Raw genomic sequence first — 115,343 nt, 5'->3', positions numbered from 1 at the left:
TAGACCCTTTTGGGGTCTAACTTTTTTTTGTAAATAAATACATAAGGTATAGGCATTTTAACTATACCTAGTTATAATATGAGTATACAAGTTGTAAGTATAGGAGGTGTTAGCTTGTTACAAGATTTATTATCAGAGGATAATGTATCGTTTCATTATCCTGCTGAGACATGGGAAGATGTGATTCGTCATGGTGGTCAGCTCATGGTCGATGGTGGTTTTACAGATCCTACATATACAGAGGCTATGATTGACGTAGTTCGTGACATGGGGCCGTACATCGTATTGGCACCGGGTCTTGCTATGCCTCATGCGCGCCCAGAAATGGGGGCTAAGCAAGTCGGTGCGGCTTTGGTAACGTTAGAAAAGCCTATCGATTTTGGTAGCCCAGAAAATGATCCTGTATCAGTAGCGGTATTTTTATGTGCGCCGAATAAGGATGAACATATTCAATTGCTTACCGATATTGCAACCCTATTTGAGGATGAAGAATTCCTTGATGCAGCGGTAAATTTTGAAAGCCTTGAAGATGTACAATCTTTTTTAGCAGAACATCTTGATGAAGCGTAATTTTGGAGGTGGACTATGATTTCTATTTTAACAGTATGTGGTAATGGCATCGGTTCTAGTTTGATGTTAAAAATGAAAATTGAAGAAATTTGTGCTGAAAATAATATCGAAGCACAAGTAGAATCAATCGATTTTAATGCGGCTCAAGGTCGCAAGGCAGATTTAATTGTTACTGTAAAGGAATTGGCAGAACAATTTGAGGACAAGGATGTAGCTATTGTACGTAGTTATATTAATAAAAAGAAAATTAAAGAAGATATTTTGGAACGATTACAACAAATCGCTAAGTAACTCATAGAGGAGATAATTCTATGGAAATGATATTAGAATTCTTACGAGATGTATTAAGTCAACCAGCCTTGTTAATTGGTATTATGTCCTGTGTAGGCTTAATCGCTTTAAAACGACCATTTCATAAGATTATGACTGGTACATTAAAACCGATTCTCGGCTATTTAATGCTTGCTGCTGGTGCAGGTGTTATCGTTAGCAATCTTGATCCACTTGGAAAAATGATTGAACACGGATTCCATATTACCGGTGTTGTGCCAAATAATGAAGCTATCGTAGCGGTAGCACAAAAGGTGCTTGGTGTTGAAACGATGTCTATCCTCGTTGTAGGCTTATTGATGAACTTATTAATTGCTCGTTTCACCAAATTTAAGTATGTATTCCTTACAGGTCACCACAGTTTATTTATGGCTTGCTTAATGTCTGCCGTGCTTGGTACTGCAGGTTTATCTGGTATTGAATTGATTCTTGTTGGTGGCTTCTTAATGGGCGCTTGGTCCGCTATTTCTCCAGCTATCGGTCAAAGCTATACTTCTAAAGTTACCGATGGCGATGAAATCGCATTGGGCCACTTTGGTAGTTTAGGTTACTATCTATCTGCATGGGTAGCAAAATACGTAGGTAAGGCAGAGGAAAGTACAGAAGACATTGAAATTCCTGAAAAATGGGGCTTCTTACGTGATTCTACGTTATCTACTGCCTTGACTATGATCGTATTTTATTTGATTGCAGCTATTGCGGCTGGTTCCGAATTCGTATCAACTCTATCCGGTTCTATGAGCCCATACCTATTTGCTGTTATGAGCGCTATGAACTTTGCCGTAGGTGTAGCTATCGTATATTCTGGTGTTCGTATGATCTTGGGGGACTTGATTCCAGCATTCCAAGGTATTGCTACAAAAATCATTCCTAATGCAATTCCAGCGGTAGACTGTGCCGTATTCTTTACCTATGCACCAACAGCCGTTGTATTAGGCTTTATTAGCTCCTTTATCGGCGGTATCATCGGTATGCTTATTCTAGGTGCTGTAGGTGGCGTACTCATCATTCCTGGTCTTGTACCTCACTTTTTCTGCGGTGCAACAGCAGGTATTTATGGTAATGCTACCGGTGGTCGCCGTGGTGCAGCTGTAGGTGCATTCCTTAATGGTTTAGCTATCACATTCTTGCCAGCACTAGCATTGCCAGTTTTAGGCCAATTAGGTTTCCAAAATACGACATTCGGCGATGCGGACTTTGCCGTAATGGGTCTTGTACTTGGTAATGCCTTTGAATGGATTGGCATGGCTGGTATTTATGGCGTCGTTGTTATTGCAGCCCTTGTTCTTATTATTCCTAACTTCATTAAAACAAAAGGGAAAGTTATTAATTACGTAGAAGAAGAGTAATGAAAACAGCTGAGCAACATAGTAATGTCGTAATTCGATATATATTCTTAACCATTGGCGCTATAAGTTTTTGCCTTGGTACAGCAGGTATCGTATTACCAATATTGCCAACAGTCCCCTTTTATATGCTTACCTTATTTTGTTTAGCTCGTGGATCTGAACGCTTTCATAGAATGTTTTTGGAGTCCCAATTATATAAAAAGACAGTTGGTGCGTATGAACGCGATAAAGCATTGACGTTGCGGGCAAAGTTGTCCATTTTAGCTTCTGTAACTACAATCATGCTAATAGGTGCCTATTTTTCTAGAAATATCCCTATTGCCCTTATCATCATGGCAGTCGTATGGATTGCTCATGTTATAGCATTATTATTGGTAGTTAAAACAAAAAATAAATAATAATATGAAAATCCTCCCATTAGAGCATGCTTTAATGGGAGGATTTTTTTAGGTTCATTAATTATATTTAGAAGATGAATGTATATTTCGTATTTTAATAAAGATTACATGAATTATTACTAAAATGAATTTGACAATTAATCTCAAAATATTTACTATTAATGTATTGTTTATAATTTATATATATATATGGTGATATTATGAATCCACATGCTCATATGAAAGGACAATCAGGGGTATGTATGGCTAGACATACCGTATTTGACGGTATTGATTTGCTATTCCTTGATGTAAAGCGTGAAACGATTCAATTTTTCGCCCAATCTCATACAAAGACCTTTGCAATTAATCATTGTGAAGAGGGACGTATTGAATGCAAATTCGCATCTGGAGAATACTTGTATATGGGGCCAGGGGATATGTCGTTAGGGTGGCATATTAGGTCTGATTATCAACATGAAAATTACTTCCCTACAAAATCGTTTAAAGGGATAGTGCTATTAGTAGATGTAGAACGAGCTCAGCATGTATTAGATACCCTTGTAGCAGATACACAAATTGATTTGGCTGCCATAGCCAATCGATTTTGTGAAAATACAGACTTTGGTATGATGATGGAGGAAACTGAGTCGGTTCGCCAAATTTTTTCCAGTTTATATAATGTGCCAGATCAAATTAGGTCTCATTATTTTAAGCTCAAGATTGTAGAAATATTTTTATTATTATCTGTAATCTCTACAGACTCCTATGAAAAACGAGGAAGTTACCGAAAGCAACAGGTAGATATTGTAAAAGCGGTAAGTAAATATTTGTCTAAGAATTTTGTCAAACGCATTACTATTGATGATTTATCTCGTGACTTTGATGTCCCAGCATCAACCTTAAAGCGTTGCTTTAAAGGCGTATATGGTGTGACGATTCATCAATTCATCAAAGAATGTCGCCTTAATGAGGCAAAACGTTTACTCCAAGAAACGGATGAATCCATCTTACAAATTGCTAATGCCGTAGGGTATGAAAACGGTAGTAAATTTACAAGTACCTTTAAGGACTTTGTCGGTATGACACCTAGTGATTATCGTAGAGTATAATTACATATTGTTTAACTATATCTAACAAAAGTATCAAAATCGTATAATTTTGGTCTTTTCGGAGTAGATATGCATAATACACTTTGCTAACATATTAAATGTAAATGATTTTCAATGTCATTGGTGTTAGCAGAGTGTATTTTTTTATTGCTAATTGTGATGATGCATATAGTTGAGTGAGATTATAAGAGGAGGCAACAATGAATCGGTGGAGCCGTACAAAGCGCTATTTAGTATTATCTAGTGCAGTCGCATTGTGGTTGAATGCGCCGTTCGTTGTTTGGGCTGATAATGCGGCAGTTACTACTGATGTAGTTCATGTAAAGGGGACATGGGCGGAAGAACAAGCTAAACTAGAATCCCAACAAACGACAATTATTACTAAAAAGGATATTGCTAAGAAGCAAGCAAAATCTGTTGAGGACATTGTGTTTTCCGAAACAGGTGTGTCTAGAACGGTAGATTCTATGGGGCGTGTTGGTGTTTCTATTCGCGGTGCTGATCCGCGACACACATTAATTCTTGTAGATGGCCAACCTGTTATGGGCGATCTTGCAAAATACCAAGGTGCTGGTGATGAATTACAACGGCTTGGTACGGAAAATGTAGAACGCATTGAAATTATTCAGGGGGCAGCCAGTGCTAAATATGGTTCTGATGCTATTGGTGGTGTTATCAATGTCATCACTAATAAACCGCGGAGCATACCGTCCGTACAATTTAATGCAGAAGGCCGTAGAACCATGGGCGATGGAGACATTGTGCCATACTCCAATTTCTTTATGCGTGCCGATTCTGGATCCTTAGGAAAGTTTAAAATGAATATTCATGGCAGTAAACGGGACATTATGCCTATATACGCTAGTGAAGCGCGGCGCTCTACTTCCATGACTAGCGATGAGGATCATGGTTTCTTAAAGAATTCGTTACGCTATTATGGAACAAATTCTAATATTGGTCTTGCTGCTACTTATGATATTAACGATAAACAATCTTTAGCACTACGTGTGGAGCGATATAATGAGGATTTAGAACGTTATGTAAAGCGTAGTAACTCCTATATGGAGCCACAAGTTCACTATAAACGTGATTTAGATCGAAATAATCTAAATTTAAGCTATAATGGTCGCAATGATAAAAGCTCGTGGAGAGCAGAGTTAAATTATACGCGTACAAAAGAAGATGATGTAACCTTAACAAGTGACTATGGCAATAGTACGTATGAAGGTAAAAATACATTAAATTATGTAGATAATGTGGACCACCGCCAGTGGAATTTAACGCTTGGCGGAGATACGCAAATTAACAAAAAACACTTTTTGTCATATGGTGTAGGTTTTGTACGTGAAACCGGTGAAGGTAGCCGTCTTAAAAATGCGCCTACAACATATAAACGTCATATTGATCCATGGGATTATGATAAGAGTTTGGCCGTTAGAAATGGTGTGCCATCTTCAACTGTTTACGATCATTCTTTCAAAAAGAATGAAGCCGGTGTAGAGCAGTGGAATAAGGAGAAAGAATGGTATAATGGCGATAAAAATGACGCTAGTACATTGCCAGAATTTACCTATGAGGACTACATTCGTTATCTAGATACGACCGGTAGTGATTCATCTGCTGTTATGGGCTTAGTGGATGGTCCTACGACAGAAAATTCCTTAAAAAATCGCAATCCTGAGGCATATGCACGGTACCAACAATTCGCTCGTCGTTTATTGGCGGAAAATCAAGCGTTTATCGCCGACTATCATGCTAATAAGGAAGGTAGAACCGATGCTAATGGCAAGTACTATCCTGCATTACATGATGCCTATTTGCCAAGTTTCTACTATGGTACTGTATCTGATTTTGATTCTACGCAGTTGAAATTAAATGGTTCTTACTTTAAAGAAGAATATTTAAAACGTGTTAATCAACAAACAGCAGGTCGTGCTGAAATTAAGAAACAAAATTTCTATATTCAAGATACTTGGCAAGTGAATAAAAACACTACATTGTCGCCGATTGTTCGACTAGACCACAGTGATTTATTTGGATCTAACCTATCTTTCAATCTAGGTATGACTCATAATGTGAAAGGAAATCCACATCGCAGATTCAAGGCTAATGTAGGGACTAGTTATACTGAACCAGGTATGGGCGAACTATACTACAACTGGGAAATGTATGGCCCTAATATTACGTTTGCTACTATCGGAGGCGGGGAAGCGCGACTCGGTTGGTATTGGGTAGGCAATCCAAATCTTAAACCAGAAAAAGCGATGAACTTTGACCTATCCTTAGAGGGTGAAAATAAAAATACCTATGGAAAGGTGACAGTATTCCACAATAATATTCGAAATTATATGTCTGTATATAATACAGGCTATCTAATGGATTTCTATCCTCAATATGATGAATCCACAAGCTATGGTGCTGCTAAATTCTCTCATGCACCTGATATGATTTATAGTTTCCGAAATATTGGTAAGGCACAAATTACAGGCCTTCAATTTGAGGTTAAGCAAAATTTAAATAAACACTGGAAGGCACGTCTTGGCTATACATATTTACGAGCTATCAATAAGACTGATAAAGATATGCCACGCGAACTATTAGACAAACCGCGTCATAAGGTTGATATCGGTGTAGATTTTGAAGATCAAGCTAGCGGATGGAGTGGTAGCCTTTGGGGCGATTACTATATTCACATGCTGGATAGTAATTCCTTATCTGGCGGTGGCAATTATATGGTATCCTACGTGGATCCAGATAATTCGGATCGTTCCATTATTCGATATAACATGAATACGAAACGTTCTGCGGATATGTATGAACATAAGACATATGGCATTTGGAACTTTATGATTCAGAAAAAAATAGACAAGGATTCTCGCGTTTATTTTGGTATCGACAACATCTTCAATCATCGTGATGACGATCGTGCTATGTCTGCTCGTGTATATCGCATTGGTTTGAATATGAAATTTGGTTTAGGTTCTGGTGAAAGCAAATCTAAACTCACAAAAGAACAACTGTTGGCTTTACCACCTGCTGTACTTGAAGGATTCTTAGCACGTCCATTTGATGAATCTAAGAAGAAGGGGGTAGAACTGGTAGGAGATTATCGGGTACGTTCCGATAGCCATTTAGGCTCTAATCGTCCTGCCACAAAAATCACCCCTACAAGCTCTATCTCTGATGCGGCTACTAAAAACTTAGGTGATCCGAAAGAACATGGCTTGGAACAACGGATACGCGTTGGCGTTGATGCACGTTTAAATGATACAACTAATGTACGTGTCGTAGGTAGTGCATCTGGTCAAAGCGGTGTAGATAGCAGTCATGTTACAGAAGGTTCTAGTGGACTCAATAAACAACGCCTTGAAGAATTAGATGTAACACATCATAGTGCTAAATGGGATCACAGTGTGGGCCGTATTAGTGAATCTATGGGGGTTACCGGTTATTGGTTTAATAAGGAATACGATGGTATTCGCAGTGTGTGGACTAATAAGAACACACAAGTACGTGTTGGTGCAGGTAGCTTTAAACATAGTACTGGCATTACAGATAGTGCATATACTCATGGTATTTATACGAAATTTAACCGCGTTCCAACTGTTGAGGAATTCATCGGTATTGTAGGCGCTGCTGATGGTAGTAATCAAGAACTTGTTATTCCCAATGCACCGAATACGATTAATTTCTATCAACAATTGAAAGCCTTACATGACCAAGAGGTGGCATTAGCATCTGATTTAACAACATTAAAGCAGAATATTAGCGATTTGGAATCGGATATTTGGTCTAAGGAAAATCTTGATGGATGGACTGAAGCTCAATTGGCACCATTAAAAGCTAATTTAGCTAATATGCAAGCGTCGTTACCAGATGTAGAAGCACGTGTAGCTAAGGCACAAGAACCAATACGGACTGCTCAATTCGATGTGGTACGTAGGATGCAAGACATTGCGGTACAAGCCTATGGCGCTGATGCGAATAAAAAGACGATATTAATTCAGATGCCTGAAATACCAGTTAAAATGGTGTATAAGGATAAATACTATGATGAAGATACTGAGCAATGGGTTCCTGACGAAGGTACAATGAATGTAAATATTGCACCGGGTAAGTTGGACTTAACTAAAAATGATCCATTGTATGAAGTGAAATTAAGTGATACGTCCGTACTAGCTGATAATGGTAAGACATTCCTTGCCAACTGGTATGATAAGAATAAGGATGCTATAAATGCGTCATATCGAGCTAGAGCTGAAGAACGGGCTAAGCTTATCTTTAGTAAAGATGCGACTTATACTATTGAATTTGATGACTCTGCTTTGGATGGTTTGTCTGATAAAATTTATAAGGTTAATGCTATTGATGTTAAAGACTCTGGTATGTCAGATGTAATTAATGTAAATGGCAGTGCACACTATCCAATGTTGATAGCATCCTATTTTAATAATATAACTCGTATGCTAGAAAGTGCAGATGGCCATAGTAGATTGCCAAGGGAAGCACTAGGTAAGTATACAGGTGCCATCATCCCTACAACTGGTGTCGTATTGCAAAGTGATACCATTCCTCCGATTGAAAAGACTGCTTATGTACAAGTTAAACATATGGTAACTCCGCGTCTTGGCGTAGCTGCATGGTATTTACGTTCCTTTGGTGGTAGCGATTATCGATTCTATACAGCAAATGGTAACAGTACAGAAGCTCATGAGTTTAACAATGTAGCCAATGTATTTGGTATCGGCGCTAAATATCAATTGAACCGTAATGCTAGTGTATCCTTTGATTATGGTCAAAATCGTAGTGATTTTGGTCGTTTCATGAATGGCAATACGCATTATGAACATGTGGCTGGCACATCTACCTTTGATATGAAAGGTCGCGATGTTGGTGGTACACCTCATTTTTGGGCATTGCGTTTTGATATTGGAAAGGCGGACATGGAAAAAGCCGGCTCTTGGGAAGCCTTTGTAGATTATAAATATTTCTCTCATGGTTCCTTCTTTGGTGGCAATGGTACTGAGGCAGTACCAGATCGTTATTTAGATGGTATTAAGAGCTTTACCTTTGGTGGTGGTTATGTACCGGCGAAGAATCTACTTTTACAAGCATACTATACATTTGATGCGAAAGGCATCAACAAACGAGATACCTTATATGGGGCTGAAAACTTTAAACTTGGAAACTATACTCGTTTCCAAATGACATATAAATTCTAAAATTTATAGTCATTTTAGTCCAAAACGTATATTTTTGGTCTATTCGGAGTAGATATACAAGATACACTTTGTTAACATAAAATTGTAAATGATTTTCAATGTCATTGCGGTGTTGGCAAAGTGTATTTTTTATATGCCCGGAATATAGGATATAGGCTTTGTAAATTTATATGTATCGTTGAGAGAATTAGGATTGTGAGGAGGCAACAGTGAATCGATGGGAACGTACAAAACGCTATTTAGTCCTATCTAGTGCGGTTGCATTATGGCTAAATGCACCTCTCGTCGTTATGGCGGATAATGCAGCCGTTACGACAGATGTAGTTCATGTACAAGGCACATGGGCTCAAGAAGAAGCAAAGTTAAATCCACAGCAAGTGCAAATCATTACCAAAAAAGAGATTGAGAAGAAGCAAGCGAAGTCCGTCGAAGATATTATATTTACCCAAACGGGTGTTTCTAGAACCGTTGATGCCATGGGGCGCGTCGGTGTATCCATTCGCGGTGCAGAGGCTCGTCATACATTGATTCTTGTGGACGGGCAACCAGTACTTGGTGATTTTGATAAGTACTCTGGTGCCGCTGATGAAGTTCAACGGCTAGGTGCCGAAAATGTAGAACGCATTGAGGTTATTCAAGGTGCAGCCAGTGCTAAGTACGGCTCAGATGCCGTGGGTGGTGTCGTTAATATCATCACTAAGAAAGCACTAAAAAAACCAACATTACAAGTGAATGCCGAAGGAATGCGTCGTAAGAGTGATGGCGATTTATTCCCATTCCAAAACTTTTATATCCGAGCTGATTCGGGGCAGATGGGTAAATTAAAGGTTGGCTTATCTGGTAGTAAACGCGATTTAATGCCTGTCCTTGCATCGGTTAAACGCCGTGCATCGGGGATGGGCTTTGACTATGCGAAGCATAACTTTAAACCCAATGTACTGCGCTACTATGGTGATGCATCTGATATTGGTCTGGTAGCAACGTATGAAGCGAATAAGAACAATAAATTTGAAATGCGTTTAAATCGATATACGGAAGACCTTGTACGGGATATTAAACATTCTGATTCCGATTTAGAGCCACAACAACATTTCAAACGGACTGCAGGCCGTAATACGATTAACCTTTCATGGAATGCTAGAGCTGGTAAAAGCGATTGGACCGTAGAAACAAACTACTCCCGCATTAAAGAAGACGACGTAGCGCTTATCAATTATACGGGACGATCCTCTTATGAAGGCTCAAATGAGTTACGGTATATTGACAATATCGATCATCGTCAATTAGATGTTCGACTCAATGCGAATACGCAGCTTAATAATAAGCATCGTCTTAGTTATGGTGTTAGCTATGCTCGTGAAGAAGGATCTGGCAGCCGTCTAAAGAGTTCCCCTAATACGAGTACCATGTATATCGACCCTTGGGCGTATGATAAGAGCTTACTTGTCGATAAGCTAGATCGTCTTGTGCGTAAAAAAGGGGATAACAGTGTTAAGGTTTATTCCCATATTCATGACTATAAATTCATAAACTCTAGTAGCGGTATGCCGCAATGGGATATGGATTATGAATACTATGGTGCTGAAACAGATGCTCAGAAACCGGGGATTACATATGATGATTATGTAAATTATGGTTTATCTGAAGGGGCTATTAGCTCTTGGTCTAGTACATCTCCTAATAATCAACCTATATCCGATGATTTTAGAAATCGTTATAATGCATTAAAATCTCGATTAGAAGCAGAAAATCCGGATATGGCTAATACTCGTTCAAATATCGTAGGTGACTACTTTAAATATGGCGAGTCTAGTGATCCTGAAATGCGTAAAAAAGCACCTAAACTAAATGGCAAGGCCTTCTTAGAAGAGTATCGCAATCGCGACCAACGCTTGACGACTGGTCAAGGTACAATTCGTAAGATGAATGCTTATATCTCCGATACTTGGCAAGTGAATAAAAATCTTACATTTGTTCCTATTATCCGACTAGATAATAGCAGTTTGTTTGGTTCCAATTTATCCGCATCCATGGGGATGACCTATAATGTGAAAGGCAACCCTCATCGTCGATTTAAGGCCAATGTCGGCACCGGTTATACTGAACCTGGTATGGGCGAACTATGGTATAACTGGGAAATGTATGCATCTAATCCGGTAGGTATTGGTGTTGCAAAACTCGGTTGGTATTGGGCGGGTAATCCAAATTTAAAACCTGAAAAATCGCTTAACATTGATATGAGTTTAGAAGGGGAAAATAAAAACACCTATGCTCGTGTTGGTGTATTCCATAACCGCATCAAAAACTATATGTCGGTTTATTTCACTGGTGAATTCCAAGATTTTGCACCATATTTGAAAGGTGACGCAAAATACCAACGCGCTCCGGATATGATTTATAGCTTTAAGAATATCGGTATGGCTGAAATCACAGGCCTTCAAGCAGAAGTGCAACAAAAATTCGGCAAATATTGGTCCGGTAAATTAGGATATACCTATTTACATGCGATTAATAAGAGCGACCCAACTATGCCTCGTCAATTATTGGATAAACCGGTACATAAGGTAGATATTGGTGTCACCTATGACAATCCAAAAACTGGTTGGAATGGATCTATTTGGGGTGATTATTATATCAATATGTTAGATAGTAACACCTTAAATAATGGTGGTAACTACTGGCCAGATATTTTATCCGGTGATGCAGGCGTATACAAAAAGCAAGTTTACCAAAAGAAAACATTTGGTATTTGGAACTTAATGGTTCAAAAACGATTTAATAAGAATGCCATGATGTACTTTGGTATTAACAATATCTTTAATCATCGCGATGATGACCGAGCAACGCAAGAACGTGTATATCGTATCGGCGTTAACCTCAAATTTGGCGGTGGCGATGCTAAGTCTACGCCAATCGGAAAAGATAGTAATAAAGTCGCAAATGGCAGCGTAACTAATGGCGCATCCGGTAGTGAAGGGGGTGTACAAAATATATCCGAAGTTGTTAAATTAACTGACTTTATTCGTCCTGATTTTGATACAACCAAGGAACGTGGCATTGAGTTTATCGGCGATTATCGTGCGCGCTGGATGTCTCATGATGGTTCCAATCGTCCGCAATCCCCATTCCGCTCTAATTCAGCCATCGGTTCTGCTAAGACGAATATGTATGATTCTAATCGACATAGCTTTGAACAACGGATTCGCCTTGGATTTGATGCTCGTCTTAACCCATTCACAAATCTCTCCGTTATCGGTAGCATGACGGGTATGAGCGGCGTTGATACAAGTTGGACTAAATCTGAATCGAAAGGATTTAACCATCAACGCCTTGATACGGTTGATCTTACTAGACATGTTAAGAAATGGGATGTTTCTGTAGGTCGTTTAAACGAACCTATGGGTGCTAGTGGCTATTGGTTTGGTCAATCCTATGATGGGGTTCGCGGCGTATGGACTGGTAATGATACCCAAGTTCGCGTTGGTGTAGGCAGCTTTAAACATAGCACTGGTATTAGTGATTCTGCGTATACTCATGTGGTACATGAGGTGATTACTAGACCGCCAACAGCAGCAGAGTTAATTGGTATTAACCGTGACGAATATCCTTACGATATCAATAATGCTACAAAAACAGGGTCTGATGGTGAAAGCAAGTCCAGTGATGATGCACCAGCACCAGATAGCCCTTCAGGTATTTATGAATCTACCTATAAAGGTAAAGTAGATACAATTTACTTCTATCAACAGCTTAAGGATTTACAGGATGAGTATGAAGCGTATAAAGAATCATTGAACCTCAGCTGGAGTAATCCAAATCGGGATCAAGAGATTGAAAAGGCTAATAATAAATTAGCAGAAACCCAACAAAAGCAAGCACAAGTTATGGCACATTTACAAGATATTCTCACTAAAGCATATCCATCTGAAATGGCTGATAAGAAATTCTCCTTAGCTATTCCATCTGGTGGCTATGCAATGTATGAAATCACTAATAAGAATACAGGTGAGAAACTCTATAAAACTGGAGAAATCATGTATAATGTGAATTCCTCTTTATACCCTGAATACCTAAAAGAAAAGGCTAAGGGGCTCATTGTTTCTACTGATAATAAAGATGCTTTAATAAATCCAAAAGCTTATATTGATCAACATGCTGCAGATATTAATCAATCTATTTCGGAAATCGCAAAATATAATGCCGCAGATAACTGGTCTAACTATAATAATAGCGAGTTAGATACTGTTTGGGTTAAACAACCAGATGGTACGTTTAAACAATCCTATGATTATTATGGACAACCATCTAGCGACTATGAATTTACTGGCTATTTAGGTGTAAAAACGTATAAATACGATAGTGGAAAATATGTATTTAGCGATTATGATGCTAAAGATGCCCTTTATAATAAGAACTTTACAATGTCCTATGATGATTGGGGCGAAGGTAGCTCCGATTATGGTTGGGGCATGACACCAGCAATGTACAACTATTTATATAATCTTGAAAAAGTTGTACACGACGCAGAGTCTGAAAATAAATTACCACGTGAAGCGATTGGTAAAATCATCGGTAATATTATTCAAACAGAAGGTGTAGTTCTTGAAAAAGATACAATTCCACCTATTGAAACGGCAGCGTTTGTTCAAGTGAAGAAACAAATTGGAGATCGTCTTGGCTTACAAGCATGGTACTTACGCTCCTTTAATGGTAGTAAACGTACATTCTTAAATGCTAATGGTAATGGCAATGATGAACAAAGCTTCTCCAATATAGCAAATGTATTTGGCATTGGCGCTAAATATCAAATCGGTGAAAGTGCAGTACTTACTGTAGATTATGGTCAAAATAGATCGAAATTTGGTCGCTACATGAACGGTAATACTGTATATGACCATGAACGTGGAACCGCAGACTTTACTGTGAAAGGTCACCAAATGGGTGGTACACCTCATTTCTGGATGGCTCGCCTCGATATTGGTCGTGCGGATATCGATGTTCCAAAATCTTGGAACGCGTTCATCGATTATAAATACTTCGCTCATGGCTCTTTCCTCGGTGGTAATGGTACAGGTGCTGTACCGGATCGTTACCTCGATGGTATTCGCAGCTTTACCTTCGGTGCTGGGTATGTACCACGCAAGGATTTACTCCTTGAAGCATTCTATACATTTGATGCGAAGGGCACAAATAAACGAGATACTTTATATGGTAATGAAAGCTTTAAGTTAGGCGATTATGCAAGAATTCAAGGAACGTACAGGTTCTAATGTGCAGTCTATAAATAGACAGAAAGGTTTATTAGTATGGAAAATCTAAATTATGTCATTCACTTGTTTCATAGTGGCGGGTATGTAATGTATCCATTATTATTCTTGTCTCTTATGGTCATTGCTATCGCCGTAGAACGCACTTTCTACTATCGTAAATATGCAGGGAAAACCTATATAGTAACTCATGCGGTTAATGAGTATGCAAAATTACAAAAATGGGATGAAATTGAAAAGGTAATCAAAGAAAACCCATCCATCGCTAGCCGTATTGCTGAAGCTGGTTTGAAAAATGGTGCTACTGAAGAAGGCATGAAAACGGCATTCTCTGATCAAATGGGTGTCGATGCAGTAGGTTTTAGAAAATATATGGATTACTTAAGTGCAACCGTTACAATTTCCCCATTGTTAGGTTTACTTGGTACTGTAACAGGTATGATTGGTTCCTTTAGTATCCTCGATGCTGGTGCTGGTGCATCTGCCATTACTGGTGGTGTAGGGGAAGCCCTTATCGCAACGGCAACTGGCTTATGTGTAGCCATTATGGCCTTTATCGTGTATACATTTTTTAGCCATCGTTTGGACTCTATTATTAACCAAATTGAAAACATGTGTGTTAACATCATTACCGCAAAACGAGAAGGGTGGAAATAACAATGAATTTACAAAGTTTTCGTATGAAATCCAAGCCTGAATTCATGATTATCCCTATGATTGATATCATATTCTTCTTATTGGTGTTCTTCATGATGAATAGCTTACAAACAATTGCCCAAAAGGCCTTGTCTGTACAGTTGCCACAGGCTACAACCGCATCTGCACCAGCTCAATTACCGGTGGTGCTTACCTTAGATGCAGAAGGTCATATAACGATTGATAATGTCCCAATGAGCATTGATGCAGCAGAAGCAATGGTAAAAGAACGAATTGCACAAAATCCAAATGCTAGCGTTATATTGCAAGCGGATAAACGCTCTGCTCACGGACAAGTAGTAGCAATTATGGACATGCTTAAACAAGCTGGTGTTAAACGCTTAGCTATTGCAGCAGAACAGAAAGGATAACTATGGGATTAGGCATATCATGGAAAAAAGCAGCCATAATATCCGCCGTAGTTCATCTTATCATTCTCTTTATTGCCGTTATCTTTTTCGTAGTTGTTCCGGCCATTCAAGAGCAGGAAACCTATGAAGTCGATCTCACCCAAAGTGTGCTCGACGATGGCGGTAGTGGTCACGCTGGTGGTGGCGGCGGTGATAGGTCATCTCTATTCCCAAAACCATTGTCTGCAGATGAAGTGGCGGCAAGAACAAAGGCTGTAGTAGCGAATGTAGAACCATCTACAGCGACGGATATTCCTGATGCGGTAGATGTCCCAAGTAAGGGTAGTGAAAATACATCAAATGTATCTGGTGAAAGCGGTGGTGCCGGTAATGGTCCAGGATCTGGTGGCGGCGAAGGTGGCGGCCATGGTACTGGTACAGGAACGGGCGTTGGTGATGGAAAGGGTGAAGGCGAAGGCTCTGGTACGGGCAAGGGCTCTGGTGGTGGTCATGGTCGAGCTCATGTCGATTTTGATAAACAAGGCTTTTATAATGCTGTAAATAATCAGAAGGTGATTCCTCAACAATACATTCGTCAACATAAAGAAGTTCATGAAACAATTTACGTATTTGTACGTATTGATACAAATGGTAATGCCGTTGAACAATATGTGGAATCTGGCGATGATCCATTGTTGAGAGAAGAGGCTATGGCTGCGGTAAATCGTGCATTACCATATGAAAACCCAACAGATGACATTCAACCGGTAACTGTTCCGGTACGATTTGACCTATCCGAAGGTACAGATGACGATGATTAATCATACATAATGTAAGGAGATAAATATGGGTACTATTATTTTATATTCCTCCCTCACTGGGAATACAAAAAGCGTAGCGGAGGCGATGGCCTCTGTTATGCCTGAAGGTACACCTTGTGTACCGGTAAAAGAGGCACCGGCCAATCTAGGGGATTACGATACTGTATTTGTAGGTTTCTGGGTGGATCGTGGCACAGCTAATAAAGAAGCGGCTAAGTTGATTGAAACCCTTACCAATAAACATATAGTATTCTTTGCTACACTGGGCATGTATGCCGATTCTGATCATGCTCGTGAAAGTATTGAAAAGGCATCTGCCTTATTGCCTAATAAAGAAGCTCTCGTAGATGGTTTTGTATGCCAAGGTAAAATCGATCCTAAGGTTATCGAGATGATGTACAAAATGTTCCCGCCAGGATCTGCTCATGGCCAAAGCCCTGAACGTGATGCATTGCATAAGGCCGCAGAAACGCATCCAGATGAACAAGATTTTGCAAATGCCAAAGAATTTGCTAAATCTGTGCTTGCAAAGTTGCAAGGCTAACGAGTGAAAGGGGAAACGTATGAGTTTAGCAAGTTTTTTTGAATCGATTCCAGAAAAACAACGGAATCTACAACTAGGCTTGGCCTGTGATAATCCCATGAGCGGTGCCTTTCCTCATAAGCGCGTTGTTCATGCAGGTCTTAATGGGACTTTAATTTCACCGAAGGAAGCTCAATCTGTATGGGATACTGTAATGAGTGGTTCTCCTAAGAAGGGGCAAATGCAGTGTGCGTATATACATATTCCATTTTGCAAGACAAAATGTACGTATTGTGGATTCTTCCAAAATGGTACAAGTCAGAGTATTGAAGACAAATATATTGATGGCCTTATTGGGGAACTTAAGTTAGCTAGTGAAAGCCCACGTTTAAAGGATGGGCTTATCCACGCCGTATTCATTGGTGGTGGCACACCGACATCATTGTCTCCAGCAAATTCTGAGCGTTTATTAAAGGCGATTAAGGAATACTTACCATTAGCTAATGACTATGAGCTTACGCTAGAAGGGCGCATTCATGATTTGATTCCTGAAAACCTTGAAGTGTGGATGAATAATGGTGTTAACCGTATGTCCATCGGCATTCAATCCTTTAATACTGAAGTACGCCAAATGGTAGGTCGTTTAGATACAAAAGAAACGGTACTAGAACGATTAGCGGCTTTAAAAGCCTATGGTCAATGTTCCGTTGTGATTGACTTGATTTATGGCTTACCAGGTCAAACTATGGAGGTTTGGGAACAAGACTTAGCCGATTTAGTAAGTTCTGGTGTAGATGGAGCGGACTTATATCAATTGAACGTATTTGATGGTAGTGATCTAAACCGCGACATTGCAAGCGGTAAGGTGCCACCTGCTGCAACAACAGCTATGCAAGGGGATATGTTCGAATTTGGTCGTACCTATTTAGAGACTCGTGCGTATCGTAGATTGAGTGCTGCTCATTGGAGTGCCAATAATCGTGAACGTAGTTTATATAATATTTTAGCGAAAGCTTGCGTACCGATGTTCCCATTTGGCAGTGGCGCTGGTGGTAATGTAGATGGCTATGGTATGATGCTTCATCGTGCACTTAAACCATACGAAGATATGGTAAGTCGTGGTGAAAAGCCATTTATGGCACTTATGAAGCAAAGTGATTTACAACCATTTGTCAATCAAGTAGTAAGCCAATTGGAACAAGGCTATTTGAATATCAATACATTAGTGGCTATGGACTCTCGTTTAGATGAGTTAAATTGGTTGTATAAACTATGGGAAGAACGAGGCCTAGTTTCGTATAATGGATTATTATACAAATTGACATCAGCTGGTGAATTCTGGACTGTTAACATTACGCAAAGTACATTGGAGGCTATGGAATATGTGTTAACTGGTAAAAACTCCTTTGCCTTAGAATTTGTAGCGGCCCAAGATACGAAGACTACATCTAAAGAAAATCCTAACCAAGAGGTGCGTGGTATTGGCCAAGGTAAAGCCAATATTTCGGTACCAACAGATGAAGATACAGAGGTACAACGTAAAGAGGCTCTTATTGCGAAAGCGAAAGCGGAAATTGCTAAGAGTGGTGCCTCTGGTGAATCAGCTAACCGCATGGTACAAGCCATGTACAATCTAAGTGCTGATGAAATTGAATACATGATGGAACGTATGATGTCCTAATTATCACTAACAACCTCTCATATAAATATCTACAAACATTGACAGGTACGTTTTATCTTAGTATTAAAACCCTAGATTACAATCTATTCTTTAAACTGGACTACTCGGTTCAGCTAGAGTATATTGTGGTCTAGGGTTTACTTTTTATGTGTTGGAATGTATTCTGTACATATAGTTATACAAGGTATTAGGAGGTTAGTATGAATACATTTCCTAACGAAGTGATAGATATAGTTGGTATTGGGGCTAGTACCTTAGATCGATTCATCGTAGTTGATCATTTTCCAACAGGTCGAGAGGTACAACAGGCTATCTCGTCTACTACAGATGGCGGCGGTCCTGTGGCGACTGCTCTAGCTACGGCTGGTAAATATGGATCTAGCACGGTTATGATTGATCGTATTGGTGATGATATGGTTGGACGCTATATTCTAGAGGACTTTCAAAAATATAATGTCAATACAGAGGGCGTCCAAGTTGATGCGGATGCTAAGAGTGGTACAGCAACGATTCTTGTGAAAGAGAAAACCGGGGAACGAGCTGTATTTTTTGAACGTTCTACAGCGCCTGAGCCAGAATTCTTAAGTGATTATCAGGGATTAATAGAAAATGCATCCATCGTGCATATCAATGGGCGCCATCGCCATTTGATGCGTACCGTTATTGATATAGCTAGGCAAAGTGGTACTATCATCTCTCTAGATGGCGGTGCGCAACGTTACGATGATGATATGAAACCAATTACCGAATCATCTCATGTCGTTATTGTGGCGCGCGACTATGCAGAAAAATATACAGGGACCACTAATTTAGAAGAGGCTTGTCGCATCATTCATGACCGAGGGGCGTTAATAGCCGGTGTTACTGATGGGGCCAATGGCAGTTATTTTGTATGGCCTGATGGAACGGCATATCGTTGTCAACCATTTTCACAAGAGCATGTAGTAGATACGACTGGGGCAGGGGACAGTTTCCACGGTGCATTTTTATCGAAACTGGCTGCGTCGATTCGCCCAGTACATGCAGGGTATGAAGAATCCATACGGCCTATAGATATATTACGAGCGTTAGAACATAAACAGTTAGAAGCTGCTGCCATTTTTGCATCTGCTGTGTCTGCGCTCAATACACAGGGCATCGGTGGACGTAGCGCATTGCCATCATTAAAAACAGCGCTTAGCCTAGCCGGATTGGAGTAGTCATATGTGGCAAGAACATAGACCGCATCATGTGCAACGATATATGCAACAGAATCCATACCGATTACTGGCACTTAGCTTTTTAGCGGTCATGGCGGTTGGAACTATACTTCTCATGTTACCTATAGCCAGTGCACAGGGACAAAGCACGGCACTAGTTGATGCAGCTTTCACCGCTGTATCTTGTGTATCCGTAACGGGTCTAGCTACTATGGATACCTATTATCACTGGTCGTTGTTTGGCAAAATCGTCATGGTCATCCTTATTCAATTGGGTGGGCTTGGCATTGTATCCTTTACAACCATTGTTGCCTTATTATTGGGAAAACGAGTAGGCCTTAAGAATCGACTATTACTTTCAGAAGACGTAGGTCAAGATGGTATGAATGGTCTTCTCCATGTGACGAAAAAATTGACCATTTATACATTGGCCGTTGAATGTATAGGCGGAATTTTGTATGCTATTCAACTGCATCCATATATAGGAGATGATTCATTCTATATAGGTTTTATGCAGGCCATTTCTACCTTTTGTAATGCAGGATTCGTATTTTTTGACAATGATTTGCCCTATAAAATGGTAGGCGATGTATTATTTAATATTAATACGATGGCCTTAATTATTATCGGTGGCTTTGGTTATTTAGCAGCTTTTGATATATGGTCCCATCGCAAGGTGGGACGCTTTGCAGATTTAAAACTGCATACCAAACTTATGCTTATCGGTACGACTCTCTTGATTGTACTAGGAGCTATTGTATTCCTCGGAGTAGAATGGGCCAATCCAAAAACCTTTGGTCCATTACCAGTGTGGGATAAGGTGATGGCTGCCATCTTTCAATCGGTAACACCTCGTACAGCGGGGATAGCTACTGTCGATTATGGTCAACTGCATCCGATTACATTGTTTGTTAGTATTATCCTCATGTTTATCGGCGCTGGTCCGAACTCTACGGGCGGTGGTGTTAAAATCAGTACCGTTATGGTTGCTATCTTAGCATCGTGCACATTGTTCAACAACCGTTCAGACGTAGAGGTGTTCGGTCGACGTATATCTATGGTTACTGTTCTTAAGGCAAATGGGATTATTTTTCTTTCCATATTATTGGTATTGTTAGCTACGTGCTATTTGGCATGGGATGAGCCCTTTGATTTCATCCGATTGCTGTTTGAGGTTACGTCCGCATTTGGTACGGTTGGCCTTACGACGGGAATTACGCCTGATTTATCTGAAAGCAGCAAATGGGTTCTTATCTTGGTTATGTTTACAGGCCGTGTAGGTGTCATGACCGTTATTGGAACCTGGGCGCTACGTACAAAGCCGAACAAGCCAATTTCGTATGCAGAAGAGAATGTAATGTTATAACGATAGATGACAATACATCTAAAAGAGGTACATAATGAAACAAAAAACAATAGCCGTTATAGGCCTTGGTAGATTTGGTATGACTATTGCCAAGATGTTAGCATCTATGAACCATGAGGTGCTAGGTGTAGATATCAATCCAGATATTGTACAAAAAATATCACCCTATCTTACACATGCCATCGTAGCAGATACTACTGATGAAGAAGCGATTAAAGCATTGGCGTTAAGTCAATTTGATATGGTCATTGTAGCCATTGGCGGCAACATTCAAGCAAATTTGATGACCTCCATGCTTCTCAAGGAGATGCATATTTCTAAGGTTGTGGCTAAGGCAGAAAATAGCCTACAAGGTAAAATGCTTCAAAAAATCGGTGTAGATCAGGTCATTTATCCTGAGTATGATATGGCATTGCGACTCGTTCAATCGTTAACGCGAGAACATGTGATGGACTATCTACAATTATCTAAAAATATTAGCCTTATTGAAATTAGTATGCCTTCTTTCATGGTAGGGCGTTGTTTAAAAGATTCTAAATTGCGTGAGCAATATAATCTTAATGCCGTAGGGGTTAGAAGAAGTACAGGTCTCGATGTGCCACCGGACCCGACGGCTATACTTTCAGAAGACGATAAATTGCTTGTAATTGGGAATAATTCTGATTTAGATGAGTTAACTAAGTAGTTAGTATACGAAAGAAATATAACTACATCGAAAAAACATGATATAATAGAATAGAATTCAGTATAGGTCATGCGTATTCGTATGGCCTTTTTAGATAGAAATGAAGGGTAGTATGACAGAAGAACAATATATAACGGCTCTCAAAAACAATCCCCATGGCATTCGCAATATCCCTAATCCTACAGAGGGTATGCAGCTAGTATGTGTGGAACAGAATGGGATGCTATTACAGTACATTAAGAATCCTACTCAGCGAGTGATTGAAACTGCGTTAGTTCAGTCGCCTCGGGCTATTCAATATGTGGTGAATCCAAGTGATGATTTACTGATTTCATTGGTAAAACAAGATTGGGCAGTTCTTGAGTATATTCAAAATCCGTCGGATGAAGTCGTTCGCATTGCGTTAGACCAATCGGGCTGGGCCATTCGATACATTACAAATCCATCAGAGGAATTACAGTTAAGGGCTGTAGAAACACAATATGATGCATTGCAATATATTGCAAATCCATCAGAGCGGGTTCAAATGGAGGCTGTAAAATCTAATTATCTGGCATTGCGTTATATCCAGAATCCTACATTGGAGATTTTGAAAGCCGCCGTGTTACAAGATCCGCAAGCTATGCGTCAAATTACGAACCTAGATTTAGATACAGTGGTAGAGCTATTGAAGGTTTCTACATTGATACTTGGGTATGTACCGAAACAACTGGGTTTGACTGTCGATATGGTTCGACAAATTATAACTGAAATGATTGCAAATCCTGCTGTAGAAGAGCGATACGTACGGGAATTCGTCAGCAATCCTGCCATTGGCGGACGCCAATCAACATGGCCTATCGATATATTGTTATTAGTTGATGTATATGGATCAGTACAGGCGAAGAAAATCGCTATCGATCAATATTTACTGTATTAAGAATAAGGAGTCATAATGAATTTTACAGATACAATGGCTAGTGTGGAATTGGTACTAGCCGCTAATCAAGTGCCATTGCTCGTCGGTGAAACGGGGATTGGTAAAACATCGCTAGCAGCGCGCGTAGCAGAGGTTCATGATTGGGAACTCGTTACCATTGATGGCAATCTTTTAAAAGAAGGTGAAATTGGGGGCCTCCCAACGGTGGAAACTGTATCCCATAAAGATAGTAATGGTACGGTTAAAGAAATAAAGACTACCGTGTATGCCGTGCATCATACATTGGAACATGTATCACGGGCCGTTAATGCAGGTCGACATGTGTTGCTGTTTATTGATGAAATCAACCGTGCAGAACATGCGGTGCAACAAGAATTGATGAACTTGATTTTGAACCGAGAAATCAATGGCTTTGCCTTGAGTAATGATGTGCGTATTATTGCGGCTATGAACCCAGAGGATTCCTTTGACTACCAAACAATTGATATGGACCCAGCTCAACAAAATCGTTTTGTATGGCTTTATATGGAAGCGGATTATATGCAATGGATTGACTGGGCTATTTCTGCAGGCATTGAAGATAAGGTAGTGGAATTTATTTCCTCGTATCCAGATTATTTAAATCAACGTCACGAAGATGATATCGATGCGACACCGCGTTCCTTTGAACGGATATCTCATATTTATGGGATCTATAAGGAAGGTGGTTACAGCCGCGATGTATTCCAAAATGTAATTCGCGGTAATGTGGGTAAACTCATTGCAGAGGCATTCGTCAATTTTGTTGAAACTGAGCAAGAGCCATTGATCTCCTTTGATGATGTGTTAGAGGCTGTGCATAAACCGGGTGCTATTATGTCTTTGCAAGAACGTGTCAATGGTGAAAGCCCTACTCGCCTCTATGTATCCGCAAAAAATATGTTGTATCGTTTGAATCGCAATAGTAATGCAGAGGAAGTTCATCACTTTATCGAGTTCATTACATTATATCCAGGCGATTTACGCATTGCTGTTATGAAAGATTTACGCAACACATATGCTCATGTGTATCGCTATGCTATTGAAGATGATCTCTTTATTGAAATGTTTTTTGAAGCCAATCGTTAATTGTGAAAGTACATATGACAGGTAGAAATTATGAATCGAAATTTAGATAAAGACGATATTCGGGATGCGTCTGACCTGCTCACTCATATAGACGGATGGGAGAAGACTGGACGCTACGATGAAGAGGCTATCAAGGAACTCGATCGCTGGCATAGAAAGCGAAATCAGATTGCTCGTGATGCGGATGCGTTGTATGAGCAATTATACGCGCGTTATCAAGCGTATGTAGATGAACATCCCGTGCATAAGCAACACGCAGAAGAGATTGCTGTAGATATGGTAAATCACAATATGTCGGATAGCCATATTGGCACGATAGGCAAGGGCTTAACGGAACTGTATGATGGGGAAGGTACAGACCTCGATGTGTTAACACAACACGTACTAGCTGATGGCTATGAACAACGGTTATGGCATATCTTACATGATGTAAATAGTCTATTGCTCGACGAGGATCAGTTCTTTGGCTATTTTTATCTACAAATGACGCATCGTGTACGCTTAGACATGACCAGTGCTTTTGGTGTTAACCTCAAACATGGAGGCTATGTGCTCTATGTCAATCCTTTCATTATGTTACGACAGCCGCCGGATGTTATGAAAGATGGTATTAAGCGAGAAATATTACATGTTATATCCGCTCATTTGATGCGGGTGAAAGAACTTAGTCAACGGTTTGATAAAAAAGCCGTTCACATGGCTATGGATATGGTGGTCAATGATTATTTAGAGCATGTTGACCGCGATGCCATAACCGTTGCCAATGTAAATGCGAGATATGGACTGTTACTAAAGCGATTCCGTACATTGGAGTATTACGCAAAGGCCATTGACAAGGCGATGCAAGAAAAACCAGACCTCTTTGTATCCGTTGATAATGCTAGTCAAATCGTGGCGATGGAATTTAATGCCGATTCGAGCCACGATATATGGGATGAGTCCGATTCTATCGATACAGAAACAATGGATAAAATTACGGAACGCTATATCAACGAAGCATCAAAAGGAGATATGGAAGGCTATGTAAAAAGTCTTATCGACACATTCCAAAAGACGCGTCGGTCCTTACCTTGGTATTTTTATCTTAAAAAATTGATGGGAAAGGTGGCTAGCGGACATAAAAAAACGACGATGCGTCGCAATCGGCGTCAGCCTGAGCGTTTGGAATTATCTGGTACATTACGCCAACATAAGGCGAATGTGTGGGTAGCCCTCGATATGAGCGGTAGTATTACAGATGCAGAATTTACCAATGCATTAGAACAAGTATTACAAATTGTTCATGCCTATAATCATCGCATTACCATTGTAGAATGTGATAACGAAGTACGCCGTACTTATACAATGGAAACTGTAAAAGACGTAAAACCACGCCTTGATGTGCGCGGGTCTACTGCTTTTTCACCCGTATTTTCCTTAGCTAATCAACATCACGTAGACTTGCTCGTATATTTTACGGATGGCAAAGGCGAAGATCGCCTTCGCGAAGCGCCAAAAGGATACAAAGTACTTTGGGTCCTTACGGGCTCTGAACCTAAACTATCCTTGCATAATCCACACGGCATAGTCCGTGAACTGGGCTACGTAGCCGTTGACGAAACACAAGACATCGACGAATTCGTGAGAATGAGCAGTAGGTCGGGGTTTTCCATGGCAAATCAGGAGTAATCATTACTTAACAATCTTTGTTTTTTTTTACGGCAGAGGGGGACGAGGGTGACTAAAATCTTCCACCGGCTTTTTCTTCGCCCTAAAGGGCTCAGGCCAAAGTCAGATTTTAATCACCCTCGTCCCCTTTCTGAACGTAGATACTACTAAGCTTATTAAGATTGTTAAGTTACTGATTACATTGGGGAAAAAGGGAACAGGCCAAAGTCGGATTTTGAAAGCCATCGCGCCCCTTTGAACGTTTTATTAATTTAGTCACTAAGATTGTTAAGTAGTTGATTACACTAGGATTCTAGAAATAGAACAGGCCTGTTCTATTTTTTAGACGCATATACAGAGGATGGGACGGGTTAGATTTTAGACGTTCCTAACTTTCTTTTGAGCGCAGATGATACTTAATCAATTAAGATTGTTAAGTTACCGATTACACAAGGGTTCTAGAAATAGAACAGGCCTGTTCTAATTTTTAGACGCATATACAGAGGGCGGGACGGGTTAGATTTTAGAGGTTCCTACCTTTCTTTTGAGCGTAGATGATACTTAATTAAGATTGTTAAGTTACCGATTACACTAGGGTTCTAGAAATAGAACAGGCCTGTTCTATTTTTTAGACGCATATACAGAGGGGGGCGAGTTAGATTTTAGAGGTCCCTACCTTTCTTTTGAGCGCAGATGATACTTAATCAATTAAGATTGTTACGTTATTTCCAAAACAAGGGGCTGTAACAGAATGCGGTTTTACCGCATTCTAGTTGCAGTCCCTTTAAAATATAAGAAATACCAAGAAAATTAGATTTGTAAAATCCTATGTTTTCTTGGTATTTTTTGTTTTTAGGCGCACCTAAATAGACCTTTGGGCCTATTTAAAAATTTCTTAGTTTAAGCAGTTTCTTTTGCAGTAAATAATGTTGTGTTAACGCGTCCTGCTTGTATTCTGTTATGTAATTTTTCAATATTGAATCCCATAGCCAGTAGATATAACATCTTATGCACTTTTCCACTGCCACGGTGTAAAAATCGTCTAAACCCAAGATCTTGTTTTAACACACCAAATGCGCCTTCAACTTGAATGGAACGGTTAATTCGTAATTGAATGCCTGTATTACTAAGCAGTCTGTCTTGGTTTTCTGCCAATACAGCATCATATGCAGGTGTAATTTCAATTCGTTTTACTGGATTTACTGTTGTTGGTTTCATATACCGTTGGCATTCCTTCTTGTATCCACAGCGGTTACAAGATTCGCAGACATATACCTTTCGCTCAGATATAAATCCGGTTTTGTTTTTAGCATTACGAGTCAAAGCATATTTTAATTTACGGCCTTTTGCACATATAAATGCATCTTCTTCTGGTATATATTCCATATTACGAGCTTTACTAATATCTTTAGCCCAAGCTCTAGTTTTTGCCTTTTCATAATATTGTGGTTTTATACAAGATAGGTACTGGTTGTTTTTTAACCAAGTTAAGTTCTCATGGCTATCATAACCAGCATCAGCTACCACATATGTGAATCGGCGACTATGGATTTGTTCTAATTGCTGTACAAATGGAATTAACGTATTCGTATCGTTGGGCTTAGGGAATACACCAACTCCCATAATATATTCAGAATGAACAGCTAATTGTACATTGTAGGCAGGTTTAAGCTGTCCATTACGCATATGGTCTTCCTTCATACGCATAAAGGTAGCATCATGATCTGTTTTAGAATAACTATTGCGTTCACCCATAATATACAACTGCTGTTCGTATTCTTTGCGTTTCTCATATAGAACTTCAGCTCGCTCATACAACCGTTGCAATGGTGTTTTATGCTTGCCTTTTCCTTGTACGAGTTCCATATGTTGTACTTCAATTTCTTTGGCTAAGAAAGTATATATACATTCATCATTCATACAATGGGGATCTAGCCCTAATTCATTCCAGATGTCTTGCTTTAATATAGCTAATTTAGAGGGTAATGTATCTAGTCTTTTTTGTACTGCTTTTCGCCAGACAAAGGTATACTTGTTGGCATTAGCCTCTAGTTTAGTTCCATCAATAAAGACTTCATTAAATGTTAAGGTATCACGTCTGTTAATAGCTTCCATCATCTGTGAAAACAGATTCATTAAGATATCTAGTGTACAACGTGCAAAAAATCGTTGAAAAGTCATATGGCTTGGGGCTGAATAGCCTTGAAGAAGCCACATATAATTAATATTTTCTTCGCATTGTTGTTGTATCATACGTGTAGAATACACGCCGTTAGACATAGCATAGACAAAAATTTTGAACAGAATATGCGGTGGAACTTTAGATTTTCTCCCTTTAGAAGAATACAAATGCTGTAACTCTTTATAGTCTAATTCCTCCAATACAGCATCGAGTAACCGCACAGGCGCTGTTTCTTTTATCAAAATGCCATAATCCAATGGTAAAACTAGTTGGCGAGGTATTACTAGTTTGGTATAATTAGATTCATTGGTATGGTTTTTGTTCATAATTTAATTATACCAACGAAAAGGGTCCCTCGGGACCCTTTTTGCTTGGAAATACAAAAAAGTTATTAGTTGATTTCATATAATCAACTAATAACTTTTTTGATTTAAGGGGCTGTTTTGTTACAGCCCCTTTGTAAAGTCTATTGAATATATTTGTTTTATGCAGTGATGAAGAGCGAGGAGACACCTGCTTTCGAAATCTGACTTTGGCCTGAGCCCCAAAGGGGCGAAGAAATAGCCGGTGGAAGATTTCGGAAGTAGGTGCCTCCTCAGTCTTGTGTGCTTAATTAGCTGTTTAATTCAATAGAAGAACCTGGATCAATAATAACCGCAGTTTGGTTGTATTTACCTTCTACAAGGCTAGCAAATACGCCTGGTTCGCGGTCGATAACAGGCCATGTTTTGTAATGGATTGGGATGGAGATGCGCGCTTTTACATAGCTCGCTGCAAGGGCTGCATCTTCAACGCCCATTGTGTAGTTATCGCCGATAGGGAGAAGTGCATAGTCGATGTCACCAAAGCGGTTCAATAGTTTCATGTCGCTAAAGAGGGCTGTATCACCTGCAAAGTATACGATGTCGCCAAAGAAGTTGACGATGCAACCAGCGGCATGACCTCCTGGTACGCCAGAGCCGTGGAATGCTGGAACGATACGAACGGAACCGAATTCAAAATCATATTTACCACCAAGGTGCATAGCGTGTGTACGGCAACCGGCAGCGGCAGCTTTGCCTGCAACTTCAGCTGTAGAGATTACGAGTGCATCGTTAGCCTTTGCGATGAAATCAGTGTCGCCGTAGTGATCGTCGTGACCGTGGCTGACGAAGATGTATTGGCATTTAATATCTTCTTTTTTTGCGATATCCCATGTATTGCCCGTTAAGAATGGGTCGAAAATCATGGATACGTCACCGTTTGTTAGCATAAAGCACGCATGGCCGAAATAAGTTAATTTTGTTTTCATAGGAACACTTCCTTCCTCATATATACTAATTTAATTATATTGTATAATAGAAATGGAAAAAGTAAAACTATTGATGTACATTTATACATAAATTAAGGAAATATTATGGAATTAACACATTTTGATGAACAAGGAAACGCGTGGATGGTGGATGTGTCCGAAAAGGACCATACGCATCGTATTGCGGTAGCAGAAGGATTTATCGCCATCAATGATGCTATTTATGAGCGTATTCAAAGCGGAACGATGAAGAAGGGGGATGTTTTGTCCGTTGCTCAATTGGCTGCCATTATGGGGGCTAAGCAGACAAGTAATCTTATCCCTTTATGTCATCCATTGATGCTTACGAAGGTAGAGGTTCATTGTCATCTTATTGATGGTGAAAGCCCGGCTTTCACAACGGATACACACAATAAAGCAGTTAAGATTATGGCTACGGTGAAAACAACGGGACAAACCGGTGTTGAAATGGAGGCCCTTACGGCCGTTCAAGTGGGCCTTCTTACGGTATACGATATGTGTAAGGCCATCGATAAAGGCATGATTATGGGACCTACATATCTCGTTGAAAAAGATGGTGGCAAGAGCGGACATTTTATTCGCAACAGCAGTAAATAATGCTAGTAGGTCAGTAAATGATACTAGTTGGGTAGTACTATTTTGTTTTACCTAGGAAAAATAGAACTCTCTACTTGAATACGCACTTTAGATTAGGTAGAATAATATAGATATAAGAATAGAGGGAATAGTATGGAAATTGTATTATATGAACCGGAGATTCCTGGTAATACCGGCAATATTGCACGCCTTTGTGCGGCAAACCATATGACCTTGCATCTTATCAAGCCGTTGGGGTTTTCCATTGACGATAAGCATGTTAAACGGGCAGGCCTTGATTATTGGCATTTGGTAGATGTACAGGTACATGAAAATATAGAAGAACTATATGCGAAATATCCTGATCGTCGTTATTTTTATGCGACTACGAAGGCTAAACATGTGCATTCTGATGTGAAATTTGAAATTGGTGATATGCTTGTGTTTGGTCCTGAAACTAGAGGCTTACCTGAAAGTTTATTAGAAGGCAATGAAGAAACGTGCATTCGTATTCCTATGGTGGAAGAGGCGCGGTCTTTAAACCTTTCAAATTCGGTGGCAATTATCGCCTATGAGGCTATGCGTCAATTGGATTATCCAGATTTGAAAGAAGTAGGCAATTGGATTAGCCATAAGTAAAATATGTATGATGTTGGTGAAAGTTAGCTTTCACAAAAAATAGTGTATGCAATAGGGGGAATGAATATGAATTACGATAAAGCCCATGATTTAGCACATGCAATGCGTGAATCTGAAGAGTATAAAGAGTTAATGCAAGCGCAAGAGGCTGTTAAAGCTGACGCAGAAGCAACTGCATTGGTGCGCACATTTATGGCTCAACAAATGCAGTGGGAATATGCTAAGTTGTCCGGTGCGCCTGAAGCGGATGATTTGCAAAAGAAACAAGAGGAATTGATGCCTCAAATTCAAGCAAATACTGCAGCTGCTAATTATTTGCAAGCGCAAATGCGTTGGAGCCAAGTATCTAATGATATTTACAAAATCATTAGCGAACCAATCACTGAGGGGATGAAAGTGTTAGATCATGGGGAAAAACAACAACCACAACATTAAGGCCTTACAGACGGCTTTATTAGAAACATTACCAAGTACACGTGTACGAGAAGAGGAATATTTACGTCATCATACGACCTTTAAAATCGGCGGTCCTGCTGATTTGTTCGTTGAGCCTACAACGATGGCTGAATTGAGCTTTGCGCTTCGCACCATTCACGAGTTTGATGTGCCTGTTACCATTATCGGTTGCGGATCCAATATTCTCGTGAAGGATGGTGGCATTCGCGGTGCTGTTGTATCTGTTCGACATATGACACAAATTATGGACTGCAATGATAACGTATTGTGTATCGGTTCTGGGTATATGTTGAAAGACGCTTCTGAGTTCGCATGGGAAAATGGCTTGACTGGCCTAGAGTTTGCCATCGGTATTCCAGGTACATTAGGGGGTGCCGTATTTATGAATGCCGGCGCTTATGATGGGGAAATGAGCCATGTAGTCACTGCGGTGCGAGCTGTAGATTTTCAAGGCAATATCAAAGAATACGATGCATCGCATTTAGATTTTGGGTATCGTCATAGTGTATTCCATGATAATCATGAGGTTATCGGTGAAGTGATTATGACTCTTAAACCTGGAGACAAAGCTGCTATTAAGGCACGCATGGATGAACTTACAGAAAAACGGGAGTCCAAACAACCTTTAGAATTTGCTAGTGCCGGATCCACCTTTAAACGCCCACCTGGGTATTTTGCAGGAACCTTGATTGAACAAACAGGCCTAAAGGGATTATCCGTAGGAGATGCGCAAGTATCCCATAAGCATGCGGGCTTTGTTATTAATACAGGCAGTGCTAGTGCGAAGGATGTACTCGATTTAATTGCCGAAGTACAACGTCGCGTATATGACCAACATGGCGTACATCTTGAACCAGAAGTACGTATGATTGGTGAAGATTAATACAAACTAAATACTCATACAAGATTTCTTATGTGCTGTTACTTTTTTTAAGGAGAATGGATTCATAAGAAATCTTTTTTTATAGTCTTTAAAAGTATATGATAATTATATAGTTAATCTATGTTTAGGAGGCGATGATATGAATACTTTGTTGGCCCAGGAGATTCATGATAAAGCACTAGCATGTGGCTATGATAGTTGTGGTATAGTGCCTCTTGATGCACTTGATTTTTATAAAGAACGGTTAACGAAGCGTTTAGAAGATGTACCTGAAAGTGAAAAGGTATATGCTCATAGTAAAGACTTTCTAGCATTAAAAGATAATTATCCTTGGGCACAATCTATAGTAGTTTGTACCGAGTATTTTGGAAATTATAAGTTTCCTGTGTCGCTGCAGAAGCGATATGCAAAAGGCTTACTATTATCATTAGCCAATATCCCAGATGGTGTTGAAGCCAAACGAAGACGATCTTTTGAAACGTGGTTGCATAGTAAGAATATCCAATTTATTGGCGGTGAAACAGCAAGGCCTGCAGGCGTTGTTCCTCTACGCCCCGCTTCCGTAGCAGCAGGACTTGGCATTTATAGGAAAAATAATTTCTTTTATGGTCCTAAAGGTTCTAATTATGAATTGGTAGCCTATTTAATAGATAAGTCTTGTGAGTATATTCAGAATCTAGAGATACCACCATGTCCAGATACTTGCGATTTATGTCAGCAAGGGTGTAAAACGAAATCTTTATCTGCACCGTTTACAATGAACCCATTAACCTGTGTATCTTTTATCAATACCTTTGGTGATGGTAATTTGCCAGAAGGTGTGACAGAGGAGATGTTGGAAGAGTGGATTATAGGTTGTGATAATTGCCAAGACTCGTGCCCATTTAATAAGAATCATGATTGGAGCGTCGGGAAAGACTATCCTGGACTTGATGAATTGGAACCTATACTACAGCCAGAATTTATTTTGAAAGCCTCTGATGAAGAGATTATAGAACAGATGATTCCTAAATTCTGTTTTCATTTAACGAATGAACAAATTCCATTGTTGCGTAAATCTGCTAAGCGCGTGATAGAGCGTAAATAAGTCTTTGGTTTAAGATGAGTCAAAAGTATAATCAAATGTTGAAATTGCCATGATTAGAAATCCTGTACTTCTTTGACTTTTTTCTGTAGACTGCGTTATAATTAAGTGTTGCCAATTTTGGGAATATACCTACATAGTGACTTTCAAAAAGGCTATGTGATATAGAATATACTGAAAGAATTAAAGGGAGGATCTTATGATTCGCGAAAATCTTCGTAATGTAGCGATTATCGCCCACGTTGACCATGGTAAAACTACTTTGGTGGACGCATTATTAAAACAAAGCCATGTGTTCCGTGAAAATGAAAAGGTAGCAGAACGCGTAATGGACTCCAATGATTTGGAACGTGAACGTGGTATTACTATCTTGTCTAAAAACACTGCCGTTATGCATGATGGCATCAAAATAAACATCGTTGATACTCCAGGCCATGCTGACTTCGGTGGCGAAGTAGAACGTGTACTTAACATGGTTGATGGCGTATTGCTTCTCGTAGACGCTTACGAAGGTCCAATGCCTCAAACTAAATATGTTTTGCGTAAAGCATTAGAACAAAAATTGAAACCAATCGTTGTTATCAACAAAATTGACCGTCCTGACCAACGTGTTAAAGAGGTGGAAGATGAAGTTCTTGAATTGTTCATGGAACTTGAAGCTGATGATGACCAACTAGATTTCCCTGTAGTATACGCATCTGCTCGTGCTGGTGTGGCTAAAACTAACTGGGATGACGAAGCTGTAAATATGGAACCATTGTTTGAAACATTGATTAAAGAAATTCCTGCACCACAAGGTGATTTGGAAGGTCCTCTTCAATTCATGGTTACTACACTTGATTACGATAACTTTATCGGTAAAATCGCAGTAGGCCGTATCGTTCGCGGTAAAATGAAAACTAACCAACAAGTAGCTATCATGACTGGTGAAAGCACTCGTAAAGCGAAAATTGGCCGCGTATATACATACAATGGCTTGAATCGTGTTGAAACTGATGAAGCACAAATGGGTGATATCATTGCATTCGCTGGTATCGACGATATCAATATCGGCGAAACTGTAGCAGATGCTGAAAATCCTGAAGCATTGCCATCCATCTCCATCGACGAACCAACATTGTCCATGGTATTCTCCGTAAACAACTCTCCATTCGCAGGTCGCGAAGGTGAATTCGTTACATCTCGTCACTTACGTGATCGTTTGTTCCGCGAAGTAGAAACTAACGTTTCTATGAAGGTAGAAGAAACTGATTCTGCAGATGCTTTCAAAGTATCTGGCCGTGGCGAATTGCATTTGGCTGTATTAATCGAAACTATGCGTCGTGAAGGCTATGAATTACAAGTAGGTAAACCTCGCGTAATTTTTAAAACTATTAACGACAAATTGTGCGAACCATTAGAAGCATTGACTATCGACGTACCTCAAGAATTCATGGGTACTGTAATGGAAAATCTTGGCCAACGTAAGGCTGAATTGACTAACATGGTTGAGTTAGCTGGCTACCTTCGCATGGAATTCGTAATTCCTGCACGTGGTTTGATCGGTTTCCGTGCACAATTCTTAACAGCTACAAAAGGTAATGGTATCATGAACCATGTATTCCATGGTTATGCACCATACAAAGGTGAAATTCCGTCCCGTACACGCGGTGCCTTAGTAGCATTCGAAAATGGCGAAACTACACCATATGGTTTGAACTCCGTTCAAGACCGTGGTACATTGTTCGTTGGTCCTAACCAAGACGTGTACGCAGGCCAAGTTATCGGTGAAAATACTCGTGAACTTGATATGGATGTTAACCCATGTAAGAAAAAACACGTTACTAACATGCGTTCCAGCTCATCTGATGAAGCAGTTCGCTTGACGCCACCTCGTATCTTCTCCTTGGAACAAGCTCTTGAGTGGATCAATGATGACGAACTTGTTGAAGTAACACCTGAAAGCATTCGTATGCGTAAAACAATCCTTGATCGTGCTGCACGTGCGAAAGCTGCAAAAAATAAAAAATAATATCTATACAAGATATATGAAAACGACACTCTTGGTGAGTGTCGTTTTTGTATTTTTATAAGATCTAGGTATTCCTATTTATTATATGCATATGAAAGTTAGATGATAAATTTATCATTTATGATAGATAAGCATAGTAATGCTTGTATATATAAAGTATGCATAATAGCTTGATTATACGGGTATAGGTATATACGAAACCTCCATAAATTTGTATAATAATAGCAAGTTTGTTGATATAAGTTATTGATTATGGAGGTTTTTATGAATAAGAAATTATTAGCATCCTTATTTGCTGTAGGTTTGGCTGCAGGCTGTGTATGTTCTTCTGTTGATGCACATGGTGTGTTCTTCGCTAATCGTACAGATGAAAAAGTACTTGTATTAGGTGAAGGCCCTGTAGATAATGCCTATAGTGCAGATATGGTAAAAAATATTACTGGATATGATGTGCAAGGCAAACAAATTCCAGTACAAGTTGTTAAACATGAAAAAAATGTAGCTATTGTTCCGCCAGCAGATCTTGGTGTTACAGTAACTAATTTTGACTATGGCTACTGGACTAAAACTAAAGATGGCAAAATGATTCATAAACCAATCACAGAAGTTCCTGGTGCTGTTAAGAGTACTCATGCCATCAAATATGATATTCATTACTGGAATCCACAAGCTAAACCATTTGTAGATAAAAATGCATTTATTCAAATTGTACCTTCTGTTAATCCATTGACTTTAAGAAAAGGTGATACATATGAAATCCAAGTATTTAAAGATGGTAAACCATATGCCAATGCACCTCTTATTAAAGATTTAGTAAATGATTTGACTGGTGAAGCTAAAGCTGATGAAAATGGTAGAGCTACTGTAGCGGTTACTGCTGATGGCCTAAATGTAGTGGGTGTTGAAGTTGCATTCCCTACACAAAATAAAGGGGAACAAAATAAATACTTTAGTGCATTGTCCTTCCTTATTTCTCCTGAAGAATAATAATTATTATTTCTAGTACTTACCGAGTGTGTGAGTTAATAAAAGCCCTCCTAAGTTGGACTTAGGGGGGCTTTCTATGTTTTGAGAGTATATAAATCAGTCTGTTGAGAGTGTAAATTAAGATTGACTAAGAAAGAAGAGAGAACTTTATGAAATTACAACGTCATGTATCGGCAGTCATGGCTGCTTTAGTGTTAACAGGTTTATCTTACTCTGCTGGGGCCACTGATATTAATGTATCGAGTGATAAAGCAGAAGAATTACTCGGTTTAACGATGGGTTCCCCAGTGCAAACGCAACCTGAGGTTAAACATATAGAAGATACGTTAGCCGTAAATGTACATGGTAAAAGTTTGACGGAGGAAGGTAAAACTAAAAATGTAACAGGCATTTATAATGGATTTGGGTCCCAGTTAACGGTAGATAAGGATTTAGTGGTTCGTCTTAAAAATGATGCGCCTGCTTCTAAACGAGAACTTGGTCATTATTATATGAGTGCTGTGTATGCTGGTTACGGTGGGAAGGTGCCACGTCTTAGCAAGGATAATCCGGACCGAGATTTTGGGGATACCAATATCCACGTTAAAGGTAATGTAGATATCGATGCTATTGGCTCTGGTTTACAAGTCAATCAACGAGGTCATATCCTTGTTGATGGAGGCGGTAAGATTATCACTCATCCTGTAGAAACATCTGATACCTATTCTGTAGTAGCAGAAGAAGGGGATGTATATGTTAATGCAGGCGCTGATGGCAAACATCCAGGCACTCATGACTTAGTTGCTGTTGGTAATGTGGGCCTTATCAACAAGGATTATGGCCGCGATCCAAATCACAATGTTGAACCAACTAATATATCACTAGCTTTCACAACACCTAACTCTAGCCTTACCGGTGCTGTTTTGAATGAATATGCTGAAAGCAATAAAAATCCACATAATTCTGGCGCCGATATTTATCTACAAAATGGGGCTACTTGGAATAATGAATGGATTGGCATGGAACGACCTACTCCTAAAAAAGAACGTCCTTCTGGGGATAATGAGGCGTACCTATATAAGGGGAGTAAAGTACGTAATCTTGTAGGTGGTGCAAATCCAACAGCAGCCGGTATTATTCATCCTATCGATGCTCGTCCAATCACGATTCAAAACTATAATGGTTTTGTAAATGTTGATTACAAAGCAGGTGTGCCAGCGACCGAAGCTAGCAAAGGCCAAATCATTATTCAACATGCTGCCGATAATAGCCACATCACAATACAAGGTGATAGTACTAAGAATTTGACTGATGATGCAAGTTATCGTGCAGAAATGAAATCGCTAGCTAATAAATTGCAATATACGGGAAATGATAAGAAACTAGCTACAGCTGTTCAAGTTAATGAAGGTATTACAAGACCGGCTGCTATTACGGAACTTGGTACAGATGCATTTGATGCACAAGGTAATCTGGTTGTAGGTAATACGGCGACTGTTAAACACTCTGGAGAATCTTCATTGGTAAGCGGTACTAAATCTGCTCTTGCATCTACGGCTATGGCATGGCGTAATAATACAAATGATTTACAACGTCGTTTAGGCGACCTTCGTTTAGCTAATACAGATCAAGGTGTATGGGCTAAATATATTGGTGGTAAATCAAAGATTACAGATGGTGCTGATGCTCGTATGACCTATAATGGTGTACAACTTGGTTACGACCATAAGGCATCAAATGGCTGGATTTTTGGCGGTGCCCTAGATTACAGTACATCTAGCAATTCCTATGCCGTTGGCAGTGGTGATGGTAAAATTGGTGGCATTGCGCTATATGGCACAAAACAACATGATGATGGTCGTTACCTAGACATCATCGCTCGTGGAAACCGATTGTCCAATAATTACAAACTTTATTCGGTAGGTGGACAACGTGTGAACGGTGATTACCACACATTTGGCACATCCTTGAGCGCCGAATACGGTAAGCGCATTAAGAAACAAAATGGCTTCTACATCGATCCTAGTGTAGAATTCATTGTAGGTCGTTTGAACGGCGTATCCTATGATGCTAATATTGTCGGTGGTGGCTCCATGCATGTGAAAGCTGACGGTGTTAACTCCGCTGTGGCTAGATTAGGCTTTGGTATTGGTAAAGAAACAGAAAAATCCAATATCTTTGCAAAACTTGCATTGGCTCATGAATTCTCTGGTAAGATGAATACAACCTATTCCGCACCTGGCAATCCAACAGTGAATACTGAACTTGATTTGAAAGATACATGGCTCGATGCTGAAATCGGCGGTTCCTGGAGCGTTCGCCCTAGTACATACCTATATGGCACATTTACGAAAAACTTTGGTGCTACTATAGATAATACATGGCGTATCGATGCGGGGGTACGACATAATTTCTAATTGAATAATACATTACCTAATTATTTTGTAGTTTAAAGCCAGAGGCTGTAACAAAACAGCCTCTTAATACTAAAAAGCTATCAGTTGATTTTATATCATTAACTGATAGCTTTTGTTATTCCTTCTTTAATTCTGAAAAGAGGGTTCGGGCATCTAAATCTATTGATTTAACAAATTCATTTTTCTATGCTAATATATAAAAGCTAGAGCTTATACAACTTCTTAAGTAAGAATTAGGAGAATAGAATATGAAAGTTTTGATCGTAAATGGTAGTAGCCATGTAAATGGTACAACAATGCAAGCTATACAAGAGGTACAAAAGGTATTCAGCGAAGCCAATGTAGAGACAGAGGTCATTCAGCTTGGCAACAAACCTATTCGAGACTGTATTCAATGTGGCTATTGTTTTGAACATGGTGAATGTGTATTCAAAGATGATGAGGTAAATGCTTTCGTAGAAAAAGCGAAGGATGCAGATGGATTTATTTTTGCCACACCTGTATATTATGCACATCCAAGTGGTCGCATTTTATCCTTTTTAGATCGTGTGTTTTTCAGTGCAGAAAATGTAACACCAAATCCATTTGCCTTTAAACCAGGTGCATCTATTGCCGTAGCTCGTCGTGGTGGTACAACTGCATCCTTTGATGTACTTAATAAATATTTTGGTATTTCTCAAATGCCAATTGCAGGCTCTACATATTGGAATATCAGCCACGGCCTAGTAGCAGAGGATGCTAAGCAAGATGAAGAAGGCATGCAAACCATGCGTAACTTGGCTCGTAATATGATTTGGATGATGCGTAGCTTTGCGGTAGCTAGGGAGCAAGGTGTACCATATCCAGATACTGATGCAGAGACAAAAGTATCTACGAATTTTGTTCGTTAATAACTTATTGCTTGGTGTGGTGTTAAAGGAGATATAATGATTAATGTTTTATTTATCTGTCATGGCAATATTTGTCGTTCTACAATGGCAGAATTTTATATGAAGCATATCGTTAACGAGGCAGGTTTGACTGATTCTATTTATATCGAATCTGCTGCCACATCTCGTGAGGAGATTGGAAACGATACCCATTATGGGACTAAGAAAAAGCTAGATGAAATGGGTATTCCTTATACTCGTCGTAAGGCTCGCCAAGTGACTGTAGATGATTACCATACATTTGATTACCTCATCATCATGGATGAAAATAATGCACGAAACTTACGTCGTATTATCGGTGATGACGTAGACTCTAAGGTGTATAAGGCTATGGCCTTTGTTGGTGAAAGCCGAGATGTAAAGGATCCCTGGTATACGGGAAACTTTGACGAAACTTATGATGATGTCAGTCGTAGCTGTGATGCACTCTTACAGGGTATTAAAAAGAATATGTAAAATAATACGCCTCTATTATTTCATCGATTAGCTAATGATAGGGGCGTATGTTATATATCCATGTGCTAATATACTTTATACTATCGAAGCATGCTGTAATATGGTATAATTCTTTAGTACACATGCGCCTATAGCTCAGGGGATAGAGCGCCGGTCTCCGGAACCGGGTGCGCAGGTTCGAATCCTGCTAGGCGCACCAATAGCAAACGGCTTCTCGAAATTTCGAGAAGCCGTTTTTGTATATTACTATCTATATTTATTACACTGGATTCCTCTAGATCTAAATTCCTTCATGAGTATGTCTATTGATTTATCAATGATTTCTTCGTTAGATATATATACCATTTTTTTGTAATAGACAGTACCATCAAATTCTATCCAACGACTTGTCTTACCATTTATTTTGCAAATCTTCATTCTCCCGGCCCAGCTACCCATGCTGCGGAATTTTTTGCCTTTAGAGAAACGCACTTCGCGAATATCTTTTAATTTATATTTTTTTCTTACTAATCCAATGCCTATAGAGACTTGATCATCTTTAAAATAGAGAAGTTTATAACGTTCTTCAGGCGACATGGATTTAATCATAGATAAGTTATAAGTAGCAAATGCCACGGCAATAGCAACTAATACAAACATTAGGATTAGTATATAGGTTCCCATACTTTCAAGTCCTCCTTTTCTTTATTATAATAAATATAAGTGGTGTACGAAATAATTTTTATCGTTAACATTGAAGCGATATTTGTATGTATTAATAGGAGAAAAATGAATGGACATACATGAACGTACTACTAAATGGAGTAAAGGTATATCTGAAATGTATTCTATAGTTTGAACTTTATGAATGAAATTTCATATCAGTTATATATTTGATATGGTATAATGTTGCCAAATTATTCATGTTGTTCATGTTAGTTTGGTTTTCATTATAGTATTACAGATATGGAGAGAGGATTATATGAGTTCATTAATATTTCTGCTGATATTAGCATTGGTAATTTTCTTTATTAAGCAATATAATACATTGCAAAAATTAACTGTAGAGATTAAAGAAGCTCGCGCTAATATTATCGTAGCTTATGAGAAAAAGGTAGCTATTATCAATCAATACTCTGGTTTAGTTGATGAATATGGCGATTATGAGAAATCTATTCAATTAAAGGTGTCTGATAATTTCTTGGAAATGGCACGTGCAACGGCTAAGGCAGTTCAAAATATTACGGCGTTGGCAAATCAATTTCCTGAATTAAAAGCAGATTCTCAATATGGTAAATTTTTGGAAGCGATTAGTGCTAATGAGACTTTCATTTCTGATAAACGTGAAATTTATAACTTCCAAGTAAAAGAATACAATAGTGCTATTGCACAAATTCCAATGGTATTTGTAGCTGCTATGTTAGGCTTTAAACAAGCACCATTCTTTGATCCTAAGAATGAAGAGGCTCTTGCAGAATTCAGTGGGGCAGATCCTGAGGCTATCAAAAACTTAGCTAAAGAAGGTACTGATAAACTTAGAGATACATTCGATAAGAAACCTGCTGAATTTAAACCTCAAGAAAAACCTGAACAATCTGAACAACCAACTAGTGTAGAAGAATTAGAACAACAAGTTTTAAAACAAAATGAGCTTGGTAAATCTGTAGATACAGAAGAAACTAAGCAAGAGGATAAAAAATAAATTATCTAACTATAAGGGACTATACCTTATGCAAATATATTGCATGTGGGTATAGTCCCTTTTGATGATTATTGGGAAATAATGAAATATATTGTTTTCTAATCATTAAAATAGTACAATGTGAGTAGAGTAGATTAGATTAGATTAGAAAGGAGGCTTTTATGTATAAAGAATCGGAAATAATAGAATTAAAAAGAGAATATACAGCGGATATTCGTAAGGAGATTATTGCCTTTGCTAATACTAATGGTGGTACTATTTATTTTGGTATTGATGATAATGGCGATATTGTAGGTATAGATGATTGTGATGCTCTTATGTTGAAAATAGGTAATTTAGTGCGAGATTCCATTAAGCCAGATATTACTGCATTTATTCATTACGATAATTTGGTAGAGCATGATAAAAATATATTAAAAATTACAGTCCAACGTGGCACGTTAAGACCTTATTATATTCATAGTAAGGGATTAAAACCTAGTGGTGTATATGTGCGACAAGGTTTCGCTTCTGTGCCAGCTAGTGATATGTTAATTAAGGATATGATTCGCGATACTGACGGAGATAGTTATGAAAGTGCTAGATCCTTACAACAAAAATTAACATTTAAACGGTTAAAACATGAATTTGATGATAAAACTCTAGCCTTTAATGATCCGCAAAAAAGAACCTTAGGAATTACTGAATTTGATGATATTTATACCAATCTGGGGTTACTATTGTCTGATCAATGCCCTCATGAATTGAAAATAGCAGTATTTCAGGGAACAGATGGATATATTTTTAGAGATAGGCGTGAAATCAGAGGGGCCTTATTAGATCAATTATATGAAGCGTACGAGTATATAGACAATCGAAATGCAGTTAAAGCGACCATTGAAGGGCTTCATAGAAAGGACAAACGAGATTATCCGCAGATTGCTATTCGTGAAGCATTATTAAATATGCTAGTTCATAGAGATTATTCGTATATGGCTAGTCCAACCATAGGCATATATGATAATCGTATTGAGTTTACATCGCTTGGCGGTTTGCCACCTAGAACTAGTTTAGACGATATTTTATTAGATGGGTTTTCATTGTGCCGGAATCCCAAATTAGCTAATGTATTTTATCGGTTAGAATTAATTGAAGCCTATGGGACAGGCTTACAAAAAATTATGGATGCCTATAAAAATAAAACAGTTAAACCTCAAATTATTGTGACTACTAATGCATTTAAATTAATATTACCAAATTGCAATATTGATGAGCCTATATCTGAACATAATGTACCTAAAATTAGCTATCAGCAAGAAGAACAGATCATTAATCTAGTTCGTGATTGTGGAAGCATCAAACGGAGTGATGTTGATACAGAATTAAAAGTAGCACAGGCCACGAGCGGTAGAGTGTTACGACGATTAGTGGAGAAGGGGCGACTTAAACAGATTGGCAAGGGACGTTCTATACGATATATTTTATCCGATACAATGTAAATATATAGAATAGGATATTCGATACTTTAGATAATATATGTAAATGTGACTATAGTAACACAAATTTTATTGAGAATAATATACAATAAAAATATAGAATAAAAATATAGTATCCATATAAAAATCTGAACTGCCCATTTGGAACGATAGGGCTATATGGATATTGTGTTAACTATATTTACAGTCACATATACAGTATCATAGTAGAGGATATAATATGAATAATACAATACAAGAAGTATCCGTTGATCTCCATGATTGGCGCGATGAACAAGCGTCTTGGAATAATCGATCTAAATTTTTCGTAGAACTACATAATCGAGCAGATCGTAAGGCACAGGTAACTGACTTTCTCTCATTTTTAAAGGACGAACATCTATTACCGCCAAATGGTGGGACTGCCCTCGATATTGGTTGTGGTGTCGGCGATTACGCACTTGGATTAGCTAGAGAAGGCTATAAAACTACGGGCATTGATTTATCCGATGGTATGATTCATGGTGCAAAACAACTGGCGGATACAGAAGGCCTTGATGTAAGTCTATATATTGCACCATGGTCTGAAGAAACTAGGCAGACATTAGGCTGGGATAAAACCTTTGATTTGGCATATAGTATTTTTTGTCCTATTATGTTTGATGTAGAGAATATACGTTCCATGCATGATGCAAGCCATGATACATGTCTATGGATTGCGTTTAGTGAACGTATGGATGAAACGGTAGATATGTTGTCAGAATATTTCTTCGGGCGAGATTCATTTCCGTGGACTGGTAAGGTGAAAGAATGTTTAGATGCTATTCATGAGATAGGTCATAATGTGAAAGTTACCTACAAAACAGTTCCTGAAACAGAGGTTATGAGCATCGATAAAGCGGTAGATTATTTTACATTGCGCCTCCACAATAATGAGTGGGGGATCATAGAAGATATGAAGCGAGAAATTAGACAACTCATTGAACCCCGTACTATAGATGGTAAAATTCATAATAAAACAGTGGATACGGTTGCATGGGTATCGTGGTCTGTTAATTAGGAGGTATTATGACAGTAGAAGAAAAGCGTCAACTAGAATTGAAAACGATGCGTCAAATTATTGGCATCTATTGTCATGATAAACATCATACGCAGAAGGGAAAATTGTGTGAGAATTGTGAACAGGTATGGCAGTATGCACAACATCGTATTGCTGTCTGTCCACATATGGAACATAAAACATTTTGTAGCGTATGCAAAACTCATTGTTATGCGCCAACGTACAGAGATAAAATTCGTGAAATTATGCGCTATGGTGGGCCTAGAATGTTGTTTGTATCTCCCATTCAAGTTATTCGTCATATGTATTTAGAGTGGAAGGATAGAAAAAGGAGCGACACATTCCATGAAAACTGATATGATTGTAAAGACAGGCATATTTGTAGCATTGACGGTTTTACTATCTTATATATTTGCTATTCATACTACATTTATACATATCACCTTTGGATTTTTATCAACTGCCATATTTGGTATTCTTTATGGGCCTATGGCAGCAGGAATAATGGCTGCTATTGCCTGTTTTATAGGAATGTCTCTATTTGGACAAGGGGTGTTTTTTCCCGGATTTATCATATCTGAATTTCTAGTAGGTTATATATATGGGTATTTTTTACATGGTCGTGATATTACATTAAAAAAATTACTGTTACCAGAAATAATTGTTACTGTATGTATTCATTTAATATTGAATACATTGTGGTTAACAATATTTTATAACAAAGCAGTATCTGCTATATTTGTTGGACGTCTTATTAAAAATATCATTTGCTTCCCCTTAGAAATTGCATTAATCTTAATTGTGTATAAGGCAGTCAGCAAGTTCATGGTACAAAAAAAGTTATAATTTTGCCGTATACAAAAATGCACCACTAACATTAGCTTGTATGTTAGCGGTGCATTTTATTGATTACATAGATTTTTATGCAAGGGCTTTGTCGAATACAGATTTGATGTATGCTTTAGTTTGATCATAGCTTTCACCAGGTTGTGCTTCGTATTGTTTGTCTGTACCGAACCAAAGATTAGGGTAGTATTCATAAGGGTGAGTTTTGAATAATTCATGGGCATTTTGATCTTCAACCCAATCAATTTTAATTTTTTTATAGGCAGGATTTTCTGCTTGTAATTCTTCGATTGCACGGAATGCATTATGGCAATAAGGGCAGCCATTTAAGTGAAAACCTAAAATTTCTTTCATAGTATTCAGTCCTTTCAGAAAATATGACTAAATTTAGTGATTTATTGAGTTATTTCATACTCACATCAAGTAAGATATGATATATTAAAAAGTATATCATAAATTATAACAATATTCAATTTTTTAGATATATAATCTATTAATGTATTTATAGGATGTTAGACATATGTAGGAGGATAACTATGATTTCAGGTGCCGCATATGTGGTGAAAGCATTGCAAGAGGAGAATGTTGAGTTTTTATTCAACTATCCTGGTGCAGCAACCATCGATATTATGGATGAATTATACAAACAAGATCAGGTGAAAGTAATTTTACCTCGCCATGAGCAAGCATTAGCACATGCTGCCGATGGTTATGCACGTAGTACTGGCAAGGTCGGCGTTTGTATGGTTACATCGGGCCCAGGTGCAACAAATCTTGTTACTGGTATCGCTACAGCTTATTCTGATAGTGTGCCAATGGTATGTATTACCGGTCAAGTTGATTTGTCCTTAATGGGGAATGATGCATTTCAAGAAGTAGATACAGTTGGTATAGTTCGTAATGTTAGCAAATATGCAGTGACAGTTCGTGATCGTAAAGATTTGGGTCGCATTTTGAAAGAAGCCTTTTACATTGCTCGTACCGGTCGCCCAGGTCCTGTTTTAGTAGATATTCCAAAGAATATTCAAAAAGCGATGGGGTCTGATGTATATCCAAGTGAGGTCAATATTCGTGGCTACAAGCCAAATACAACTGTTCATATTGGTCAGGTGAAGAAGGCTTGTTCTGTTATTGCTAAGGCTAAACGCCCTTTATTCTTATTAGGTGGTGGTATTAGCATCAGTGGTGCTAATGAATTGATGACACAGCTGGTAGATAAAACGGGTATTCCTGTAGTCACTACTTTGATGGGGAAAGGGGCTATTAGTTCACGTCATCCATTGTACTTAGGCAATGTAGGCATACACGGTGGCTATGCACCGAATGTAGCCCTTACTGATTGTGATGTGATGATTTCTATTGGCACTCGTTTTAATGACCGTATTACTGGTAAATTAAGTACATTTGCACAAAACTGTAAGATTGTACATATCGACGTAGATGCAGCATCTATTTCTAAAAATATTAAGGTAGATATTCCAATCGTAGCAGATGCAAAACTAGCGATTGAGGCTTTATTAGAATATATTGGACCACATGATTTGGGGGATTGGCCTAGTCAATTACAACAATTAAAAGAAGAACGACCTATTACACAAGCTGGTGAAGTTGGGCTTACACCACAAAATATTATTGAGTATATTAATAATCATTATGATCGTCCTGTTGTGGCTACTGATGTAGGGCAAAATCAATTGTGGACTACGCAGTTTTTAGAAATTGAAGGTAATCATCAATTATTGACGTCTGGTGGTCTAGGTACGATGGGTTATGGATTCCCTGCGGCTATTGGTGCCCAATTTGGGAATCCTACAAAACGCGTATTCGCCATTTGTGGGGATGGGGGCGTGCAAATGAATATTCAAGAGTTTGCAACAGCTATGCATTATCATTTGCCTGTTACGTTAGTTGTTATTAATAATGGGTATTTAGGTAATGTGCGTCAGTGGCAACAATTATTCTATGATAAACGCTATGCATGTACTAATTTGTTGATGGATGAAAGCGCTATTGTCACTCGTGATATGATTGATAATGATGAATTTGAATATGTACCAGATTTCGTAAAATTGGCAGAAGCATATGGTGCACAAGGTGTTCGTGTTACAAAGATTGAAGAGTTGGAAGATGCCTTTAAACGGGCGGATGCTTTTAAAAAAGGACCAACCTTAATCGAATGTATTATTCCAACAGAGGTAAATGTATTGCCGATGGTACCGGCTGGTAAATCATTGAGTGATATGTTATTAAAGGATAAAAAATAGGAGGGGCTATGGAATTGCATTTAGAAAAACGCTGCATTTCAGCATATGTAGAAAACCAAATCGGCGTATTGGCAAAAATTTCTGGCCTCTTCGCTGGTAAAAATTATAACCTAGATACGTTGACAGTAGGCGAAACAGAAGATCCTACTATGTCACGTATGACCATTGAACTCACCTGCGACGATTTGACATACGAACAAATCATCAAACAACTTAATCGCAGTGTTGAGGTCATTAAGGTTATTGATTTTACAGACATGGCGATTACCAAAAAAGAATTATTATTCATCAAGGTTAATAGTTGCAAAGAAGCAGATAAACAAGAAATATTCCGCATTGCAGAAACCTTTGATCTAAAAATTATCGACTACAATCGAAAATCTGTACTAGTACAATGCGTAAAAACAGTATCTAAAAATGATGATATGATTTCTTTGTTTAAAGACCTGTTTGTTAATCGTATCGAAGTTGTCCGCGGTGGTAGTGTTGCAATCGAGGCATTGGCGACTCCGGATCGCTAGTGACATATAGGTCTAGAGTATTCGGGTTGAGTAGCCCATACTTGCTCGCTCCACCGGCCGGGTCTGACTTCGCCCTTCGGGCTTCGCAGGGCCAAAGTTTGGCGTTCAGCTCATACTTGCTCGTTCCAGCTACCTTAACGGTCTTCGGCCGAGGGCCTCGACCTAGTAAAGTCACTGCGCTAGTATGAGCTTCACTCGGACAATAATCTCTATTCGTTTTATGGTATAATAAAATATTGAATGTATTAAATATAGAGACCTTGCTTTAATTTAGACAAGGTCTTTTTGAGTAGGAGGATATATGAGTTTATTAGAAGATATTTTGGCACACAATCGTGAGTATGTAGAGGACCAGAATACTGGTTATGTAGAAACGGATACAAAATGCAGTAAGATGCCGAGCCGGCAGATGGCGATTGTAACGTGTATGGATACGCGCCTTGTGAATTTCTTAGAGGATTCCATGGATATTGGTCGTGGTGAGGCTAAGATTGTTAAGACAGCAGGTAATTGTATTACAGGGCCTTTTGATGGTGTTGTTCGTAGTTTGTTGGTTTGCATTTATGAGTTAGGTGTTAACGAAATCTTTATCATCGGTCATCATGAATGCGGTATGGCTAAAACAACAGCTAAAAACTTAACAGAAAAAATGTTAGCTCGTGGTATTGCACCAGAAGCGATTCATATGGTTAAAAAGGAAATGGAACACTGGGCGGATGGGTTTACACATCCTGCTGAAAATGTAGAGGAAACAGTGGACGAATTGCGTATGAATCCGTTGATTCCAAAAGACGTACCTGTTCATGGTCTTATTTTCCATCCTCGAACTGGTGAAATTGAGGTCATCGTCAATGGCTATACACAAATGAAACAATATTACGAAAAATAGTAGCTTAATTCTTTAATAGAGGTATTGTGAATTGAGTAATATAGATAGATTAGATATATTTGAGGTAGCCTGTAAACATTTTCTCGCAGATTTTTCAAATTTTAAAAACCTCATTTCTACCCAAGTTCAATCGTTAGACGGTCTAGAATGGTCTTTTGATAAAGGTTCCACTAAAGTTTGTAGTGCTGATGAAAAGGGGTTGAAGAAACGCTGCAAAGTTGGCGTAGCATATAGACTACAGGTTGAGTTATCTAAAGTTGATGCAGAAACTATTTGGACGGAATTTAGTCGATTTTGGGGTGCTACTACTTTAAATCAGCTTGAAAGAGTATATAGTAATGAGGAATTAGGGCGCTATCAATTTATAGCTAATAATACTTTAGGTGATGAGATTACCTGTGATATTTATTTACCTAATGAATGGAACATACCACAATTAAATATGTTGGGATGTATTTCTGCAAGATATAGAAATGTGGATGTTCAAGAAGTATAGAAAAATCTTATTTGACTTAAAGTTAACTTTAAGTTTTATAATGTGTTCATATTAAACATTAGTAGAGCTATTAGGTTAATAAAGGAATTAAATGAACAAAAGAAGCTTAATTATATCTATATTAGCTATTGTTATCTTGGTTGGAATAGCTACAGGAGGCTATCAATATAAAGATGTCATACAAAGTCGAATCGCTCAGACTGCAGCTGTAGTAAGTGGCCAAGAGATAAAACCACTCCTTGATTCTGAAAGCCGTTATATTCGACAAATCGTAGCTCAAGATAATAGCACAAGTCGTACTATAATGTGGCAATCAGATAGTAGCGAAGCTGATGCGGTTATTGAATATCGCTTAGCGGGCAATGAAAACGTGAAATCTATCGTGGCTACAGATACTGCTTTCACAGATGATGGTAGCACTACGTATATTCATGAGGGGACAATTACGGATTTAACACCTAATACGAAATATGAATATCGCGTTGGTTATAGTACAGACCGCCGTAGTGATTGGTATTCCTTTGGCCCCTACATTGAGCAATCACGAGATGTATACGCTAGATTGGAAGATGCGTGAGCCTCGTGCCTATTTGAGCTATTTTGATGTGCCGAATAATGGTAATGCCACATTCGACCGCAGGTATTATTCCTATGATTATGGCGATGTCCATTATGTTGTGTTAGATACGCAGTTATATGAAAGTACTCATGAGGATAATCACGATACACATCACCCTGATTTATACGATGTACAGGTGCAGTGGCTACGACAAGATTTAGCGTCGAATACGAAGAAATGGACCGTAGTACTCATGCATCGAGATCCATTTCAATATGCCTTTGATCGACCTGGCGCTAGCCGCGCAGCAGGCTTTGATGAAGAAGGTGTATTATTTATGCCTATCTTCGATGAGTTTCATGTAGATTTAGTCTTATCCGCTCATCTACATTCCTATCGTAATCGTGGCCATGTACGAAGCTTTGACCGCGATCCAACAGGGCCTTTATACATTCTTACCGGTATAGCCGGGGATGCGCGGCGTCCTAAGTGGAAACAACACCCCCTCGATGTATATGTAATACCAGATCGAGAGGTAAGTAATTATATGACTATGACGGTTACACCAAATCGATTAGTTGTAAGAGCCTTCTTGGCTGATGGTACACAGGTAGATGAGTCTGTCATTGAAAAATAAGAATATGAGATTGAATGATATTAAATAAGACCATATACAATGATATAAGACAATACAAGTTATAGACACCTTCTTTTGGGGGTGTCTTTTTGTGTGTTTATACATATCATCTTCTATGATTTGATTAAGTTCATTCAAATTACAGCTTTAAGGATTATGATTAAAATTAATTCATAATATAACAAATAAAAATACAAAATATATGTATAAAACTTGAATAATATAAGTGATAGTATTATAATACGTACATAGGTTATAAAAATACACATTAAATGTATAAAATATACATACTGTGTATAAAGGAGATAACGTCATGAATACATTACAAGATTTAATAAAAAAATATGCAGCACAATATAAAGAACAAGTTATAGCATGGCGTCGACATATTCATAGTCATCCAGAATTATCTGGTCAAGAAAAAGAAACATCTTTATTCATTCAAAAGACTCTTGGAGAACTAGGGATTCCATTTGTCAATGATGTTTCAGATTATGCAGTTATCGGTGAAATACAGGGAGCTCACACAGGCCCTGTTATTGCATTACGGGCCGATATTGATGCATTGCCAATCCATGAAGAGACGGGTCTACCTTTTGCATCACAAAATGAAGGTGTTATGCATGCATGTGGCCATGATGGTCATATATCTATTTTGCTTGGTGCAGCTGCGATTTTGCAATCTATAAAAAATCAATTACATGGCACGGTTAAACTTGTATTTCAACCTTCTGAAGAGGAGGCTTTAAATCCAGGTGCACAAGGTATCGTAGATAGTGGTATCCTCAATGATGTAGATGAAATCTTTGGCCTTCACGTATGGCCTCAATTGCCGGTAGGGACGGTAGGCCTTAAGAAAGGTCATCTTATGGCGGCATCCGATCATTTTCTCGTTCATATTCACGGTAAATCTACGCATGGTGCAGAACCTCACAATGGTATCGATGCCATCGTGGCTGCGGCCAACTGGATTGTTAATGTAGAATCCATGGTGGCCCGTGAGACGAATCCAATGGAAAATCTCGTATGCACCATCGGGGTAATCAATGGTGGTGACCGCTATAATGTAGGCTGTGGCGATGTATACCTCGAAGGGACATGTCGTACCTACGAACCAGCAAAACGTGACTATATTGAACGTCGTTTAGGTGAAAGTTTACAAGCTTTGGATATGATGTACAAAACAAAGAGTACCTTAGATTATAAACGCGGCCACGGAGCGACAACGAATGACCCAGATGCCATCGACTATGCGACATCGATTGTAGAAAAATACCTCGGCAAGGACGCCGTAGTACATCCAGAACATCCGTCTATGGCAGCAGAAGATTTTTCTGCATACTTACACAAAATAAAAGGCGCTTTCCTTTGGTTGGGAACTGGTTTTGAAGGCAATCCAGCACTTCATAATGCAGGATTTACCATTGATGAAAAGATTTTAGAATCCGGTATTACCATGATGGCTGCACTGGCTGCAGAATATTTACAACCAAAACAATAGCTTTCACAAAATGACACATACTAAAATCATTTGAATATATATTGTATAGATTGAAGGAGTTATCATGAAAATTTTACATAATAAATCATTTAAGACAATGCTAGATTACACACCAGAAGAGATTAAATATTACTTAGATCTAGCTGCTAAATTAAAGGCAGATAAAAAAGCGGGTACAGAAATCAAAACGATGGAAGGCAAAAATTTCGTACTCATTTTTGAAAAGGATTCTACGAGAACACGGTGTGCCTTTGAAGTAGGTGCGGCAGACCAAGGGGCGCATACGACATACCTTGGACCTACAGGATCCCAAATGAATAAAAAAGAATCCTTAAAGGATACGGCGCGTGTTCTTGGTTCCATGTATGATGCTATTGAATTCCGTGGCTTTGACCAAGAAGACGTGGATACATTGGAACAATATTCAGGCGTACCTGTATGGAATGGCCTAACCGATATGGATCATCCTACACAAACATTGGCTAATTTCCTTACATTGCAAGAAAATATCGACAAGCCATTGAACGAAATTTCCTATGCCTATGTAGGCCATGGTCAATCCAATATGTGTAACGCTTTGATGAGCGGTGCCGTAAAAATGGGCATGGATTTCCGCCTCATCGGTCCTAAACAATTCTGGCCAGCTGGTCCGTTCTACGAAGAATGCTTGAAGGTAGCAAAGGAAACAGGCGCTACGATTACATGCACAGATAATGTGGCAGAAGGTGTTAAAGGTCTTGATGTGATTTACACAGGCGTATGGGTAACGATGGGCGATACTTACGATATGTGGGAAGAACGGATTAACCTCTTTAAACCATTCCAAATCAATGCGGACATGATGGCCTTAACAGGCAATCCAAATACAAAATTTTGTCACTGCTTGCCAGCATTCCACAATACGGAAACGCAAGTTGGTAAAGATATTTTTGAACGATTCGGCATGAATGGTATCGAAGTAACAGAGGACGTATTTGAAGGTCCAAACTCCTTGGCATTCCAAGAAGCAGAAAATCGCTTGCATACCATTAAGGCGGTTATGGTTGCTACATTTGGCGATTATCCAATGAAATAATAGTTAGCATACAGATGACGGGAGAGGTCATCTAGCACGTATAGTAAAGAAGGTTATCATATGAATCCATATAAGGTATTTATCGTAGGTCACGAAGGAACGACGGGCCTTAGAATTCACGAACGGCTATCCGGTCGGAAGGATATTACATTATTATCCATTTCCGATGAGGACCGTAAAAATATTGATGTTATTGCGAGCATTGCAAAGGACGCGGATATCGTGTTCTTGTGCTTGCCTGATGCGGCCTCCAAAGAGGTGGTGGCGGCTATTGGCGATTACCCTTGCAAGATTATCGACACATCCACGGCGTTTAGAACGGCTGATGATTGGGCCTATGGCTTTCCTGAACTTGGTGAAAGCTACAAAAATGATATTAAAACGAAACAACATATCGCTAATCCTGGCTGTCATGCAAGCGGCATGATTGCATGTATTGCACCTCTTGTGAAAGCAGGTATTGCCCCAGCAGATTATCCTTTCACCATTACATCCCTCACAGGTTATAGCGGTGGCGGCAAGAAGATGATTGGTCAATACGAATCGGAGCCAAAGGATTATTTCCTCTACGCACCACGTCAATATGGTCTTAGTCAACAACATAAACATTTGCCAGAAGTAACTCATGTATGTGGCCTTGCAGAAGCGCCAATATTCATGCCTATCGTAGACGATTATTACAGCGGCATGGAGGTCAGTGTTGGCCTACATACGCGTCTATTAGCAAAACCTGTTACCGTAGAAGATGTGCATTCTGCATTCGTAGATTTCTACAAGGATAGCACTATCGTCAAGGTAGCACCACTTAACTTAGAAGAAGACAATAAACAATTGTTAAATGCTAATAAACTAAGCAATACGGATGGCATGGTCATATCTGTTACTGGCAATAATGACCGCATGGTCGTTCACGCTATTTTTGATAATTTAGGTAAGGGCGCTTCTGGTGCAGCCGTACAATGTATGAACATCGCACTTGGATTGCCAGAAGAAACGGGGCTTTCACTATGAACAGTGTAACAAATGCAATGCGGGCGCACATCTTAACGGCGGCCGTTCCATATATCAAACAATATACAGATAAATATGTAGTCGTAAAATACGGTGGCAATGCCATGACGGATCCGGAACTCAAAAAATCTGTTATGAACGATTTGCTACTACTCCAATTAGTGGGGGTGAAAGTAGTCCTCGTTCACGGCGGTGGGCCAGATATTAATAGCACCTTGGAGGCTATGAATATTGAATCGAAATTCAGCAATGGCTTGCGCGTTACCGACAAAGAAACGATGAATGTAGTCCAAATGGTGCTTGCTGGCAAGGTCAATAAAGGCCTCGTAGCAGACCTCATCGGCTTTGGTGGCCGTGCTATCGGCCTTTGTGGCGTGGACGGTGAACTCATTCAAGTACACAAGAAAAATGAAGAACTTGGCTATGTGGGGGAAGTCGATAAAATCGATCCAAAAGTTATCGACGATGTCATCAGTAAGGGCTATATTCCGGTTATTTCTTCCGTTGGTTGTGACGCAGAAGGCAATGTATATAATGTCAATGCCGATACAGCAGCTGCAAAGATTGCAGGTGCCCTCAATGCGGAAACCATGGTGGCCATGACGAATATCGATGGCGTACTACGAGATGTAAACGATCCGAATTCCCTTATTTCAAAGATTACTCTTGCTGAAGCGGAACAGTTGAAAAAAGAGGGCGTCATCGCTGGTGGCATGATACCAAAGGTAGACTGTTGCTTGGAGGCCATCAATGCAGGGGCTCAAAAGGTTTTCATCATCAATGGTGAAATTCCACACGCCATCCTCATCGAATTATTAACCGATGAAGGTCTTGGCACAATGTTTGTAAAGTAATATAGTAGATATAACGATGGTAACATCATTTGCCATCGTTACATTGCGTATAGATAGACGGCGGCTAGGCCGTACGTTTGGAGGATATGATGAGTAAGACACAAGATTTTGAACAACAAGATAAAGAATATATAGCCAATACGTATGGCCGGTTTAATGTTTGCTTTGAAAAAGGCAAAGGTTCCTTATTATGGGATGTAGAAGGAAAAGAATACATCGACCTTGGTTCTGGCATTGGCGTTACAGCCTTTGGTGTAGACGATGATGAATGGTCCAAGGCAGTGATTGCACAAACTCATGCATTAAACCATATTTCAAATTTATATTATTCCGTACCACAAATTAAATTGGCTGAAATGTTATGTAAACAGACAGGCATGAAAAAGGTATTCTTCTGTAACTCTGGTGCCGAATCTAATGAATGTGCTATCAAGGCAGCTCGTAAGTATAGCCATGACAAATACGGTGATGGCCGTAATGTCATCGTTACGCTCGTTAATAGCTTCCATGGTCGTACGGTAACAACCTTGTCTGCTACAGGTCAAGATGTGTTCCATCAACATTTCTTCCCATTTACAGAAGGATTTGTTCATACGCCTGCTAATGATATTGATGCAGCTTTGAAAGTCCTTGCTAATCCCGCAGTTTGCGCCATCATGATGGAACCAATTCAAGGTGAAGGTGGCGTTATGCCTCTCGATAAAGAATTCGTACAAGCTGTTACAACATATGCGCATGAACACGATCAACTCGTGCTTATCGACGAAGTGCAAACAGGTAATGGTCGGACTGGTAGCTTGTATGCATATGAACAATTTGGTATCGAACCAGATATCGTATCTACGGCTAAGGGCTTAGCTGGTGGCTTGCCTATGGGTGCAACCTTATTCAATGAAAAAACGCAATTCGTATTAACTGCAGGTGCGCATGCTACTACATTTGGCGGTAACCCAATCTGTGCGGCTGCAGGTTGTACCATCATTGAACGGTTAACACCAGAATTTTTGGCTACTGTGAAAGCTAAAGGTGATTACGTAAAACATGCCTTAGAAGGTAAACCAGGCGTGGTTGGCGTAAGCGGTATGGGCCTTATGATTGGTATCGAAACAACAGTAGATCCTAAAGATGTCATTGCTAAATGTCTAGAAAAGGGCGTAGTATGCTTATCTGCTAAAAATAAGGTTCGTTTGTTGCCAGCCCTTAATATCCCTCAAGAACAACTAGAAAAAGCAATTACCATTTTGGCTGATGTAATTGGTGAATTGGCTAGTAAATAGTCTTACGTTGACAGATCCATTCGTTTTGTATGAATAATTGATAAATAGATAGATAAAATCCGATGAATATGTAGACTTTATATTCTATTCGTGATAACCTAGAATAAATAGTCTATATTGGAGGAGTAAATATGAATACAGAATCCTTACGTAATGATGTATTGGTTCCTGCTGTTGCTAAAACATTAGACATTGCAGCAAAAGTAAAACCAACAAAAGATGAGCTCTGCACAACTGCAAAAATTACAGCAGCTGTAGCGGTAGCAACTGCTGTTGTATCCTTGGCGGTACAAGCAGTATTGCGCAATCGATAAGAAGCATAAAGAAAACGACATGGCGTTGCCTGTCGTTTTCTTTTACATTTACCCTGTTATTCCCTTAACTATTGGGATTTCTTTTTTATGTATATATTTGGGCTAAACGCTAAGGAGGCGATATGATGCATAGTCGCGATTTAATTGAACAATATAAGTCCTATGTACAAGACTGGCGTAGGTACTTTCATACACATCCGGAACTCAGTAATGAAGAATTTGAAACTACAAAAACCTTGGCAAAAGAATTAGAGTCTATGGGCGTAGAGATTCATGTTGATGAAGAACGTGGAACCGGACTTATCGGCATTATTCATGGTGCTAAGCCAGGTAAGGCAATAGCCCTTCGTGCAGATATTGACGCATTGCCTGTACAAGAACACAATACATTTGATTTTAAATCTGCTGTAGATGGCAAGATGCATGCTTGTGGTCATGATGGTCACATGGCGATTTTGCTTGGTGCAGCTAAGATGCTTATCTCTATGAAAGACCGTATTGAAGGTGATGTATACCTTGCTTTCCAACCAGCAGAAGAAACGGGGGCGGGTGCTCCTGATTTTATAAAGTTTGGAGATTGGTTTGAGAAAATTGATGCTATCTTTGGCGGTCATGTATGGATCGATTTGCCAGCTGGACTTATTTCTGTTGAAGAAGGGCCACGCATGGCGGCTAGCAGTAAAATTACAATCCGCGTAAAAGGCAAACAAGGTCATGGTGCACAACCACATCAAGCTATTGATGCAGTTGTCGTAGCCAGTGCTATCGTTATGAATCTGCAAACCGTAGTATCTCGCAATGTGAGTGCCTTAGATTCTCTTGTGCTCACCATCGGCAATATTCACTCTGGTTCAGAATGGAACGTTATCCCAGGCGAAGCACAAATGGGTGGTACAATCCGTTTCTTTGATCCTGCACAAGAGGACCATTATGTAGAATCTATACGCCGCGTTGTAGAACATACTGCATTAGCTTATGGTGCTACGGCTGAATTGATTTATGAAAAGAAAGTGCCTCCAACCATTAATGACGCAGCAGCCAGTGAACTGGCTGAACGCGTTGTTATCGATACACTAGGCAAAGAAAAACTTTCCAAAATGCGCAAGGTAATGCCAGGGGAAGACTTTGCTTGGTACTTACAAGAAAAACCAGGGTGCTTTGCCTTTATTGGTATCCAAAACCCAGAGGTAGGCGCCACCTTTGATCACCATAACAATCGATTCACCATGGACGATAGTGTACTATCTGCTGCATCGGCAGTATATGCGGAATATGCTATTGCGTGGTTGAAAGAGCATAAGTAATATATATAGCCTTATTAGTATCTTCGGATATTAATAAGGCTTTTTCTGTATTTTTCGTTTTTATCAAGATAATGATAAATAGAAGTATTAATATATTCTGATTATTATGCATCTTTACCATTCTATTTGTTATAATTATGAATATAAATATATATTTATATATGAATTTATACAAATACGAGGAGTGTTATTATGCCTAGAAATATTAATATTGTTGGCGGTGGATCACAGACTAATTCTAATGGTTTAAAGTTTGAGCAATCTACTTTATTAGATGATGTATTACGAGAGAAAGATTATATCGTTAAAGATTGTTATGTGTATTCTGGAGAAAATAAACCTATAGGAATGTCTGTGCATAAGAAGAAATTATATAGTGAGTTTTTAGAAAAACATAATCTTGATTATCGTCAATTTAATTCAAAAGGTTGGGAACCAGATGATTGTTATATTAGTTTTAAAAATAAGACTGCTTATATTATTGAAAAGAAGTTTCAGAAAAGCCATGGATCTGTAGATGAGAAATTGGCCACATGTCATTTTAAATTATTAGAGTATCAAAAATTATTTTCAGCTCTTGCATATAAAACTACATATATCTTTGTACTTAGTGATTGGTTTAAACGTCCTGAGTATAGAGATGTTTTGGCTTATATAAACTTGATGGGGTGTTTCTATTTTTTTAATGAGATTCCAGTAGATTTTTTGGGACTATAAGGAGGTATTATTATGGAACGAATTGAAATTACAAAATCATTTTCTAATAGTGGTAGTAGAAATGATGTCAGGATGAGAGTTGTTAATGAATTTGCTAAAGAATTACCAGGATATGGAAATAAAGATAAGGCATCTAGATATATTTATTATGTTGAGACACTAGAGAATGGAGATAGAATATATCTTCAACGACCAGCAAATTTACATAATGGATTTGATTTTCTTGTTTGTGTAGAAAATATTAATTATGCTGAGGGCACAGGAAAACGAAGACGTAATTATCCCAAACATACGGATATTGAAACAGATTTGGTAAATAAGAAAAATGAGAATCTAGAATTATATCGTAAACTTTATGATTTGATAGACGATGTTTATAATTGTAAGGATATTTCATCAGAGGAAATAGCAAAGCTTACTTTTACTACGGGATATTCTGCTGAACATATTTTAAAAGTATTGAAATGGTTATTTATTGAACAGGATATTAGATACTGGAATTATTCTGGTAGAGCAAAGACTCGGGGGATTATTCCTACAAAAGACTAGAAAAGATTGTGATACCTGAGAATAGTTAATTATAGGAAAATCTTTAAAGGAGAAAATAATACTTTTGTAGAATGTAATATAAAGGAATTACTATATAAATTTATTAAAATCAATTGCTATCCTTCTAGATCTAGAATAAAATATAAACATAGACTTGAAAGGAGCAATAATATGAGTGTTATATCTGCTAAAGATGCAGCAAAAAAATGGGGGATTTCTCAACGGAGAGTAGCTGCTTTATGTTCTGATGGGCGCATCCCGAATGCACAGCGTGTTGGTAATATGTGGGTTATACCAAGTGAGGCAGAGAAGCCGATAGATGGTAGACATTTGCGTTACACAGCAGAAGAATTATTACCGATTAAACCATTTTTGAAATGGGCTGGTGGAAAGGGTCAATTACTTTCACAAATACAAGAATTATATCCATTTGGAGATACGAAAATTAAACGTTATGCAGAACCATTTATCGGTGGTGGCGCAGTATTATTTGATATTCTTAGCAAATATGAACTAGATGAGGTCTATATTAGTGATATTAATGCTGAGCTTATTAATACCTATAGAGCTATTCGTGATGATGTAGATGGGCTGATTAATTTTCTAAAGCCGATGGAAGAAAAGTTTATTCCTATAGAGATTGAAGAACGTAAAGAATATTTCTATAAACAACGGAATAGATTTAATGAGTTAAAGAGCAAAGAGAATAATAATGTTGATTTTGAAAAAGCTGCATTAATGATTTTTCTTAACAAGACCTGTTTTAATGGATTGTACCGAGTGAACAAAAAGGGATTATTTAATGTTCCAATGGGCGGTTATAAAAAGCCTACAATTTGTGATGAAAAGAATCTTCGTGCTGTTTCTGAACGCCTGCAAAATGTAAATATTGTTCATGGAGATTATAAACAGTCAGAGAGTTTTATTGATAGCAATACATTTGTTTATTTTGATCCCCCTTATCGACCAATAACTGAGTCAGCTAGTTTTACGGCATATACAGAATATGATTTTAATGATAAAGAACAGATTGAGTTAGCGGAGTTTGTTAATAAAATTAATGATAAAGGGGCAAAGATTGTTGTTAGTAATTCAGACCCGAAAAATACGGATGAAAATGATGATTTTTTTGATGAAATTTATTCATCTCACTCGATTAAACGTGTTGATGCATCACGTATGATTAATAGTAATGGGGCAAAGAGAGGTAAAATAAAGGAACTATTGATTTCTAATTTTTAATTGGGAGAATTCTATATGGTAAAACGAGATTTTATTGAATGGTTATCTGGTTTTAGACCTAGTATTGCTGATTATAGATTTTATATAAACTTCGATAAGGTTTATCGTAATGTTGATAATATAAAAGTTGAGTTAAATATATTAAATTCATTAATTGGTTCTCATAATATTGAAGAAGAGTTTAGATGTATACTATCAAAATATCCAGAAGTACTACAATGTATTCCAATACTATTAGCTGTGCGTGCTAGTGAAATATATTGTCAAGATGATCGTGGTGGTATTTTATTTAACTTCAATCATAAGAAGTTCTCTTTATCTACTGAAGATGATTTAGATAAGTATGTATATTTTATGAAAGAAACTGGTCTGCTTGATTTGCTTAGCAAACATATAATAAACAATTTGGTGGATTATGTAATGGGCGTTGAGACAGGACTTGACTCTAATGGCCGTAAAAATCGTGGTGGACATTTAATGGAAAACCTTGTTGAAAAATTTATTATTAAAGCAGGTTTTATTAAAGGGGTCAACTATTTTAAAGAAATGTATATACATGAGATTACAGAAAAATGGGGAATAGATTTATTTGCAATCTCAAATCAAGGTACAACTGAAAAACGTTTTGATTTCGTTGTAAAAACAGATAACATGATATATGTTATCGAAACTAATTTCTATAGCGGAGGGGGTAGTAAATTAAATGAAACTGCTCGTAGTTATAAGACCCTTGCATTAGAATCTAACACTATTGATGAAATTACATTTGTTTGGTTTACTGATGGCAAAGGTTGGAATAGTGCAAAAAATAATTTAAAAGAAACCTTTGATGTTATGGAACATATTTATAATATTAAGGATTTGGAGAATAGTATTATTAGTGAGGTCTTTAAATAATGGCCAAGAATATTAAGAAAATAAAAAAATGGGAACCAGAAGATTTTGAATTAGAAATGACAACTCATTGGTCTTTCCCTAAACGTGGTGATTGGGCAACTCATGATGCCAAATGGCGCGGTAATTGGTCTCCTTATATTCCTAGAAATTTGTTGCTTCGTTATTCGCAAGAAGGTGATTTAATACTCGATCAATTTGCTGGCGGTGGAACCACTTTAGTTGAAGCAAAATTACTTAACCGTGATATCATTGGTGTTGATATAAATGAAGCTGCACTAGAACGATGTAAAGAAAAAATTGATTTTGATTATGAATCAGCTAAAGGAAGAGTCGAACTACATAAAGGTGATGCTCGTAATTTAGATTTTATATCTGATGACAGCATTGATTTCGTTTGTACACATCCTCCCTATGCTAATATTATAAAATATAGTGAAGGTATAGAAGGTGATTTATCACAGCTAAAAGTTCCTGAATTTCTTGAAGAAATGAAATTAGTCGCATCTGAATCGTACCGTGTTTTAAAAAAAGGTAGATTTTGTGCGATATTGATGGGGGATACACGTCAAAAGGGACATATGGTTCCAATGGCGTTTGATGTTATGCGTATTTTTGAAGAAGCTGGATTTAAATTGAAAGAGCTTATTATTAAAGAACAGCATAATTGTAGAGCTACTGGGTATTGGAAAACTAATAGTATTAAGTATAATTTTTTGTTAATTGCGCATGAGTATTTATTTGTATTTAAGAAATGATCGAAAAATAAAATTTTATTATTGAATACTAGATGAGTATTCTCTGGCACCAATCATTTTTGTGTTTGGTGCCATTCTTTTGAAGTAAAAAAATACTTACACGAAATTAATTAATGGGAAAATATTAGAATTTATTTGAATTTCAAAGTTAGAGGTATGTATGAATATACTTATATGTCTCATCATTATTGCCATTACCGGTATATTACTGATGAAGCGCTATCAACCACAGCCGATCTTGATCGGCATGGGCATCCTCATGATGTATATCGCCTATGAAGGTAGCTGGATTAATGCCATATTAGATGAATCTCAGTCTACAGGCGTTCTGGTGTTTGATGCGATGGATATTGTGCGAATCACGACATCAGAGAATGTAGTAAGTTTAGGACTCATGATTATGACCTGTGCTGGTTATGCAAAATATATGGAACACATTGGGGCTGGGACGAGGCTGGCTCATACATTTATAAAACCCTTGTATCGTCTTAACAGGCCATACATAGTGCTAGCCCTTATGTTTCTACTCAATATGGGGCTATCAATATGTGTACCAAATCCGTTGAGCCTTGCCTTACTTATGATGGTCACCATCTATCCTGTTCTGTTGCGTCTTGGGGTAAGTCCTATCGGTGCTGCTGCGGTTATTGCTACAGGACATTTGATGGATGTAGGGCCGGGTGCGGTATCGACATTGCTCATAGCCAAGACACTTAATATACCGGTCCCAAACTATTTCGTAGGTTACCAGTTACGCCTTTATTTCTTGGTGGCTGTTGTGACAGCAGTAGCACATTTTTTATGGCAACGATATCGAGATCGATTAGATGGCCCTATGGACGTAGGTGACTGTGAAAGCATCCCTGAGGCACCAATTGGACCTAGGCTATATATGATATTCCCTTTGTTGCCTCTATGTTTCATCTTGGGCTTTAGCCAATATGGCTTGCCTGGTGTAAAGATGAATGTAACCCTTGCCATGATGCTTGCCTTTGGTATTGCCTTATTGGCAGAACTCATTCGTCATCGTAATTTAAGGACCGTCCTTAAAAGCACAACTGTATTTTTTGAAGGTATGGGGAATCAGTTTTCTTATGCGGTAACCCTTATTATAGGTGGTCAGGTCTTTGCACAAGGTTTGGTGAGCTTAGGCCTTATTGATTCGTTAGTTAGTGTACTTCAAACACTGTCTCTTAACTCTGTAGGACTAACCTCTGTTATGGGGGGCGGTATGCTAGGCCTTAGTATGGTAACAGGTAGTAATGTAGCACCTTTATTTACATTAGTACCACTCGTGCCTAATATTGTATCTAATCTCGCACTAGACCCAATTACGACCATGTTAGGCATGCAAAATGGGGCTAGTCTAGGTTTGTTCTTGAGCCCTATCAGCCCTGTTATGGTCGGTGTAGCTGGGGTAGCACATATTAAATCTGTAGATTTGCTTAAGCGAACCTCGGTTCCTGTACTTGTGGCACTAATTACGAGTTGTTTGGGGATATGGATGCTCTATTAATATTATAAGTTTATAAATAATAAGACGCCCTGTTATCGTAATAGCTAATGGGGCGTCTTGTTGTTTATAATAAAATATGAGAAAAACATGAATTTTTATATCTGTATATGATAAAATGAAATTAATTATACAAGTGTTTCGTGATTTACAGATTTCATAATGGAGTCTTAAAATAAAAAATCCCAATTCAGAAGAATTGAGATGATACCCTACGTGGGGTGGCCCGAAGGCATTGTAAATAAATTTGTATTTGAACTCGTAGTGTAATTCTGTAAATCTCTAAAACTACCGTAATGATGATATAAGATTGCACAAAAGTAGCATTACTATACATAATATAGACCATTGGCATATGCCATCTGTGTCTATACGTTAGTAATGCTACTTTTGTTATGTTGCTAGATTTATTCTGTTAAATATTTTTTACTTTAGTTTCATTAGATATGCATTTAGCATGTCTAATCGCTCAGCAAATAATGTTTTCATCATAGTAAGACGATCTTCCGTAATATTTGAATTTTTTGCATATATGGAATCCATCAATTCCATTGCTGTTTTAGACAATGACTGCGGAATTGTTAGTGGTGTTGTTACATACTTTATTTGCTTATCATGTTTCGATTTAAACGGTAATGATGGATACGTATGGAATGGTCTATGTGGATTAATCGTCATTTCGTTGTACCATAGGGTATTGCCATTATCGAAGATAGGGGCCATGCCAAGGAATTCAAGTGTTGTAGAATTCCGTAAGAATCCAAAGTTACCGTAGTGAAGGTCGTCATTTAATGTTAGATAGTCCAAAGCAAGTGTCGCATCTAAATGGGCTTTTACATTTGGAATTGAAAAATGTGTACACTGATCTAAGAACGCTTGGTATTTATTATCGCGTCGTTTAAGTGGCGCTGCTATGTGCCAGGCAGGGATGTATTCAATGTCTCCGCTCGTAAATAGTGGGCAAGATGACACGATTTCACCAGATGCGATTGTTTCTAATTCATATGGTACATGGTGAAAGTTTAGTTCTTTGCATAATTTTGACACAAATACTTCATTAAATGGTTGTTGATTGAGGAAGTTTCCAGCTTTTAATAGGCGAATACCTTTTTTTTGTTGCACCCACATCTGACGAAGAGAACCGTTTACAGATGAATTCGGTGTAATTAAATCGATATCGATATCATCAGAATCAGATAAGAATAAAGGCGTGTCAATTATAGGATGGTCATAAAAATTGATAGTATCCCAATCTAAATTAGAGTGTATTGGTTTCATCCAATAGTGGTCAGATAGATTAAGTTGATATGATTTTAATGAAAATTCTAATGCATCTGATGCGTGATAGGCCTCTAGTAGATTTTCTAAATTAGGTCTAGAGCTTGGTATAGCATGATACCTTAAAAAATCATTAAGTGCGATTTCCTGGTTGTCCATGACCATCATATTCAATGGTTTGTGGTCTGGATTTATGATTTCAGTAACCTTGGTTACTGTTAACGTATCATCTAATATTGCTGTTAACACAGGAATATTTTTATGCATTAGGATATACGTACACATAGCATCACCTCCTTTATTGTCAAATTTTATAATTACATACATTATAATGTAAAATATAGCTATAGGTATATATTGTACATAGTAATCTAATATTTCTTAATAAAATGACTGTTAGTAAAACAAAACGCCCCCTTCACAGCAACCATCTAAGGCTGCCAATGAAGAGGGCGTTTTGCATTGTAGTAAGAAAGTTAGTAAACATTTAGACGGAATCTAAATGTATGTATATAAGGCCATACAGCTTACGATAAGAGGGGGAAGTAGCATCCTATTGGAGTAGTATTGCATAAAAAGGGGAAATATATTAGGATGCGTCTCTCATAGATATGCAAGGGATATACAGGGGAGATATCTATAGTTGTACAACTATATGGCCGTATATAACGGTATGTAATATAAATTAGAATTTGTGCGTGAATCCAGCGTTTACACCCCAGTCAGCTTGGTAATCACCAGATAGACCGGTAGTAACGTCCGCATATACACTGTTGTTCGTATTGAAACCATAACGGCCACCGAATGCGAGTTCGGTCCAAGTGCCTTTGAGGTCTTGTTCTGTCAATTTTACGGCATTACCGCTAGCATAGGTAGTTTTTACATTGCCTGTGAAAGCGTGACCTGCAGCAAAGCGTGTATATAGGTTACCATTGCCAAATTGTTTGCCTACTTCGAGGCCTAGTTTGCCAGATGTGCTATTTACACCAGATTGGTTAACGGATACATTGCCTGCTGTAAAGTCACGACTACCGAAGTGTGTATAGTTTAATTGTGCTTGTGGTTCTACATAGAAACCATTAGCAGATTTAATAGTTTTGCCGTAGCGAACGCCGATGCTATACGCATTGGATTTTACATCGCCAGATTTAGCTTGGCCGATTTCATTACGCGCTGTAAATTCATTAGAGATACGACCTACTTGAGATTCTACATGTACGTATTGATCCTTACCAAGGTCTTTCAATCCATAAGCGCCAACAGCATAGGATTTTACCTTGCCAGAACCATTGAATACATAATCTTCAGAACCGCGTAGGTAAGAAATTTGGCCGCCTACGGTCCAGTCACGGCTAGTTTTCGTATCATAGCCACCTTGGATGCTTGTGTAATCAGTAGCTGTATTGATACCGTCATTAGCATAATTATATCGACCGCCACCAATACGAGCCCAAATACCTGTTGGGGAACCTTGTTGTAATTGGTTAGCACGATTCATATCGCTCGTCATTGTACGCCATGCGTTGATATTACCAACTACAGCAGAACGAATGCCGCGCATTTGTGGTGTATCGTAAGCACCTGGAGTTATCGGAGTAGGTGCCGGTGTAACAGGAGTTACAGGTGTTACAGGTGCTACAGGTGTTACAGGTGTTACAGGTGTTACAGGTGTTACAGGTGTTACAGGTGCTACAGGTGTTACAGGTGTTACAGGTGTTACAGGTGTTACAGGTGTTACAGGGTTAGGTGTTGGAGTTACCGGAGTAACAGGAGTAACAGGAGAAGGTGTTGGCGTAACTGGAGTAACAGGGCTAGGTGCCGGAGTAACAGGAGTTACTGGTGTTGGAGCTGGCGTAGGCGTTGGAGTTGGAGTAGGAGCCGCATAGGAACCTTGACCATTACCGTTTTGCCATGTAATAGCACCTTCTTTTTGGTCTGTAGTTAGCGCTTTTTGGAAGCTTGACACGATGCCATTAGAAGCGATGGATACAGTACCAGAAAGGTTTCTTTCACCATTCATATAATTTTCGTAATAGAATTTATGCGCCAAGTTATCTAGAATCTTGTTTACATTGCTTTCAGAGGACGTATCGAGATGATCGCCTGTTACATAGCCATGTACACCAGACCCTGTTGTAGCGGATTTTACGATGAAGTTACCGCCTTCGATGTCAGATGCATCAAGGCCTGTTTTTTGAGCGGCTGGTTTAGCGAAGTTCAAACCAGTACCAGCGCTCATGTCGTAAATGACATTGATGTGGCCGTCTAAATTATTAACGTGGATGTCGCTGCGAGAATCTTGGGAAATACGGCTGAATCCTTCACGTGTACGAGTGCCTTTGAGTGTATTGATACTGCTGCGCGCTTCGTTGCCTTTAATTTGGAATGCCTCCAAGCCACCCATGTTATCGTGGCTCCACATGCCACCATCAAAGGTCATGTTGATTTCGCCACCCTTATCCTCTAATGTGTTCACAGCCTTGCCTGTAAATTGGTTAGGGCTATTGTGCGCACGGCCGAGGCCAATATTAATCACGGATGGTTGCTGTTGTTGGTATGGAGGCATCGTTTTATCAGATACAAGTATATTACCTTGCATATTAAATACTTTATGTTTTACAGTACCTGAATCATCGATACCAAGATTAATTTTACTGTTATAGGCAAATGCTAGTGGATAGGGTGCGTCCCATGGGGCCGTATTCACGTTCATAACCCCGCCATCCACTTGAATGGAACTATTATCTAGCATGCCTGTAATGAAAGCTGGTTGGCGATGGCGCTTAGGTAATTGGTTTTGATCAGGCGTATCCAAGGATGCAATAATCACTTGACCACCGTTTGATGCAATGACACCTGTTGCCGTCGTATTGCCAGTGCTTTCAAATTTACTTTCAGAACCTACTGCAAACACATTGCCATTAGAACCAAGGCCTGCTGCCGCCCACGTGCTAGGGAGGGCCACTGTGGATGACAACATAGTCATCATTACAGCGGACAATAACATCTTATTTCTCGCTCTCATTCTCTTACACCTCAACTATATTACTTAATTTGTAATTTATTTTTATATTGTGAAAGACTCTTCATAAATGAATATATATCTATCTGTTGATTTAATACTCTCTTATATAATGAAAGATAGATATATACTCGATTATAAAGACTTTGTGTCAGACACATTTAAAATATATTTAAAATAATATAACATTTTTCGTGAATTGTAAATGAATTTTCATAATTTTATTTTAAAAATATTTAAATTATTAATAGATGAGTTACATATTAGGGGCAGTGAATACGATGTATGGTATTCTTTACAAATCTAGTGAGCATGGGTATTATTGTATGTATAGCACGATTTCTAGTAACAGGTTAGTTGTAGCATAGAAAGGAGCCTTCATGAAAGTCACTTGTTCCTGGCCCACAACACCACTGTATCAGGCGTATCATGATTATGAATGGGGGCGTCCTATTCATGATGACCAACGTCAATTTGAACATTTATGTTTGGAGAGCCTACAATGCGGTCTGAGTTGGCTTACGATTTTAAATAAACGAGACGTTATACGTCAGTGTTTTGAACATTTTAATGTTGATGCGGTGGCTCAATATACGGAAACAGATATAGAGCGCATTATGAGCACAGATGGTATGTTAAAGTCTCGTAAGAAAATCGAAGCCATCATCAATAATGCACAGGCATTCCAACGCATTCAAGACGAATTTGGATCCTTTTGCGAATATATATGGGCTTTCACCAATCATAAGACTCTTATTTATGAAGGCCATTCTGAGGGAAGGGTGCCTGCTAAAAATGAATTATCTACGCGCATTAGCAAAGACCTTAAGAAACGAGGGTTCAAATTTGTAGGACCTGTGACCATCTATTCCCATTTACAAGCTAGTGGTCTCATAAATGATCACGGTAAGGATTGTCCTTGTTTCCATGAGATTAATGAGGGCAATCCTGTGGTTTATATGACAATAGATGATTAATATAAATAGAACCGTATCTACTGAAACATAGATACGGTTCTTTTGTAATATTTTATATTGATTGTTATCGATATAGTTGGTATACTACTTTCATAATAACTTTCATACGTAAGGAAAAGGATAAGAAGATGATTGGTTTAGGTACGGTTATCAACATGGGGCTCATTATCGGTGGTAGTATTATTGGGCTCACGTGCGGCCGATTTATGAAGGACAATTTAAAACAAACCCTTATGGTAGTATGTGGTATCATCGTGCTGTTACTAGGGATGAGCGGAGCCATGCAATTTATGCTGGTTATCGTTAATGGTTCCTTGCAAACTACTGGACCTTTGTTGATGATTATCAGCATGGTAGTTGGTGCTGTGATTGGTGAAATCATTGATTTAGACCGATGGATTACGGTCTTTGGTGACTGGGTGAAAGATAAAACCGGTAATACCGGGGATCCTAAGTTTACGCAAGCGTTTATCACTGCATCACTTACGTTTACTGTTGGTGCGATGGGCGTGCTCGGTTCAATTCAAGATGGATTGACAGGAGATTACCAAACCTTGCTACTCAAAGGAATTCTTGATGGTGTTATCGTTATGGTTATGACCTCATCCATGGGGAAGGGCGCATTGTTTTCCTTCATTCCTGTAGGTATCACGCAGTGGTTGATCACGGCCTTAGCGCATGTTGCGGCGCCACTTATGACACAGCAGGCTATCGACAATTTATCCTATGTAGGATCCATCTTAATTTTCTGTGTAGGCATTAATATAATTTGGCCTAATAAGATTCGTTTAGCTAATTTATTACCTGCTATTTTTATCGCTATGGGCCTTACGTTTTTAATTTAAATTTAAATTTTAAGAACCCTCTTTACATTATGTGTAAAGAGGGTTACTATATTCTCAATATAATTTTCTTGTAGTTAAAATGGTTTCCCCTAGAAACGCATGTTATCGCGGTCTAGCGGATACAAAAGGGCCTTTCTTCGCCGAACGGTTCTAGAAACCAGAAAGGACATGATGAGCGAACAAGTTTCTGTTTCAAAATCTAATATTCGTGGTGCATTTGGTGCATTTTTTATCCCTGGTATGTACACTGCCTTATGGGCCGGATTTGTGCCATATTTAAAAGCGAAACTAAGCATCGGTGAGGATGTATTAGGTTCCATGATTTTGTTGCTCGGTGTAGGTTCTTGTTTATCCATGGCTATAGCTGGTAAACTTGTAGAAAGCTTTGGCTGTAAGCGAGTCGTTTTATTAGCTAGTTTTATCGGCATGTTGTCTCTGGCTATTGTTACCATGTGTTCTACAATTGTGACAACCACAATAGCATTATTTTTCTTTGGCATTGGCGTAGGCCTTAGTGGTGCTTCTGCCAACTTACAAGCTATTTTAACCGAAAAGGTAAGTAAAAAGCATTTAATGGGTGCTTATCACGGTGGGTGGAGCTTAGGTGGCTTTGCAGGTGCCGGTGTATTGCTTGTTCTCTTAAAAATCTTATCTTTACCTGTTAATGAAAGTATTTGGGGGCTTCTTATCATACTCTTTATTGCGATGATCGCGGTTAGTCAATTTATGTTAACCTTTGGTCGTGATCCAAATGCAAAGGTTATGAAGAAGTCTAAAAGTCCGTTATCATTCCATCCAATTGCTATTATCTTTGGTCTCTTATCCTTTGTATCCTATTTGGTAGAGGGGGCCGTAGGTGACTGGAGTGCACTTTACTTATTTGAAGATAAAGGCATTGTTATTCAAGAAGCCGTAATGGGCGTTATGCTGTTTAATGGTACCATGTGTATTGGTCGCCTTCTTGGTAATACAATTGGTAAACATGTAACATCTAAACAAGTTGTTGTAGGTGGTTATCTACTAGGTGCTATTGCAATGGCACTCATCGTATTCCTACCTGGCCATGCGTCTATGTATACGTACTTATTATTAGGTATCTCATTAGCCATGGTTGTGCCAAATCTATTCTCTGCAATGGGGGAACAAAATGTAATTCCTATGACACAAGCAGTGGCAACATCTACCATGCTCGGTTATATGGGGATTTTGATGGGACCTGCATTGATTGGATTCATTGCTCATGGTACGAGTCTTACCATTGCATTCATCGTCTTGACTGTATTGCTTGTTATCAGTGCCGGCATCGGTAAATATGCATATTATTTAATGAATAAAAATTGTGGCGTAGAAGAATAGTTTCTTCGTTTAAATGCTGCAAATAAAAAGAAGAGGGGCTACGATTCGTATGAATCGTAGCCCCTCTTGGTATGTTAGTAACCGATTAGCGGTCGCCGTTAAAGATGGAGTTTTTAACAAGAACGTAGTCTACTTTGCGGATAGCTTGTAGTGTTGTGCCACCAGCGTAGGAGATAGCGGATTGTAAATCTTGTTCCATTTCGATTAATGTATCGAAGATAGAGCCTTTGGAAGGAATGAAGATTTTTTTGCCTTCTACGTTTTTACGTTCCCCTTTTTGGAACTCAGAAGCGGAACCGAAGTATTCTTTTACAGCTTGGCCGTCAACAATTTTTTCTTCCCCTGGAGATTCTTGGTGACCAGCAAATAGGGAACCAATCATAACCATAGTAGCGCCAAAGCGAATGGATTTAGCGATGTCGCCGTGATCGCGAATGCCGCCGTCAGCGATGATAGGTTTTGTAGCTGCTTTTGCACACCAACGTACAGCCGCTAATTGCCAACCGCCAGTACCAAAGCCAGTTTTTAATTTTGTGATACAAACCTTACCAGGGCCGATACCTACTTTTGTAGCATCAGCACCAGCATTTTCAAGTTCACGAACTGCTTCAGGAGTACCTACGTTACCAGCAATAACAAATGTTGTTGGTAAATTCTTTTTAATGTATTGAATCATGTCGATAACAGCATTAGAGTGACCATGTGCGATATCGATTGTGATATAATCAGGAATAAGGTTAGCTTTTGCTAATTCATCAACTAATGCGAATTCTTCTTCTTTTACGCCGATGGAAATAGAAGAATATAAGTTTTTTTCTTGCATGCGTTTTACAAAGTCAAGACGGCGTTCAGGTTGGAAACGATGCATGATATAGAAATAGCCTTTTTCTGCTAGTTTTTCAGCTAACTCTTCATCGATGATAGTTTGCATGTTTGCAGGAACTACAGGCAAGTTAAATGTACGATTACCTAGTTTAACATGAGTATCACATTCGCTACGGCTGTTTACGATACATTTATTAGGAATCAGTTGTACGTCTTCATAATCGAAGATGTTAGTTGTATTAATCATAGTTTCTATATCTCCTTTGAGGTATAATAAATTGAACCTGTACCATTATACTGAATTTGTTTTCAATTTTCAATACATTCCGAATATTAAAAACACTCATATAGTTATTATACAATTTTATAGGTAGCTTGTCTGTACATTTTCTCTATGTTCAGCCCATTATATACACATTAGATTAATAGGAGGTTATTTTAATGGAGCATTCCAAGACACGCATGATAGCAGAAGCTGGTGTAGCTATTGCTATTGCACAAGTATTATCTTTTATTACACTTTTTCATATGCCACAAGGCGGTTCCATTAAGGCCGCATCCATGGTACCTCTCATGATTTTTGCATATCGCTGGGGTGGTGCACGCGGTATTTTGGCTGGCGTTGTATATGGCATACTTCATTTCTTGCTCGGTTTTAAATCATCTATCCATTATCTAAGCATCATCCTAGACTATCTTGTTGCTTACGGTGTTATTGGTGTGTGCGGGTATTTCAAGGACAATATGACAGGTCTTGTTAGCGGATCTATTGTTGCTATTGCGCTTCGTTGGTTTGTGTCCGTAACAAGTGGTGCTGTTGTATTTGCTAGTTATGCACCGCAAGGTCAAAATCCATGGATCTACTCTATGATTTATAATGCATCTTATATGGTGCCGGATGGAATTCTTAATATTGCTGTGTTGTTGTTTATTTACCAAGGGGTAAAAAGAGGGTTGAAACGCGGTGCTTAATTTAGGCGTAATTATTTTGGCCGGTGGCCTAAGTTCACGCATGGGATATCCTAAGGCTTTATTGCCTTGGACGAATGGTGAAAGCCTCATTTCTCATGCGTTGCGCAATGCATTAGAACATGATGCTAATGACATTCTCATTTCTATCGGTGACGATGAAAGTCTAGGCCAAGCCATTCAGGCTAACATTATCGACACATTGTCGAATAAAGAGAAAGAAAAAGTTTCTATCGTTCGGGATTCTGTTCCTCGAAGTGGTCCATTAGGCGGATTATATAGCACATTGGCCGTAGGCAAGAGTCATGCTTATGCGGTGTTAGCTGTAGATATGCCGTTTATGGATTTTAATTTATATTATGATTGGCTCTACCAAGTAGAGGGTGATGACTGGCGTGTTATTGTGCCTGTTGGTGAAAGTGGACGCTATGAACCTATGGCGGGGATATATAAGCCATCCATTGCTCCATTATTGCAAAATGCTTTAGCAGGAGAGGATGTATCTTTGCAGCATGCATTAGATATTGTAGGACCTGTGGTAACCATTGATGCAGGTGATTACGGTCATTATTTACGCAATGTGAATCATATAGAGGATTATAAGTGGTCCCGCGCAGAGGCTGTTAATGCGAATCGTCATGTTCCACTTATCAGCGTAGTTGCTGAAAAACGTAAGACTGGTAAAACTACGGTGGTAACGCGACTAATTAAGGAATTAGAACAAATTGGTTTCTCTGTAGGCGTTGTAAAAAGCGATAAACATGGCTTTCACATGGATTATGAAGGAACTGATACGGATCTTGCTATGAAAGCAGGCGCCACGGCCGTAGCCATTGCAGGCCCCACGGAAACGGCCATACGCATACACACCGAAAAACAATCTAATCTGTATGATTTGGTACAGCAATTACCTGTAGATATTGCTATACTAGAAACGAGATCTCAAGGTATATTTCCGATTGTAGAGGTAACCAGAGAGGGATATACAGAATCACTGATATCTAGTGATATAGAACGCGTAGAAACCATAGAGGTTACTGAATTAGATCAATGCGTACCATCGTTGGTATGTCGAATACAAAGTATGATGAGGAATTTAGATGATAGCCGTTACTGTTGATGAAGCGCTTCATTTGTGGAATGAGGCTTTACGAGAACAACATCATAGCATCGAATCCATTGCCGTTGGCGACGCAAAAGGATGTGTGTTGGCCGAAGATGTTTTGGCACCTACCGATGTGCCCGCTTTTCATAAATCCGCAATGGATGGGTATGCCTTAGCATATGATCCTAATTGTGATACCTATATCGTCGATGGTATCATCGGCGCTGGTGTTGTATGGGATAAACCTGTAACGACTGGCCATGCTGTACGTATTATGACAGGCGCTCCTGTACCCAGTACTTGTGATACAGTTATCATGCAAGAACAGGTGAAAGGTACTGGCGAAGTAGGGGCTACAATTACTTTACAAGGTACGCAACAAAAGGGTAGCCATATTATCCCTCGTGGTGAAGAATGTTCTGCAGGGACCGTTGTCATACCAAAGGGGACAGAAATAACCTCTACGGTGCAGACAATTTTGATCGGACTTGGTTGTATCGATGTGTCTGTGTATGCGATGCCACGTATACTGGTTCTTACATCAGGCCATGAAGTTATTGAGCCGGGCGAACCCTTAACTGCAGGAAAAATTTACAATTCAAATCGCATGATGATTTGTAGTTTACTTGCTGATTTAGGTTTTCGGCGCATTACCCATTATCATGTGAGCGATGCACCGGATAGACTAGACGCAGAAATTGAACGCGTCCTTGAACTCAGTGAACAAGCAGATGTCATCATTAGCTCAGGCGGAGTATCTGTAGGCATGTTTGACACCATGCCTCTTATATATGAAAAATTAGGTGCTAAGACCCTATATGAACGCATCCAAATGCGACCTGGTGCAGCCTCCTATGGTGCGGTTACCCCTAAAGGCCAACTTATCTTTGGCTTATCCGGTAATCCCGGTGCTGCCTTTAATGGTTGGCATCTACTTGTGGTTCCTACCTTGCGTAGATATAAAGGTATTAAAAATTGGTCCACCCCAGTACTTAATTGTGTAATGGATTGCGATCTATCTAAACGTAATGCCTTTGATCGCTACGTGCAAGGCAAGGTCATATTTGGTGATGGACAACCTCGTTTTGTGGCAAATCGTCACTTTAACAGTAGCAGCATGCTTGGATTATATACCGTTAATGCCTTAGCCTGTATTCCTCAAGGCGTACATGAGGTACATGAAGGAGATATATTTAAGGTATATTTGCTAGGCCTCTTACCAACAATATAATAAATTGCCAGGGACTCATGTATGAGTCCCTTTTTAAATTAGTACAGGCCTGTTCTAATTTTGGAACCATATGTATAGGTCTGCTGCCAATACAACAGGCCTGTACTAATTTTTTGGACCCTATGTATAGGCCGGCTGCCAATACAACAGGCCTGTACTAATTCTGGGACCCTATGTATAGGCTCATTGCCAATAGAACAGGCCTGTACTAATTCTAGGACCATATGTCTAGGCTCGTTGGAAATAGAACAGGCCTGTACTAATTCTGGGACCGCATGTATGGGCCTGTTGCCAATAGAACAGGCCTGTACTAATTTTTGGAAACAGTATGTATCGTAATAGATATTAAAGGTTAAAGATGTTATTGACCGTAACTGAATGAATATATCATAATGAAGGTGTCTCTTAGATCGGTAGGGGATGCTTTTTTGCATATGGAGCGATTAGATGCTATGGATTATTTCGATTATACTTACAAGCACAATTATATAGAGTTTAGCAGCAGTATATATAAGGTTGGTACTTATAATTACAATTGGCACGGAGGTACGGAGATTTTTATTCTCTTAAAAGGTCGTGTTGAGATGAGTTGTAATGATGAGACTTTTACAATGGAACCTCTTGATGTTGTCGTTATTTCGCCTCAGGTGGGACATTCAACACTAGCGCTTGAAGAGGACGTGGTTGCCTTTGTTGTTCATGTAGGGAATGAATTTTATCAACAGTATGATCCGGATTTTGGCATGTATGAGTTTGTTGTTCGTTCTGATGCGAGCACTCGTCATAATGAGTTTTTTACGACCTTACGCCATCATGCGGCTATGACGATGTTATTGATGCATAAAGGTGACAGCCCAATTCACCGCATGTGGATAGAGCATCATTACTTAGCTTTAGCAGGTGATGTATTTAGAGAATTTGATCCAGTAAAAAAAGTTCATGAAAATGCGCGGCCTGGTGATATTAAACCGGCTACCTTTGACAAAATGATTTCCTATATCGATGAGCATTACCAACAAAAGCTAGAGCTTGAAGACATTGCAAAAATTGGTGGCTATAATGTGGCGTATACATCTCAATTTTTTAAACGACAAATGGGAATTTCCTTTGTGGATTATGTATTGCGGTTAAGACTACGAGATGCTACAACACAATTAACCAACACGGATGAGGCTGTGGCAAGAATTGCAAGTAGTTGTGGATTTTCCGATATTAAGGCCTTTAATGTGGCTTTCAAAAAGCATTTCCGTATGACCCCGACAGAATACCGGAAGCAAGTGAAAGAAATTGGACGTAAAACAATAGTACAAGGTTCAAAGGAAATTATTTCCGTTGAAAATCAAGATGTGCTAGACCTATTACATTCCTTCTTGTCCTATGAAGATGATGCTAGAGCAAAAGCGGAGTTAGAGTACATGAGCAACAAGCTAGAATCATTGAAAGCGAAGCTTGCCGATGTTGTTAGCGAATTGTAATTAATATCTATAGTAGGGCGTGATAATAGTAGAACTTTTACCATACAAGCAAAATATTTTTCGTAGTATATAGAAAAATTAGACCTAGGTGATTTTCTATATATTTAAAAACTATATATTTCTTAGAAGCGCATTACTATTGATAAGTAGTGCTCTTTTTTATGGGATAATTTATAGATTTGAGATTGATCAAAGTGAGAGAGATAGTGATAATTCAATATATTTTCTGTGATTTTACCTAGAAAATTACCTTTTAATATGGATAGTTATATCGTCCGAAACGAGTAGAATATGATTCATCAGATAACAAACACGTATTCAGTTACTAATTTTGGAGGATATAATGACCCGTATTAAATTCATGGAAAACGTAGGTAAAGTTGCAACAGTTACAGCAGTAGCAATGTATGTTTCTTATTTTCCACAAATTATGAACAACCTAGCTCATCCAGGTACAGGCGATTGGATTCAACCACTTGTAGCAGCGATTAACTGCTTATTATGGGTAGCATATGGCTTGTTTAAAGAACATAGAGATATTCCAGTTGCATTGGCTAATGCACCAGGCATCTTCTTCGGTTTAGCAGCAGCTATTACAGCTCTTATGTAATTTCGCATATAAGAGATCAACATTGAACACTCGCATCGTAGACTATAATAAATAGATAATTTTAATGATGCTGTTGACCGTCGTTAACCATATATATCATAATAAATGCATCCCTTGGATTTATTAGGGATGCATTTTTATGTTAGAAGATGAGGTAATTATGGATTACTTTTACTATACCTATAAACATAATCATATCGATTTTAGTAGCCATATATATAAGGTAAGTACCTATCATTACAACTGGCATGGAGAGACTGAGATTCTTATTCTCTTAAAAGGGCGCATTGAGATGAGTTGTAATAGTGAGGTTTTTACAATGGAGCCTCTCGACTCTATCATTATTTCCCCTCAAGTGGGGCATGCGACGTTGGCATTAGAGCAGGATACGACGGCATTGGTTATTCATGTAGGTAAGGATTTCTTTCAACAATTTGATCCGAACTTTGGGATGTATCAATTTGTAGTACGTTCAGATGAATCGAATCGTCACAATCCATTCTTTACATCCTTGCGTCATCATGCAGCTATGATGATGTTATTGATGGCTGATGCTGAAAGCCCAGATAATCGGTTGTGGTTAGAGCATCATTATTTGTCATTAGCTAGTAATCTATATAGTGAGATTGATGCAGTTAAGTTGATGCATGGTAAGCCTGTTGATATGACGGTAGCTACCTTTGATAAGATGATTGCCTATATAGATAAAAACTATCAGCAAAAGATTGAACTAGAAGATATTGCTCAAATCGGTGGTTATAATGTGAACTATACATCTCAGTTTTTTAAACGCCAATTAGGTGTTTCCTTTCTAGAATATGTGTTGCGATTGAGATTGCGTGAGGCCACTGTTCGTTTGGCTAACTCTACAGATAGTGTGGCTCATATTGCGAGTGATTGTGGATTTGCAGATATCAAAGCCTTTAATGTGTCCTTTAAAAAGCATTTTCATACAACCCCTTCAGAATACCGTAAGCAAGCAAAAGAGCTGGGGCGTAAAACTAAGTTACATGACTGGAAGGAAATGATTTCTACCCAAGAACAAGATATTATAAGAATACTAGAATCCTTCGTTCCTTATCACGATGACTTGCAATATAAGGTTGAGTTAGATAAGGCCAATCAAAAGTTACAGACTGTAAAAAAACAACTTAAATCTGTTGTAGCGGAATTGTGATATACAATCATTAGGTATAGGTGATTTTGTATATGCCGAAATTCTACTAATTTATATGGTAAAAGAGCACTGCTTTTCGATAGCAGTGCTCTTTTTTGTACGTTCATATAGGTAAAATTGTATATGTATGATGGTGTGAAAAAGAATGATTAGGGGAATTTTGTATGAGTTTTATAGACTTTCATCAGTAAAAATGAACTTGTAAATTGGATAGTTATATCCTGAAAAAAGAGTAGAATGAAATCATCGAAAGGAGCTAAGGTTCCGACATAGAAATAAATGTTAAGTTTTAAATAATGAAGTCTTTTTGGAGGTTTACGATGAGTACGAAAGAACAACAAGTGCAAGAAATGACAAATGTCATCGCCAAGTTCATTGCTTATATGGCAAAGAAATTACCTGATGATGTGGAAGCAAAAATCAAAGAATTAGCAGCCGATGAAAAAAATCCATTAGCTAAAACAATTTATGAAACTATGCATAAAAACATGGATCTTGCTTACGAATTGAATCGTCCTTCTTGCCAAGATACAGGGGTATTACAATTCTGGGTGAAGGTTGGTTCTAACTATCCATTAATTGGTGAATTGGAAGAAATTTTGCGTAATGCTACATACCAAGCTACACAAGATGCACCACTTCGTCATAACTGTGTTGAAACATTCGATGAATTCAATACAGGTAAAAATATTGGCCGTACAGCACCATATATCATGTGGGATATCGTTCCTGGTCGTGATGATGTAGAAATTTTCCCTTACATGGCTGGCGGTGGTTGTTCCTTGCCAGGATCTGGTAAAACATTGATGCCAGGTGAAGGTTATGAAGGGGTTGCTAAATTCGTGTTAGATTTGATGACAAGCTATGGCTTGAATGCATGTCCTCCATTGTTGGTTGGTGTTGGTATTGCTACATCTATCGATACAGCAGCGGTTATGTCCAAAAAGGCTTTGATGCGTCCTGTATCCTCTAAGGCTGAAAATGAAAAAGCAGCATATATGGAACAATTACTAGAAGATGGTATTAATGCATTACATCTTGGACCTCAAGGTATGGGTGGTGATAAATCCCTTATGGGTGTAAACATCGAACATGGTTCTCGTCATCCATCTGTAATTTCTGTAGCTGTTAACGTTGGCTGCTGGAACCATCGTCGCGGACATATGGTATTTGATAAAGACGGTAAGTACGAAATTCTATCTCACAAAGGAGTGACATTCTAATGGCTAAACATATTTTGACAACACCAATCCAAGCATCTGATCTTGAAGGTATTAAAGCAGGGGATATTATTTATTTAAATGGTCACATCACAACATGCCGTGATGTAGCGCATCGTCGTCTTGTTGAATACGGTCGTGAATTACCAGTAGATGTTCGTAATGGTGCCATCTTGCATGCTGGTCCAATCGTGCGTGACCATGGGGATGATAAATTCGAAATGATTTCCGTAGGTCCTACAACATCTATGCGTATGGAAAAATTCGAATATGAATTTGTAAAACAAACAGGTGTACGCCTCATCGTTGGTAAAGGTGGCATGGGCCCTGAAACAACTCGTGCATGTAAAGATTTTGGTGCTCTTCACTGCGTATTTCCAGCAGGTAATGCCGTACTTGCTGCTACAGAAGTAGAAGAAATCGAGTCTGCTAACTGGCGTGAACTCGGTATGCCTGAAACCTTGTGGACTTGCCGTGTAAAAGAATTCGGTCCACTCATCGTATCCATCGATGCAGAAGGCAATAACTACTTTGAAAATAAAAAAGTAGAATACAATGCGAAAAAAGAAGAAGTGTTAGAAGAAATCTACAAACACGTAAGCTTCATTAAATAATTGCATTGTAAATATTAACTAAATAGGAGGATTATACGGATTTTGTAGAATCCTCCTTTTTTGTACCCTTTTTTAGGTATATTACACGTATTGGGAGGTATTTATGGATACGAGTGTAATGATAACTCTTGGCTTTTTAGTATTTGCCATAGTCATGTTTGCGTGGGAGAAAATTCCATTGTCTATTACGGCGATGATTGTAGCCGTTGGTTTACATCTAAGCGGTGTATTATCTGCTAAAGATGCATTTGCAGGTTTTGTAGATCCAAATGTTTTGCTCTTCATGGGTATGTTCGTGATTGGTGCAGCTTTCTTTGAAACAGGTGTGGCCGTAGAGGTAGGGAATGTAGTTCATAAGTTTGCTAAAACTGAAACATCTTTGCTCGTTGCCGTTATGATGATTACAGGTATTTTATCTGGTTTCTTATCTAATACTGGTACAGCCGCTGTACTGATTCCTGTAATTATCGGTATTTGTAAAAAAAGCGGTTTTAAACAAACCAAATTGTTGATGCCCCTCGTATTTGCCGCTGCTATGGGTGGCAATATTTCTCTAATTGGTGCTCCTGGTAATATGATTGCCCAAGCGGGCTTGCAACAAGCAGGTTTAGGCTCTTTTGGTTTCTTTGATTATGGTCTAGTAGGTTTACCGATTCTAATCGTTGGTACTATTTTCTATGCCACAATTGGTAAACGTTTCTTACCAGATGCTCCAAGTCATCAACCGGATGGTGCATTTGAAGGCAATGATGATTATAGTCATGTACCATCTTGGAAAAAATGGATTTCCGCCTTAGTATTGATACTTACAGTTGTGGCTATGATCTTTGAAAAACAATTAGGTGTAAAACTCTATGTAAGTGCTTGGGTTGGTGCCCTTGTATTGGTGGCTACTAATGTTATTAGTGAAACCGCAGCGGTTAAATCCATCGATATGAAAACAATCATGCTCTTCGCTGGTTCTATGGCTCTTGGTGATGCCATGGTTAAAACCGGTACAGGTGCTGTTGTGGCAGATTTTATTGTAAATAGCCTTGGTGCGAGTCCATCCCCAATTATTGTATTAGTTGTTATTTTTGTACTTGGCGTATTCATGACAAACTTCATGTCCAACACTGCTACATGTGCATTGTTGGTTCCAATCGGTCTTAGCCTGGCGTCTCAACTTGGTTTTGATCCAAAAGCGGTTTTGGCGGCTATTGTAATTGCTAGCTCCTTAGCGTATGCTACTCCAATTGGTATGCCAGCTAATACAATGGTTTATAACATAGCAGGCTATAGCTTCATGGATTATGTGAAAGCTGGTTTACCACTCATTGTCGTGTCTAGTATTGTAGCATTAGTATTATTGCCAATTTTGTTCCCGTTTTAATATAAAAATGTAATTTTATTAAATGGTATGAAAGCTCTAATATTGTTGTAGTTATTGTGATTATGTAATAAAAAGTCAGTATGTAGTATTTGTGTACTATATACTGACTTTTTTACATTTATGTATTAATTAGAGAAACGAATATACACATAAGTAAGAAATGATTAGACATAATCCATACTTTCACATATAATAGAAAAGTAACGAGTGTACAAATATACATTCACAGTAGACAAAACAGGTGGATATGAGGAGGAATTATGCTTACCGATATTGAAATAGCTCAACAAAATAAGATGGAAAAAATTCAGGTTATTGCTGATAAATGTGGTCTTACGCCTGATGATATAGAGCAATATGGTCATTATAAGGCAAAAATTTCCTTTAATGCCATTAAGCGTTTAGAAAATAAAAAAGATGGGAAATTAGTTCTTGTTACGGCTATTACACCAACGCCAGCAGGGGAAGGTAAATCTACAACCTCCATTGGTTTGGTACAAGCATTAAATAAAATCGGTAAAAAGGCTATTGCTGCACTTCGCGAGCCATCGTTGGGACCTGTGTTCGGTATCAAGGGCGGTGCTGCTGGCGGCGGTTATGCACAAGTTGTACCAATGGATGATATTAACCTTCATTTTACAGGCGATATGCATGCCATTACAGCAGCGAATAATCTCTTATCCGCTATGATTGATAATCACATCCACCAAGGTAATGAGCTCCAAATCGATTTGCGTCAAATTTCTTGGACTCGTGTTCTCGATATGAATGATCGTGCATTGCGTAATGTTACTGTCGCAATGGGCGGAAAAGTTTGTGGCTTCCCCCGCGAAGATCATTTTATGATTACCGTTGCCTCTGAAATCATGGCTATTTTGTGTTTAGCTAAGGATTTAGAAGATTTGAAAGCTCGTTTTGGTCGCATCGTCATCGGTCCAAATCTTAAGGGTGAACCGGTGTATGTACATCAACTCGGATGTGAAGGTGCGATGGCACTTCTTATGAAGGATGCTATTAAACCAAATCTTGTACAAACATTGGAACATACGCCTGCCATCGTTCATGGCGGTCCATTTGCTAATATTGCACATGGTTGTAACTCTGTAGTAGCTACAAAACTCGGCATGAAACTTGGTGATATCGTGGTGACAGAAGCTGGATTCGGCGCTGATCTAGGGGCAGAAAAGTTCCTCGACATTAAATGCCGTTATGGCGATATCTTCCCAAATGCCGTTGTCATCGTCGCTACATTGCGCGCTCTTAAAATGCATGGTGGCGTATCAAAACAAGAGTTAAATACAGAAAACGTAGAGGCTGTAACAAAGGGCTTCAGCAATTTGCGTAAAGCTATTGAAAATATGCGCTTCTTCGGTGTACCTGTTATGGTTGCTATTAATAAATTCGTTACCGATACGGATGCGGAAATCGCGGAGTTAACACGGTTGTGCAATGACTATGGCGTGCCTGTAGAGCTCAATGAATGTTGGGAAAAAGGTGGCGAAGGTGGTATCGACATGGCGAAACGCGTTGTGGAACTCGTGGAAGGTAGTGAACCAACACCTAAATTTGTATATGAATTAACAGATAGCATCGAAGACAAAATCGGTAAAATTGTTCGCACTATTTATGGTGGTGATGGTGTTACATTTGGGGCTAAAGCGAAAAAACAAATCGCTCAATTAAAAGAGTGGGGCCTTGATAATTTGCCAGTATGTATGGCAAAGACGCAATATTCTTTATCCGATAACCCAGCGTTATTAGGTGCACCAACAGGCTTTACAATCAATGTAACGGATATTCGCGTTGCTAATGGTGCAGGATTCCTAGTATGCCGTACCGGTGATGTTATGGTTATGCCAGGCTTGCCTAAACGTCCTGCTGCACTTAACATGGACATTGATGCGGACGGTACCATTAAAGGATTGTTCTAATACTATAGTATTGTAATCGACATAGTATTTTTATTGACATAGTATACAGAGGGGGCAATAGCCCCCTTTGTTATTGAGGAGTATATATGGATTTATTGACGAGTACTGTAAAAGATTTTGTAGCGGCAACTGCATCAAAGGAGCCTACTCCAGGTGGTGGTGCTATTGCAGCATTGACGGCAGCCACAGGCGCAGCATTGGCTGAAATGGTAGCGAATTTAACATTTGATAAAAAAGGATACGAAGATGTGCAAGAGGAGATGCATCTTTTACAACAAAAAGCAGAGGTTATTCGTGAGAAAGCGCTTTCACTAGCACAAGCTGATGCTAATGTATTTAATTTATTTATGGATGCCTTGGCATTGCCTAAAAATACGGATGAAGAAAAACTGGCGCGTACTGCTGCGATTCAACAGGCTTATAAGGATGCGGCTAATGTACCATTAGAAATCGGTATGATTAGTTATGAAATCTTTGATCTTGCTTATGTTGCGGCTACGAAAGGAAACCAAAATCTTATTACTGATGGCATTATTGCAGCCATCAATGCGCGGGCAGCTGTAAAAGCAGCGTTTTTAAACGTGCGTATCAATATATCTGGCATTAAGGATGAATCCTATGTAACTGACTTAAAAGCACAAATGAATCAAATTGAATCTGAACTAGACGAAAAGGAAGCATCCATTTTAGCCTTGTACAAATAAATGGACGATAACATACTTTTATACGGTTAATGTTCGGAAAATATAAAAATAGAGGGCCTTAGAAAATAAAATTTCTAAGGTTTCTCTTTTTCTATTGTTAAAATCCGAATAATAACGTAAAATATAAGTGTAATGTTTGTAGTTTAGAAAACAGGAGACCATTATGTCAGAACAAAACAATACTGTTGACTCTATGTTGCCAATACCTAAGCTGTTTGCCTACGGTTTACAACACGTATTAGCAATGTATGCCGGTGCTGTAGCGGTACCAATCATTATTGCGCAAGCTATGCATTTGCCTGTAGAGGATTTAATCCGACTTATTACAGCGGACTTATTTACTTGCGGTATTGCCACACTTATTCAAACATTAGGGTTTGGTAATATTGGTGGTCGAATCCCGATGATTCAAGGCGTAACCTTTGCCTCTGTTGGTCCGATGGCCATGATCGGTGCTCAACATGGCATGACCGCTATTTACGGTGCCATCATCATAGCTGGTATTTTTACATTCTTAGTGGCACCATTTTTTAGTCGTTTGATTCGTTTGTTCCCACCGGTTGTAACAGGTACCATTATTACAATCATTGGTATTAACCTTATGCCAGTTGCCGTCAACTGGATGGGGGGCGGTGTAGGTAATCCGCAGTTTGGTAGTCTTACCAACATAGGACTCGGGTTCCTTACATTCTTAATCGTTATTTTTACTTATAAATTTGCCAAAGGTTTTCTTGGTAATCTTTCCGTTTTAATTGGTCTTATTGGTGGTACGGCTATTGCCTTTGCCATGGGGGTAGCTAATTTTGCTGAGGTAGGCAAAGCTCATTGGGTGGCTATGATTGAACCTTTCTACTTTGGTATGCCTACATTTGATTGGGCATCCGTACTTTCCATGGTAGTCGTTATGCTCGTTGTTATGGTTGAAACAACTGGCGATAGTATTGCTATCGGTGAGATTGTAGATAAAAAAATCGGTCGTAAGGAATTGGCATCCATTATCCGTGCCGATGGTCTTTCCACTGTTATTGGTGGTATTCTTAACAGCTTCCCTTATACAGCATTTGCTCAAAACGTTGGTCTTATCGCTGTAACACGCGTTAAAAGTCGCTTTGTAGTAGCTGCATCTGGTGTAATCTTAATTCTATTAGGCTTATTCCCTAAATTGGCGGCTGTTGTAGCAAGCATTCCAAATGCAGTGCTCGGCGGTGCTGGTATTGCTATGTTTGGTATGATTATTGCTAGCGGCATCCGTTCGCTTGGTAAAGTTAATTTCGATGGTAATCAAAACTTGATGCTTGTTGCCATTAGTATTGGCGTATCCATGATTCCTATTGCGGCCCCAACATTCTATGCACATTTCCCTGCATGGGCTCAAATAATTTTGAAATCTGGTATTACCTTTGGTAGTATCATGGCTATCCTCCTTAATCTACTGCTCAATGGCGTAAATAAAGGCGATGAATTTAAAGAAATGGGTCGTCGTTAATCGGCTTTCACCATTATTCATACGAAGAACTCTACTCATAATGGGTAGGGTTCTTTTTTTGAAAGTAATAATCTTGAAATAGTGACTAAACTCACAGGGGTTATACCTATATACTATGGTATAATAAATTGATAAATTTAGATGATTTGTTCCCATAAGAAGGGAAGGACTGTATGGCTGAAGGAAAGATTATTGCCATCTCCATTAGCGAGAAAAAAGGGCAAAAGAAACATAATATTGAATCTGCTAATCTCATCGTAGATCACGGCATGGAAGGCGATGCACACGCAGGAAATTGGCATCGCCAAATTAGTTTGCTCGGCATTAAGAGTATTGAGCATATGCGAGATAAAGGGGCCGATGTAAAGCCTGGCGATTTTGCTGAAAATATTACTGTTGAAGGCATTGTATTGTATGATTTACCGGTAGGGACTAAGCTACAATTAGGATCTGATGTGTTACTAGAGGTAACACAAATCGGTAAAGAGTGCCATCAGGGTTGTGAAATTATGAAACAAGTTGGATCATGTATTATGCCTACGCAAGGAATTTTTGGTAAAGTTCTAAAAAATGGTACAATTAATGTAGGTGATGAAGTATCGATTATTAAATAATGTTGTAAATGAGGTGTACTATGAAGGACGCATGGGGCCGAACAATTGAATATGTACGTCTGTCGTTGACGGACGCGTGCAATTTTTGTTGCCCTTATTGCAGACCAGCAGAGATTACACCACAAAGCCAACATCAATTACTATCTGTAGATGAATGGATGACTATTTTAGGTGCATTTCATCAATTGGGGGTAAAAGCTGTACGCCTTACAGGTGGTGAGCCGTTATTATATCCCCATATTGAAGAGTTATTAGCACGTATAAAGCAGACCGGATGGTTTGAAGATATATCCATGACTACTAATGGTAGTTTATTGGCACCTAGAGCTGCTAAATTAAAAGAACTTGGTTTGAATCGCGTAAATATTAGCCTCGATTCTCTTGATAGTGATGCCTTTGCGCTATGTGTAGGCAAAGCTAACCAGCTAGATTCCGTTCTAAATGGTATTCAAAGTGCTATTGATGCTGGTTTTACTTCTGTTAAAATCAATACTGTTCTTTCACGTCACTGGACTGATGATGAAGTTCATGATTTGCTAACGTATGTAGAAACTTGGCCGGTGATTTGGCGTTTTATCGAGTATATGCCATTTCAAGGCGATGCGTTTCATGGGCCGACTTTTGATGAATGGAAGGCTCAATTAGAACGCGTAAGTGGAGGTATACTTACAGAAAATCACGGTGTATATGGCTTTGGTCCTGCAACGTATTACAATTTGCCGAGCGGTAAGGAGATTGGATTTATATTCTCCATGTCTCATAGTTATTGTGATACATGCAATCGCGTTCGCCTTACCTCAGATGGCCAAATGCGACTCTGTCTCTTACGTGATGATGAAGCCGATTTAGTGTCTCTTGTACGTCGAGGCCTGAATGAAACTGAACTTGCTAGTCATATTGAGTGGGCACTACAACGTAAACAAGAACGTCATGATGGGGTAACGATGGATCAGCCAGAACGCCCAATGTGGCGCATCGGAGGATAGTATGAGCTTTTTTGATTTTCTGAAACCGAGAAATAAAGAACATGTAGAATCCTGTTGGCCTGGTGGTAAAATGTTACAAGTCCACATGGAATATGACACACAGAAGCTCATATTTACCTATTTGGGTCGTTATGGATTACAATTTAACGTGCCTAAGGCCGATATAACAGATATTATTGTGAAAGAAGTAAGTCGTACTCATAGTGTCATTCAAATTTACCATGATGAGGTATGTGTGGGCACTACGGATATTATTCCTACAGAAGCTTGTGAAACGATAAAGGACTGGATGTTACAATTCTGATAGGCTATACAAATAATGAATATATTTTATAGGGATGTAATAAATATTCTTTACATTCCTATAAAATAAGCATATAATAAGTCATGTCATGGACCACTAGCTCAGCTGGCAGAGCACCTGACTCTTAATCAGGGTGTCCAGGGTTCGAACCCCTGGTGGTCCACCAAAATAACCCGCACGGTTGTGCGGGTTTTTCTTATTGTCTGTCCAAGAAAATGGGTGCAGATCACTTTTGGGTGCTCGTGAAAAAGAAGAAATCCTCTAATTAATGTTAGAGGTATTAAGTTAGTGATGTATATATGCTGACTATATGTATTCATTAACTTGATATGGGGACTTCTACATTTAGAGATGTGGAAGTCCTCTTTTAGTTAAAAAGATTTATTTGACTTATGTCAGACAAAATATATAGTATAGTTAAGGCAGACATAAGGAAGGAGGTGATGCCATTGAAGTAGTTAAGGAAGATAACAAAAAAGTGGCTACCGATAATAACCGCGTTTATCCAACTTGCAATCGCAATAATACAGTTATTAAATCAGTAACCACAGGGGCTCGTAAGAGCCCCAATCTTCCTAACTATTATAACAATGGCGAGCATATGATTTCAAGATTAACTTTAATAATTAGCATTATTGCCTTTGTCTTATCCGTTTATAATCTATTAGTAATATTAGGAGTTCTATAATGAAATTAGATGATGTTATGACCACACAAGAGGCGGCAGAACGTTGGAATGTTACTGCTGATTCTCTTAAACAAAACTGTAGAGGTCGTGTGAAAAATGGATTTTTAGAAGGGGAATTTAGAAAATCGGGAAAAATGTGGCTAGTGACTAGACAAGGGATGGAACGCTTATATGGTGAGGAGATACACGATATATAAATTTATCTTAATATATAGTATAGACAATTAGTATAGACAATAAATTAGTAATAGCTTATGATTGGCATATAGTTGTATTTCTCATTAGGAGGTCCCCAATGGCAGTAGATGTAGCTAGAACACAAGATGTATATAAAGATGCTGGACAAAGTGTCAATTTCACAACATTATTATTAAATCGTAAAGATCGCGATGCAGAATTAGAAGTCATCCAAGATATGGCTGATCGTATTCAAGCTATTAAACGTTCTGTTAGTATTCGTGCTAATGGTGGAGGCTTGGGTATTGCTTTTGGCTTTAGCCGTAAAGCATGGGACTATTTATTCCCTAATGCACCTGTACCAAAAGAGTTAGAAGACTTCCAAGGTATTAAAGGTGACAAACAAGATGTGCCAGCTGTAGCGGCTGATTTGTTCCTACATGTACGTTCCAATGATGAATCTGTTACATACACTGTAGTGGATCAAATCATGGAATTCTTACGTCCTGTTACATCCGTTGTTGATGAAACTCATGGTTTCCATTATGAGCAAGGTCGTGCTATTATCGATTTCGTTGATGGTACGGAAAATCCTGTAGGCCAAGAAGCGGTAGAATGGGGCGTTATCGGTGATGAAGACCCTGAATTCACGAATGGTTCCTACGCTTTTGCACAAAAATATGAACACGACCTTGATGCGTGGCGCGCACTTCCTACAGAAATGCAAGAAAAATTCATTGGCCGTCGTAAATTTAGCGATATTGAATTGGAAGACGATGAAAAAGATCCAGCAGCTCACAATGTGGTAGCTCAAGATAATCGTGACGATGAAGAACATAAAATCGTTCGTATGAATGTACCATTTGCACAACCTGGTCAAGGTGTGCGCGGCACATATTTCATCGGCTATGCTCGTTACTGGGATGTAACGAAAACAATGCTTACAAACATGTTTACTCAAAACGATAAATTGCTAGATTATTCTAAACCTATTACAGGTATGCTATTCTTCATTCCATCCCTTGATACATTGGATGCTATTGCAGAAGGCGAATTATAATCGTTATAATTTTACGATATATATAATGATAAAATAATATGCAATAAAATCTATAGAAAGCGCCCCTTTGGGGGCGCTTTTATGCTATAATTAAAGAATATTATTGATTCTGTAGAATTTTAGTTTGTAGAGGTTGCCCATGAATTATACAAGTACACGTGGCACTGTTGCCGTAAATGAAACATATGCATTATTACATGGTTTGGCGGAAGATGGCGGTTTATACGTACCGGCTTTATTTCCAACGAATTGCTTGAGCTATAACGACATTAAAGATAAATCTTACCAAGAGGTAGCTGCTGTTGTATTAGCTAAATTATTCCCTTGCTTCTCCGAAGCACATCTCAAGGAAATGATTAACTCCGCTTACAGCGATGCAAACTTTAGCACTCGTGATATTGCACCTCTACATTCTTTGCTTGAAAAACTATCCGTGTTAGAACTGTTTCACGGCCGTACACAAGCATTTAAAGATATGGCGCTTTCACTATTTCCATATTTATTAGTAGCAGCGAAAGAAGCAGAAGGCGAAGATAAAGAGGTTCTTATCTTGACGGCTACATCTGGTGATACAGGTAAGGCTGCTCTTGAAGGTTTTAAAGATGTACCTGGTACACATATTCAAGTATTCTATCCAACTGATGGCGTTAGCCCTATGCAAGCGGAACAAATGCAAAAACAAGAAGGTGCTAATGTTAATGTAACTGCTATTCATGGTAACTTTGATGACGCTCAACAATTCTTAAAGCGTTTATTTGTTGATGCAGACACAGCAAAAGAAGTAGCCGAAAAAGGCGTTATGTTCTCCAGTGCGAACTCCATCAACATCGGTCGTTTGGCACCGCAAGTAGTATACTATGTGAATGCTTATGCTGAGCTTGTTGCACAAGGTGCTATCCATGAAGATGAAGCATTTAATGTCGTGGTTCCAACAGGTAACTTTGGTAATATCTTAGCTGCTTACTATGCTAAAAAGATGGGGATCCCTATCGGTAAATTGATCTGTGCATCTAATCAAAATAATGTGCTTACTGATTTCTTTAAAACTGGTACATATGATATGAATCGTCCATTCTATACGACGATTTCTCCATCCATGGATATTCTTGAGTCCTCTAACTTTGAACGTTTCTTGTACTATATCTCCGGTGAGGATAGTGAAAGAACCGCTCAATGGATGAAAGATTTGAAATCCACAGGTAAGTTATCTGTTAATGAAGAAGAATTTAAACGTGTACAAGCTAATTTCAGCGGCGCCTATGTAAATGACGAAGAAACAAAGGCTATTATTGAGCAAGTGTATAACTCCTATGGCTATTTAATGGATCCTCATACAGCTGTTGCGATGGGTGCGTATATGAAAGAATTAGAAGCGCATCCAGAAGATGGCGCTCGTCATACAATCATTGCATCTACTGCACATCCATTCAAATTCCCAACACCTATTTGTGAGGCCCTTGATATTAAGGTTGGTTCTACGCCTTATGAAAGCTTAGATAACATCTCTGCTGTAACCGGTGTAGCATTCCCTAAACAATTGGCTGCGTTAAAGGCTAAATCATTACGCTTTACAAAAGCCATCGACAAAGAAAATATGAAACAAGAAATTCTAGATTTTGTCGATACATTCTCTAAATAATACTATGCCGCCTCTCCTTGGAGGGGCGGTTTCTTATTGTATTGGTTATCGATATATTGTATTGATGAGATAGGGGGATATATGGCAAAAAAAGGTTTAATTTATGCACTCCTTTCGGCACTATTGCTGAGTACTATGAATTTGTTCGTTAAGATGCTAGGATCCAATATTCCATCTGGAGAGATTGCTTTCTTTCGCGGATTATTTGGCACCGTTGCGGTCCTTGTCGTTATGTATATGAAGGGTATCCGGTTTTCCACGGAGGATAGGGGCTTGCTTGTTATGCGAGGCCTCTATGGCGGCTTTGGCATGGTGTGTAACTTTATAGCCTTGGTACATATGAAGATGTCTGATGCTACCATATTGTTTCAAACATCGGGTATTTTCGTGTTTATCTTTAGCGCCTTTTTCTTAAAGGAACGCGTTCCAAAGGGTGCTGGTAAATGGCTTATTCTAATCTTCATAGCCGTGATGGTGATGGTTAATCCGTTTAGCTATGGTGGATTTACCTGGTATGCACTAGTCGCTGTATTGGGTGCTGCTTTATCGGCCGCAGCATATACGACGATTCGCTCTATTAGTAAGCATGGTAAGCATAGTAATTTTGAAATTATGGCGTATTTCTTGATTACAGGTATGATTGCCGGTCTTGTGACGACCGATGGATTTGTAATGCCAGAAGGTCAAGAATGGCTCATTATTACTGCTATTGGCGGTATAACCGTAGTGGCTCAATTCTTCTTGACGGGTGCTTTTGTTACAACAAATGCTGTTGTAGCTCAATTCTTGCAATATGTAGGCGTCTTTATTAGCTCCTTCTATGGTTTTTTATTCTTTGGTGAAAGCTTATCCATCGAAACGGTAGGCGCTGGTATCGCCATGTTTGTGGCGTCCGTTATGTTGGCACGCTTAAAAGAGCAAAATGGGCCTATACGTGAAGGCAAGGTCATAGAGGAAAAAACAAAATAAATGTCGAATACTATATAAGTAGTATTGGTGCATAATCAAGATGCGACCATCAATTAGGGATATCATTGTATGGTTGCATCTTTTTGTATATTGTAGGAGTGTGATGGCTATGTTTATGGAGTGGATTAAAATTGAGAATTACCGTAATCTCGTAGATGTTGAACTACACTTTCACAATGATATTAATTACTTCGTAGGCGAAAATGCAGTGGGGAAATCCAATTTTCTTGACCTCTTAGAGCAAATGATGAATGCACGAGGTTTTCAAGAAAGTGACTTTGCTGATGTACATAGACCGATACGCATTGAGTGTAAAATGTCCTTTTCTGAGCTCAATACATCATTTCAGGATATGATTGGTCCAGAAGATGGTACGTATCTACGCCTTGAACAAGTGGTACAAGAGGTATATCCACGACTCTATAAGATGGATGGAGAGAAATTGACACCGTTACCATTGTCTATGTTGCGTCATACAATCTATATGTGTCATCGCGATACATCGGAGGCGGAACTTTATTCCATTCCTACATCGGTGTATATGGAACTGGGGAAACAGCTTGTTACCTATCTGCCTAAGACTGGGTTGACATCAGATGATGCCATCGCATTAGATAGCTTTATCAATGTAAGAATGGGGCTTGATCCCGAATGTGTTCTTAATATTCAGCGTCTTGTAGAACTGTTAACATCCTCTACAGAGGCAAACTTAATTCGTAAGTATTCCATAGATAATGTACGGCTTATCATGGCGGTAGCACTAAAGATTTTGGCTCAAATTTACATGAAGGTGCACAGTGCATCTACTAATTTAGAATCACTGCTCGTGTATGACAGTGAGGGCCGTCGATATTTACCGGTATTTATCAGTGTCGATGAACCGGAATTACATTTGAGTCCTTATTTGCAACGAGCCGTGCTCAGCTATTATCGTCAAATTGCAACCAATGAAAATGCTGAATTTTTAGCGTTAATTAAACAGCTATTCCAAATTGATGGCCTATTGGGTCAATTATTTGTAGTAACTCATAGTACCGATGCATTGGTAGACGATTATCGTCATATTATACGCATGTATCGTGATGAAACGGGTCTCGTTCGCGCTGCTTGCGGGGTGACCTTTAAATTTGCTCGAGAAGTAGAGAAACATTTGATTATGCATTTCCCTGAAGCGAAGGAAGCCCTCTATGCACGGTGTATCATCTTGGTAGAAGGGGAAACTGAGTATGGTAGTTTTGCAGGTATGGCCAAAAAATTAAATGTAGATTTTGATTATTTTGGTATATGTCTTATCAATGCACGTGGAGAATCTTCTATTAGTAAGCTTCATAAATTATTTAAAAGCTTTGCCATTCCGACGGTAGCACTCTATGACAGAGATGTAATGGATAAGCATAGCAAGTCTCATGTTAATGTCTTTTACACAAATGAAATCTGTTTTGAAATGGATGTAGTATCCCATTTGATTCGACATCATCATCGGGATGTATTGGACAGCATTATTCAGGATCTTATTGATACAGGGCGTGGTATGGTAACAAAGGATATGGCACGCCGCGGTTTTGCTAAGTTGGGACTTGATAATCATCAAGTGGTACAACGATGTTTGAAAAATATCAAGGCAAAGGATATAGATACATTATTGGCGTACTATTTCTCTTGGTTTTATAGCAATAAAGGTGTGATTGTAGGGCGTAGAATTGCCTACTATATACCGGATCATATGATTCCACCAGCCTTTATTGCGGTTATTGAACGGGCTAAAGTTTTATCTCTAGAATCATCTATTATGAAAATAGGATGATAAGCATATTAAAAACTTTCAATAAACTATATCGAAAAATGTTGACATAGATGCAGTTTTCTTTTATGATTAATGAGGTTAATTTTTCCGAACGGTATTAAGTGTGAGTAGGAGTTAAACATGAAGGAATTTATTAAAGAGTTTAAAGAGTTCGCTTTTAAAGGGAACATGATGGAGCTCGCTGTAGGTATGATTATTGGTGCAGCTTTCACAGCATTAGTGAATTCTGTAGTTAGCAATTTGTTCATGCCATTAATCAGTGTGTTCACTGGTGGTATTGATTTTAGCAATCTATATTTGCCATTAAGTGAAGCGTCTAAAGAGGCATTTGTAAATGGTGCTGATATTTCAACAGCTCGCTCTGCTGGTGCTGTATTGCCTTATGGTACATTCATTACTGACCTTATTCAATTCTTAATCTTAGCATTTGTTGTATTCTTAATGATTCGCGCGTTGACGAAGCTAATGCAAAGTGCTAAGAAAGAAGCTGAAGAAGCACCAGCGACTACAAAAGAATGTCCATTCTGTAAAACAGAAATCAATATTGATGCGGTTAAATGTCCTAACTGTACATCTGATTTAAAATAATCAACACACTAAGAAAGAGTTCTAGAAGCATAATGCTTTTAGAACTCTTTTTTGTTGTAACTTAGCCCTGAGTTTTGGTAAATTTCCAATTATAGGATACAATATAGATACATATAGTTTTCGTTGTAAATGATATGTTGTTACAGCATTTAAGAATATATAGAGAAGGGATGAAATGATTATGGAACGTAAACCATTAGTAGTGGTACCTGGCTTAGTGCGACGTGATGCTATTGCTTATTTACAAGAACATGTTGACGTACGTCAGTGGACAGAAAAAACTAAAATGCCTAGAGAGGTTTTAAAAGAATGGTTACGCGATGCTGATGGTTTGTGGTCTATTAATTCCATATCGGTTGATGCGGACCTTGTGAAAGATGCGCCTAATTTAAAGGTCATTGCACAAGCCTCAGTAGGCTATGACAATGTAAAGATTGATGAACTTACGGCGGCGGGCATTCCTTATGGCAATACGCCAGGTGTTCTCAACGAAACCGTAGCAGAACTCGCTTTCACATTGATTGCTACGGCCAGTCGTCGCATTATTGAAAATGCAATTTTTGTAAAAAATGGCCGTTGGGCTGAGCGTCCTTCTAATATTAAGGGCTTTGATTTGAGTCGCCGCACATTGGGTATCATTGGTATGGGCGCCATCGGTGTTTCCATTTCTCGACGTGCTCGCGCCTTTGGTATGACCGTTGTATATCATAATCGACATCAACGTAATGACGATAAATTGTATAGAACAACATATATGGAATTAGATGAGCTACTCGCTACGAGTGATGTGGTATGTATCATGGCGCCACTTACGGATGAAACGTATCATATGTGCGATGCCGAGTTCTTTAAGAAAATGAAAAAGACCGCATTGTTCGTCAATGTAGGTCGCGGTGCCATCGTTGATACAGATGCACTCATCGATGCTCTTAAAACTGGTGAAATCGATTATGCTGCACTTGATGTAACTGATCCAGAACCACTACCAGCAGATCATCCATTATTGTCCATTGATAACTGTTTAATTGTTCCTCATATTGGTTCGTATACAGATCGCACGCGATATGATATGTCCATGTTGACAGCGAATAATATCATTGCTGGTGTTCATAAAAAACCTCTACAAACATGTGTTAATGAAGAGGTGAATTATAAAATGTGCGGTCCTATATAAAATATGGTAAAATAAAAGAATATTTATCGTATGGAGGTTGTAACGTTGGAACATAAAGATACTGAACAAACTGTAGCTCCTGAAGAAGTTGTATCCATTAACTTTATCGAAGCTGAAATAAATAAAGATAATGAAGAGGGCGTATACGGTGGCCGTGTACATACGCGATTCCCACCAGAACCAAATGGGTATTTACATATCGGCCATGCTAAGTCCATTTGCCTTAACTTTGGGTTAGGCGAAGAATATAAGGGCTTAACAAATTTACGCTTTGATGACACAAATCCAGAAAAGGAAGATGTGGAATATGTAAATTCCATTAAGGAAGACGTGGAATGGCTTGGATTCCATTGGGATGGCGACGTACGTTATGCATCTGATTACTTTGGCAAAATGTATGATTATGCTAAAAAGCTTATCTCCTTGGGTAAGGCTTATGTAGATGATCAAACAGCAGAAGAAATCCGTCAAACGCGTGGCGATTTCTCTACACCAGGTACAAATAGCCCATATCGCGATCGCTCTGTAGAAGAAAATTTAAAACTCTTTGAAGAAATGAAAGAGGGGAAATACAAGGATGGCGAAAAGGTATTACGCGCTAAAATTGATATGGCGGATCCTAATATCGTCATGCGCGATCCTGTATTGTATCGTATTGTAAATGCAGCGCATCACCGTACAGGATCTGAATGGAGCATTTATCCAATGTACGACTTTGCACATCCTATTGAGGATGCTATTGAACGCATTACCCATTCCGTATGTACATTGGAATTTGAAGTACATCGTCCATTGTATAATTGGGTTCTCGAAGATTGGGAAGACACTGAAAAACCTCGCCAAATCGAGTTCGCTCGTTTAAATGTAACAAAAATGGTTATGTCTAAACGCAAATTACGTGCTCTTGTAGAGGCTGGCCTCGTATCCGGTTGGGATGATCCTCGTATGCCTACCATTTCTGGCTTGCGCCGTCGTGGCTATACACCAGAAGCCATCCGTGATTTCTGCGACCGCATTGGCGTAGCTAAGGCTGATAGCACTGTAGATATTGCATTGCTCGAATTCTGTATTCGTGAAGATTTGAAATTAAAAGCTCCACGTCCAATGGTTGTTATCGACCCTGTTAAGGTTATTATCGATAATTATCCAGAAGGTCAAACAGAACCTTGTGTGGTTGAAAATAATCCAGAAAATGAAGAACTCGGTACTCGTGAAGTTATGTTTGGTCGCGAAATTTATATTGAGCGCGCTGACTTTATGGAAGAACCGGTTAAGAAATTCTTCCGCTTGGCTCCGGGAAAAGAAGTACGCTTAAAAGGCGCTTATTTCATTACTTGCCAATCTGTTGTAAAGGATGAAAACGGTACCATTACCGAAATCCATTGTACCTATGACCCTGAAACGAAGAGCGGCAGTGGTTGCACACGTAAGGTAAAGGGTACATTGCATTGGGTTGAGGCTTCTACGGCTGTAGATATTGAAACTCGTTTATATGACTACTTGCTTAAAGAAGAATCCGATGGTAAAGACTTCTTAGCTGATTTTAATCATGAATCGTTACAAGTTATGCACAGTAAAGGTGAAGCAAGCCTTGCTAATACTGTTCCTGGCGATAGATTCCAATTCTTGCGTCAAGGTTATTTCGTAACTGATAAGGATAGCACTGCCGATCATATTGTGGTAAACCGCATCGTAGGTTTACGTGATACATGGGCAAAACAACAAAAGAAATAGTTGTGATTATACCGCCCCTTTAAGGGGCGGTTTTGTTTAGGAGAAAACTATGAAATCAATGATAGCTTTAGCTCTCGCTGGTGTTGTAGCGATGAGCACACCTGTACTTGTTGATGCGGCTAATATTAATGCTAGTAAATATGCCGCTGCATATGGAACGTATAATGGTATGAAACTTAACGAAGGTGTTACGATTTATGCCAATGCGCCAAAGGCTTTGTTCGCCGGTGCAGGTAAAACCGATGTAAAAACGGCTCTTATGCAAGCTGGTGCCAGCCGTGCCGAGGTATATACGCTTAACGTAAAACGAGAAAATGAAATGAATTACGCTGTATTTGCGAATGTGGTCGTAGGTGGTAAACATAATCTTGTTAACACCAAGCATGTGAGCACTGATGCCAGTGATGTCGGTAATTTGGTGGCGTCTATCAATGGAGGTAAAGCTGCTGAGCTAGGCCAATACCAAGTGGTGACACCTTTGGCTAAGCATAATAAAACATATGTAGGTGCACTAAAATATACAAGTAAAGATAATAATAATTCTTATAATGAGATTCTTCATATTGCTGTTTCTGAAAGTAAATACGAGGGCCCTAGTGTGCGATTTATCGCTATAGATGAAGAAAGTGATGCTAAGGTATTTCCTCGTGTGAGCAACTTGTTAACGGGTAAATAATAAATAATTATTGAAATAAATTATCAATTATCTTGACAATATTTCTCATCGAGAGTACTATGTGTATATAGTAATCAATCTCAAGTAATGAGGCGGATTCTATATAGATATGCAACAGGCAGGTACGACTATGATGAATTCAATTGACAATATCATTGGATTTCATTGTGCACCGGCAATTCGAGGCATTAAGGTCTCGAATTTGGTTTCTATTCCACGGGACATGAATGAACAAATCCAATTCGTTTTGACTGAATATAATAAAGAGTTTAATGAAAAGGGTTTATTCTTCTTTGAATTATGTCGCTGTAAAGCACGTAGACTACTATTGGTGTTCCGTGAAACACAATTACGAGACTATGTACGGCAACCTGCGGTGATGACATTTTTGAAAGCCTACGGTTATCAAGATAGTATGAGCATTATGGAGATGCTTGAACATTTGCGATATCGTATGGAATCAAGCGTTGATTTCCCTCATGAAATTGGTGTATTCCTTGGATATCCATTAATGGATGTGAAGTATTTTATTTCTCGTCGCGGTAATGGATACTCTATGTGTGGTGAATGGAAGGTTTACCACGATGTAGTAGATGCACAACGCTCTTTCCTATGTTACAAAGCATGTCGTGAATTTTGTCAAACTCAATTGATGTTGGGAAAAACATTTAGTTCATTGGTCGCAAGAACGGCCTAGGAGGTACAAGATGATTGGTGTAATTTTTTGGTCCGGTACAGGCAATACAGAAAGAATGGCTTATGAAGTAGCTGAAGGTATCAAAGCTGCAGGTCAAGACGTAGAAGTGAAATCCGTTTCTGAAGTATCTGTTGATGAAGCAGCAGCTTACGATAAATTGGCTCTTGGTTGCGCTGACATGGGTGCTGAACAATTAGAAGAAGGCGAATTCGAACCATTCTACACTGAATTAGAAGGTAAATTGAGTGGTAAAAAAGTAGCAATCTTTGGCTCCTATGGTTGGGGTGGCACTTGGTTAGAAGACTGGGGCACTCGCATTAAAGATGCTGGCGGCGAATTAGTAGCTGACGGTGTAGCAATCTTGGGTGAACCAGATGATGACGGCAATGCACAATGCCAAGAATTGGGTAAAACATTAGCTAACGCATAACAACTTCATATTATATAAAGACTATAGCGATGGATGTGACATCGCTATAGTCTTTTTTGTATCTATTTATGGAAAGGTGTACTGCTTTGGTATATAATTAAATAATGTTATTGCAAAGGAGACGCATTATGAAGGACGAGCGATTTATAGTTACCTACCGAATTGAAGCCGACACATATGAAGACGCAAAGTCTATTGCTTGGGCTGTTCAAGTAGAACAAACGATTGAATTTCCTTATGAATTTGTAACTGATCCATATATTAAAAATACAATTACCGGTCGATTGGAATCTCTCGAACCGATGGCGCCAGATTCCGCACATGCAACTGTGGGAGTGATGCCGAATGTAGTGATTGATGCTTCTCGGTATTATCTAGCTCGCATTTCATATCATGTAGATACTACCGCATTAGAAGCAACGCAATTTTTAAATGTTGTATTTGGTAACTCATCGTTACAACCTCATATTTGGGTGGTAGACATAGAACTATGTCCTACATTATTTGACGTATTCAAAGGGCCACGATTTGGATTGCATGGTATTCGTAGATTGGTTGAAACGCCTACAAGACCGATGATTCAGGCTGTAATTAAACCTATGGGAACGCCTAATGAAGAACTAGCTCGCATGTGTGCAGCGTATACGCGTGGTGGCGTCGATGTTATCAAGGATGATCATGGCATTACGAACCAATCCTTTTCGCAGTTTAAGGATCGTGTAAGACGATGTGCTGCTGCGGTGCGTGAGATGAATGAAGCGCATGGAAAACACGCATTATATGCAGCTAATGTATCTGGTGATGGCACAGATGTATTAGAACGCGCTTATTTCGCTAAAGAGGCGGGTGCTACGGCCCTTATGGTAGCCACAGGTTTAGTGGGCTCTGGTTGGTTACACAAATTGGCTACTGATGAAAAATTGCGCTTGCCGATTATTCACCACCCTGCCTATTCTGGTGGTTTTGTGAGCCCTGGTGTATCCGGCATTGCCGACTATTTACAGTTGGGATTCTTGCCTCGCCTATTTGGCGCGGATATGATGGTCTTTGTATCTTATGGAGGTCGCTTTACCTTTAGCCAAGAGCAATGTAAGCGTATTGCCGCATATATTAAACATCCTGTAGGAGTGGTGAAAGCAGGCTGTCCGGCTCCTGGTGGTGGCGTGACTGATGCGCGCCTTACAGAATTAGTTGAGTTGTACGGAAATGATACGATGTTCCTCGTTGGAGGCGATATGTTCCGTCGTGGACCAGATCTTGAGTCGAATATGGCGTATTTTATCAATCGCTTAGATGAGTTAAGTCAATTGAAAAAGTAATATTGGGTGAATTCATAGCTTTCACCTAAATACTAGCGTGATGAATATAAAGCTTTCACCTAACATTATATTTTAATTAGCTGGAGTAGATTAATGAGTGAATCCTCACCTTTAGAAGTCCATGTTCTTGCCAGTGGTAGCAAGGGTAATTGTACAGTTATAAAGAAGGGAAATTCTGTAATATTACATGATGTGGGTATTAGTTGCCGGCGCATCGTTAATGGGCTGAAAGAATTACATATCGATATGAGCCAGGTTGAGGGAATATTTATTAGCCACGAACATACCGACCATATTGCGGGGCTACAACAACTATTAAAGCGTTTTGATATTCCTGTATATACTAAGCAAGGCACGTGGCGTGAAATCCAAGATAAGTTAATCGTTCCAAAACATCAACTGGTGGAATTGACAAAGGGGAGTTTGGAGCTTGGAAATCTTACGGTGGAACCCTTTAGTGTTAGTCATGATGCGGCAGATCCTATAGGCATCAATGTATTTTCCGGTAAAGACAAGGCAACAGTTGTCACCGATACGGGGGTGATTACGGATACTATATTGCACCGATTAGATGACAGCACATTGCTAGTCTTGGAGGCCAATTATGATCCTCAAATGTTGCGTTTTGGACCGTATCAACCATTTTTAAAGCAACGCGTAGCCAGTGATGAAGGTCATTTAAGCAACGAAATGGCGGCACAGGCCTTACTTATGATGAAACGACCTGATTTTATGCAGGTCATTTTGGCACATCGCTCTGAAAATAATAATAACCCTGTCCTCGTAACGCAGACGATTGGTCAAATGCTCGTCGATGGGGGCGTTAAAATAGGACCGGAAATGAAATTACAGCATGGCCAACCTAACGAAATAGTATCCATGCAGTCTGTTCATAAAAATTAGAGGTACATCTTGTATGAAGTTTCATGTAATCTGTATTGGTAAATTAAAAGAGGCTTACCTTCGAGAAGGTGTGGCCGAATTTGTAAAACGTATGCGCCCCTATGGAGGTGTTACAATTACTGAATTGAATGAAAGTAAAATAGGGGATAAGCCCAGTGATGCGGACCGTAAACAAGTAGTCGTAGAAGAGGGACAACGGTTGTTAAAGGCCGTTCCTAAATCGGCATACACTGTATTGCTAGATGTATATGGTAAAACGATGTCTTCTGAAAATTTGGCCTCTATGGTATCTAAATTAGAGGTGGACGGCATCAGCGATATGGCCTTTATCATAGGCGGTGCCTTTGGTGTTAGTGACGAATTGCGCCGTTCTGTAAAATTTAAGTTATCCTTTAGCCCTATGACCTTTACTCATCAAATGGTTCGATTGTTGTTAGTAGAACAGATTTACCGCAGTGCTAAGATAAATCGCAATGAACCATACCATTGGTGATATACTGAACTAAATATTATTTATATACAATTTTTGAAAAAGGAGTTTTCAACTCTAAGGTCGAATAGTATAATAAAGAGTAAAGTTATATGAAGGAGGAATTCCCTATGAAAATCCAAGACGTAATGAATAAATATCCTGTTACAGTTGGTAAAGATGCTCCTATTTCTGATGTAGCAGACTTATTGGTTAAATATAATTTAACAGCTGTCTCTGTAGTGGATGAAGAAAATAAATTGTTAGGTATCATTTCAGAAGGTGATTTGTTATACAAAAAGGTTCGCCCTCATGTACCTCATTATGTAAATGTTTTGGGCGCTAGTATTTATTACAATGGCATTGGCGAATACAATGCACAATTCAAAAAATTGTTGGCATCCCATGTATATGAATTGATGACTAGCGAAGTTATTACTACAACACCGGATAAAGATGTAGAAGAAATCGTATCCGTTATGCTTGATCAACATTTGAAAAATATTCCTGTTGTAGATAAAGAGTACCGCTTGGTAGGTATTTTATCTCGCCGTGACATCATCAAATTGATTGCAAAAGATAACTAATTATTTACATATATGTAATACTAAACAGCCACTCTACATGAGTGGCTGTTTCCTTATAATGCTAAGAATTGCATTGAATTTTCATTTATGATATTATAAGGAGTGCATAATATACTACAGAAATTTGGGCGTTTGCCCTTCAAGGAGGACATATTTTAATGAAAGCAACTGTAAATCCTGTTGATCAACACGTAGTAACTTTAACTATCGAAGTACCTGCAGCAGAAGTAGACAAAGGTATCAAACAAGCGGTAAAACGCATTGCAAATCAAGTAAACATTCCTGGCTTCCGTAAAGGCCATGCACCTCGTCGTGTATTGGAAATGAACTTTGGTAAAGAAGCTATCTTGGAAGAAGCATTTGACGTATTGGCTAGCCAAAACTATAGTGCTGCTCTTCGTGAAAACGATATCGTTCCTGTATCTGATCCAGAAACAGAACGCGTACAATTCGAAGAAGGTAAAGATTTAATCTTCAAAGTAACTGTAACAAAACGCCCAGAAGTTAAACTTGGCGATTACAAAGGCTTAGAAGCTAAAAAACAAGACGCTACTGTAACTGATGAACAAATCGAAGAACAATTGAACAACATCCGTGAACAACAAGCTAAAATGGTTGTTGCTGAAGAAGGCGCTACAATTCAAAAAGACGACTTCGCAGTAATCGATTTCGCTGGTTCTGTTGACGGTAAACCATTTGATGGTGGCGAAGGTAAATCCTACCCATTACAAATTGGTTCCGGTAGCTTCATCCCAGGTTTCGAAGATCAATTGATCGGCGCAAAAGCTGGTGATGATGTAACTGTAAAAGTAACATTCCCAGAAGACTACTTCGTAGCTGAATTAGCTGGTAAAGAAGCAGAATTCAAAACTCATATCCACGATATTAAACGTAAAGAATTGCCTGAATTGAACGATGAATTCGCAAAAGAAGCAAGCTCTTACGAAACTATTGAAGAATTGAAAAACGATCTTCGTGCTAAAATGGAAGAAGAAGCATCCCGTCGTGCTATCGACACTTACAATGCTGATTTGATTCAAGCAGCTGTTAAAAATGCAACTGTAGACATTCCAGAAGTGATGATCAACGATCGTGTAGAACAAATGATTCAAGAATTGGCTATGAACATGGAAGGCCGTGGCTTGAAACTTGATGACTACTTGAAATTCTCCAATAAAACTATCGAAGATTTACGCACTGAATACAAAGATTCCGCAGCTGAAAATGTACGCGCTGATTTAGTATTGGACGCTGTTGCAACTGCTGAAGGTATCGAAGTAACTCCAGATGATATGAATCGCGAAATCTTCATTATGGCTCAAAACTTTGGGGCAGATCCTAAAGAAGTTTGGGATATTATTGCAAAAGAAGGTCGTGTAGCTATGTTGGCAGGCTCTGTAGCTCGCAAAAAAGCAGCTCGATTCATCATCGATAATGCAAAAGGTGCAGAAGCAGCAGAATAATGCTTGCTCACTAGGTACATGAAAAGGTGATTATATGTATGTACCAATCGTAGTTGAACAAGGCGAACGTGGTGAACGTTCGTATGATATTTACTCTCGCTTATTAAAGGATCGCATTATCTTCTTAGGTGGACCTATTGATGATAATGTCGCAAATGCGGTGATTGCCCAAATGCTTTTCCTAGAAGCAGAGGATCCAGATAAAGATATTCATCTATATATTAATAGCCCAGGTGGTGTTGTGACTGCTGGTATGGCTATCTATGACACGATGCAATATATTAAACCAGATGTGTCTACCATTTGCGTAGGCTCCGCTGCAAGTATGGGGGCTGTATTATTGACAGCAGGTGCAAAGGGCAAACGCTTTGCATTGCCTCATGCGCGCGTTATGATTCACCAACCATTGGGCGGTGTACAAGGTCAAGCATCTGAAATCGAAATCCATGCCCGTGAAATTCTTCGTATGCGTGAAGAGTTAAATGGTATCCTAGCAGCTCGCAGTGGCCAAGATATTGAAGTGGTAGCACGTGATACTGATCGTGATAACTTCATGAGTGCCCAAGATGCCGTTGAATACGGTTTGATTGACGAGGTGTTAACTCGCGATACTCTAGAAAGCAAGTAATGGAGGCGCTCATTGGCAAAAGATAAAGATACTATGCGTTGTAGCTTTTGCGGACGCACAAGTGATGAAGTAAGAAAACTAGTGGCCGGTCCTAATGTGTACATCTGTGATGAATGCGTAGAAGTTTGTGAACGCATCATTGAAGATGAACTTGGTGACATCGGTACAGAAGACTTTAAATTAAAAGAATTGCCAACGCCAAAAGAAATTAAAGCTCATCTTGATCAATATGTCATTGGTCAAGATGATGCTAAAGTTTCCCTTGCGGTGGCAGTATATAATCACTACAAACGTTTACAAACAGATAATGTGGTAGATGATGTAGAACTACAAAAGTCCAATGTTCTATTTATTGGACCTACAGGTAGTGGTAAAACATTATTGGCTCAAACATTGGCAAAAATGTTAGAGGTTCCATTTGCAATTGCAGATGCAACAAGCTTAACCGAGGCTGGCTATGTAGGGGAAGATGTAGAAAATATTCTATTAAAACTCATTCAAGCCGCCGATTATGATATTGAACGGGCTGAACGCGGTATTATTTACATCGATGAAATCGATAAGATTGCCCGTAAGTCAGAAAATCCTTCCATTACACGTGACGTGTCAGGGGAAGGTGTGCAACAAGCACTTTTAAAAATCTTAGAAGGTACTGTTGCTTCCGTACCACCTCAAGGTGGTCGTAAGCATCCTAATCAAGAAATGTTACAAATTGATACTACAAATATTCTCTTTATTTGTGGTGGCGCATTTGATGGCATGGATAAGGTTATTACAAAACGTACCGCTAAGAAAACATTAGGTTTTGGTGCTGATGTACAACGTGCTGAAGAACGCGATGTATCTGCGATTCTCAAAGAGGTTGTACCTGAAGATTTATTGAAATTTGGTTTGATTCCTGAATTTATTGGTCGTTTGCCTGTTATGGTAACATTAGACCTATTGGATCGGGATGCATTGGTCCAAATTCTTACAAAACCGAAAAATGCATTGACTAAGCAATATGAAAAAATTCTATCCCTTGATGGTGTAGAATTAACATTTGAAGATGATGCATTAGAAGAAATCGCTGATGAAGCATTACAGCGTAAAACTGGTGCTCGTGGTTTGCGTGCCATTATTGAGAAGGTAATGAAGTATGTTATGTATGAAGTTCCATCTATGGATGATGTGGCAAAATGCATAGTTACCAGAGAAGCCGTAAAGGGCACAGGTGAACCTATACTCAAAAATGAGGCAGACAAAGACATCCAGCTGAAATCGTAATTCGAAGAAACTCATTTCTGTGTAGGAATGAGTTTCTTTTCATAATATAAATCCTTGGAGGACATATGAATTTACTCGAAGTAGGTATTCCTACCGTTCCCCTTAGAGGGATGGTTGTATATCCGAATATCGTGATTCACCTCGATATCGGTCGAGACAAATCCATCAAAGCGGTAGAAGCCGCAATGAACGAAGATCGCATTATGGCAGTGGTATCCCAAAAGGATGATTCTGTAGATGCACCTACCGTTCATGATTTAGCCCAAATGGGTACACTTGTAAAAATTAAACAAATGTTGCGCTTACCAGGTGGTATTGTTCGTGTTCTCGTTGAAGGTATTACTCGTATTCGTGTTATGAACATTACGAGCATGGATCCTTATTATGTAGGGGACTATGAACGTGTAGCATCCATTTTCGAAGATGATGTAGAACTTGAGGCGTATCGTCGTTTAGTACAGTCTAAATTCAATGAATGGGCTGATGAAGCTAAAACGATTACTGAAGAAGGCGTTACACGCGTTATGGAATTGCGTGACCCTTGTGAACTAGCCGATCAAGTAGCATTTATGTTGCCTGTTAATAATGCAAAACGACAAGAGCTACTAGAGGAATTATCTGTTGCAAGACGATTGAACATGATTGTAGGCATTCTTAATATGGAATTACAAATTTCTGATTTGGAAAATTCCATCAACAATCAAGTTCGTCAAGCTATGGAAAAAACACAAAAAGAATATTTCTTGCGTGAAAAAATTCGCGTCATTCATGATGAATTGGGTGATAAGGGCGACCCTGAGGAAGAAGCAGATGAATTAAGAGAACAATTAAAAGCTCTTAATTTGAGTGAAGAGGTTCACAATCGTATTGATAAAGAAATCTCTCGCTATAGTCGCATGCCACAAATGATGCCAGAAGCGACCATTCTCAGAAATTATCTTGACTGGGTATTGAGCTTACCATGGAACGATGTTACCGATGATCGTCTAGATATCAATGAAGCAAAAGATATTTTAGAGGCTGATCATTATGGCTTAGAAAAGGTTAAGAAACGTATCTTAGAATTCTTAGCAGTTCGCAAATTGACCGGTAAGAATAGCGGTTCTATCCTTTGCTTAGTAGGACCTCCTGGTGTTGGTAAAACATCGTTAGCTTCATCCATTGCTAAAGCGATGAATCGTAAATTCGTACGCGCATCCTTAGGTGGCGTTCGCGATGAAGCTGAAATTCGCGGCCATCGTCGTACCTATATTGGAGCATTGCCAGGTCGTATGATTCAAGGCATTAAAAATGCAGGAACACGTAACCCTGTATTCTTACTTGATGAAATCGATAAATTGGCATCTGATTATAAAGGCGATCCATCTTCTGCATTATTAGAAGTATTAGATCCAGAACAAAATAGTACATTTAGCGATCATTTTATTGAAATTCCATTTGATTTCTCCGATGTATTCTGGATTACTACGGCGAATGTGGCCTCTAATATTCCAGGCCCATTATTAGACCGTATGGAAATCATTGAGCTTTCAAGCTACATGGAAGATGAAAAATTAGAAATCGCTAAACGCTATTTAGCACCTAAACAAATCGAAAAGAACGGTTTAAAAGATAATAAGATTAAATTATCTGATGCAGTGTTAAAGAAAATTATATCCGAATATACTCGTGAAGCTGGCGTTCGTACCTTGGAAAAAACTATCGCTAAAGTATGCCGAAAAATGGCTTACCAAGTGGTAGAACAAGATATTGAAACCCCGAAGGTTTCTGTCAAGAATTTACATGAATACTTAGGCGCGCCTATCTTTATCGATCAAGAGCGTGAAAAGAAACCTCAAGTGGGCTATGTTAACGGACTTGCTTGGACCTCTGTAGGTGGTGTAGTATTACCTTGTGAAGCTACAACAATGGCGGGAACTGGTAAATTAGCACTAACCGGTAGCCTTGGTAAAGTAATGCAAGAATCCGGTCATGCTGCGATGAGCTATATTCGTCATAATGCAAAATCCTTGAAAATTGATGAAGAATTCTATAAAAAGTTAGACATTCACGTTCATCTTCCAGAAGGGGCAACACCAAAGGATGGTCCTTCTGCAGGGATTACGATGACATTGGCTATGGTATCTGCCTTAACGGGACGTAAGGTGCGCGCTGATCTCGCTATGACCGGTGAAATCACATTGCGTGGCCGCGTATTACCAATTGGCGGTCTTAAAGAGAAATTGTTGGCAGCATTGTCATATGGTGTGAAAGAGGTCTTAATTCCAAAAGGAAATGAAAAAGATATTCCTGAATTACCAGATAGTGTAAAAGAAGGTCTTATCATCACACCTGTTAAGACAATGGATGAAGTTTTAGCAAAGGCACTTGTATAATGCAAAAGAAGAAAAAATCCACAAAACATATGGGGCCAAAACCACAATATACAAGAAAAGAAATTAAGGGGCCTCGCATTATAGCAGCAAAATATAATACATCCTGTGTAAAAGCAGATCAATATCCTGAAGGGGATACGGTAGAAGTAGCCTTTTTAGGACGCTCTAATGTGGGCAAATCCTCGTTGATTAATTCTTTGTGTAATTATCGTGGTCTTGCTCTTGTGAGTGGACAGCCAGGGAAAACAAAGACGATAAACTATTTTGATATTGAATCAAAAGAGGATATTAGTGAAACTGAAGAACGTCGGTACCACTGGTTCTTAGTCGATTTGCCTGGATATGGTTTTGCAAAAACGAATAAAGATAATCGCAATATGTGGTCATCATTTATATCAGATTATATATTGCATTCTGAACGATTAATGTTATTATGCTTGCTTATCGATGGGCGCCATCCAGAGATGCCTATCGACAAAGTAGCATTTGATTGGCTCGTTGAGGCCGGTGTGCCTCTTCAAATCGTGGTGACGAAGGCAGATAAGCTTAATGCTAAAGAGAAATCAGTAAATTTAGCAAAAATTAAAGCTATGTATCCAACTGATTCTCCACCGATTATGTATAGCTCATTGAAACATACGGGCCGTGAGTTATTACAGCAACGAATTAATAAAGTACTAGTAGGGGAGGAAGCATGAGTAATTCAAACCAGTTAGAGATGATGGAACGCATCGCTCTTGATTTAGAGGGTGTTGAACGTGCTCTTGCGTCATCCTTTAATACGGGTTCTGAAGATTTTAATACTCTGATTAGACCTTTATCCGAGGCCGGCGGTAAACGTTTGCGCGCACAATTATGCTTGCTTATTGCCAATGCAGGTACATCGGTAGAGGCGGAACGTATTAAGATTGCAGAAGCTGTAGAAATGTTACATCTAGCGACGTTGATTCATGATGATGTCTTAGATCAAGCGGAAATACGTCGTGGTGAAGAGACAATTCATAAGCATAAAGGCAATAAGGTTGCTATTTTAAGTGGTGATTATTTATTTGCTAAGGCGTTCCGTATCGTATCCGAAATGCCGCATATGGAATATTTGAAGGTCTTTTCTCATATCATCACCTGCCTTGTGGAAGGTGAGTTTATGCAAATGGAAGATGTGTATCGCATTGACCAAGGTATAGACCGATATATGACAAAGACGCAAAAGAAAACAGCCGACTTTATGGAGGGCTGCATGGAACTAGGGGGCCTGTTAGGTGGCTGGTCTAGTGATGAAATTATGTACCTAAAACGATATGGTCATGCGTTGGGGATGGCGTTCCAAATTACCGATGATATTATGGATTATCGCGAAACCTCAGACACGACAGGGAAACCTGTGGGCAATGACCTTCGAGAGGGCTTGTTAACCTATCCGTTGCTTAGTATCGTTAATGAAAGCAATCAGAATCAGTTGTTGCAAGATATTAAGAACCTTAATCATGGCGGTAATGAACAAGAGATTATCGATTATGTTATCGCTCAGGGTGGTATAGATAATACATTACGGGTAGCACAACAATATTGTGATGATGCGTTATCTGCATTACAATCTATACGTGATTTTGATGGCAAAGAGTTTTTAGTATTAGCTGTTCAAAACTTAGCAGATAGAAAGGTATAATATGGAGGCCTTCGAACCTAAAGATTTCGAATATCCCATAAAGAAACCTTCATTTGATAGCGTAGTTCGACAAAAGCGTCGGGAACAAGCACAAAAAGCAGAACAAGAGCAATATGCTGTGGTAAATACTGAACAGGAAGAGGATACTCCAGAGCCGTTATATACGGAGATGGAACAAAAGATGATGGACGAAGCTGCCAATTTATCGTTGGTAGGTCATCTATCAGAACTTCGTAGACGTATTATAATTATGGTTGTTGCTATTATCATAGGAACGGGCATTGCCTATTATTATGTAGACGTATTATTAGATATTTTATTGGCCCCTGCAGGCAAATTATATTACATGCGTCCTACGGAAGCCTTCTTTACGTATATGAAGGTATCCATCGTAGGCGGCATAATTTTGGCATCGCCTATCATACTGCATCAAATATGGCTCTTTGTGAAACCAGCATTGACAGTTCGCGAGAAATATCTATCAAACTGGATTTTACCAGTAGCCTTTTTGTTGTTTGTAACAGGTATTTTGTTTTCCTATATCTTAGTGTTGCCTGCTGCGGTTAAGTTCTTTATGGGCTTTGCCACCGATGAATTGCAACCGATGTTTTCCATTGGTCAATATATGGATTTTGTATTGGCCTTTGTATTGCCGTTCGGCTTTATATTCGAACTACCATTGATCATTATTATTATGGGATATTTTAATCTAATTACATCCCAATTTTTAAAGAAGAAACGCAAAATATTCATTTTGCTTTCCTTTATTATAGGTGCAGTAATTTCACCTACACCGGATATGTTCTCACAAACCATGATTGCATTGCCGATGATCTTATTATATGAAACTAGCCTCTTTGTGTTAGCTAAAGTGATGAAACGATAAGTACTTACTTTCAGGAGGAACGATGAAAACCTACGAAAATTTAACCACCTACAATCCTGGTGAAATCGAAAGTAAATGGTATTCCTATTGGGAAAACCAAGGTTACTTTCACGAAGAAGTAGACACTGACAAGGAACCATTTAGCATTGTATTGCCACCTCCAAATGTAACAGGTATGTTGCATATGGGGCATGCGCTAGATAATACATTACAAGATATCTTGATTCGTTTTAAACGTATGCAGGGTTACAATGTATTGTGGATGCCTGGTACAGACCATGCGGGTATTGCTACACAAATCAAGGTAGAAGAAATGCTCGCCAAAGAAGAGGGTAAATCTCGCTATGATTTAGGTCGTGAAAAATTCGTAGAACGCGTCTGGAAATGGAAGAAAGAATACGGCGATACTATTGTTAAACAAATTCGCAGCTTAGGTGCGTCCTGCGACTGGAGCCGTGAACGTTTTACATTGGATGAAGGGTACTATCATGCAGTGCGTGAAGTATTTGTAAGCCTTTATGAAAAAGGTTTGATCTATCGCGGTGAACGTATCATCAACTGGTGCCCTCGTTGTGCAACAGCGTTGTCTGATGTTGAAGTAGAACATGAAGATGAACACGGTCATTTATGGCATATTAAATACCCTGTAAAAGGTGAAGACGGTCGCTTTGTTATCGTTGCCACAACACGTCCAGAAACTATGTTTGGCGACGTAGCTGTAGCGGTAAACCCTGAAGATGACCGTTATAAAGATTTAATTGGTAAAACATTAATCTTGCCATTTGTTAATCGTGAAATTCCTGTTATCGCCGATGATTATGTAGATGCAAGCTTTGGTACAGGTTGTGTAAAAATTACACCAGCTCATGACCCTAACGACTTTGAAATGGGTCAACGTCATAACTTAGAATCCATTGTTGTTATGAACAATGATGCGACAATGAACGAAGGTGCTGGTAAATTTAACGGCATGACACGCGAAGAAGCGCGTAAACAAGTGGTAGCTGAGCTTGATGAATTAGGCTTGCTAGAAAAAATCGAAGATCATGACCATGCGGTTGGCCATTGTTCCCGTTGTAAAACGATTATTGAACCAATGGTTTCTAAACAATGGTTCGTAGATATGAAACCTCTTGCAGAGCCAGCATTGAAGGTTGTAAAAGATGGTGAAGTTCAATTCGTTCCTGAACGCTTCACTAAAACCTATGTAAATTGGCTCGAAAACATCCGTGACTGGACGATTTCTCGTCAATTATGGTGGGGCCACCGTATCCCCGCATGGTATTGTGATGACTGTGGTGAAACTATTGTTAGCCGTGAAGACATTACAGAATGCCCTCATTGTCATGGACATGTAACACAAGATCCAGATGTGCTTGATACATGGTTTAGTTCTGGTTTATGGCCATTTGCTACCATGGGTTGGCCTAAAGATACAGCAGAGCTTAAACAATGGTATCCAACAAGTGTACTCGTAACTGGTTATGATATTATCTTCTTCTGGGTTGCTCGTATGATTTTCATGGCTCTTGAGTTTGAACATGAAATTCCATTCAAACATGTATTTATTCATGGTCTTGTACGCGATAGCCAAGGCCGCAAGATGAGTAAATCCTTAGGTAATGGTATCAATCCATTAGATGTAATCGGCGAATATGGTGCTGATGCATTGCGCTTTACACTTGTAACAGGTAATACACCGGGCAATGATATGCGTTTCTATATGGAACGTGTGGAAGCAAACCGCAACTTTGCAAATAAAATTTGGAATGCTTCTAAATTCGTTCTCATGAATTTGACGAATTATGATGAAAGTTTCGTTCCTACTGAGGCTGATTTAACATTGGCTGACAAATGGATTGTTGAAAAATACAATGAAACCGTAGCAAGTATTACTGCAAATCTTGATAAATTTGAGCTTGGTGAAGCGGCTAGCTCCGTATATGATTTCATTTGGAATACCTATTGCGACTGGTACATTGAACTTGCAAAACCTCGTTTGTATAGCGATGCTAATGAACGCGATCGTCGCACTGTACAATATTTGCTTGTAACAATCTTGCGTCATATGCTTGAATTGTTGCATCCATTTATGCCATTTGTTACAGAACATATTTGGCAACACTTGCCTCATGAAGGTGAAAGCATTGTGATTGCTAAATGGCCAGAAGCATTAGCTTTCACAAATCTTACAGAGGCTGCACGTCAAATGGAAATCATGATGGATGCTATTAAAGGTATTCGTAACATGCGCGCCGAAATGAATGTACCTTTGGGCAAAAAAGCCGAAGTTATCGTAGCACCGACTGATGCGTCTATTGCTGAGGCTGTTGCAGAGCATAGCGATTATTTCGTAACACTTGCATGGGCTGAAAAGGTAACTATTCTAGGTGCTGATGATCCAAAACCTGAAAATGCAACCGTAACTGTTGTAAATGGTATGGAAGTATATCTTCTCTTGAAGGATCTTATCGATGCAGATAAAGAAAAAGAACGTATCGAAAAAGAAAAAGGTCAAATGCAAAAAGAAATTGCACGCTTAGAAGGTAAATTGAGCAATCAAGGTTTCCTTGCAAAAGCACCAGAAGCAGTTGTAGCAAAAGAAAAAGAAAAACTAGAAGAATATAAACAAAAACAACAAGCGTTGTTAGAACGTGAAGAATTCTTAAAAACCTTATAGGAGGTTTATATGACATACGAAGAAGCCTTAACGTATTTAGAAGATACCTCATCCTTTGGCATAAAACCGGGGTTAGAGCGTATTCGTGCATTATTGCAAGCGTTGGGGAATCCTGAACGAGATTATAAAATCATTCATGTTACGGGTACAAATGGTAAAGGTTCTGTAACAACCTATATTTCGTATGCTCTATTTACCAGTGGATTACGGGTGGGGCGATTTACATCGCCTCACCTTGAATCTTATACGGAGCGTATAGAAATTAATGATGTTCAAATTAGCAAAGACGCTTTTGGCAATTTGATCGATTGTGTTCGACAAGGCGTAGATAAGATTATTGTTGATGGGGTAGAGCCACCTACGCAATTTGAAATTCTAACGGCCGCAGCATTCCTATTCTTTAAAGAACAAGGTGTAGACTATGCTGTTGTAGAAGCTGGCTTGGGTGGATTACTGGATTCAACGAATGTTGTGACACCAGTGGTTTCCGTTATTACTAATGTTACCCTTGATCATCAAGCGTATTGTGGCAATACGGTTGAAGAGATTGCCAAGCATAAGGCGGGCATTATAAAAGAAGGTGTTCCTGTTGTAACGGCGGCTCAAGAAGGACCATTAAAGGTCATTGAAGAGACAGCTGAAGAAAAACATGCACCATTATATGTGTTTAACAAAAAGTTTGGTATCGATAGCCGTAGTGTAGTGCCTGGTGGGCAATTGATTACGGTCAGTGCTATTGGCGCACCGCCTGCTATGTTATTTACAACGATGGCTGGGATTCATCAATCTGTCAATTTGGCTTGTGCATTACAAGCTGTACGCCTAGTTATGGAACATGATGATGCTATTAGTGAAGAAACAATGCGCGAAGGCTTTGCCCGTGCCACTTGGGCTGGTCGTTTTGAGATTAAAAAAACGTTGGATCGGACATTTATATTTGATGGTGCCCACAATGCAGCCGGCGCAGAATCTTTCGGCATGACTTACCGTGAATTATTTGGAGATACGCCAAAAACAATGGTGATGGCTATTTTGTCAGATAAGGATGAAATGGGTATTATTCATGAAGTTGTAAAACCAAAAGATACAGTCATTGCAGTGGCTGCACCAACACCACGTACAGAGGTGCCAGAGAAATTGGTAGAAACCGTTCGGCAATGTGTGAAAGGGGTAGTGGCACAGACAGAAGATTCTGTGAGCAGTGCTCTTGATTTAGCATTACAATCGACACAAGATGGAGATATCATTGTTGTGTGTGGATCGTTATATATTCTTGGCGAAGCTCGCGGTTGGTTACAGAACCGTATGAGCCACTAGGTAATCGTTATGGAACACTCATTATTTCCAACGGAAACAAAGTTGAAGTTTTATATTGAACGACTCATTTATGGTGTGGCTATTGCCATGCCTCTACAACCGATGGTAGGGGATGTGCTCTTGTGGTTGGCCGTTGGGCTTGCCATTGTCGATTTAATACGAAGTCGTAGTCTTAGCTTGCCTACGGGCTGGTTGTCTTGGACTGTTATGTTTTTCGTCCTTTGGACGGGCGTATCAGCTGCCCTTTCCGATAATGCGCAATGGGCTTTGACAAGTTGGTTTTATCAGATTGTGGCCGGTGGCGGTATTTATTATTTAGTACGTACCTATATTAGTACGCCAAAACAGTGGCGTTATTTTCTTCAATGTACATTGGGAACGGCGATTCTCGTTTGTTGCATTGGTGCTTATGAATATATTTTTATTCCTAATCATCATATAAAGGAATGGGTTGATGCCATCCAATTTCCAAAATTAATGCGACGCATGTCGTCAACATTGACAAATCCCAATCTGTTGGGCGCTTACTTGTTGATGATTCTAAGCGTTAGTATTAGCTATTTATTGGTTTACTGGAAGGGCTTATCCGATAAAATCTTATCGGAGGAATATAAGAAACAAATCTACATGATGATTCCCATAGCATTAATACTTTTTGTTACCATGCTATTAACATATTCACGTGGCATATGGATCAGTTTTGGTGCCATGATTATTTACTGGGGAATTTTTGTAGAACGTCGTTTATTATTATCCTTGTTAGCAATCCCCATTATTCTATATTTTTATGATGGAGAAATTGCTACTCGTCTTTGGTCTATATTCCAAGGTCATGATACATCGGCTGATTTACGATGGGCCTTGTGGGATAGCACGATGTACATTGTTCGTGAAAATCCTGTGTGGGGGATTGGGTGGAATACATTTTACTTAGTATATCCAGAATATAATTATTATATTCAAGGTCCTAATGTATTGATGTATCACGCTCATAATTTATACCTTAATATGTTGGCTGAAATAGGCATACCAGGACTTATCTCCTTTATAACTGTATTAATAGGTCATGTGGTTACCTCTATACGTCTAAAAGGTGATGTGTTCCGTAAGGCTGCCTCCATCGGTGTCGGTGCTTTAGCAGTTGGTGTTCTTGTGAGCGGTTTGTCTGATTTTGAATTATATAGTCACCAAGTAACGATTACATTCTGGTTATTGCTAGGATGGGTAGGTGCTTTTGTGAAAGTTCAACAAAATCAGACTAAAATCAATCATAATTAAAACGCATCGAAAAAAATCGAAATTGTTGTGTTATGTATAATAAGAATTAGAATAAGAGTGAATTGAAGAGAATCTATATATTGTATAGAAATTCTGGTTCTATAATAAATGTTGGGGTGACACCACTACGGTGTCACTTCCAACATTATTTTTTTGCAAAAAATAAGCATACAAGGCTCACATACTTTACAATAAAAGTGACTAATTCCCAAAGAAAGGAT

102 protein-coding genes and 2 tRNA genes are annotated in these 115,343 nt (G+C 38.9%); 97 read left to right on the top strand and 7 right to left on the bottom strand.

Annotation, left to right across the window (positions count from 1 at the left end):
• Positions 1-114: 114 nt before the first annotated feature.
• The 18 genes from VIHSUH07_RS07145 (at position 115) to VIHSUH07_RS07060 (ending at position 25,242) form a co-directional block, all read left to right on the top strand.
• Entirely contained in the window at positions 115-570 is a 456-nt protein-coding gene (locus VIHSUH07_RS07145; protein WP_105084430.1) for a PTS sugar transporter subunit IIA, read from the top strand.
• A 15-nt stretch (positions 571-585) separates the two neighbouring features.
• On the top strand, positions 586-861 hold the full coding sequence (locus tag VIHSUH07_RS07140; protein ID WP_005381928.1) for a PTS sugar transporter subunit IIB: 276 nt from the start codon (positions 586-588) through the stop codon (positions 859-861).
• A 20-nt stretch (positions 862-881) separates the two neighbouring features.
• Positions 882-2,249, top strand: a complete 1,368-nt coding sequence (locus VIHSUH07_RS07135) for a PTS ascorbate transporter subunit IIC (RefSeq protein WP_105084429.1) — start codon at positions 882-884, stop codon at positions 2,247-2,249.
• Positions 2,249-2,647: a YbaN family protein gene (locus tag VIHSUH07_RS07130; RefSeq protein ID WP_105084428.1), complete on the top strand. Its 399-nt coding sequence runs from the start codon at positions 2,249-2,251 to the stop codon at positions 2,645-2,647. Before VIHSUH07_RS07135 ends, VIHSUH07_RS07130 begins: the two co-directional genes overlap by 1 nt.
• 200 nt (positions 2,648-2,847) lie before the next feature.
• Positions 2,848-3,738 carry a helix-turn-helix transcriptional regulator gene (locus VIHSUH07_RS07125; RefSeq protein ID WP_369819935.1) on the top strand — a complete coding sequence of 297 codons (891 nt, stop codon included), beginning with the start codon at positions 2,848-2,850 and terminating at the stop codon, positions 3,736-3,738.
• A 200-nt stretch (positions 3,739-3,938) separates the two neighbouring features.
• Positions 3,939-8,960, top strand: coding sequence for a TonB-dependent receptor domain-containing protein (locus VIHSUH07_RS07120; protein ID WP_105084426.1), 5,022 nt, complete (start codon positions 3,939-3,941; stop codon positions 8,958-8,960).
• Between the two features lie 209 nt (positions 8,961-9,169).
• On the top strand, positions 9,170-14,230 hold the full coding sequence (locus VIHSUH07_RS07115; protein WP_105084425.1) for a TonB-dependent receptor plug domain-containing protein: 5,061 nt from the start codon (positions 9,170-9,172) through the stop codon (positions 14,228-14,230).
• Positions 14,231-14,266: 36 nt separating this feature from the next.
• A complete protein-coding gene (locus VIHSUH07_RS07110) occupies positions 14,267-14,884 on the top strand; it encodes a MotA/TolQ/ExbB proton channel family protein (protein WP_005382865.1) in 618 nt (205 codons plus the stop codon).
• A gap of 2 nt (positions 14,885-14,886) precedes the next feature.
• Positions 14,887-15,294 carry an ExbD/TolR family protein gene (locus VIHSUH07_RS07105; RefSeq protein WP_005381857.1) on the top strand — a complete coding sequence of 136 codons (408 nt, stop codon included), beginning with the start codon at positions 14,887-14,889 and terminating at the stop codon, positions 15,292-15,294.
• A gap of 2 nt (positions 15,295-15,296) precedes the next feature.
• On the top strand, positions 15,297-16,094 hold the full coding sequence (locus VIHSUH07_RS07100; RefSeq protein WP_105084424.1) for an energy transducer TonB: 798 nt from the start codon (positions 15,297-15,299) through the stop codon (positions 16,092-16,094).
• Positions 16,095-16,119: 25 nt separating this feature from the next.
• The gene (locus VIHSUH07_RS07095) at positions 16,120-16,638 is read left to right on the top strand and encodes a flavodoxin family protein (RefSeq protein WP_105084423.1); all 519 of its coding nucleotides are present in this window, start codon (positions 16,120-16,122) and stop codon (positions 16,636-16,638) included.
• A 19-nt stretch (positions 16,639-16,657) separates the two neighbouring features.
• Positions 16,658-18,298 (top strand): heme anaerobic degradation radical SAM methyltransferase ChuW/HutW, encoded by a 1,641-nt coding sequence (gene hutW, locus VIHSUH07_RS07090; RefSeq protein WP_105084422.1) that lies wholly within the window; start codon positions 16,658-16,660, stop codon positions 18,296-18,298.
• 200 nt (positions 18,299-18,498) lie between these two features.
• Positions 18,499-19,497, top strand: a complete 999-nt coding sequence (locus VIHSUH07_RS07085) for a carbohydrate kinase family protein (RefSeq protein ID WP_105084421.1) — start codon at positions 18,499-18,501, stop codon at positions 19,495-19,497.
• Positions 19,498-19,501: 4 nt separating this feature from the next.
• Positions 19,502-20,863: a TrkH family potassium uptake protein gene (locus VIHSUH07_RS07080; protein WP_105084420.1), complete on the top strand. Its 1,362-nt coding sequence runs from the start codon at positions 19,502-19,504 to the stop codon at positions 20,861-20,863.
• 34 nt (positions 20,864-20,897) lie between these two features.
• Positions 20,898-21,548 carry a potassium channel family protein gene (locus VIHSUH07_RS07075; protein ID WP_105084419.1) on the top strand — a complete coding sequence of 217 codons (651 nt, stop codon included), beginning with the start codon at positions 20,898-20,900 and terminating at the stop codon, positions 21,546-21,548.
• 112 nt (positions 21,549-21,660) lie between these two features.
• Positions 21,661-22,467 carry a hypothetical protein gene (locus VIHSUH07_RS07070; protein ID WP_105084418.1) on the top strand — a complete coding sequence of 269 codons (807 nt, stop codon included), beginning with the start codon at positions 21,661-21,663 and terminating at the stop codon, positions 22,465-22,467.
• A 15-nt stretch (positions 22,468-22,482) separates the two neighbouring features.
• Positions 22,483-23,574 (top strand): AAA family ATPase, encoded by a 1,092-nt coding sequence (locus tag VIHSUH07_RS07065; RefSeq protein WP_105084417.1) that lies wholly within the window; start codon positions 22,483-22,485, stop codon positions 23,572-23,574.
• Between the two features lie 30 nt (positions 23,575-23,604).
• Positions 23,605-25,242: a vWA domain-containing protein gene (locus tag VIHSUH07_RS07060; protein WP_105084416.1), complete on the top strand. Its 1,638-nt coding sequence runs from the start codon at positions 23,605-23,607 to the stop codon at positions 25,240-25,242.
• Between the two features lie 879 nt (positions 25,243-26,121).
• Here VIHSUH07_RS07060 and VIHSUH07_RS07055 read toward each other — a convergent pair.
• Both VIHSUH07_RS07055 and VIHSUH07_RS07050 read right to left on the bottom strand, forming a co-directional pair.
• Positions 26,122-27,729, bottom strand: coding sequence for an IS1182 family transposase (locus VIHSUH07_RS07055; protein WP_105084415.1), 1,608 nt, complete (start codon positions 27,727-27,729; stop codon positions 26,122-26,124).
• A gap of 287 nt (positions 27,730-28,016) precedes the next feature.
• Positions 28,017-28,694 (bottom strand): metal-dependent hydrolase, encoded by a 678-nt coding sequence (locus VIHSUH07_RS07050; RefSeq protein WP_105084414.1) that lies wholly within the window; start codon positions 28,692-28,694, stop codon positions 28,017-28,019.
• Between the two features lie 105 nt (positions 28,695-28,799).
• Between VIHSUH07_RS07050 and moaC the strand changes: the two genes are divergently transcribed.
• The 11 genes from moaC (at position 28,800) to VIHSUH07_RS06995 (ending at position 39,331) form a co-directional block, all read left to right on the top strand.
• Positions 28,800-29,312: a cyclic pyranopterin monophosphate synthase MoaC gene (moaC, locus tag VIHSUH07_RS07045; protein WP_105084413.1), complete on the top strand. Its 513-nt coding sequence runs from the start codon at positions 28,800-28,802 to the stop codon at positions 29,310-29,312.
• Between the two features lie 132 nt (positions 29,313-29,444).
• Positions 29,445-29,930: a tRNA (uridine(34)/cytosine(34)/5-carboxymethylaminomethyluridine(34)-2'-O)-methyltransferase TrmL gene (trmL, locus tag VIHSUH07_RS07040; protein WP_005381877.1), complete on the top strand. Its 486-nt coding sequence runs from the start codon at positions 29,445-29,447 to the stop codon at positions 29,928-29,930.
• 66 nt (positions 29,931-29,996) lie between these two features.
• Positions 29,997-30,365 carry a YlbF family regulator gene (locus VIHSUH07_RS07035; protein WP_005378601.1) on the top strand — a complete coding sequence of 123 codons (369 nt, stop codon included), beginning with the start codon at positions 29,997-29,999 and terminating at the stop codon, positions 30,363-30,365.
• Entirely contained in the window at positions 30,337-31,269 is a 933-nt protein-coding gene (gene murB / locus VIHSUH07_RS07030) for a UDP-N-acetylmuramate dehydrogenase (RefSeq protein WP_105084412.1), read from the top strand. Before VIHSUH07_RS07035 ends, murB begins: the two co-directional genes overlap by 29 nt.
• 139 nt (positions 31,270-31,408) lie before the next feature.
• Positions 31,409-32,356: an epoxyqueuosine reductase gene (locus VIHSUH07_RS07025; RefSeq protein ID WP_105084411.1), complete on the top strand. Its 948-nt coding sequence runs from the start codon at positions 31,409-31,411 to the stop codon at positions 32,354-32,356.
• 196 nt (positions 32,357-32,552) lie between these two features.
• Entirely contained in the window at positions 32,553-34,364 is a 1,812-nt protein-coding gene (gene typA, locus VIHSUH07_RS07020) for a translational GTPase TypA (RefSeq protein ID WP_009661616.1), read from the top strand.
• A gap of 264 nt (positions 34,365-34,628) precedes the next feature.
• Positions 34,629-35,351, top strand: coding sequence for a DUF4198 domain-containing protein (locus VIHSUH07_RS07015; RefSeq protein ID WP_105084410.1), 723 nt, complete (start codon positions 34,629-34,631; stop codon positions 35,349-35,351).
• Positions 35,352-35,500: 149 nt separating this feature from the next.
• Positions 35,501-37,747: an autotransporter family protein gene (locus VIHSUH07_RS07010; RefSeq protein WP_105084409.1), complete on the top strand. Its 2,247-nt coding sequence runs from the start codon at positions 35,501-35,503 to the stop codon at positions 37,745-37,747.
• Positions 37,748-37,995: 248 nt separating this feature from the next.
• Positions 37,996-38,637: a flavodoxin family protein gene (locus VIHSUH07_RS07005; RefSeq protein ID WP_105084408.1), complete on the top strand. Its 642-nt coding sequence runs from the start codon at positions 37,996-37,998 to the stop codon at positions 38,635-38,637.
• Positions 38,638-38,673: 36 nt separating this feature from the next.
• On the top strand, positions 38,674-39,132 hold the full coding sequence (locus tag VIHSUH07_RS07000; protein ID WP_105084407.1) for a low molecular weight protein-tyrosine-phosphatase: 459 nt from the start codon (positions 38,674-38,676) through the stop codon (positions 39,130-39,132).
• A 124-nt stretch (positions 39,133-39,256) separates the two neighbouring features.
• A tRNA-Arg gene (locus tag VIHSUH07_RS06995) sits at positions 39,257-39,331 on the top strand.
• Between the two features lie 47 nt (positions 39,332-39,378).
• Here VIHSUH07_RS06995 and VIHSUH07_RS06990 read toward each other — a convergent pair.
• Positions 39,379-39,795, bottom strand: a complete 417-nt coding sequence (locus VIHSUH07_RS06990) for a hypothetical protein (RefSeq protein ID WP_105084406.1) — start codon at positions 39,793-39,795, stop codon at positions 39,379-39,381.
• A 298-nt stretch (positions 39,796-40,093) separates the two neighbouring features.
• Here VIHSUH07_RS06990 and VIHSUH07_RS06985 point away from each other — a divergent pair, with 298 nt between their 5' ends.
• The 5 genes from VIHSUH07_RS06985 to VIHSUH07_RS06965 all read left to right on the top strand — a co-directional run bounded on the left by VIHSUH07_RS06985 (position 40,094) and on the right by VIHSUH07_RS06965 (position 44,173).
• A complete protein-coding gene (locus tag VIHSUH07_RS06985) occupies positions 40,094-40,813 on the top strand; it encodes a LemA family protein (protein WP_105084405.1) in 720 nt (239 codons plus the stop codon).
• Positions 40,814-40,974: 161 nt separating this feature from the next.
• Positions 40,975-42,291 (top strand): RNA-binding domain-containing protein, encoded by a 1,317-nt coding sequence (locus tag VIHSUH07_RS06980; RefSeq protein ID WP_105084404.1) that lies wholly within the window; start codon positions 40,975-40,977, stop codon positions 42,289-42,291.
• A 217-nt stretch (positions 42,292-42,508) separates the two neighbouring features.
• On the top strand, positions 42,509-43,327 hold the full coding sequence (locus VIHSUH07_RS06975) for a class I SAM-dependent methyltransferase (RefSeq protein ID WP_105084403.1): 819 nt from the start codon (positions 42,509-42,511) through the stop codon (positions 43,325-43,327).
• A gap of 8 nt (positions 43,328-43,335) precedes the next feature.
• A complete protein-coding gene (locus VIHSUH07_RS06970) occupies positions 43,336-43,683 on the top strand; it encodes a nitrous oxide-stimulated promoter family protein (protein ID WP_105084402.1) in 348 nt (115 codons plus the stop codon).
• Positions 43,673-44,173, top strand: coding sequence for a folate family ECF transporter S component (locus tag VIHSUH07_RS06965; protein WP_105084401.1), 501 nt, complete (start codon positions 43,673-43,675; stop codon positions 44,171-44,173). Before VIHSUH07_RS06970 ends, VIHSUH07_RS06965 begins: the two co-directional genes overlap by 11 nt.
• Before the next feature lie 75 nt (positions 44,174-44,248).
• On the opposite strand, the gene VIHSUH07_RS06960 is transcribed toward VIHSUH07_RS06965, so the two are convergent.
• Positions 44,249-44,527: a glutaredoxin gene (locus tag VIHSUH07_RS06960; protein WP_105084400.1), complete on the bottom strand. Its 279-nt coding sequence runs from the start codon at positions 44,525-44,527 to the stop codon at positions 44,249-44,251.
• Between the two features lie 182 nt (positions 44,528-44,709).
• Here VIHSUH07_RS06960 and ilvB point away from each other — a divergent pair, with 182 nt between their 5' ends.
• The 19 genes from ilvB to dcuC all read left to right on the top strand — a co-directional run bounded on the left by ilvB (position 44,710) and on the right by dcuC (position 62,551).
• The gene (gene ilvB / locus VIHSUH07_RS06955) at positions 44,710-46,437 is read left to right on the top strand and encodes a biosynthetic-type acetolactate synthase large subunit (protein WP_105084399.1); all 1,728 of its coding nucleotides are present in this window, start codon (positions 44,710-44,712) and stop codon (positions 46,435-46,437) included.
• 8 nt (positions 46,438-46,445) lie between these two features.
• A complete protein-coding gene (ilvN, locus tag VIHSUH07_RS06950) occupies positions 46,446-46,958 on the top strand; it encodes an acetolactate synthase small subunit (protein WP_105084398.1) in 513 nt (170 codons plus the stop codon).
• A 301-nt stretch (positions 46,959-47,259) separates the two neighbouring features.
• Entirely contained in the window at positions 47,260-47,847 is a 588-nt protein-coding gene (locus VIHSUH07_RS06945) for a beta-class carbonic anhydrase (RefSeq protein ID WP_016475868.1), read from the top strand.
• A gap of 31 nt (positions 47,848-47,878) precedes the next feature.
• The gene (locus VIHSUH07_RS06940) at positions 47,879-48,343 is read left to right on the top strand and encodes a hypothetical protein (protein WP_105084397.1); all 465 of its coding nucleotides are present in this window, start codon (positions 47,879-47,881) and stop codon (positions 48,341-48,343) included.
• A 91-nt stretch (positions 48,344-48,434) separates the two neighbouring features.
• A complete protein-coding gene (locus VIHSUH07_RS09745; RefSeq protein ID WP_233187831.1) occupies positions 48,435-48,920 on the top strand; it encodes a fibronectin type III domain-containing protein in 486 nt (161 codons plus the stop codon).
• Entirely contained in the window at positions 48,892-49,539 is a 648-nt protein-coding gene (locus tag VIHSUH07_RS09740) for a metallophosphoesterase (RefSeq protein WP_233187830.1), read from the top strand. Before VIHSUH07_RS09745 ends, VIHSUH07_RS09740 begins: the two co-directional genes overlap by 29 nt.
• Before the next feature lie 313 nt (positions 49,540-49,852).
• The gene (locus VIHSUH07_RS06930) at positions 49,853-51,040 is read left to right on the top strand and encodes a M20 metallopeptidase family protein (RefSeq protein WP_105084396.1); all 1,188 of its coding nucleotides are present in this window, start codon (positions 49,853-49,855) and stop codon (positions 51,038-51,040) included.
• Between the two features lie 64 nt (positions 51,041-51,104).
• The gene (argF, locus tag VIHSUH07_RS06925) at positions 51,105-52,115 is read left to right on the top strand and encodes an ornithine carbamoyltransferase (protein ID WP_105084395.1); all 1,011 of its coding nucleotides are present in this window, start codon (positions 51,105-51,107) and stop codon (positions 52,113-52,115) included.
• A 60-nt stretch (positions 52,116-52,175) separates the two neighbouring features.
• On the top strand, positions 52,176-53,126 hold the full coding sequence (argC, locus tag VIHSUH07_RS06920; protein ID WP_105084394.1) for an N-acetyl-gamma-glutamyl-phosphate reductase: 951 nt from the start codon (positions 52,176-52,178) through the stop codon (positions 53,124-53,126).
• A complete protein-coding gene (gene argB / locus VIHSUH07_RS06915; RefSeq protein WP_105084393.1) occupies positions 53,123-53,980 on the top strand; it encodes an acetylglutamate kinase in 858 nt (285 codons plus the stop codon). The genes argC and argB overlap by 4 nt, the downstream gene beginning before the upstream one ends.
• Positions 53,981-54,069: 89 nt before the next feature.
• Entirely contained in the window at positions 54,070-55,257 is a 1,188-nt protein-coding gene (locus VIHSUH07_RS06910; protein WP_105084392.1) for an aspartate aminotransferase family protein, read from the top strand.
• Positions 55,258-55,388: 131 nt separating this feature from the next.
• Positions 55,389-55,571 carry a hypothetical protein gene (locus VIHSUH07_RS06905; RefSeq protein WP_005381886.1) on the top strand — a complete coding sequence of 61 codons (183 nt, stop codon included), beginning with the start codon at positions 55,389-55,391 and terminating at the stop codon, positions 55,569-55,571.
• A gap of 125 nt (positions 55,572-55,696) precedes the next feature.
• Positions 55,697-56,875, top strand: coding sequence for a M20 metallopeptidase family protein (locus VIHSUH07_RS06900; RefSeq protein WP_105084440.1), 1,179 nt, complete (start codon positions 55,697-55,699; stop codon positions 56,873-56,875).
• A gap of 192 nt (positions 56,876-57,067) precedes the next feature.
• Positions 57,068-57,592 (top strand): hypothetical protein, encoded by a 525-nt coding sequence (locus VIHSUH07_RS06895; RefSeq protein ID WP_105084391.1) that lies wholly within the window; start codon positions 57,068-57,070, stop codon positions 57,590-57,592.
• A 12-nt stretch (positions 57,593-57,604) separates the two neighbouring features.
• Positions 57,605-58,141, top strand: a complete 537-nt coding sequence (locus tag VIHSUH07_RS06890; protein WP_105084390.1) for a DNA adenine methylase — start codon at positions 57,605-57,607, stop codon at positions 58,139-58,141.
• Between the two features lie 171 nt (positions 58,142-58,312).
• Entirely contained in the window at positions 58,313-59,383 is a 1,071-nt protein-coding gene (locus VIHSUH07_RS06885; RefSeq protein WP_105084389.1) for a Dam family site-specific DNA-(adenine-N6)-methyltransferase, read from the top strand.
• A gap of 15 nt (positions 59,384-59,398) precedes the next feature.
• Positions 59,399-60,280, top strand: a complete 882-nt coding sequence (locus tag VIHSUH07_RS06880; protein ID WP_105084388.1) for a type II restriction endonuclease — start codon at positions 59,399-59,401, stop codon at positions 60,278-60,280.
• On the top strand, positions 60,280-61,035 hold the full coding sequence (locus VIHSUH07_RS06875; RefSeq protein ID WP_105084387.1) for a TRM11 family SAM-dependent methyltransferase: 756 nt from the start codon (positions 60,280-60,282) through the stop codon (positions 61,033-61,035). Before VIHSUH07_RS06880 ends, VIHSUH07_RS06875 begins: the two co-directional genes overlap by 1 nt.
• 160 nt (positions 61,036-61,195) lie before the next feature.
• Positions 61,196-62,551, top strand: coding sequence for a C4-dicarboxylate transporter DcuC (gene dcuC / locus VIHSUH07_RS06870; RefSeq protein WP_105084386.1), 1,356 nt, complete (start codon positions 61,196-61,198; stop codon positions 62,549-62,551).
• Positions 62,552-62,974: 423 nt separating this feature from the next.
• On the opposite strand, the gene VIHSUH07_RS06865 is transcribed toward dcuC, so the two are convergent.
• Both VIHSUH07_RS06865 and VIHSUH07_RS06860 read right to left on the bottom strand, forming a co-directional pair.
• Positions 62,975-64,111, bottom strand: a complete 1,137-nt coding sequence (locus tag VIHSUH07_RS06865) for a hypothetical protein (RefSeq protein WP_105084385.1) — start codon at positions 64,109-64,111, stop codon at positions 62,975-62,977.
• Between the two features lie 400 nt (positions 64,112-64,511).
• On the bottom strand, positions 64,512-66,851 hold the full coding sequence (locus VIHSUH07_RS06860) for an autotransporter outer membrane beta-barrel domain-containing protein (protein WP_105084384.1): 2,340 nt from the start codon (positions 66,849-66,851) through the stop codon (positions 64,512-64,514).
• A gap of 377 nt (positions 66,852-67,228) precedes the next feature.
• Between VIHSUH07_RS06860 and VIHSUH07_RS06855 the strand changes: the two genes are divergently transcribed.
• The 3 genes from VIHSUH07_RS06855 (at position 67,229) to VIHSUH07_RS06845 (ending at position 70,026) form a co-directional block, all read left to right on the top strand.
• On the top strand, positions 67,229-67,825 hold the full coding sequence (locus VIHSUH07_RS06855; RefSeq protein ID WP_105084383.1) for a DNA-3-methyladenine glycosylase I: 597 nt from the start codon (positions 67,229-67,231) through the stop codon (positions 67,823-67,825).
• 128 nt (positions 67,826-67,953) lie between these two features.
• The gene (locus VIHSUH07_RS06850; protein ID WP_005378605.1) at positions 67,954-68,670 is read left to right on the top strand and encodes a DUF554 domain-containing protein; all 717 of its coding nucleotides are present in this window, start codon (positions 67,954-67,956) and stop codon (positions 68,668-68,670) included.
• 171 nt (positions 68,671-68,841) lie between these two features.
• Entirely contained in the window at positions 68,842-70,026 is a 1,185-nt protein-coding gene (locus tag VIHSUH07_RS06845; RefSeq protein WP_105084382.1) for an MFS transporter, read from the top strand.
• A gap of 85 nt (positions 70,027-70,111) precedes the next feature.
• Here the strand turns inward: VIHSUH07_RS06845 and VIHSUH07_RS06840 are convergent, their stop codons facing one another.
• The gene (locus tag VIHSUH07_RS06840) at positions 70,112-71,098 is read right to left on the bottom strand and encodes a GMP reductase (RefSeq protein ID WP_005378610.1); all 987 of its coding nucleotides are present in this window, start codon (positions 71,096-71,098) and stop codon (positions 70,112-70,114) included.
• Between the two features lie 194 nt (positions 71,099-71,292).
• Between VIHSUH07_RS06840 and thiT the strand changes: the two genes are divergently transcribed.
• The 41 genes from thiT (at position 71,293) to VIHSUH07_RS06635 (ending at position 115,122) form a co-directional block, all read left to right on the top strand.
• A complete protein-coding gene (gene thiT, locus VIHSUH07_RS06835) occupies positions 71,293-71,823 on the top strand; it encodes an energy-coupled thiamine transporter ThiT (RefSeq protein ID WP_105084381.1) in 531 nt (176 codons plus the stop codon).
• Positions 71,816-72,940 (top strand): molybdopterin-guanine dinucleotide biosynthesis protein MobB, encoded by a 1,125-nt coding sequence (locus VIHSUH07_RS06830; RefSeq protein WP_105084380.1) that lies wholly within the window; start codon positions 71,816-71,818, stop codon positions 72,938-72,940. Before thiT ends, VIHSUH07_RS06830 begins: the two co-directional genes overlap by 8 nt.
• Positions 72,921-74,156, top strand: coding sequence for a molybdopterin molybdotransferase MoeA (locus tag VIHSUH07_RS06825; protein WP_105084379.1), 1,236 nt, complete (start codon positions 72,921-72,923; stop codon positions 74,154-74,156). The genes VIHSUH07_RS06830 and VIHSUH07_RS06825 overlap by 20 nt, the downstream gene beginning before the upstream one ends.
• Before the next feature lie 452 nt (positions 74,157-74,608).
• A complete protein-coding gene (locus VIHSUH07_RS06820) occupies positions 74,609-75,631 on the top strand; it encodes an AraC family transcriptional regulator (RefSeq protein WP_105084439.1) in 1,023 nt (340 codons plus the stop codon).
• A gap of 343 nt (positions 75,632-75,974) precedes the next feature.
• Entirely contained in the window at positions 75,975-76,241 is a 267-nt protein-coding gene (locus tag VIHSUH07_RS06815; protein WP_105084378.1) for an ABC transporter permease, read from the top strand.
• Positions 76,242-76,401: 160 nt separating this feature from the next.
• Positions 76,402-77,418, top strand: coding sequence for an AraC family transcriptional regulator (locus VIHSUH07_RS06810; RefSeq protein WP_199176839.1), 1,017 nt, complete (start codon positions 76,402-76,404; stop codon positions 77,416-77,418).
• 320 nt (positions 77,419-77,738) lie between these two features.
• Positions 77,739-78,641: a L(+)-tartrate dehydratase subunit alpha gene (ttdA, locus tag VIHSUH07_RS06805; protein WP_105084376.1), complete on the top strand. Its 903-nt coding sequence runs from the start codon at positions 77,739-77,741 to the stop codon at positions 78,639-78,641.
• The gene (ttdB, locus tag VIHSUH07_RS06800) at positions 78,641-79,252 is read left to right on the top strand and encodes a L(+)-tartrate dehydratase subunit beta (RefSeq protein WP_105084375.1); all 612 of its coding nucleotides are present in this window, start codon (positions 78,641-78,643) and stop codon (positions 79,250-79,252) included. Before ttdA ends, ttdB begins: the two co-directional genes overlap by 1 nt.
• Positions 79,253-79,355: 103 nt before the next feature.
• The gene (locus VIHSUH07_RS06795; RefSeq protein WP_105084374.1) at positions 79,356-80,624 is read left to right on the top strand and encodes an SLC13 family permease; all 1,269 of its coding nucleotides are present in this window, start codon (positions 79,356-79,358) and stop codon (positions 80,622-80,624) included.
• Positions 80,625-80,884: 260 nt separating this feature from the next.
• Complete coding sequence (locus VIHSUH07_RS06790; protein WP_105084373.1) at positions 80,885-82,555, top strand: formate--tetrahydrofolate ligase; 1,671 nt, start codon at positions 80,885-80,887, stop codon at positions 82,553-82,555.
• 86 nt (positions 82,556-82,641) lie between these two features.
• The gene (locus VIHSUH07_RS06785; RefSeq protein ID WP_105084372.1) at positions 82,642-83,259 is read left to right on the top strand and encodes a cyclodeaminase/cyclohydrolase family protein; all 618 of its coding nucleotides are present in this window, start codon (positions 82,642-82,644) and stop codon (positions 83,257-83,259) included.
• Between the two features lie 163 nt (positions 83,260-83,422).
• Positions 83,423-84,745 (top strand): nucleobase:cation symporter-2 family protein, encoded by a 1,323-nt coding sequence (locus tag VIHSUH07_RS06780; protein WP_105084371.1) that lies wholly within the window; start codon positions 83,423-83,425, stop codon positions 84,743-84,745.
• Positions 84,746-84,918: 173 nt separating this feature from the next.
• Positions 84,919-85,359 carry an MOSC domain-containing protein gene (locus VIHSUH07_RS06775; RefSeq protein WP_105084370.1) on the top strand — a complete coding sequence of 147 codons (441 nt, stop codon included), beginning with the start codon at positions 84,919-84,921 and terminating at the stop codon, positions 85,357-85,359.
• Between the two features lie 20 nt (positions 85,360-85,379).
• A complete protein-coding gene (moaA, locus tag VIHSUH07_RS06770) occupies positions 85,380-86,345 on the top strand; it encodes a GTP 3',8-cyclase MoaA (RefSeq protein ID WP_105084369.1) in 966 nt (321 codons plus the stop codon).
• Between the two features lies 1 nt (position 86,346).
• Positions 86,347-86,649: a hypothetical protein gene (locus tag VIHSUH07_RS06765; protein ID WP_105084368.1), complete on the top strand. Its 303-nt coding sequence runs from the start codon at positions 86,347-86,349 to the stop codon at positions 86,647-86,649.
• A gap of 90 nt (positions 86,650-86,739) precedes the next feature.
• A tRNA-Lys gene (locus VIHSUH07_RS06760) sits at positions 86,740-86,815 on the top strand.
• A gap of 521 nt (positions 86,816-87,336) precedes the next feature.
• Positions 87,337-87,534, top strand: a complete 198-nt coding sequence (locus VIHSUH07_RS06755) for a helix-turn-helix domain-containing protein (protein ID WP_105084367.1) — start codon at positions 87,337-87,339, stop codon at positions 87,532-87,534.
• A 98-nt stretch (positions 87,535-87,632) separates the two neighbouring features.
• Positions 87,633-88,574 carry a Dyp-type peroxidase gene (locus tag VIHSUH07_RS06750; RefSeq protein WP_105084366.1) on the top strand — a complete coding sequence of 314 codons (942 nt, stop codon included), beginning with the start codon at positions 87,633-87,635 and terminating at the stop codon, positions 88,572-88,574.
• Between the two features lie 139 nt (positions 88,575-88,713).
• Positions 88,714-90,213: a threonine synthase gene (thrC, locus tag VIHSUH07_RS06745; protein WP_105084365.1), complete on the top strand. Its 1,500-nt coding sequence runs from the start codon at positions 88,714-88,716 to the stop codon at positions 90,211-90,213.
• A gap of 81 nt (positions 90,214-90,294) precedes the next feature.
• Positions 90,295-91,182, top strand: coding sequence for a DMT family transporter (locus tag VIHSUH07_RS06740; protein WP_105084364.1), 888 nt, complete (start codon positions 90,295-90,297; stop codon positions 91,180-91,182).
• A 109-nt stretch (positions 91,183-91,291) separates the two neighbouring features.
• On the top strand, positions 91,292-92,986 hold the full coding sequence (locus tag VIHSUH07_RS06735) for an ATP-dependent nuclease (RefSeq protein ID WP_105084438.1): 1,695 nt from the start codon (positions 91,292-91,294) through the stop codon (positions 92,984-92,986).
• A 120-nt stretch (positions 92,987-93,106) separates the two neighbouring features.
• Positions 93,107-93,574 carry a large conductance mechanosensitive channel protein MscL gene (gene mscL, locus VIHSUH07_RS06730; RefSeq protein WP_105084363.1) on the top strand — a complete coding sequence of 156 codons (468 nt, stop codon included), beginning with the start codon at positions 93,107-93,109 and terminating at the stop codon, positions 93,572-93,574.
• Positions 93,575-93,755: 181 nt separating this feature from the next.
• Positions 93,756-94,748 (top strand): 2-hydroxyacid dehydrogenase, encoded by a 993-nt coding sequence (locus tag VIHSUH07_RS06725; protein WP_038141507.1) that lies wholly within the window; start codon positions 93,756-93,758, stop codon positions 94,746-94,748.
• A 45-nt stretch (positions 94,749-94,793) separates the two neighbouring features.
• The gene (locus tag VIHSUH07_RS06720; RefSeq protein WP_105084362.1) at positions 94,794-96,482 is read left to right on the top strand and encodes a glutamine--tRNA ligase/YqeY domain fusion protein; all 1,689 of its coding nucleotides are present in this window, start codon (positions 94,794-94,796) and stop codon (positions 96,480-96,482) included.
• A gap of 49 nt (positions 96,483-96,531) precedes the next feature.
• Positions 96,532-97,158 carry a hypothetical protein gene (locus VIHSUH07_RS06715; protein WP_005377393.1) on the top strand — a complete coding sequence of 209 codons (627 nt, stop codon included), beginning with the start codon at positions 96,532-96,534 and terminating at the stop codon, positions 97,156-97,158.
• Between the two features lie 109 nt (positions 97,159-97,267).
• Positions 97,268-97,855, top strand: coding sequence for a DUF3793 family protein (locus VIHSUH07_RS06710; RefSeq protein ID WP_005377411.1), 588 nt, complete (start codon positions 97,268-97,270; stop codon positions 97,853-97,855).
• 10 nt (positions 97,856-97,865) lie between these two features.
• Positions 97,866-98,285 (top strand): flavodoxin, encoded by a 420-nt coding sequence (locus VIHSUH07_RS06705; RefSeq protein ID WP_005377355.1) that lies wholly within the window; start codon positions 97,866-97,868, stop codon positions 98,283-98,285.
• Positions 98,286-98,413: 128 nt separating this feature from the next.
• Entirely contained in the window at positions 98,414-99,604 is a 1,191-nt protein-coding gene (locus tag VIHSUH07_RS06700; RefSeq protein WP_105084361.1) for a RuBisCO large subunit C-terminal-like domain-containing protein, read from the top strand.
• A gap of 93 nt (positions 99,605-99,697) precedes the next feature.
• The gene (locus VIHSUH07_RS06695) at positions 99,698-100,507 is read left to right on the top strand and encodes an MBL fold metallo-hydrolase (RefSeq protein WP_105084360.1); all 810 of its coding nucleotides are present in this window, start codon (positions 99,698-99,700) and stop codon (positions 100,505-100,507) included.
• A gap of 13 nt (positions 100,508-100,520) precedes the next feature.
• Complete coding sequence (rlmH, locus tag VIHSUH07_RS06690; RefSeq protein WP_005377364.1) at positions 100,521-101,000, top strand: 23S rRNA (pseudouridine(1915)-N(3))-methyltransferase RlmH; 480 nt, start codon at positions 100,521-100,523, stop codon at positions 100,998-101,000.
• Positions 101,001-101,107: 107 nt separating this feature from the next.
• On the top strand, positions 101,108-101,563 hold the full coding sequence (locus VIHSUH07_RS06685; RefSeq protein WP_105084359.1) for a CBS domain-containing protein: 456 nt from the start codon (positions 101,108-101,110) through the stop codon (positions 101,561-101,563).
• Between the two features lie 158 nt (positions 101,564-101,721).
• Entirely contained in the window at positions 101,722-103,026 is a 1,305-nt protein-coding gene (gene tig, locus VIHSUH07_RS06680; protein WP_105084358.1) for a trigger factor, read from the top strand.
• 34 nt (positions 103,027-103,060) lie between these two features.
• On the top strand, positions 103,061-103,654 hold the full coding sequence (clpP, locus tag VIHSUH07_RS06675) for an ATP-dependent Clp endopeptidase proteolytic subunit ClpP (RefSeq protein ID WP_005377316.1): 594 nt from the start codon (positions 103,061-103,063) through the stop codon (positions 103,652-103,654).
• Positions 103,655-103,666: 12 nt separating this feature from the next.
• Entirely contained in the window at positions 103,667-104,920 is a 1,254-nt protein-coding gene (gene clpX, locus VIHSUH07_RS06670) for an ATP-dependent protease ATP-binding subunit ClpX (RefSeq protein WP_005377314.1), read from the top strand.
• A 65-nt stretch (positions 104,921-104,985) separates the two neighbouring features.
• Positions 104,986-107,295 (top strand): endopeptidase La, encoded by a 2,310-nt coding sequence (gene lon, locus VIHSUH07_RS06665; protein WP_105084357.1) that lies wholly within the window; start codon positions 104,986-104,988, stop codon positions 107,293-107,295.
• On the top strand, positions 107,295-107,993 hold the full coding sequence (gene yihA / locus VIHSUH07_RS06660) for a ribosome biogenesis GTP-binding protein YihA/YsxC (RefSeq protein WP_105084356.1): 699 nt from the start codon (positions 107,295-107,297) through the stop codon (positions 107,991-107,993). Before lon ends, yihA begins: the two co-directional genes overlap by 1 nt.
• The gene (locus VIHSUH07_RS06655; protein ID WP_016475819.1) at positions 107,990-108,961 is read left to right on the top strand and encodes a polyprenyl synthetase family protein; all 972 of its coding nucleotides are present in this window, start codon (positions 107,990-107,992) and stop codon (positions 108,959-108,961) included. Before yihA ends, VIHSUH07_RS06655 begins: the two co-directional genes overlap by 4 nt.
• Position 108,962: 1 nt before the next feature.
• Positions 108,963-109,847, top strand: a complete 885-nt coding sequence (gene tatC, locus VIHSUH07_RS06650; RefSeq protein ID WP_105084355.1) for a twin-arginine translocase subunit TatC — start codon at positions 108,963-108,965, stop codon at positions 109,845-109,847.
• Positions 109,848-109,869: 22 nt separating this feature from the next.
• The gene (locus VIHSUH07_RS06645; protein WP_105084354.1) at positions 109,870-112,527 is read left to right on the top strand and encodes a valine--tRNA ligase; all 2,658 of its coding nucleotides are present in this window, start codon (positions 109,870-109,872) and stop codon (positions 112,525-112,527) included.
• Positions 112,528-112,536: 9 nt separating this feature from the next.
• Positions 112,537-113,844, top strand: a complete 1,308-nt coding sequence (locus VIHSUH07_RS06640) for a bifunctional folylpolyglutamate synthase/dihydrofolate synthase (RefSeq protein WP_105084353.1) — start codon at positions 112,537-112,539, stop codon at positions 113,842-113,844.
• A 9-nt stretch (positions 113,845-113,853) separates the two neighbouring features.
• The gene (locus tag VIHSUH07_RS06635; protein WP_060807897.1) at positions 113,854-115,122 is read left to right on the top strand and encodes an O-antigen ligase family protein; all 1,269 of its coding nucleotides are present in this window, start codon (positions 113,854-113,856) and stop codon (positions 115,120-115,122) included.
• The last annotated feature ends 221 nt before the right edge of the window (positions 115,123-115,343 follow it).

Source organism: Veillonella sp. T34266-5 (assembly GCF_002959815.1).
Classification (GTDB): domain Bacteria; phylum Bacillota; class Negativicutes; order Veillonellales; family Veillonellaceae; genus Veillonella; species Veillonella atypica.
The sequence above is the reverse complement of the archived record's forward strand: the minus strand, read 5'-3'. Positions and strand labels throughout refer to the sequence as shown.

What these genes read in the sequence shown, in the direction of transcription:
- trmL (WP_005381877.1), top strand. Translation starts at nt 29,445, where the DNA reads ATGGAAATTGTATTATATGAACCGGAGATTCCTGGTAATACCGGCAAT.
- tatC (WP_105084355.1), top strand. Translation starts at nt 108,963, where the DNA reads ATGGAGGCCTTCGAACCTAAAGATTTCGAATATCCCATAAAGAAACCT.
- VIHSUH07_RS09745 (WP_233187831.1), top strand. Translation starts at nt 48,435, where the DNA reads ATGAACAAAAGAAGCTTAATTATATCTATATTAGCTATTGTTATCTTG.
- VIHSUH07_RS07070 (WP_105084418.1), top strand. Translation starts at nt 21,661, where the DNA reads ATGACAGAAGAACAATATATAACGGCTCTCAAAAACAATCCCCATGGC.
- VIHSUH07_RS07065 (WP_105084417.1), top strand. Translation starts at nt 22,483, where the DNA reads ATGAATTTTACAGATACAATGGCTAGTGTGGAATTGGTACTAGCCGCT.
- VIHSUH07_RS06795 (WP_105084374.1), top strand. Translation starts at nt 79,356, where the DNA reads ATGGATACGAGTGTAATGATAACTCTTGGCTTTTTAGTATTTGCCATA.
- argB (WP_105084393.1), top strand. Translation starts at nt 53,123, where the DNA reads ATGAACAGTGTAACAAATGCAATGCGGGCGCACATCTTAACGGCGGCC.
- VIHSUH07_RS06885 (WP_105084389.1), top strand. Translation starts at nt 58,313, where the DNA reads ATGAGTGTTATATCTGCTAAAGATGCAGCAAAAAAATGGGGGATTTCT.
- hutW (WP_105084422.1), top strand. Translation starts at nt 16,658, where the DNA reads ATGAGTTTAGCAAGTTTTTTTGAATCGATTCCAGAAAAACAACGGAAT.
- VIHSUH07_RS06710 (WP_005377411.1), top strand. Translation starts at nt 97,268, where the DNA reads ATGCAACAGGCAGGTACGACTATGATGAATTCAATTGACAATATCATT.
- VIHSUH07_RS06895 (WP_105084391.1), top strand. Translation starts at nt 57,068, where the DNA reads ATGCCTAGAAATATTAATATTGTTGGCGGTGGATCACAGACTAATTCT.
- VIHSUH07_RS06790 (WP_105084373.1), top strand. Translation starts at nt 80,885, where the DNA reads ATGCTTACCGATATTGAAATAGCTCAACAAAATAAGATGGAAAAAATT.
- VIHSUH07_RS06930 (WP_105084396.1), top strand. Translation starts at nt 49,853, where the DNA reads ATGAATACATTACAAGATTTAATAAAAAAATATGCAGCACAATATAAA.
- VIHSUH07_RS07025 (WP_105084411.1), top strand. Translation starts at nt 31,409, where the DNA reads ATGAATACTTTGTTGGCCCAGGAGATTCATGATAAAGCACTAGCATGT.
- moaA (WP_105084369.1), top strand. Translation starts at nt 85,380, where the DNA reads ATGAAGGACGCATGGGGCCGAACAATTGAATATGTACGTCTGTCGTTG.
- VIHSUH07_RS06700 (WP_105084361.1), top strand. Translation starts at nt 98,414, where the DNA reads ATGAAGGACGAGCGATTTATAGTTACCTACCGAATTGAAGCCGACACA.
- VIHSUH07_RS07135 (WP_105084429.1), top strand. Translation starts at nt 882, where the DNA reads ATGGAAATGATATTAGAATTCTTACGAGATGTATTAAGTCAACCAGCC.
- VIHSUH07_RS07060 (WP_105084416.1), top strand. Translation starts at nt 23,605, where the DNA reads ATGAATCGAAATTTAGATAAAGACGATATTCGGGATGCGTCTGACCTG.
- argF (WP_105084395.1), top strand. Translation starts at nt 51,105, where the DNA reads ATGAAAATTTTACATAATAAATCATTTAAGACAATGCTAGATTACACA.
- VIHSUH07_RS06685 (WP_105084359.1), top strand. Translation starts at nt 101,108, where the DNA reads ATGAAAATCCAAGACGTAATGAATAAATATCCTGTTACAGTTGGTAAA.
- VIHSUH07_RS06970 (WP_105084402.1), top strand. Translation starts at nt 43,336, where the DNA reads ATGACAGTAGAAGAAAAGCGTCAACTAGAATTGAAAACGATGCGTCAA.
- VIHSUH07_RS06910 (WP_105084392.1), top strand. Translation starts at nt 54,070, where the DNA reads ATGAGTAAGACACAAGATTTTGAACAACAAGATAAAGAATATATAGCC.
- VIHSUH07_RS07125 (WP_369819935.1), top strand. Translation starts at nt 2,848, where the DNA reads ATGAATCCACATGCTCATATGAAAGGACAATCAGGGGTATGTATGGCT.
- VIHSUH07_RS06865 (WP_105084385.1), bottom strand. Translation starts at nt 64,111, where the DNA reads ATGTGTACGTATATCCTAATGCATAAAAATATTCCTGTGTTAACAGCA.
- VIHSUH07_RS06990 (WP_105084406.1), bottom strand. Translation starts at nt 39,795, where the DNA reads ATGGGAACCTATATACTAATCCTAATGTTTGTATTAGTTGCTATTGCC.
- VIHSUH07_RS06980 (WP_105084404.1), top strand. Translation starts at nt 40,975, where the DNA reads ATGTATAAAGAATCGGAAATAATAGAATTAAAAAGAGAATATACAGCG.
- VIHSUH07_RS07080 (WP_105084420.1), top strand. Translation starts at nt 19,502, where the DNA reads ATGTGGCAAGAACATAGACCGCATCATGTGCAACGATATATGCAACAG.
- VIHSUH07_RS07085 (WP_105084421.1), top strand. Translation starts at nt 18,499, where the DNA reads ATGAATACATTTCCTAACGAAGTGATAGATATAGTTGGTATTGGGGCT.
- VIHSUH07_RS07010 (WP_105084409.1), top strand. Translation starts at nt 35,501, where the DNA reads ATGAAATTACAACGTCATGTATCGGCAGTCATGGCTGCTTTAGTGTTA.
- moaC (WP_105084413.1), top strand. Translation starts at nt 28,800, where the DNA reads ATGGAATTAACACATTTTGATGAACAAGGAAACGCGTGGATGGTGGAT.
- VIHSUH07_RS06640 (WP_105084353.1), top strand. Translation starts at nt 112,537, where the DNA reads ATGACATACGAAGAAGCCTTAACGTATTTAGAAGATACCTCATCCTTT.
- VIHSUH07_RS06900 (WP_105084440.1), top strand. Translation starts at nt 55,697, where the DNA reads ATGCATAGTCGCGATTTAATTGAACAATATAAGTCCTATGTACAAGAC.
- VIHSUH07_RS06810 (WP_199176839.1), top strand. Translation starts at nt 76,402, where the DNA reads ATGGATTACTTTTACTATACCTATAAACATAATCATATCGATTTTAGT.
- VIHSUH07_RS06960 (WP_105084400.1), bottom strand. Translation starts at nt 44,527, where the DNA reads ATGAAAGAAATTTTAGGTTTTCACTTAAATGGCTGCCCTTATTGCCAT.
- VIHSUH07_RS06890 (WP_105084390.1), top strand. Translation starts at nt 57,605, where the DNA reads ATGGAACGAATTGAAATTACAAAATCATTTTCTAATAGTGGTAGTAGA.
- VIHSUH07_RS07100 (WP_105084424.1), top strand. Translation starts at nt 15,297, where the DNA reads ATGGGATTAGGCATATCATGGAAAAAAGCAGCCATAATATCCGCCGTA.
- VIHSUH07_RS06840 (WP_005378610.1), bottom strand. Translation starts at nt 71,098, where the DNA reads ATGATTAATACAACTAACATCTTCGATTATGAAGACGTACAACTGATT.
- VIHSUH07_RS06780 (WP_105084371.1), top strand. Translation starts at nt 83,423, where the DNA reads ATGTCAGAACAAAACAATACTGTTGACTCTATGTTGCCAATACCTAAG.
- VIHSUH07_RS06725 (WP_038141507.1), top strand. Translation starts at nt 93,756, where the DNA reads ATGGAACGTAAACCATTAGTAGTGGTACCTGGCTTAGTGCGACGTGAT.
- VIHSUH07_RS06695 (WP_105084360.1), top strand. Translation starts at nt 99,698, where the DNA reads ATGAGTGAATCCTCACCTTTAGAAGTCCATGTTCTTGCCAGTGGTAGC.
- clpP (WP_005377316.1), top strand. Translation starts at nt 103,061, where the DNA reads ATGTATGTACCAATCGTAGTTGAACAAGGCGAACGTGGTGAACGTTCG.
- VIHSUH07_RS07000 (WP_105084407.1), top strand. Translation starts at nt 38,674, where the DNA reads ATGATTAATGTTTTATTTATCTGTCATGGCAATATTTGTCGTTCTACA.
- VIHSUH07_RS07075 (WP_105084419.1), top strand. Translation starts at nt 20,898, where the DNA reads ATGAAACAAAAAACAATAGCCGTTATAGGCCTTGGTAGATTTGGTATG.
- VIHSUH07_RS07055 (WP_105084415.1), bottom strand. Translation starts at nt 27,729, where the DNA reads ATGAACAAAAACCATACCAATGAATCTAATTATACCAAACTAGTAATA.
- VIHSUH07_RS06875 (WP_105084387.1), top strand. Translation starts at nt 60,280, where the DNA reads ATGGCCAAGAATATTAAGAAAATAAAAAAATGGGAACCAGAAGATTTT.
- VIHSUH07_RS06860 (WP_105084384.1), bottom strand. Translation starts at nt 66,851, where the DNA reads ATGAGAGCGAGAAATAAGATGTTATTGTCCGCTGTAATGATGACTATG.
- VIHSUH07_RS06850 (WP_005378605.1), top strand. Translation starts at nt 67,954, where the DNA reads ATGATTGGTTTAGGTACGGTTATCAACATGGGGCTCATTATCGGTGGT.
- VIHSUH07_RS07110 (WP_005382865.1), top strand. Translation starts at nt 14,267, where the DNA reads ATGGAAAATCTAAATTATGTCATTCACTTGTTTCATAGTGGCGGGTAT.
- VIHSUH07_RS06715 (WP_005377393.1), top strand. Translation starts at nt 96,532, where the DNA reads ATGAAATCAATGATAGCTTTAGCTCTCGCTGGTGTTGTAGCGATGAGC.
- VIHSUH07_RS06985 (WP_105084405.1), top strand. Translation starts at nt 40,094, where the DNA reads ATGAGTTCATTAATATTTCTGCTGATATTAGCATTGGTAATTTTCTTT.
- VIHSUH07_RS06845 (WP_105084382.1), top strand. Translation starts at nt 68,842, where the DNA reads ATGAGCGAACAAGTTTCTGTTTCAAAATCTAATATTCGTGGTGCATTT.
- VIHSUH07_RS07005 (WP_105084408.1), top strand. Translation starts at nt 37,996, where the DNA reads ATGAAAGTTTTGATCGTAAATGGTAGTAGCCATGTAAATGGTACAACA.
- VIHSUH07_RS07035 (WP_005378601.1), top strand. Translation starts at nt 29,997, where the DNA reads ATGAATTACGATAAAGCCCATGATTTAGCACATGCAATGCGTGAATCT.
- dcuC (WP_105084386.1), top strand. Translation starts at nt 61,196, where the DNA reads ATGAATATACTTATATGTCTCATCATTATTGCCATTACCGGTATATTA.
- VIHSUH07_RS06765 (WP_105084368.1), top strand. Translation starts at nt 86,347, where the DNA reads ATGAGCTTTTTTGATTTTCTGAAACCGAGAAATAAAGAACATGTAGAA.
- yihA (WP_105084356.1), top strand. Translation starts at nt 107,295, where the DNA reads ATGCAAAAGAAGAAAAAATCCACAAAACATATGGGGCCAAAACCACAA.
- VIHSUH07_RS06645 (WP_105084354.1), top strand. Translation starts at nt 109,870, where the DNA reads ATGAAAACCTACGAAAATTTAACCACCTACAATCCTGGTGAAATCGAA.
- VIHSUH07_RS07120 (WP_105084426.1), top strand. Translation starts at nt 3,939, where the DNA reads ATGAATCGGTGGAGCCGTACAAAGCGCTATTTAGTATTATCTAGTGCA.
- VIHSUH07_RS06655 (WP_016475819.1), top strand. Translation starts at nt 107,990, where the DNA reads ATGAGTAATTCAAACCAGTTAGAGATGATGGAACGCATCGCTCTTGAT.
- typA (WP_009661616.1), top strand. Translation starts at nt 32,553, where the DNA reads ATGATTCGCGAAAATCTTCGTAATGTAGCGATTATCGCCCACGTTGAC.
- ilvN (WP_105084398.1), top strand. Translation starts at nt 46,446, where the DNA reads ATGGAATTGCATTTAGAAAAACGCTGCATTTCAGCATATGTAGAAAAC.
- ttdB (WP_105084375.1), top strand. Translation starts at nt 78,641, where the DNA reads ATGGCTAAACATATTTTGACAACACCAATCCAAGCATCTGATCTTGAA.
- VIHSUH07_RS06635 (WP_060807897.1), top strand. Translation starts at nt 113,854, where the DNA reads ATGGAACACTCATTATTTCCAACGGAAACAAAGTTGAAGTTTTATATT.
- murB (WP_105084412.1), top strand. Translation starts at nt 30,337, where the DNA reads ATGGGGAAAAACAACAACCACAACATTAAGGCCTTACAGACGGCTTTA.
- argC (WP_105084394.1), top strand. Translation starts at nt 52,176, where the DNA reads ATGAATCCATATAAGGTATTTATCGTAGGTCACGAAGGAACGACGGGC.
- VIHSUH07_RS06775 (WP_105084370.1), top strand. Translation starts at nt 84,919, where the DNA reads ATGGCTGAAGGAAAGATTATTGCCATCTCCATTAGCGAGAAAAAAGGG.
- thrC (WP_105084365.1), top strand. Translation starts at nt 88,714, where the DNA reads ATGAATTATACAAGTACACGTGGCACTGTTGCCGTAAATGAAACATAT.
- mscL (WP_105084363.1), top strand. Translation starts at nt 93,107, where the DNA reads ATGAAGGAATTTATTAAAGAGTTTAAAGAGTTCGCTTTTAAAGGGAAC.
- VIHSUH07_RS06755 (WP_105084367.1), top strand. Translation starts at nt 87,337, where the DNA reads ATGAAATTAGATGATGTTATGACCACACAAGAGGCGGCAGAACGTTGG.
- VIHSUH07_RS06750 (WP_105084366.1), top strand. Translation starts at nt 87,633, where the DNA reads ATGGCAGTAGATGTAGCTAGAACACAAGATGTATATAAAGATGCTGGA.
- VIHSUH07_RS06705 (WP_005377355.1), top strand. Translation starts at nt 97,866, where the DNA reads ATGATTGGTGTAATTTTTTGGTCCGGTACAGGCAATACAGAAAGAATG.
- VIHSUH07_RS07095 (WP_105084423.1), top strand. Translation starts at nt 16,120, where the DNA reads ATGGGTACTATTATTTTATATTCCTCCCTCACTGGGAATACAAAAAGC.
- VIHSUH07_RS06825 (WP_105084379.1), top strand. Translation starts at nt 72,921, where the DNA reads ATGATAGCCGTTACTGTTGATGAAGCGCTTCATTTGTGGAATGAGGCT.
- VIHSUH07_RS06815 (WP_105084378.1), top strand. Translation starts at nt 75,975, where the DNA reads ATGACCCGTATTAAATTCATGGAAAACGTAGGTAAAGTTGCAACAGTT.
- thiT (WP_105084381.1), top strand. Translation starts at nt 71,293, where the DNA reads ATGGAGCATTCCAAGACACGCATGATAGCAGAAGCTGGTGTAGCTATT.
- VIHSUH07_RS06880 (WP_105084388.1), top strand. Translation starts at nt 59,399, where the DNA reads ATGGTAAAACGAGATTTTATTGAATGGTTATCTGGTTTTAGACCTAGT.
- VIHSUH07_RS09740 (WP_233187830.1), top strand. Translation starts at nt 48,892, where the DNA reads ATGTATACGCTAGATTGGAAGATGCGTGAGCCTCGTGCCTATTTGAGC.
- VIHSUH07_RS07050 (WP_105084414.1), bottom strand. Translation starts at nt 28,694, where the DNA reads ATGAAAACAAAATTAACTTATTTCGGCCATGCGTGCTTTATGCTAACA.
- tig (WP_105084358.1), top strand. Translation starts at nt 101,722, where the DNA reads ATGAAAGCAACTGTAAATCCTGTTGATCAACACGTAGTAACTTTAACT.
- ttdA (WP_105084376.1), top strand. Translation starts at nt 77,739, where the DNA reads ATGAGTACGAAAGAACAACAAGTGCAAGAAATGACAAATGTCATCGCC.
- VIHSUH07_RS06945 (WP_016475868.1), top strand. Translation starts at nt 47,260, where the DNA reads ATGAGTTTATTAGAAGATATTTTGGCACACAATCGTGAGTATGTAGAG.
- VIHSUH07_RS06965 (WP_105084401.1), top strand. Translation starts at nt 43,673, where the DNA reads ATGAAAACTGATATGATTGTAAAGACAGGCATATTTGTAGCATTGACG.
- VIHSUH07_RS06905 (WP_005381886.1), top strand. Translation starts at nt 55,389, where the DNA reads ATGAATACAGAATCCTTACGTAATGATGTATTGGTTCCTGCTGTTGCT.
- VIHSUH07_RS06785 (WP_105084372.1), top strand. Translation starts at nt 82,642, where the DNA reads ATGGATTTATTGACGAGTACTGTAAAAGATTTTGTAGCGGCAACTGCA.
- VIHSUH07_RS06820 (WP_105084439.1), top strand. Translation starts at nt 74,609, where the DNA reads ATGGATTATTTCGATTATACTTACAAGCACAATTATATAGAGTTTAGC.
- VIHSUH07_RS07015 (WP_105084410.1), top strand. Translation starts at nt 34,629, where the DNA reads ATGAATAAGAAATTATTAGCATCCTTATTTGCTGTAGGTTTGGCTGCA.
- VIHSUH07_RS06855 (WP_105084383.1), top strand. Translation starts at nt 67,229, where the DNA reads ATGAAAGTCACTTGTTCCTGGCCCACAACACCACTGTATCAGGCGTAT.
- VIHSUH07_RS06735 (WP_105084438.1), top strand. Translation starts at nt 91,292, where the DNA reads ATGTTTATGGAGTGGATTAAAATTGAGAATTACCGTAATCTCGTAGAT.
- VIHSUH07_RS06975 (WP_105084403.1), top strand. Translation starts at nt 42,509, where the DNA reads ATGAATAATACAATACAAGAAGTATCCGTTGATCTCCATGATTGGCGC.
- VIHSUH07_RS06740 (WP_105084364.1), top strand. Translation starts at nt 90,295, where the DNA reads ATGGCAAAAAAAGGTTTAATTTATGCACTCCTTTCGGCACTATTGCTG.
- VIHSUH07_RS07130 (WP_105084428.1), top strand. Translation starts at nt 2,249, where the DNA reads ATGAAAACAGCTGAGCAACATAGTAATGTCGTAATTCGATATATATTC.
- lon (WP_105084357.1), top strand. Translation starts at nt 104,986, where the DNA reads ATGAATTTACTCGAAGTAGGTATTCCTACCGTTCCCCTTAGAGGGATG.
- VIHSUH07_RS07105 (WP_005381857.1), top strand. Translation starts at nt 14,887, where the DNA reads ATGAATTTACAAAGTTTTCGTATGAAATCCAAGCCTGAATTCATGATT.
- ilvB (WP_105084399.1), top strand. Translation starts at nt 44,710, where the DNA reads ATGATTTCAGGTGCCGCATATGTGGTGAAAGCATTGCAAGAGGAGAAT.
- rlmH (WP_005377364.1), top strand. Translation starts at nt 100,521, where the DNA reads ATGAAGTTTCATGTAATCTGTATTGGTAAATTAAAAGAGGCTTACCTT.
- VIHSUH07_RS07140 (WP_005381928.1), top strand. Translation starts at nt 586, where the DNA reads ATGATTTCTATTTTAACAGTATGTGGTAATGGCATCGGTTCTAGTTTG.